At 42.1% G+C, this 112,247-nt stretch carries 134 protein-coding genes and 3 tRNA genes (2 of these 137 cut by a window edge); 73 read left to right on the forward strand and 64 right to left on the reverse strand.

The annotated features are described in order from the left end of the window. On the reverse strand, positions 1–586 hold the 5' portion of the coding sequence (locus NITUZ_RS00920; protein WP_048194323.1) for a hypothetical protein. It extends 41 nt beyond the left edge of the window; only the first 586 of its 627 coding nucleotides appear in the window; the start codon lies at positions 584–586; its stop codon lies beyond the left edge, outside the window. A 238-nt stretch (positions 587–824) separates the two neighbouring features. Between NITUZ_RS00920 and pstS the strand changes: the two genes are divergently transcribed. Continuing rightward, on the forward strand, positions 825–2,177 hold the full coding sequence (gene pstS / locus NITUZ_RS00925; RefSeq protein ID WP_081844815.1) for a phosphate ABC transporter substrate-binding protein PstS: 1,353 nt from the start codon (positions 825–827) through the stop codon (positions 2,175–2,177). A gap of 14 nt (positions 2,178–2,191) precedes the next feature. Here pstS and NITUZ_RS00930 read toward each other — a convergent pair whose 3' ends face one another. From NITUZ_RS00930 to NITUZ_RS00935, 3 genes are read right to left on the reverse strand one after another with little or no spacing between them, the layout of a single operon-like run. Then, entirely contained in the window at positions 2,192–2,758 is a 567-nt protein-coding gene (locus NITUZ_RS00930; RefSeq protein ID WP_048194325.1) for a class I SAM-dependent methyltransferase, read from the reverse strand. Beyond that, on the reverse strand, positions 2,746–2,910 hold the full coding sequence (locus NITUZ_RS10095; protein WP_177309428.1) for a hypothetical protein: 165 nt from the start codon (positions 2,908–2,910) through the stop codon (positions 2,746–2,748). The genes NITUZ_RS00930 and NITUZ_RS10095 overlap by 13 nt, the downstream gene beginning before the upstream one ends. Before the next feature lie 30 nt (positions 2,911–2,940). Further along, the gene (locus NITUZ_RS00935) at positions 2,941–3,855 is read right to left on the reverse strand and encodes a branched-chain amino acid transaminase (RefSeq protein WP_048194327.1); all 915 of its coding nucleotides are present in this window, start codon (positions 3,853–3,855) and stop codon (positions 2,941–2,943) included. An 88-nt stretch (positions 3,856–3,943) separates the two neighbouring features. On the opposite strand from NITUZ_RS00935, the gene NITUZ_RS00940 reads away from it, so the two are divergent. Further along, a complete protein-coding gene (locus tag NITUZ_RS00940; RefSeq protein ID WP_048194330.1) occupies positions 3,944–4,156 on the forward strand; it encodes a hypothetical protein in 213 nt (70 codons plus the stop codon). 211 nt (positions 4,157–4,367) lie between these two features. Here the strand turns inward: NITUZ_RS00940 and NITUZ_RS00945 are convergent, their stop codons facing one another. After that, a complete protein-coding gene (locus tag NITUZ_RS00945) occupies positions 4,368–5,783 on the reverse strand; it encodes an amino acid kinase family protein (RefSeq protein WP_048194331.1) in 1,416 nt (471 codons plus the stop codon). 30 nt (positions 5,784–5,813) lie between these two features. Beyond that, a complete protein-coding gene (locus NITUZ_RS00950; protein ID WP_048194333.1) occupies positions 5,814–6,836 on the reverse strand; it encodes a glycosyltransferase in 1,023 nt (340 codons plus the stop codon). A 56-nt stretch (positions 6,837–6,892) separates the two neighbouring features. On the opposite strand from NITUZ_RS00950, the gene NITUZ_RS00955 reads away from it, so the two are divergent. Further along, positions 6,893–6,967 (forward strand) — tRNA-Val (locus NITUZ_RS00955). Positions 6,968–7,025: 58 nt separating this feature from the next. Next, positions 7,026–8,441 carry a hypothetical protein gene (locus NITUZ_RS09775; RefSeq protein ID WP_081844817.1) on the forward strand — a complete coding sequence of 472 codons (1,416 nt, stop codon included), beginning with the start codon at positions 7,026–7,028 and terminating at the stop codon, positions 8,439–8,441. Here NITUZ_RS09775 and NITUZ_RS09935 read toward each other — a convergent pair. The 3 genes from NITUZ_RS09935 to NITUZ_RS00980 all read right to left on the reverse strand — a co-directional run bounded on the left by NITUZ_RS09935 (position 8,367) and on the right by NITUZ_RS00980 (position 11,575). After that, positions 8,367–8,762, reverse strand: a complete 396-nt coding sequence (locus tag NITUZ_RS09935; RefSeq protein ID WP_155991173.1) for a hypothetical protein — start codon at positions 8,760–8,762, stop codon at positions 8,367–8,369. The two genes, NITUZ_RS09775 and NITUZ_RS09935, sit on opposite strands and share 75 nt — an antisense overlap. A gap of 1,157 nt (positions 8,763–9,919) precedes the next feature. After that, a complete protein-coding gene (locus tag NITUZ_RS00975; RefSeq protein ID WP_048194339.1) occupies positions 9,920–10,891 on the reverse strand; it encodes a DUF6036 family nucleotidyltransferase in 972 nt (323 codons plus the stop codon). Between the two features lie 15 nt (positions 10,892–10,906). Then, the gene (locus NITUZ_RS00980) at positions 10,907–11,575 is read right to left on the reverse strand and encodes a winged helix-turn-helix domain-containing protein (protein ID WP_048194341.1); all 669 of its coding nucleotides are present in this window, start codon (positions 11,573–11,575) and stop codon (positions 10,907–10,909) included. A gap of 111 nt (positions 11,576–11,686) precedes the next feature. On the opposite strand from NITUZ_RS00980, the gene NITUZ_RS09940 reads away from it, so the two are divergent. The 9 genes from NITUZ_RS09940 to NITUZ_RS09945 all read left to right on the forward strand — a co-directional run bounded on the left by NITUZ_RS09940 (position 11,687) and on the right by NITUZ_RS09945 (position 18,170). After that, on the forward strand, positions 11,687–11,857 hold the full coding sequence (locus tag NITUZ_RS09940; RefSeq protein ID WP_155991176.1) for a hypothetical protein: 171 nt from the start codon (positions 11,687–11,689) through the stop codon (positions 11,855–11,857). An 870-nt stretch (positions 11,858–12,727) separates the two neighbouring features. Next, positions 12,728–13,102 carry a hypothetical protein gene (locus NITUZ_RS00985; protein ID WP_048194343.1) on the forward strand — a complete coding sequence of 125 codons (375 nt, stop codon included), beginning with the start codon at positions 12,728–12,730 and terminating at the stop codon, positions 13,100–13,102. Between the two features lie 40 nt (positions 13,103–13,142). Next, on the forward strand, positions 13,143–13,409 hold the full coding sequence (locus tag NITUZ_RS00990; protein WP_048194345.1) for a hypothetical protein: 267 nt from the start codon (positions 13,143–13,145) through the stop codon (positions 13,407–13,409). A 10-nt stretch (positions 13,410–13,419) separates the two neighbouring features. Continuing rightward, a complete protein-coding gene (locus NITUZ_RS00995; RefSeq protein WP_048194347.1) occupies positions 13,420–14,073 on the forward strand; it encodes a hypothetical protein in 654 nt (217 codons plus the stop codon). A 218-nt stretch (positions 14,074–14,291) separates the two neighbouring features. Then, positions 14,292–15,734, forward strand: a complete 1,443-nt coding sequence (locus NITUZ_RS01000) for a hypothetical protein (RefSeq protein WP_211198870.1) — start codon at positions 14,292–14,294, stop codon at positions 15,732–15,734. 552 nt (positions 15,735–16,286) lie between these two features. Further along, positions 16,287–16,520, forward strand: coding sequence for a hypothetical protein (locus tag NITUZ_RS01005; protein WP_155991181.1), 234 nt, complete (start codon positions 16,287–16,289; stop codon positions 16,518–16,520). Positions 16,521–16,653: 133 nt separating this feature from the next. Next, a complete protein-coding gene (locus NITUZ_RS01010) occupies positions 16,654–17,406 on the forward strand; it encodes a hypothetical protein (RefSeq protein WP_048194352.1) in 753 nt (250 codons plus the stop codon). A gap of 66 nt (positions 17,407–17,472) precedes the next feature. Beyond that, positions 17,473–17,742: a hypothetical protein gene (locus NITUZ_RS01015; RefSeq protein ID WP_048194354.1), complete on the forward strand. Its 270-nt coding sequence runs from the start codon at positions 17,473–17,475 to the stop codon at positions 17,740–17,742. A gap of 221 nt (positions 17,743–17,963) precedes the next feature. Continuing rightward, positions 17,964–18,170, forward strand: coding sequence for a hypothetical protein (locus tag NITUZ_RS09945; protein ID WP_155991184.1), 207 nt, complete (start codon positions 17,964–17,966; stop codon positions 18,168–18,170). Between the two features lie 111 nt (positions 18,171–18,281). Here NITUZ_RS09945 and NITUZ_RS01020 read toward each other — a convergent pair whose 3' ends face one another. Beyond that, positions 18,282–20,960 (reverse strand): UvrD-helicase domain-containing protein, encoded by a 2,679-nt coding sequence (locus tag NITUZ_RS01020; RefSeq protein ID WP_081844818.1) that lies wholly within the window; start codon positions 20,958–20,960, stop codon positions 18,282–18,284. Positions 20,961–21,165: 205 nt separating this feature from the next. Between NITUZ_RS01020 and NITUZ_RS01025 the strand changes: the two genes are divergently transcribed. Next, positions 21,166–22,227, forward strand: coding sequence for a DMT family transporter (locus tag NITUZ_RS01025; protein WP_052370022.1), 1,062 nt, complete (start codon positions 21,166–21,168; stop codon positions 22,225–22,227). On the opposite strand, the gene NITUZ_RS01030 is transcribed toward NITUZ_RS01025, so the two are convergent. Further along, on the reverse strand, positions 22,228–23,052 hold the full coding sequence (locus NITUZ_RS01030) for an FkbM family methyltransferase (protein WP_048194358.1): 825 nt from the start codon (positions 23,050–23,052) through the stop codon (positions 22,228–22,230). It abuts the gene before it with no gap. A gap of 60 nt (positions 23,053–23,112) precedes the next feature. Between NITUZ_RS01030 and NITUZ_RS01035 the strand changes: the two genes are divergently transcribed. Beyond that, positions 23,113–23,892 carry a hypothetical protein gene (locus tag NITUZ_RS01035; RefSeq protein ID WP_048194360.1) on the forward strand — a complete coding sequence of 260 codons (780 nt, stop codon included), beginning with the start codon at positions 23,113–23,115 and terminating at the stop codon, positions 23,890–23,892. A 14-nt stretch (positions 23,893–23,906) separates the two neighbouring features. On the opposite strand, the gene NITUZ_RS01040 is transcribed toward NITUZ_RS01035, so the two are convergent. Next, positions 23,907–24,650, reverse strand: coding sequence for an HFX_2341 family transcriptional regulator domain-containing protein (locus tag NITUZ_RS01040; protein WP_048194362.1), 744 nt, complete (start codon positions 24,648–24,650; stop codon positions 23,907–23,909). Between the two features lie 152 nt (positions 24,651–24,802). On the opposite strand from NITUZ_RS01040, the gene NITUZ_RS09950 reads away from it, so the two are divergent. Then, positions 24,803–24,952 carry a hypothetical protein gene (locus tag NITUZ_RS09950; protein WP_177309429.1) on the forward strand — a complete coding sequence of 50 codons (150 nt, stop codon included), beginning with the start codon at positions 24,803–24,805 and terminating at the stop codon, positions 24,950–24,952. Positions 24,953–25,260: 308 nt separating this feature from the next. Then, a complete protein-coding gene (locus NITUZ_RS01045) occupies positions 25,261–25,491 on the forward strand; it encodes a hypothetical protein (protein WP_155991190.1) in 231 nt (76 codons plus the stop codon). Positions 25,492–25,775: 284 nt separating this feature from the next. Here the strand turns inward: NITUZ_RS01045 and NITUZ_RS01050 are convergent, their stop codons facing one another. After that, a complete protein-coding gene (locus NITUZ_RS01050) occupies positions 25,776–27,041 on the reverse strand; it encodes a hypothetical protein (RefSeq protein ID WP_048194366.1) in 1,266 nt (421 codons plus the stop codon). A 238-nt stretch (positions 27,042–27,279) separates the two neighbouring features. Here NITUZ_RS01050 and NITUZ_RS01055 point away from each other — a divergent pair, with 238 nt between their 5' ends. Next, a complete protein-coding gene (locus NITUZ_RS01055) occupies positions 27,280–27,825 on the forward strand; it encodes a TATA-box-binding protein (protein ID WP_048194367.1) in 546 nt (181 codons plus the stop codon). Between the two features lie 24 nt (positions 27,826–27,849). Here NITUZ_RS01055 and NITUZ_RS01060 read toward each other — a convergent pair whose 3' ends face one another. The 4 genes from NITUZ_RS01060 to NITUZ_RS01075 are packed head-to-tail and all read right to left on the reverse strand — an operon-like array spanning position 27,850 to position 29,910. Continuing rightward, positions 27,850–28,248 (reverse strand): hypothetical protein, encoded by a 399-nt coding sequence (locus tag NITUZ_RS01060; RefSeq protein WP_048194369.1) that lies wholly within the window; start codon positions 28,246–28,248, stop codon positions 27,850–27,852. Then, positions 28,248–28,532, reverse strand: a complete 285-nt coding sequence (locus NITUZ_RS01065; RefSeq protein WP_155991193.1) for a hypothetical protein — start codon at positions 28,530–28,532, stop codon at positions 28,248–28,250. Before NITUZ_RS01065 ends, NITUZ_RS01060 begins: the two co-directional genes overlap by 1 nt. A 28-nt stretch (positions 28,533–28,560) precedes the next feature. Beyond that, positions 28,561–29,205, reverse strand: a complete 645-nt coding sequence (locus NITUZ_RS01070) for a hypothetical protein (protein ID WP_048194373.1) — start codon at positions 29,203–29,205, stop codon at positions 28,561–28,563. A gap of 33 nt (positions 29,206–29,238) precedes the next feature. Continuing rightward, positions 29,239–29,910, reverse strand: coding sequence for a hypothetical protein (locus NITUZ_RS01075; protein WP_177309430.1), 672 nt, complete (start codon positions 29,908–29,910; stop codon positions 29,239–29,241). On the opposite strand from NITUZ_RS01075, the gene NITUZ_RS01080 reads away from it, so the two are divergent. Further along, entirely contained in the window at positions 29,894–31,675 is a 1,782-nt protein-coding gene (locus NITUZ_RS01080) for a type II secretion system F family protein (RefSeq protein WP_177309431.1), read from the forward strand. The genes NITUZ_RS01075 and NITUZ_RS01080 overlap by 17 nt on opposite strands. Before the next feature lie 11 nt (positions 31,676–31,686). On the opposite strand, the gene NITUZ_RS09600 is transcribed toward NITUZ_RS01080, so the two are convergent. Next, entirely contained in the window at positions 31,687–33,156 is a 1,470-nt protein-coding gene (locus NITUZ_RS09600; protein WP_052370023.1) for a type II/IV secretion system ATPase subunit, read from the reverse strand. A 163-nt stretch (positions 33,157–33,319) separates the two neighbouring features. On the opposite strand from NITUZ_RS09600, the gene NITUZ_RS01090 reads away from it, so the two are divergent. The 7 genes from NITUZ_RS01090 to NITUZ_RS01120 all read left to right on the forward strand — a co-directional run bounded on the left by NITUZ_RS01090 (position 33,320) and on the right by NITUZ_RS01120 (position 39,484). Further along, positions 33,320–35,122, forward strand: a complete 1,803-nt coding sequence (locus tag NITUZ_RS01090) for a VirB4 family type IV secretion system protein (protein WP_177309432.1) — start codon at positions 33,320–33,322, stop codon at positions 35,120–35,122. A gap of 50 nt (positions 35,123–35,172) precedes the next feature. Beyond that, a complete protein-coding gene (locus NITUZ_RS01095; RefSeq protein ID WP_048194380.1) occupies positions 35,173–35,763 on the forward strand; it encodes a riboflavin synthase in 591 nt (196 codons plus the stop codon). A gap of 73 nt (positions 35,764–35,836) precedes the next feature. Then, the gene (gene ribB / locus NITUZ_RS01100; protein ID WP_048194382.1) at positions 35,837–36,511 is read left to right on the forward strand and encodes a 3,4-dihydroxy-2-butanone-4-phosphate synthase; all 675 of its coding nucleotides are present in this window, start codon (positions 35,837–35,839) and stop codon (positions 36,509–36,511) included. A gap of 1 nt (position 36,512) precedes the next feature. Continuing rightward, positions 36,513–36,926 (forward strand): 6,7-dimethyl-8-ribityllumazine synthase, encoded by a 414-nt coding sequence (gene ribH, locus NITUZ_RS01105; RefSeq protein WP_048194384.1) that lies wholly within the window; start codon positions 36,513–36,515, stop codon positions 36,924–36,926. Next, positions 36,923–37,675 carry a GTP cyclohydrolase IIa gene (locus tag NITUZ_RS01110; protein ID WP_048194390.1) on the forward strand — a complete coding sequence of 251 codons (753 nt, stop codon included), beginning with the start codon at positions 36,923–36,925 and terminating at the stop codon, positions 37,673–37,675. The genes ribH and NITUZ_RS01110 overlap by 4 nt, the downstream gene beginning before the upstream one ends. After that, positions 37,666–38,847 (forward strand): amidohydrolase family protein, encoded by a 1,182-nt coding sequence (locus tag NITUZ_RS01115; RefSeq protein ID WP_048194392.1) that lies wholly within the window; start codon positions 37,666–37,668, stop codon positions 38,845–38,847. Before NITUZ_RS01110 ends, NITUZ_RS01115 begins: the two co-directional genes overlap by 10 nt. Beyond that, a complete protein-coding gene (locus NITUZ_RS01120) occupies positions 38,834–39,484 on the forward strand; it encodes a 2,5-diamino-6-(ribosylamino)-4(3H)-pyrimidinone 5'-phosphate reductase (RefSeq protein ID WP_048194394.1) in 651 nt (216 codons plus the stop codon). Before NITUZ_RS01115 ends, NITUZ_RS01120 begins: the two co-directional genes overlap by 14 nt. Here NITUZ_RS01120 and NITUZ_RS01125 read toward each other — a convergent pair. Genes NITUZ_RS01125 through NITUZ_RS01140 form a run of 4 tightly spaced genes read right to left on the reverse strand, consistent with a single transcriptional unit; the run spans position 39,475 to position 42,713 of the window. Further along, positions 39,475–39,990, reverse strand: coding sequence for a transcription factor (locus NITUZ_RS01125; RefSeq protein ID WP_048194396.1), 516 nt, complete (start codon positions 39,988–39,990; stop codon positions 39,475–39,477). The two genes, NITUZ_RS01120 and NITUZ_RS01125, sit on opposite strands and share 10 nt — an antisense overlap. A gap of 28 nt (positions 39,991–40,018) precedes the next feature. Continuing rightward, positions 40,019–40,546, reverse strand: a complete 528-nt coding sequence (locus NITUZ_RS01130; RefSeq protein ID WP_048194398.1) for a tRNA (cytidine(56)-2'-O)-methyltransferase — start codon at positions 40,544–40,546, stop codon at positions 40,019–40,021. Next, positions 40,536–41,657: a GTPase HflX gene (gene hflX, locus NITUZ_RS01135; protein ID WP_048194400.1), complete on the reverse strand. Its 1,122-nt coding sequence runs from the start codon at positions 41,655–41,657 to the stop codon at positions 40,536–40,538. The genes NITUZ_RS01130 and hflX overlap by 11 nt, the downstream gene beginning before the upstream one ends. 9 nt (positions 41,658–41,666) lie before the next feature. Continuing rightward, entirely contained in the window at positions 41,667–42,713 is a 1,047-nt protein-coding gene (locus tag NITUZ_RS01140) for a phosphate uptake regulator PhoU (protein WP_048194871.1), read from the reverse strand. Positions 42,714–42,801: 88 nt separating this feature from the next. On the opposite strand from NITUZ_RS01140, the gene NITUZ_RS01145 reads away from it, so the two are divergent. Genes NITUZ_RS01145 through NITUZ_RS01155 form a run of 3 tightly spaced genes read left to right on the forward strand, consistent with a single transcriptional unit; the run spans position 42,802 to position 46,048 of the window. After that, positions 42,802–43,233, forward strand: a complete 432-nt coding sequence (locus NITUZ_RS01145; protein ID WP_155991196.1) for a hypothetical protein — start codon at positions 42,802–42,804, stop codon at positions 43,231–43,233. A gap of 5 nt (positions 43,234–43,238) precedes the next feature. Then, complete coding sequence (locus tag NITUZ_RS01150) at positions 43,239–43,718, forward strand: hypothetical protein (protein WP_048194404.1); 480 nt, start codon at positions 43,239–43,241, stop codon at positions 43,716–43,718. Between the two features lie 44 nt (positions 43,719–43,762). After that, entirely contained in the window at positions 43,763–46,048 is a 2,286-nt protein-coding gene (locus tag NITUZ_RS01155) for a hypothetical protein (protein ID WP_048194406.1), read from the forward strand. On the opposite strand, the gene NITUZ_RS01160 is transcribed toward NITUZ_RS01155, so the two are convergent. After that, entirely contained in the window at positions 46,045–46,233 is a 189-nt protein-coding gene (locus tag NITUZ_RS01160; protein WP_048194408.1) for a hypothetical protein, read from the reverse strand. The genes NITUZ_RS01155 and NITUZ_RS01160 overlap by 4 nt on opposite strands. 118 nt (positions 46,234–46,351) lie before the next feature. Between NITUZ_RS01160 and NITUZ_RS01165 the strand changes: the two genes are divergently transcribed. Further along, positions 46,352–46,603 (forward strand): hypothetical protein, encoded by a 252-nt coding sequence (locus NITUZ_RS01165; protein ID WP_048194873.1) that lies wholly within the window; start codon positions 46,352–46,354, stop codon positions 46,601–46,603. A 64-nt stretch (positions 46,604–46,667) separates the two neighbouring features. After that, complete coding sequence (locus NITUZ_RS01170) at positions 46,668–47,417, forward strand: urease accessory protein UreH domain-containing protein (protein ID WP_048194412.1); 750 nt, start codon at positions 46,668–46,670, stop codon at positions 47,415–47,417. Here the strand turns inward: NITUZ_RS01170 and NITUZ_RS01175 are convergent. Continuing rightward, complete coding sequence (locus NITUZ_RS01175) at positions 47,414–48,295, reverse strand: radical SAM protein (protein ID WP_048194875.1); 882 nt, start codon at positions 48,293–48,295, stop codon at positions 47,414–47,416. The two genes, NITUZ_RS01170 and NITUZ_RS01175, sit on opposite strands and share 4 nt — an antisense overlap. Positions 48,296–48,373: 78 nt before the next feature. Here NITUZ_RS01175 and NITUZ_RS01180 point away from each other — a divergent pair, with 78 nt between their 5' ends. The 5 genes from NITUZ_RS01180 (at position 48,374) to NITUZ_RS01200 (ending at position 52,104) form a co-directional block, all read left to right on the forward strand. Next, complete coding sequence (locus NITUZ_RS01180) at positions 48,374–48,676, forward strand: ArsR/SmtB family transcription factor (protein WP_048194414.1); 303 nt, start codon at positions 48,374–48,376, stop codon at positions 48,674–48,676. Between the two features lie 23 nt (positions 48,677–48,699). Further along, on the forward strand, positions 48,700–48,984 hold the full coding sequence (locus tag NITUZ_RS01185; protein ID WP_048194416.1) for a DUF8036 family membrane protein: 285 nt from the start codon (positions 48,700–48,702) through the stop codon (positions 48,982–48,984). Positions 48,985–49,016: 32 nt separating this feature from the next. Then, positions 49,017–49,469 (forward strand): hypothetical protein, encoded by a 453-nt coding sequence (locus NITUZ_RS01190; protein ID WP_048194419.1) that lies wholly within the window; start codon positions 49,017–49,019, stop codon positions 49,467–49,469. Further along, complete coding sequence (locus NITUZ_RS01195; RefSeq protein ID WP_048194422.1) at positions 49,459–49,815, forward strand: reverse transcriptase-like protein; 357 nt, start codon at positions 49,459–49,461, stop codon at positions 49,813–49,815. Before NITUZ_RS01190 ends, NITUZ_RS01195 begins: the two co-directional genes overlap by 11 nt. A gap of 192 nt (positions 49,816–50,007) precedes the next feature. Next, entirely contained in the window at positions 50,008–52,104 is a 2,097-nt protein-coding gene (locus tag NITUZ_RS01200; RefSeq protein WP_048194424.1) for a 4-hydroxybutyrate--CoA ligase, read from the forward strand. Here NITUZ_RS01200 and NITUZ_RS10325 read toward each other — a convergent pair whose 3' ends face one another. Then, the gene (locus tag NITUZ_RS10325) at positions 52,105–52,230 is read right to left on the reverse strand and encodes a hypothetical protein (protein WP_255569379.1); all 126 of its coding nucleotides are present in this window, start codon (positions 52,228–52,230) and stop codon (positions 52,105–52,107) included. Positions 52,231–52,701: 471 nt separating this feature from the next. On the opposite strand from NITUZ_RS10325, the gene NITUZ_RS01205 reads away from it, so the two are divergent. After that, positions 52,702–53,100 carry a hypothetical protein gene (locus NITUZ_RS01205; protein ID WP_048194878.1) on the forward strand — a complete coding sequence of 133 codons (399 nt, stop codon included), beginning with the start codon at positions 52,702–52,704 and terminating at the stop codon, positions 53,098–53,100. Here NITUZ_RS01205 and NITUZ_RS01210 read toward each other — a convergent pair. Next, positions 53,097–53,399, reverse strand: coding sequence for an ArsR/SmtB family transcription factor (locus tag NITUZ_RS01210; RefSeq protein WP_048194426.1), 303 nt, complete (start codon positions 53,397–53,399; stop codon positions 53,097–53,099). The two genes, NITUZ_RS01205 and NITUZ_RS01210, sit on opposite strands and share 4 nt — an antisense overlap. Positions 53,400–53,442: 43 nt before the next feature. Between NITUZ_RS01210 and NITUZ_RS01215 the strand changes: the two genes are divergently transcribed. After that, entirely contained in the window at positions 53,443–53,844 is a 402-nt protein-coding gene (locus NITUZ_RS01215) for an arsenate reductase ArsC (protein WP_081844820.1), read from the forward strand. Then, positions 53,841–54,509 carry an MIP/aquaporin family protein gene (locus tag NITUZ_RS01220; RefSeq protein WP_048194428.1) on the forward strand — a complete coding sequence of 223 codons (669 nt, stop codon included), beginning with the start codon at positions 53,841–53,843 and terminating at the stop codon, positions 54,507–54,509. Before NITUZ_RS01215 ends, NITUZ_RS01220 begins: the two co-directional genes overlap by 4 nt. On the opposite strand, the gene NITUZ_RS01225 is transcribed toward NITUZ_RS01220, so the two are convergent. Beyond that, positions 54,510–54,815, reverse strand: a complete 306-nt coding sequence (locus NITUZ_RS01225) for a P-II family nitrogen regulator (RefSeq protein ID WP_048194429.1) — start codon at positions 54,813–54,815, stop codon at positions 54,510–54,512. After that, on the reverse strand, positions 54,815–55,906 hold the full coding sequence (locus NITUZ_RS01230) for a sodium-dependent bicarbonate transport family permease (RefSeq protein ID WP_048194431.1): 1,092 nt from the start codon (positions 55,904–55,906) through the stop codon (positions 54,815–54,817). The genes NITUZ_RS01225 and NITUZ_RS01230 overlap by 1 nt, the downstream gene beginning before the upstream one ends. Before the next feature lie 234 nt (positions 55,907–56,140). Here NITUZ_RS01230 and NITUZ_RS01235 point away from each other — a divergent pair, with 234 nt between their 5' ends. After that, positions 56,141–57,133, forward strand: coding sequence for a hypothetical protein (locus NITUZ_RS01235; RefSeq protein WP_048194433.1), 993 nt, complete (start codon positions 56,141–56,143; stop codon positions 57,131–57,133). Between the two features lie 34 nt (positions 57,134–57,167). Here NITUZ_RS01235 and NITUZ_RS01240 read toward each other — a convergent pair whose 3' ends face one another. Beyond that, positions 57,168–57,656: a hypothetical protein gene (locus NITUZ_RS01240; protein ID WP_081844821.1), complete on the reverse strand. Its 489-nt coding sequence runs from the start codon at positions 57,654–57,656 to the stop codon at positions 57,168–57,170. Between the two features lie 101 nt (positions 57,657–57,757). On the opposite strand from NITUZ_RS01240, the gene NITUZ_RS01245 reads away from it, so the two are divergent. Then, entirely contained in the window at positions 57,758–59,146 is a 1,389-nt protein-coding gene (locus NITUZ_RS01245; RefSeq protein WP_244443778.1) for an NAD-dependent succinate-semialdehyde dehydrogenase, read from the forward strand. On the opposite strand, the gene NITUZ_RS01250 is transcribed toward NITUZ_RS01245, so the two are convergent. Both NITUZ_RS01250 and NITUZ_RS01255 read right to left on the reverse strand, forming a co-directional pair. Beyond that, positions 59,147–61,600 carry a hypothetical protein gene (locus NITUZ_RS01250; protein WP_155991202.1) on the reverse strand — a complete coding sequence of 818 codons (2,454 nt, stop codon included), beginning with the start codon at positions 61,598–61,600 and terminating at the stop codon, positions 59,147–59,149. It lies immediately after the preceding gene. Between the two features lie 66 nt (positions 61,601–61,666). Beyond that, entirely contained in the window at positions 61,667–64,315 is a 2,649-nt protein-coding gene (locus NITUZ_RS01255) for a hypothetical protein (RefSeq protein WP_155991205.1), read from the reverse strand. Between the two features lie 243 nt (positions 64,316–64,558). On the opposite strand from NITUZ_RS01255, the gene NITUZ_RS01260 reads away from it, so the two are divergent. After that, entirely contained in the window at positions 64,559–66,058 is a 1,500-nt protein-coding gene (locus tag NITUZ_RS01260) for a 4-hydroxyphenylacetate 3-hydroxylase family protein (protein WP_048194439.1), read from the forward strand. A 19-nt stretch (positions 66,059–66,077) separates the two neighbouring features. On the opposite strand, the gene NITUZ_RS01265 is transcribed toward NITUZ_RS01260, so the two are convergent. Then, entirely contained in the window at positions 66,078–66,428 is a 351-nt protein-coding gene (locus tag NITUZ_RS01265) for a hypothetical protein (protein ID WP_048194441.1), read from the reverse strand. Between the two features lie 51 nt (positions 66,429–66,479). Then, positions 66,480–66,680, reverse strand: coding sequence for a hypothetical protein (locus NITUZ_RS01270; RefSeq protein WP_048194443.1), 201 nt, complete (start codon positions 66,678–66,680; stop codon positions 66,480–66,482). A gap of 97 nt (positions 66,681–66,777) precedes the next feature. Here NITUZ_RS01270 and NITUZ_RS01275 point away from each other — a divergent pair, with 97 nt between their 5' ends. Next, complete coding sequence (locus NITUZ_RS01275) at positions 66,778–67,014, forward strand: Lrp/AsnC ligand binding domain-containing protein (RefSeq protein WP_048194445.1); 237 nt, start codon at positions 66,778–66,780, stop codon at positions 67,012–67,014. Next, on the forward strand, positions 67,014–67,415 hold the full coding sequence (locus NITUZ_RS01280) for a DUF6659 family protein (protein ID WP_048194447.1): 402 nt from the start codon (positions 67,014–67,016) through the stop codon (positions 67,413–67,415). Before NITUZ_RS01275 ends, NITUZ_RS01280 begins: the two co-directional genes overlap by 1 nt. Here the strand turns inward: NITUZ_RS01280 and NITUZ_RS01285 are convergent, their stop codons facing one another. From NITUZ_RS01285 to asd, 3 genes are all read right to left on the reverse strand, one after another. Further along, entirely contained in the window at positions 67,416–68,348 is a 933-nt protein-coding gene (locus NITUZ_RS01285; RefSeq protein ID WP_048194886.1) for a heme o synthase, read from the reverse strand. It abuts the gene before it with no gap. 56 nt (positions 68,349–68,404) lie between these two features. After that, a complete protein-coding gene (locus tag NITUZ_RS01290; RefSeq protein WP_420887304.1) occupies positions 68,405–68,803 on the reverse strand; it encodes an Lrp/AsnC family transcriptional regulator in 399 nt (132 codons plus the stop codon). A 130-nt stretch (positions 68,804–68,933) separates the two neighbouring features. Further along, positions 68,934–70,013: an aspartate-semialdehyde dehydrogenase gene (gene asd, locus NITUZ_RS01295; RefSeq protein ID WP_081844823.1), complete on the reverse strand. Its 1,080-nt coding sequence runs from the start codon at positions 70,011–70,013 to the stop codon at positions 68,934–68,936. Positions 70,014–70,116: 103 nt separating this feature from the next. On the opposite strand from asd, the gene cobD reads away from it, so the two are divergent. Genes cobD through NITUZ_RS01320 form a run of 5 tightly spaced genes read left to right on the forward strand, consistent with a single transcriptional unit; the run spans position 70,117 to position 74,277 of the window. Next, complete coding sequence (gene cobD / locus NITUZ_RS01300; RefSeq protein WP_244443779.1) at positions 70,117–71,184, forward strand: threonine-phosphate decarboxylase CobD; 1,068 nt, start codon at positions 70,117–70,119, stop codon at positions 71,182–71,184. A 1-nt stretch (position 71,185) separates the two neighbouring features. Next, the gene (locus NITUZ_RS01305) at positions 71,186–72,022 is read left to right on the forward strand and encodes a cobyric acid synthase (RefSeq protein WP_244443780.1); all 837 of its coding nucleotides are present in this window, start codon (positions 71,186–71,188) and stop codon (positions 72,020–72,022) included. Further along, on the forward strand, positions 72,019–72,981 hold the full coding sequence (locus tag NITUZ_RS01310) for a cobalamin biosynthesis protein (protein WP_048194448.1): 963 nt from the start codon (positions 72,019–72,021) through the stop codon (positions 72,979–72,981). The genes NITUZ_RS01305 and NITUZ_RS01310 overlap by 4 nt, the downstream gene beginning before the upstream one ends. Beyond that, positions 72,974–73,699: an adenosylcobinamide-GDP ribazoletransferase gene (gene cobS, locus NITUZ_RS01315; RefSeq protein ID WP_048194898.1), complete on the forward strand. Its 726-nt coding sequence runs from the start codon at positions 72,974–72,976 to the stop codon at positions 73,697–73,699. The genes NITUZ_RS01310 and cobS overlap by 8 nt, the downstream gene beginning before the upstream one ends. Continuing rightward, the gene (locus NITUZ_RS01320) at positions 73,696–74,277 is read left to right on the forward strand and encodes an NTP transferase domain-containing protein (RefSeq protein ID WP_048194450.1); all 582 of its coding nucleotides are present in this window, start codon (positions 73,696–73,698) and stop codon (positions 74,275–74,277) included. The genes cobS and NITUZ_RS01320 overlap by 4 nt, the downstream gene beginning before the upstream one ends. Here the strand turns inward: NITUZ_RS01320 and NITUZ_RS01325 are convergent. Both NITUZ_RS01325 and NITUZ_RS01330 read right to left on the reverse strand, forming a co-directional pair. Beyond that, positions 74,260–74,457: a 30S ribosomal protein S27e gene (locus NITUZ_RS01325; RefSeq protein WP_048194452.1), complete on the reverse strand. Its 198-nt coding sequence runs from the start codon at positions 74,455–74,457 to the stop codon at positions 74,260–74,262. The two genes, NITUZ_RS01320 and NITUZ_RS01325, sit on opposite strands and share 18 nt — an antisense overlap. Further along, positions 74,454–74,735 (reverse strand): 50S ribosomal protein L44e, encoded by a 282-nt coding sequence (locus NITUZ_RS01330; RefSeq protein WP_048194455.1) that lies wholly within the window; start codon positions 74,733–74,735, stop codon positions 74,454–74,456. Before NITUZ_RS01330 ends, NITUZ_RS01325 begins: the two co-directional genes overlap by 4 nt. 118 nt (positions 74,736–74,853) lie before the next feature. Between NITUZ_RS01330 and NITUZ_RS01335 the strand changes: the two genes are divergently transcribed. The 3 genes from NITUZ_RS01335 to NITUZ_RS01345 are packed head-to-tail and all read left to right on the forward strand — an operon-like array spanning position 74,854 to position 79,106. Continuing rightward, the gene (locus NITUZ_RS01335) at positions 74,854–76,569 is read left to right on the forward strand and encodes an adenine deaminase (protein WP_048194900.1); all 1,716 of its coding nucleotides are present in this window, start codon (positions 74,854–74,856) and stop codon (positions 76,567–76,569) included. Positions 76,570–76,611: 42 nt separating this feature from the next. Further along, complete coding sequence (gene thsB / locus NITUZ_RS01340; RefSeq protein ID WP_048194456.1) at positions 76,612–78,210, forward strand: thermosome subunit beta; 1,599 nt, start codon at positions 76,612–76,614, stop codon at positions 78,208–78,210. Positions 78,211–78,242: 32 nt separating this feature from the next. After that, positions 78,243–79,106 (forward strand): ROK family protein, encoded by an 864-nt coding sequence (locus NITUZ_RS01345; RefSeq protein ID WP_048194458.1) that lies wholly within the window; start codon positions 78,243–78,245, stop codon positions 79,104–79,106. Here the strand turns inward: NITUZ_RS01345 and NITUZ_RS01350 are convergent. Together NITUZ_RS01350 and NITUZ_RS01355 are read right to left on the reverse strand one after the other, a co-directional pair. Next, positions 79,101–79,361, reverse strand: a complete 261-nt coding sequence (locus NITUZ_RS01350) for a DUF2024 family protein (protein WP_048194460.1) — start codon at positions 79,359–79,361, stop codon at positions 79,101–79,103. The two genes, NITUZ_RS01345 and NITUZ_RS01350, sit on opposite strands and share 6 nt — an antisense overlap. A 36-nt stretch (positions 79,362–79,397) precedes the next feature. Beyond that, positions 79,398–79,844 carry a hypothetical protein gene (locus NITUZ_RS01355; protein WP_048194463.1) on the reverse strand — a complete coding sequence of 149 codons (447 nt, stop codon included), beginning with the start codon at positions 79,842–79,844 and terminating at the stop codon, positions 79,398–79,400. A 138-nt stretch (positions 79,845–79,982) separates the two neighbouring features. Here NITUZ_RS01355 and NITUZ_RS01360 point away from each other — a divergent pair, with 138 nt between their 5' ends. After that, positions 79,983–80,249, forward strand: a complete 267-nt coding sequence (locus tag NITUZ_RS01360; protein ID WP_048194465.1) for a hypothetical protein — start codon at positions 79,983–79,985, stop codon at positions 80,247–80,249. Between the two features lie 33 nt (positions 80,250–80,282). Here NITUZ_RS01360 and guaA read toward each other — a convergent pair whose 3' ends face one another. The 3 genes from guaA to NITUZ_RS01375 form a co-directional block, all read right to left on the reverse strand. Then, positions 80,283–81,806, reverse strand: coding sequence for a glutamine-hydrolyzing GMP synthase (gene guaA, locus NITUZ_RS01365; RefSeq protein WP_048194467.1), 1,524 nt, complete (start codon positions 81,804–81,806; stop codon positions 80,283–80,285). Between the two features lie 5 nt (positions 81,807–81,811). Further along, positions 81,812–82,357 carry a hypothetical protein gene (locus NITUZ_RS01370; protein ID WP_320408997.1) on the reverse strand — a complete coding sequence of 182 codons (546 nt, stop codon included), beginning with the start codon at positions 82,355–82,357 and terminating at the stop codon, positions 81,812–81,814. 101 nt (positions 82,358–82,458) lie between these two features. After that, positions 82,459–83,070: a 6-hydroxymethylpterin diphosphokinase MptE-like protein gene (locus NITUZ_RS01375; RefSeq protein WP_320408998.1), complete on the reverse strand. Its 612-nt coding sequence runs from the start codon at positions 83,068–83,070 to the stop codon at positions 82,459–82,461. A 1-nt stretch (position 83,071) separates the two neighbouring features. Here NITUZ_RS01375 and folP point away from each other — a divergent pair, with 1 nt between their 5' ends. From folP to NITUZ_RS01390, 3 genes are read left to right on the forward strand one after another with little or no spacing between them, the layout of a single operon-like run. Continuing rightward, a complete protein-coding gene (gene folP / locus NITUZ_RS01380) occupies positions 83,072–84,100 on the forward strand; it encodes a dihydropteroate synthase (RefSeq protein ID WP_320408999.1) in 1,029 nt (342 codons plus the stop codon). A gap of 26 nt (positions 84,101–84,126) precedes the next feature. Continuing rightward, positions 84,127–85,557 carry an IMP dehydrogenase gene (gene guaB / locus NITUZ_RS01385; protein WP_048194473.1) on the forward strand — a complete coding sequence of 477 codons (1,431 nt, stop codon included), beginning with the start codon at positions 84,127–84,129 and terminating at the stop codon, positions 85,555–85,557. Between the two features lie 34 nt (positions 85,558–85,591). Further along, a complete protein-coding gene (locus NITUZ_RS01390; RefSeq protein ID WP_048194475.1) occupies positions 85,592–86,056 on the forward strand; it encodes a hypothetical protein in 465 nt (154 codons plus the stop codon). On the opposite strand, the gene pheA is transcribed toward NITUZ_RS01390, so the two are convergent. From pheA to dph2, 4 genes are all read right to left on the reverse strand, one after another. After that, positions 86,053–86,865 (reverse strand): prephenate dehydratase, encoded by an 813-nt coding sequence (gene pheA / locus NITUZ_RS01395; protein ID WP_048194477.1) that lies wholly within the window; start codon positions 86,863–86,865, stop codon positions 86,053–86,055. The genes NITUZ_RS01390 and pheA overlap by 4 nt on opposite strands. A 1-nt stretch (position 86,866) precedes the next feature. Further along, positions 86,867–87,412, reverse strand: a complete 546-nt coding sequence (locus NITUZ_RS01400; protein WP_048194479.1) for an exosome complex RNA-binding protein Csl4 — start codon at positions 87,410–87,412, stop codon at positions 86,867–86,869. A 34-nt stretch (positions 87,413–87,446) separates the two neighbouring features. Continuing rightward, entirely contained in the window at positions 87,447–87,815 is a 369-nt protein-coding gene (locus NITUZ_RS01405) for a hypothetical protein (protein WP_155991208.1), read from the reverse strand. A gap of 107 nt (positions 87,816–87,922) precedes the next feature. Next, the gene (gene dph2, locus NITUZ_RS01410) at positions 87,923–88,918 is read right to left on the reverse strand and encodes a diphthamide biosynthesis enzyme Dph2 (RefSeq protein WP_048194483.1); all 996 of its coding nucleotides are present in this window, start codon (positions 88,916–88,918) and stop codon (positions 87,923–87,925) included. 78 nt (positions 88,919–88,996) lie between these two features. Between dph2 and NITUZ_RS01415 the strand changes: the two genes are divergently transcribed. Continuing rightward, complete coding sequence (locus NITUZ_RS01415; RefSeq protein ID WP_244443781.1) at positions 88,997–90,319, forward strand: tRNA(Ile)(2)-agmatinylcytidine synthase; 1,323 nt, start codon at positions 88,997–88,999, stop codon at positions 90,317–90,319. A 1-nt stretch (position 90,320) separates the two neighbouring features. Here NITUZ_RS01415 and NITUZ_RS09955 read toward each other — a convergent pair. Then, positions 90,321–90,446: transfer RNA gene (locus NITUZ_RS09955), tRNA-Met, on the reverse strand. An 82-nt stretch (positions 90,447–90,528) separates the two neighbouring features. Between NITUZ_RS09955 and NITUZ_RS01420 the strand changes: the two genes are divergently transcribed. The 3 genes from NITUZ_RS01420 (at position 90,529) to NITUZ_RS01430 (ending at position 94,329) form a co-directional block, all read left to right on the forward strand. Beyond that, a complete protein-coding gene (locus tag NITUZ_RS01420; protein WP_048194904.1) occupies positions 90,529–91,617 on the forward strand; it encodes a PQQ-dependent sugar dehydrogenase in 1,089 nt (362 codons plus the stop codon). Then, a complete protein-coding gene (locus NITUZ_RS01425) occupies positions 91,614–92,864 on the forward strand; it encodes a hydroxymethylglutaryl-CoA reductase, degradative (protein ID WP_048194487.1) in 1,251 nt (416 codons plus the stop codon). Before NITUZ_RS01420 ends, NITUZ_RS01425 begins: the two co-directional genes overlap by 4 nt. Positions 92,865–92,940: 76 nt before the next feature. Continuing rightward, a complete protein-coding gene (locus NITUZ_RS01430) occupies positions 92,941–94,329 on the forward strand; it encodes a dihydroorotase (RefSeq protein WP_048194489.1) in 1,389 nt (462 codons plus the stop codon). A gap of 53 nt (positions 94,330–94,382) precedes the next feature. On the opposite strand, the gene rpiA is transcribed toward NITUZ_RS01430, so the two are convergent. From rpiA to NITUZ_RS01460, 6 genes are all read right to left on the reverse strand, one after another. After that, positions 94,383–95,060 carry a ribose-5-phosphate isomerase RpiA gene (gene rpiA, locus NITUZ_RS01435; protein ID WP_048194491.1) on the reverse strand — a complete coding sequence of 226 codons (678 nt, stop codon included), beginning with the start codon at positions 95,058–95,060 and terminating at the stop codon, positions 94,383–94,385. Further along, positions 95,061–95,963 carry a hypothetical protein gene (locus NITUZ_RS01440; RefSeq protein ID WP_048194493.1) on the reverse strand — a complete coding sequence of 301 codons (903 nt, stop codon included), beginning with the start codon at positions 95,961–95,963 and terminating at the stop codon, positions 95,061–95,063. It lies immediately after the preceding gene. Continuing rightward, complete coding sequence (locus NITUZ_RS01445; RefSeq protein WP_081844825.1) at positions 95,964–96,131, reverse strand: 50S ribosomal protein L37e; 168 nt, start codon at positions 96,129–96,131, stop codon at positions 95,964–95,966. A 6-nt stretch (positions 96,132–96,137) separates the two neighbouring features. Beyond that, positions 96,138–96,368, reverse strand: coding sequence for an LSm family protein (locus NITUZ_RS01450; protein ID WP_048194497.1), 231 nt, complete (start codon positions 96,366–96,368; stop codon positions 96,138–96,140). A gap of 73 nt (positions 96,369–96,441) precedes the next feature. Next, positions 96,442–97,116: a creatininase family protein gene (locus NITUZ_RS01455; protein WP_155991211.1), complete on the reverse strand. Its 675-nt coding sequence runs from the start codon at positions 97,114–97,116 to the stop codon at positions 96,442–96,444. Further along, positions 97,113–97,949: a formyltetrahydrofolate deformylase gene (locus tag NITUZ_RS01460; protein ID WP_048194906.1), complete on the reverse strand. Its 837-nt coding sequence runs from the start codon at positions 97,947–97,949 to the stop codon at positions 97,113–97,115. The genes NITUZ_RS01455 and NITUZ_RS01460 overlap by 4 nt, the downstream gene beginning before the upstream one ends. A gap of 281 nt (positions 97,950–98,230) precedes the next feature. On the opposite strand from NITUZ_RS01460, the gene NITUZ_RS01465 reads away from it, so the two are divergent. Continuing rightward, positions 98,231–98,476, forward strand: a complete 246-nt coding sequence (locus tag NITUZ_RS01465) for a hypothetical protein (protein WP_155991214.1) — start codon at positions 98,231–98,233, stop codon at positions 98,474–98,476. A 19-nt stretch (positions 98,477–98,495) separates the two neighbouring features. Here the strand turns inward: NITUZ_RS01465 and NITUZ_RS01470 are convergent, their stop codons facing one another. The 3 genes from NITUZ_RS01470 to NITUZ_RS01480 form a co-directional block, all read right to left on the reverse strand. Continuing rightward, positions 98,496–99,107, reverse strand: a complete 612-nt coding sequence (locus tag NITUZ_RS01470; RefSeq protein ID WP_048194501.1) for a QcrA and Rieske domain-containing protein — start codon at positions 99,105–99,107, stop codon at positions 98,496–98,498. 50 nt (positions 99,108–99,157) lie between these two features. Then, positions 99,158–99,592 (reverse strand): hypothetical protein, encoded by a 435-nt coding sequence (locus tag NITUZ_RS01475; RefSeq protein ID WP_052370026.1) that lies wholly within the window; start codon positions 99,590–99,592, stop codon positions 99,158–99,160. 72 nt (positions 99,593–99,664) lie between these two features. Beyond that, on the reverse strand, positions 99,665–100,378 hold the full coding sequence (locus tag NITUZ_RS01480) for an ArsR/SmtB family transcription factor (RefSeq protein ID WP_048194503.1): 714 nt from the start codon (positions 100,376–100,378) through the stop codon (positions 99,665–99,667). Positions 100,379–100,472: 94 nt separating this feature from the next. Here NITUZ_RS01480 and NITUZ_RS01485 point away from each other — a divergent pair, with 94 nt between their 5' ends. Continuing rightward, a complete protein-coding gene (locus NITUZ_RS01485; protein WP_052370027.1) occupies positions 100,473–100,766 on the forward strand; it encodes a hypothetical protein in 294 nt (97 codons plus the stop codon). A 24-nt stretch (positions 100,767–100,790) separates the two neighbouring features. Here the strand turns inward: NITUZ_RS01485 and NITUZ_RS01490 are convergent, their stop codons facing one another. After that, positions 100,791–101,228: a winged helix-turn-helix transcriptional regulator gene (locus tag NITUZ_RS01490; protein ID WP_244443782.1), complete on the reverse strand. Its 438-nt coding sequence runs from the start codon at positions 101,226–101,228 to the stop codon at positions 100,791–100,793. Between the two features lie 88 nt (positions 101,229–101,316). Between NITUZ_RS01490 and NITUZ_RS01495 the strand changes: the two genes are divergently transcribed. Then, positions 101,317–101,655, forward strand: a complete 339-nt coding sequence (locus tag NITUZ_RS01495) for a YchJ family protein (protein WP_048194507.1) — start codon at positions 101,317–101,319, stop codon at positions 101,653–101,655. Positions 101,656–101,774: 119 nt separating this feature from the next. Here the strand turns inward: NITUZ_RS01495 and NITUZ_RS01500 are convergent, their stop codons facing one another. After that, positions 101,775–101,993: a hypothetical protein gene (locus NITUZ_RS01500; protein WP_155991217.1), complete on the reverse strand. Its 219-nt coding sequence runs from the start codon at positions 101,991–101,993 to the stop codon at positions 101,775–101,777. A 116-nt stretch (positions 101,994–102,109) separates the two neighbouring features. Next, positions 102,110–102,784 carry a hypothetical protein gene (locus NITUZ_RS01505; protein WP_048194511.1) on the reverse strand — a complete coding sequence of 225 codons (675 nt, stop codon included), beginning with the start codon at positions 102,782–102,784 and terminating at the stop codon, positions 102,110–102,112. Positions 102,785–103,032: 248 nt separating this feature from the next. Between NITUZ_RS01505 and NITUZ_RS01510 the strand changes: the two genes are divergently transcribed. Next, positions 103,033–103,572, forward strand: coding sequence for a hypothetical protein (locus NITUZ_RS01510; RefSeq protein WP_155991220.1), 540 nt, complete (start codon positions 103,033–103,035; stop codon positions 103,570–103,572). Positions 103,573–103,711: 139 nt separating this feature from the next. Beyond that, positions 103,712–104,086, forward strand: coding sequence for a carbonic anhydrase (locus NITUZ_RS01515; RefSeq protein ID WP_048194515.1), 375 nt, complete (start codon positions 103,712–103,714; stop codon positions 104,084–104,086). A 55-nt stretch (positions 104,087–104,141) separates the two neighbouring features. Here the strand turns inward: NITUZ_RS01515 and NITUZ_RS01520 are convergent. Next, positions 104,142–104,229 (reverse strand) — tRNA-Leu (locus tag NITUZ_RS01520). A gap of 91 nt (positions 104,230–104,320) precedes the next feature. Here NITUZ_RS01520 and glmM point away from each other — a divergent pair. The 6 genes from glmM to infB are packed head-to-tail and all read left to right on the forward strand — an operon-like array spanning position 104,321 to position 108,731. Then, on the forward strand, positions 104,321–105,670 hold the full coding sequence (gene glmM / locus NITUZ_RS01525) for a phosphoglucosamine mutase (RefSeq protein ID WP_048194912.1): 1,350 nt from the start codon (positions 104,321–104,323) through the stop codon (positions 105,668–105,670). Between the two features lie 54 nt (positions 105,671–105,724). Beyond that, a complete protein-coding gene (rpl7ae, locus tag NITUZ_RS01530) occupies positions 105,725–106,102 on the forward strand; it encodes a 50S ribosomal protein L7Ae (protein WP_048194517.1) in 378 nt (125 codons plus the stop codon). Between the two features lie 3 nt (positions 106,103–106,105). Then, positions 106,106–106,321, forward strand: a complete 216-nt coding sequence (locus tag NITUZ_RS01535; RefSeq protein ID WP_048194519.1) for a 30S ribosomal protein S28e — start codon at positions 106,106–106,108, stop codon at positions 106,319–106,321. A gap of 7 nt (positions 106,322–106,328) precedes the next feature. After that, positions 106,329–106,529, forward strand: a complete 201-nt coding sequence (locus NITUZ_RS01540; RefSeq protein WP_048194521.1) for a 50S ribosomal protein L24e — start codon at positions 106,329–106,331, stop codon at positions 106,527–106,529. Between the two features lie 9 nt (positions 106,530–106,538). Then, positions 106,539–106,940, forward strand: a complete 402-nt coding sequence (gene ndk / locus NITUZ_RS01545; RefSeq protein ID WP_048194522.1) for a nucleoside-diphosphate kinase — start codon at positions 106,539–106,541, stop codon at positions 106,938–106,940. A 6-nt stretch (positions 106,941–106,946) separates the two neighbouring features. Further along, positions 106,947–108,731, forward strand: a complete 1,785-nt coding sequence (infB, locus tag NITUZ_RS01550) for a translation initiation factor IF-2 (protein ID WP_081844826.1) — start codon at positions 106,947–106,949, stop codon at positions 108,729–108,731. On the opposite strand, the gene trxA is transcribed toward infB, so the two are convergent. Then, the gene (gene trxA, locus NITUZ_RS01555; RefSeq protein ID WP_048194526.1) at positions 108,722–109,126 is read right to left on the reverse strand and encodes a thioredoxin; all 405 of its coding nucleotides are present in this window, start codon (positions 109,124–109,126) and stop codon (positions 108,722–108,724) included. The two genes, infB and trxA, sit on opposite strands and share 10 nt — an antisense overlap. A gap of 31 nt (positions 109,127–109,157) precedes the next feature. Next, the gene (locus tag NITUZ_RS01560; RefSeq protein WP_048194528.1) at positions 109,158–109,574 is read right to left on the reverse strand and encodes an archease; all 417 of its coding nucleotides are present in this window, start codon (positions 109,572–109,574) and stop codon (positions 109,158–109,160) included. A 90-nt stretch (positions 109,575–109,664) separates the two neighbouring features. Between NITUZ_RS01560 and hisS the strand changes: the two genes are divergently transcribed. Further along, on the forward strand, positions 109,665–110,942 hold the full coding sequence (hisS, locus tag NITUZ_RS01565) for a histidine--tRNA ligase (RefSeq protein WP_048194530.1): 1,278 nt from the start codon (positions 109,665–109,667) through the stop codon (positions 110,940–110,942). Here the strand turns inward: hisS and NITUZ_RS01570 are convergent. After that, positions 110,939–111,607 (reverse strand): translation initiation factor IF-6, encoded by a 669-nt coding sequence (locus tag NITUZ_RS01570; protein ID WP_048194532.1) that lies wholly within the window; start codon positions 111,605–111,607, stop codon positions 110,939–110,941. The genes hisS and NITUZ_RS01570 overlap by 4 nt on opposite strands. Positions 111,608–111,752: 145 nt before the next feature. Between NITUZ_RS01570 and NITUZ_RS01575 the strand changes: the two genes are divergently transcribed. Further along, positions 111,753–112,247: the 5' portion of a 4Fe-4S dicluster domain-containing protein gene (locus tag NITUZ_RS01575; protein WP_048194533.1), read on the forward strand. 39 nt of this gene lie beyond the right edge of the window; 495 of the gene's 534 nt are visible here — the first part of the coding sequence; it begins with the start codon at positions 111,753–111,755; the stop codon falls past the right edge of the window.

A 112,247-nucleotide genomic window follows, 5' to 3' on the forward strand; every position in this document is an offset into this window, starting at 1 on the left:
TTATTGCTTGGTATGTCGGACTTTGTGGCAAAAATCCACTACACTGGAATGAATATGTCTCAAACAGTGCAAATACCGTTTTACCTGCCCACGCCTCTTCACCGTCAGTTCTTGTGTCTATTTTGTAGTTTGTCACAGAGCAGTCAGTGTACTTGTATGTTCTTACTGGCTGTCCGGCCTGGTCAAAGTTCACTATGACATCAAAGAACTTGTAGGGATACTCGTGTGAAGTGCTTCTTCCTTGGTAGTAGTATGTCTGATCTACTGCCTCATGAAGATATGGTGTATCGCCTACTATTCTAATCAGAGTAAACTCTGGCACCGCGGTTCTCTGTGATACTCCGCCTCCTGCAGTTGCAAAGAGGTTGCTTGTCTGTGAGTATTGCTGGAAGTCATAGGTGACTGTTGCTTCTCTGAACACAAACGTGGCCTTGGGGTTTACCCCCTCCGCAAATAGATAGACACTGTTTCCCTTCGGTGCGCTTTGTGCAGTAGAAGGCTGCGTCTCTGTTATGACAGTAACAAACGCAATAGCTGCAATTGCAAATGCTGCAATTACAACGCCTGCTAGTTTCTGTTTGTTCATATCGCAGAACAACTAATTCCATTACTAAAGAAGAATCATTATTGATTCTGTAACCTACATCAACAACTGTAAACTATATAGATATTAATCTAAATCACAATAGTCAAACTCCCCCGAATATTTTTTACACCTCTTCTGCAAAACGATATGCTTGGATCTATATAGTCTGTATAGGCTTACGAAAAAGATGTAATCTATGTCGACTAGTTGTAAATAACAAACTAATTGATTCAGATTAATGAAGAAAATTCTGTCAATAACACTCAGCTTGCTTCTAGTAGCTGGAACTTTGGCGCCGTTTGCAAGTGCTCAAGTGCCAGAGCCGCCAAAATCTGGAACAGACTTTGCAATCAACGGAGCAGGTGCAACATTCCCGTATCCTCTAATCGACACTTGGAGAGTTGAATACAAAAAACTCTATCCTAACGTAAATCTCAACTACCAATCCATTGGAAGTGGAGGTGGAGTAAAGCAGCACACAGAAAAAACGGTAAACTTTGGTGCGTCTGATGCGCCTCTCACAAAAAAGGAAAGTGAGCTTGCTCCTGGTACATTACACATACCTGAGGCAATAGGTTCTGTAGTTCTGGCATATTATCTGCCAGAAGTTCCAAAAAGTGGTCTTAAGCTTACGGGCGAAAATGTGGCCGATATCTATCTGGGCAAGATAAAAAAGTGGAACGATCCAAAAATTCAGGAAAACAACCCTGATGTAAAATTACCTGATAGGAATATTATCGTCGTAAGACGCTCTGATGGCTCTGGAACCACTTACGTGTTCACCGATTATCTATCAAAGGTAAGCAAAGAATGGGATCAAAAGGTAGGCAAAGGAAAAAGCGTTCCATGGCCTACTGGAGTAGGCGCCGCAGGAAACGAGGGGGTAGCTTGGGCCACACGAAACACCAAATACGCAATAGGCTATGTTGAGCTTGCCTATGCATTCCAAAATGAGATGACCTTCGCACACATTCAGAATGCTGACAAAACAAAATTTGTCGAACCCAGCCTTGAAACCGTGTTTGCCGCCGTAAACTCGTTCTCAATTAACCAGCTGCCAAGAGCAGAAGGTGACTGGAGCGAAGTGAGCATAACAAACGCGCCTGGCGAGAATTCGTACCCTCTAGCAAGCTTTACCTATCTACTCGTATACGAAAATATAGAAAAATCAGTAAACGACAAGGAAAAGGCAAAAGCGCTTATTCATCTCTTACACTGGATGATAACAGACGGCCAAAAGTTCTCAAAACCGCTACTTTACGATCCACTGCCACCTGCAGTTCAGGAGATAGGAAAGCAGGGACTTGCTAGAATAAAGTACAATGGGGAACAGCTCTGGAACTACAAACCTACCAGCGCTGTAAAAGCTGAAGCTAGCAAAGCGACAATTAACTCCGCTGTAAAATCAGAGATAAAATCTGACGTAAAAACATTGGATGCAAAAAAATCAGCAGAGCAAAAGAAGCTGGAAATAAAGAAAAAAGTCGAGGAGTTAAAGAAAAAGAAGGCGGCCGAAGCAAAGAAAAAAGCTGAAGATCTGAAAAAACAGACAATTAAAACACCTACCGCAAAAACGTCAGCCAGTAAATAATCGGGCTGCACCCACTACATTTTTCTTACTAGGACAAACCTTGATCTTTTCGGATCAATCTCCTCATGCATATTAACATCACTGATTATCTTCACCCTGTAGTTCAACCATCTGTTTTTCATATTTCTGCCAATCATTCTTGGAGGGCCTTTCTCAATTATATGGTCGTTTTCTGAGAACATTTCTATGTTCATGATGTATTTTTTTGACACCCTAAACAGCTCGTCCGTTGCTTTTTGCATGTGATCGTCTGCAAGATAGTTGAACACATTCCTTGTGAACACAAAATCAAAAGCACAGTCATCATGCGGTATGGATGTGATCGAGCCTACTTTGAGCTGCATATGTGGAAAATTCTTTCTTGCCTGCAATATCGCATGTTCGCTAGAGTCAATTCCGGCTACCTGCATTTTGTCCTCCAATAGACTCAGATCGTTTCCTGCACTGCACCCAACTTCAAGAACGCTTTGCGCCCTCAGTGAGACTGCCAAATCAGAGATAAACTTTGCCATCTCGTAGTTGTAATACTCTTTATGATTATGCGCATATTTTTCCCAGTATTGAGAATCTAGTGGCTGCATTTGCATGGAACCATTTTGGTATCAAATGTGCAGTCGTGCGGACCTTCTGACATTGAATCAGTTGGAATCTCCCTCATACACTCTGAGTGCCTTCCTTTTTTGCAAAACCAGCATATCTGGTCGCTTGTGCCGCCAACAGAACACGATTCCATGAATGTAATCATATGTACAAATCTAAAAACCTAGATGTACAAAAGCCAGTGCGAGAATCTCTGATCGTTGCCCATTGCAACATCCATGAACTCTTTTTGTAATCTTCTGGTAGTCTGTCCAATCTTGCCATTGCCGATGATCACATCATCTATTTGGGCCACAGATTTTACCTCCGCTGCTGTGCCTGTCATGAATATCTCATCCGCAGAATACAGATCGTCACGTTCAAGCTCACGCTCTGTGACTTCCTGCCCGCCGGCTCTTATTATCTGAATTACGCTGTCTCTTGTTATTCCGGCAAGGCATCCTGAGGAAAGCGGTGGGGTAAATATCTGACCATCCTTTACCACAAAGATATTCTCGGCACTTCCTTCAGCTATCTTGCCGTGATGGTTTAGCATTATTGCCTCGTCATAGCCGTTCTTGAGTGCTTCAACTCTTGCAAGGGCTGCATTAGCATAGTTTGATGCTGCCTTTGCCTGCATCGGTTGTGATCTGGAATCTATTCGAATCCAGCTTGAGATCTTGCATCGTGCACCTGATTCTTTGCCTGCCTTTGACTCACCCATCTTCCATTCCCAGCACGCTATTGCAACGTCGACCTTGTTCGGTGTTGGAGTAAGCCCCATGGTGCCATACCCATAATATGCAATAGGTCTGATGTAGCATTCCCTAAGGCCGCTTGCCTTTACAGTCTTTACTATGGCATCTGTTATCTGTTCTTTTGAGAACTCCATCTTCATAGAATACAGCTTGGCTGACCTGAAGAATCGTTCCACGTGTTCTGGCAGCCTGAATATTGCCGAACCGCTTGGTGTATCATAACACCTTATTCCTTCAAAGATCGCAGTAGAATAGTGTAACGCGTGAGTCAATACATGCACTTTGGCATTCTTGAAAGGCACAAGCTTGCCGTTCATCCATATCTTGCCTACTTCCTTCATAGAAGGTTGGATGGATCGCACTAATTTATAGAATTACCGCTGTTTTTGGGTGCGTCAACTACATATTCGGACAGGATACATACAATACATGGAACCAGCACTCATGTTTGCGGCAGCGGCCATGGTGGTAATAGGTCTAGTTGGCCAAGGCTTTGAGATGCGAAAAATCAGGAAATCCATTACAACGGACGAGCAGCTAAGCTCAAAGAACGTATTTGTAGATAGGCGCAACCTCAAATGGTACGCAATAATCGGCGCAGGTCTAATTTTGTACTATTTTGGCGGCGGAAGCCAAGTCTAGGAAATCCGTGCCTAGCTTGTTCGAATCGAAAAGACAGATTCAGGCGTGATCTAGAGACTATATAGATCAGGTCTAAATATAGCGGCGATCAATAATATGTAGCGCGTGTTTTGGGTAACGCCGGACTGATTCTAGATAATGAGTCCAAGAACAAACCCAGCGTGGCTCTCTTGGGATTACCCAGAGAAGCCATATGCGATTTGTGCTGGATTCAGACGAAGGTTATCTTGACCCTCTCTGAATGAACAGCGCGAATCGCCTTTTCAATATTATCATGCGAGTCGTCTGTTACTATGATGACGCGTGATGTCTCCTCCTGTGCGTCCATGTTCAGTATGTTGATTCCAGCCTCACCTATCCTTGAGCTTGCCTTTGAGACTATCTGTTGTACACGCCACATCTCATCGCCTATGAGCGTCACTACTCCTCGGTTGTAAGTTATGGTTGCAAGCGAGTCAAAGCCTAACACATACCGCTCATTTCTTTTGACATAATCTGCATCCAAAAACAAGATTCTGGTAAACTCGATGTCATCCTTTGTGTATGGGGACAGTATGACAAATTCAGAGTATCTTTTGTCCTTCTCAAGGGATTCCAGCAGTCTTTCCGCAGATCTGCTCTCTATTCTTAGTATGGCGCAGTTTTTCTTGCCAGTGACTATCTTGAGCGGGTGTCCATTATGCCCTTCAAGCTTGCGCTTTATGGTGGTTGTCTTTTGTGGGTCTTTCATGTTTGTGATTATTATTGGCATGTCAACACCGTTCTCAAGAATCTCCTTTATTGCTATGGGATCGAGGATCTTCATGCCGAACATTCCTGCAATTCTTGCCTCGTTGTATGATAGATGTGTGATATCGTCAAGTCCTTCACTCACCACTCTGGGATCAGCCGAGACCACGGCGCTGTCTTTTTCAAAATCTATGCTTACATTGTATTTTTTGTGGAATAAAATCCCGATATCAGCAGCAGTCCTGTCAGTACCTCCACGCTCATATGTGGTCTCTATTCCGTCTACGGTCTTTCCGATAAAGCCGCCTATTGAGACTACATCGTTTTTGCGTACCATCTCCTCCATCGGCTCAAGACGCTTTTGTGATTCTGAGGCAAGAAAATTAGTTGATTCTATGTTGTTATCGGTAATTATGGGCCAAATGTCGTATCCTACCACATCGCATTTTATGCCGCCGCTCTTTAGGATATAGTTCATCACATGCGACATTAATATCTCGCCTGAGAAGGCAAGCGCTCTTGATCGCACTTCATCTGCAAATGATTTTCGCTCAACTGCCTCCTCAAAGGCCGACTGTGATTTCTCAAGCATGGAATCAATTGTTTTGGCGCATTCCTGCTTGTACTGCTCTGATACATAATTGAGCAGCCTGTCGTACGAGTTTCTAAATCCCGACATGTCGGGTCTGAGTCCTTCCTCGGCCTTTTTGCCTATGTGCAAGGCAAGGTCGGTCAACGATTTTCTTTTCCCCTCATGTATGGTAAGCGGGGCTGAAAACACTGCTATGACCTTGGAATCTTTTTTCAATTCGCTTATGCGGTCTACTATTCCAGTAACAAACTCCCCGTCAATTCCGCTTGCACTTCCCCCAAACTTGGCAACAACTAGTTTTTCCAAACAGCAGATTTCCCAAATCTTATTCCGCTTTTAAGTATTCGTCATAGTCTGTTTGATCACTTGCCATGCCTTTTGCGCCCCACTAGTCCCCGTTCTGTGGCGCGGCTCGTTTAGCTTTTTCAGTATGAGCTCTTCAAGTCTGAAGAGGTCTTGGTGTGTATATCCTTCTGTCCTTGCATTGTCTTCTTGCTCAAAGTGATTCTTGATTGGAATGAATATGCCTGGTGTGCCGTATACTTTTGCCTCATCTATTGTGGATTTTCCGGCAAGTGATACTATAAGGTCTGATGCATAGATTATCTCATGCAAGTTATTTACAAATCCAAGATTGCGGATATTTGATTCGCGTGTTTGCAGCAAGGGCCCTGACACAATGACAACGTCCACATCGCCAAGTTTTTTTGATATTTGTATCATCTTGTCAATCAAAAAGCGCCCGGCATCGGTTCCGCCGACACTTACTGTTATGGTTTTTTTAACAAACGAGAGCTTTTCCCGTAGATCCTCTCTTGTGGATTTGGTTTCCCTAACTATTGGCCCAACATATCTGATGTTATCCTTATCATTTCCAAACTCGGGAAGTATAACAAAGTTGCATTTTTTTATCATATCCTGCATGGATTTGTTCATTTTTTTCTCGATTATGGAGCCAAACCCACTTGTAAAGCGAGTCTGCAAAATATCTGTTATCAGAACAGTTGGTATTTTTTCTTCATGCGCTATGCTGATGGAAGCAAAATCCTCATCGCTTATTATGATATCTGGCTTTTCCGTTTTGATGAACTTTCTTACAATCGCCTTGCAGTCTTTGTAATATTGATAGTACTGCCAGAGCCATTTGAGTGATTTTTCAAGCCTGCCTTCTTTTACTTCAAATTTTGGTGGCCTGTACAAATCATCTACGTCAAATCCGCATTCAGAGATGAGCTTGACTGCCGCTGCGCCTGTGACAAATTTTGTATTTGTCTTCTCAAAGAGGGATGCAACTGCGATATCTCTTGTGGCATGGCCAAGGCCAATAGGACTGCAAAAAAACGCGACTTTGCAACTCAACGATTTCTCTGTTGGACTAATCAACGTTTAAATGGTTTTTGACAAGGAGGTTTGCTGGGCCCATGGTCCAGATCGGTTATGACGTCGCCCTTACACGGCGAAAATCCAGGGTTCAAATCCCTGTGGGCCCATTCATTCCAGTGTCTGGAACCCCTTAAGCCAAAGGCAAGACTTACTGGGCAGTCAAAAATGGGACAATCAGACGAGCTACTAAAGGACAAAAACGTAAGGCGCTGGAACGAAAATCTTGCCCGCGGAAGCAAGATCACAGCGTCGGTCAGACTCAGAAGGCTGGCCTTGTTCTGCATCAGAACAAATATGACCCCATCAAAGCTGGTCAGAATTGGAAAGAAAAACGCAAGCAAAGTCGAAGATATCATGCACGATCATGTGGTCTGGCTGGAATCGCAAAACTACGCACCTTCATACATACAAGGAATAATCAAGTCTGTCCGCTCCTGGCTCTCATACAACTATATCGAGCTGAGGCGAACAATAAAGGTCGCAAGATCAGATATTGCAGTAACACTTCAGGACGAAAAGGTTCCAACAAAGGACGAGCTTGAGAAAATTCTAAACACCGCAAATGTGAGGACACGTGCAAGCGTTGTCCTTGTTGCATTTTCTGGCCTGAGGCCACAGGTTCTTGGAAATTATGATGGAACCGATGGGCTGAAAATCTCAGATCTGCCGGAATTAGTAATCGATGGAAACAATATTTCCTTTACGCGATATCCGGCAATAATCAGGGTGCGGCCCAATCTGAGCAAGACAAAAAACAAATACTTTACATTTTTGCCAAGGCAAGGATGCGAATATGTTGCAGGTTATTTGCGAAAAAGACTAGCAGACGGCGAACCTCTATCTGGCGATTCCCCAGTCATTGCAATAGAAAAAGGGTATGACACCAAACGAATAACAAAACAAACCACATCAAAAATAGTCACAACAAAGACCATCACTGCAGAAATTCGAAGCGTCCTAAAACCAATCATAAATGCAAGGCCATACGTCCTCAGATCGTATTTTGATACACAGCTACTCCTTGCAGAAAGTAACGGCAAGATTGCCCACGCCTACAGACAATTTTTCATGGGGCACAAAGGAGACATCGAGGCAGTCTACACCACAAACAAGGGAAGGCTCCCAGATGAACTTATTGAAGACATGCGAAGGGCGTTTCTTCAAAGCGAAAAATTCTTGTGCACAAATACCAATGAATCAATCTCTGACAAAAAGACGATGCTGCTTGAGATGTGGAAGGACCAAGCCAAGCTATATGGAATCGACCCCATGAAAATAAAAATAGAAAGACAGCGAATCCAACAAAATCAAAAAACCATTCTGGAATCAACCGATTCCACTAATGATGAGATAGATGCAATCAAGGCAGCCATTCAGGATATAATGAGAAAAAACACGGATCAAACACATCTTCAAACAGAGAACAGGTCGTATGAGAGCAAACTAGTTGATAACGAAGATGAGCTTGTATCGTGTGTTCAGAACGGCTGGGAGGTCATAAAGGAGCTAAACAATGGCAAGGTCCTTCTGAGGAGGACTGTCAGCAAAGACTGGCTCAGAGCGTCCAATCATTCTAACTAGCGATTCCACAACCTCTTCTTTTTTGGAATATGCTTGCCCAGATATGACAGAGAGGAGGGCATTGATTAGCTCAAGGTATGGTTTTGATGCCGCACTTATCATTGCATCAAAAAACTCGTGCCGTAAGGTTTCAAGGGCATCTGCAAGATTTGTAGAATAAATGTAAATCGTATTTCCAATCACCTGGCCTTCTTTGGTATGATCTGTTTTTGGTATCCACAAGACTTTGAGATCAAGACCTATCATGCTTTTTTGTTTTAGGCAATCCAGCTCTTTTTGCAGCATCCTCGTTAATGATACCGATGATTCTTTTCTCATCATGTATGTGAAAAAGATGGCAACTTTTTAAAAGCAAAATCAGTGTTTGTCATCTTTTTGGTCCTATCTTTTGTGGTACAAGAATTATCCAACTTTTAGCTAGAAATTACAAAGCTGCTACAATTTTTTGTTGCAGAATCGTAACTTTTTTTCCAAACAAGCGGTCTCAAAATACTGATACCATATCTTACACCATCATTTCTGGTTACAAAAACTTCAAAGATTCTTGCAGAGCCTAACTCCTTAAGTACAAATCCGTTGTTCCCGTATCTCCTTAAGCCAAACCGTTTTCTTTGTATGTGACGCTTCAATTAGAACGCCAAAAACACACAAAAAATCCCCTGTTTGCATAGGAAAAACAGTACCTTTCCCAGTGTATTTGCTAAAACTCTAACATACACAAATCTGCATTCTTGGTTTCAAAATTTAGCTACCATACAAAAGCTTCCAATGCAAATCAACCTGGAGGTCGACTCTATTTTCCCCAAAAAACTTTGCAAAAAGTCGTCGGTGTCATATCGACAAACAAAATGGAGTAACTTCTGAGAATCATGCCATCATCCTTGGAATTTTTAGCTCCAATCCGATGACTTTGCTAGCACAGCAGAGTGAATGAGTTCGAAAAACGCCTAACAACTAGGAGATTGCATTAATGTCATTTTGGGGCATATCTGGCAGAAATAGCTTGATGATGGGTCAAAGTATTGTTCAGACAGAACGCAAGGATATGGCAATAAGAGGAGCATCTTCCTCCAAGGTCCAAAACGTCAGTGCCTAGTGTAAACTGAATTCCGTCAGACTATAGAATCTGGTAATAAATAATGAGTGTGAACCCAATACCCTCCATTCCCCATATTATTTCAAGGATCGTTATTTTTTTTGCAAAATTTTTTGCCAGATTTTTTCATTTCAGAATGATGTTAACATCATACTTTGTATCATACTATGATTTTGCAATTTTTTTATAATGTTTTAAATTATTCATGATTCTAGATTTTCCAACTCATAATCTTCATCAAATTTTTGTTGAAGATCATGAGATAAATTCAGAAAATAATATCGTTAATTTACAGGATAGATTGAATTATACTCACGCGTCTCCTCAGCTAGAAAAAAGCATCAGAGATAATAGTCATCTGGATATCCACAATTCCATAACGTTATGATTTCTTTGCCGAGTATGCTATCTTTTTACCATACTCTGGCAACGCTTCAGGCCTAGTTTTTACATAGTTTTGTATCTCCTTAGAAGACAGCGTGACTTGGTCGCCATTTATCTGCAATATTGACTCCCACCGTTTTAGCAAAATTGCAAGATGCTTTTCATCTAGCATAAAACTGGATTGAAACTTGGCTTTGCTGCCAATTTTTCTGAGTGCGTGTAAAAGCCAGTGTTCTATCTGCATTGATCTTGAATCAACCAGTACATTTGCAATAAATTTTCCTATTCTGGACTGATCCATCATCTGCGCATTGTTTAGATAAAGCTGCACTTCCCTGACAAAGTACCAGTCAAGACGATGTATCTTCGAGGAGTTTGACGTTGATTCTCTTCTGGCGCCCTCTTTTAGGCGCTCAATTATGTACTTGAGGTCGGGTTTGGCAAGAGTCTGTATTGTAGCTACAATGTCTTTTACGTTCTTGTCTGCCTCGTACTGGCCGTCCTTTCTTTGCTGCGTATATCTTCCGACTTTGGATACAATGAGATCCTCCATACTGACGCATCTAATCGTGCCATATCCAGGCACTTGGCCAAGTATGACGTGAGACCAAGAAAAATCGTTCATTGGCAACGAATACAAGCTATTGTCCCAGATTTGGACAGTAATTCCAGACTTGAAATAAAAGTCTGCGACTTGAATGCCGTCTTTGTCTTTTTGAAGATTGCTGGAGGCAATATCTGGCTGCTCCTTTAGCAGATTGACTGCCTTGTCATAATCGTCAACTACAAAATCAATATCAATTGTGGGCCTTATCATGACATTGTGGATTGCTAATGCCCCAGCACCAAATATGGCATACCTGATTTTGTTGGATTCAAGAAGATTCCCAAAGTAATATGCGGATGGCAGCCAGATTCTGGGCTGGACTTCGGTCCTTGGTGGTGTTATTTTCTTTCGTTTGCCCTGCATGTGAAATTACACGTTCTACACTGCATTTTCAGAGGGGACAAACATCATGTCTTCCCTTGAGCCTTGCTGCATGGCGTTTTTTTCGGTATCCTTATCCGAAATTCTTATTACAACGTCCTCATCTGAGTCAGCCATCCTCACTATTTGTTCTGTATAGTTCACATCATCCACTGGAAAACATTTGACATAAATCACAGAACTTGCATTGCCGATTGTTTGACGGGGATCCTCCGTGGTCCTAATGCCTATTCCGTTGAACCCCTCATTGATAATTTCTCTTGCCTTGCTGTGAAATTTATTTGGAACCGCAACCTGGACCATGTTCCGTGATTCGTTTTTAGTGTACTTGATTTTGCTTGTCCCAACAAGGGCGTAATCGATATTGTGTTTTTCAAACATGCGTGCAACAAAGGTATCCGGATCCCATATTATGGAATTGATCCATTTTGCCGATTCAACCATGGACTTGACAACTGGGTGATTGCGATTGGTGACTCTAACAAAGACTTTTTTGCCTATCTTTGTGGCCTTGATGACTCCAATATTTTCAAAGGCGTATACCACTCTGCGAACTGTTGGAAACGGGATTCCTGTCCGGTGCGCAATTCCTGATATGGTGGAGCCTTGTCTGGCTACGTCTATTATCCTGGCGTTTCGAAAGTCGGGGATTGATTGCATACTCATATTTATTATTAGACTAAGAGATTTATATAACTTGCTATGATTTAGTCAAAAATGAGTAAATAGTATTATACGAATAAAGAATGGTGCGGAAAAGCTGGAGATGTGGATTTTGTGAGAAAAATCAAAGTTAGAAGCCTTGAGGCACACGTTCTAGCAAGGCATTCCTATGGAGATATCTTTTTGACAAAATCCACAATCAGGGACTCATCAAAACTAATGGTCTTGTTGTCTACGATTTTTACCGCATACAAGTTTTTGGCACCTTTCGTTTATCTTGTATGATACATTTGCCATCCCGCATATGGTAGAAACTATTGCTCCTTGTTGGCCTTTTGATGACAAAAGACTTAGATCTCCAAAACTATTCGAATTTCAGAGCGGTACTTTGGTTTTTGAATACTAATTGTTGTACCGTCCAACCGCAATCAACGGAGTTCCAATATGCGATGTTAATAAGGTTTGATACAATATACATTGAATCAAAACTTAAAAGGAACCACTAAATGCATTCGTAGTTCTATAGTAAATTCGTACCCTACGTAGTTGATTCTATATGTATAGTATGTTGAGATAGAATCCATCGTCAAGGTTTTATAGTGAAATCTTATAGAATTACATTACCATTTATGGAAATCACAGAACAGGTAAAACGAGTATGACAAGACATGATGTTCAAAAAAAACAGAAAATATTGGTGAATTTGAGCCAAGCAAGATAATTCTACCACGTATACTAAAGGCATTACTTGAACACAGTTCTATTGGAAGAACTATGTTGGCTACCATTGTCAATACCAATTATCCTATAGTAGCAAGTCATTTGGTGTGGCTTGAAGCTCGGTCTTACGTTGAATTTTTAATAGAAAATGGCAAGTTATTGGTAAAACTAACGGAAAATGGCAGAGAATTTGCGTTAAAAATTGCCAGTATTCCATATTGATTTTGAAACCGATCCCACAAACTATGGGTTGATAAAGATTACGTAGAAAGTTTACTGAAAAAGTAAAACTTTTACTTTTTAGGTAAAAACTCTACGTTTCTTTTATTAGATAGTAGGAAGGTAGGATGGATAATGACTTTGAAAAACGATAAAAAACGAACTCAATCTAGAAAGTACTCACAATTTGTTTTGGCTACAATCAGCATATCTTTGTTGGTTTTTAGTCTAAATCCTGCAGCGGCAGTGTTGTACTATCCTCAAAGAGCTGATTGGGAGGGGCACGATAGTGCAAAAGGCACAAGATCTACTCTCGACATAACAACCCCTTCCTTAGCTACTGGAACAAATTGGTGGTGGGCAAAAACCTTTGCATTAGGCATGGTTGTTGTAGATGATCCTGTTAAAGGTGCAATGGGAGCAGGATGGGCAAGTTATATTCCTCTTGGAAGTAGTACGGCAGTAAAACAATATATCGTATACAAATATGATGTATCTGCTGCAAGTCAGGGATATAGCTTTGGAGGAAGTACGTCTGGTAGTATAACCACCCCGCGAGTAGAATATACCTCGGGGGGGTTGTTGGGATAGGGTAGTAAACGGAGTTACTTATAATGCATGTGTAAGCGGCATGACTCAAGGACATGCAAAATATTACACATCAAGAAGCCATAGTGGAAACACAGTTCCCGAACAGCTCAATCCAAACGAATACAAAACTGCAGGAGGATCATGGCAATACTTCTCTCAGAATCAGCAGCCATATTATTGTCATGCAGATTACGCCATTCAGAAGCTTAGTTCTGGAAACAAGTTTTTGACAAGTACTATGGCCTCTGGGAATAGCTGTACATACGGAGGCTCTGGTTTATCTGACAGCAACGCCATACCAGGTTAGGAGAAAGGAAATGATAAATAAAAAATTCACAATAGCCGGTTCTTCGATAGGTCTAGCTGCTCTCCTGGTATTCGTATTTGCTGCTCCTGGATTTACAACACAGACAAACACCATCAAGATGGGCTGCATGAGCCTAGATGAGGTAAATGCAATATCTACTATGAAGGTTAGATCGCCGACCCTACCTGCTGGATTTACTTTGCATTGTGGTCAAGCATCACTTTATGAAGCTGAGTTACTATTTGCGGAAGAATCTGCTGAAAAAGGAGCAACAGTGAAGGAAAACATGCTTCAAAAAATCCAAAACGGTGCAATTCATGTCTACATAACTGACCTAAAAAGCAAAGTAGGGAATGAAGATTTCCAAAAAGAAATTGGTAATGTTGACGAGCAGATAGTAAAGGAATACGAACATATCAAACAAGTCAATCCCTCCCTAGATCCTCAACTTGTCCAAATAAACGGTAAAAAAGCGTGGGCTTACGAGGCTTGTGAAGAATGCGGAAAACAAACTGCAACTTTTGAAGATGGCTCAGAGATTACCAATTCATTTGCAGTACCAGCTAGAGTAGAGTTCTACGATGATAATGGCATTAGATATTTCCTTGAATCGAACAGGCCGTTGTCAGACCTAATTGATGTAGCAAGATCGCTACAATCCTAATTTTTTATTTTTTTACTAAACATCATCGTACTGACACTAAGCCACCGCTGCCTTTTGCTTGTAATTTTAGCTGAAAAACGTATGGTAGGGGTAAATTTTTACCCGCATCCACTCGGACCCGCTTTCACTGTGTATGCAAGCCCATTTGATTTATGGAATATTTTTACAAACGAATTTGTAGAATACTTTAAGAATCTCCTACTAAAATTCAAAAGCAAATGAATCGTTTTGTTACTAGTTTTTTCTGTATGCTAGCTTTTTTCATTTACGTAGATGTAGAATCAGCGGAAGCACGAGAGATTGCCCCATTTAGTTTCCATCTGGATGAACAGCTGATGATTAGCACTAACTGGTCCTATATGGAAACCGGCGGAAAGCCTGCATCTGTTGTAATGAAAGGAGAAGAGGTAGAATTACCATTGAAGATCTTATCAGCAACAACAAAACCAGTTAATCTTGAATTTCATGTAACTTATGGAATCGAACAAATCGGCCCAGCCAAGATGCCACGCGGTGTTACAATAGAAATAACTCCAAAGAACATGCTATTAAAACCAAATCAAGATCAAACATTGAAAATCCATGTCAAAGTGGACAAAAATGCCCCATCAAACAAATACGACATACAAATTGTAGCCCAGTGGCCAGAACCAAATGGCTTTGTAGGGACTTCATTTTCCCTCCCTGCAGGAAAAGATTTTGGTCCAGATTCTATTGCTGTTAATTTTTTCCCTCCACCACTAAAGCAGACAAAGGATGGAATCTTGCTAACAGAAGTGGTTTGTACAAATGACTACGTTCTGGTTCTCAAGGCATCCAGTAATATTCCAGCTTGTATTAGTCCAAAAAACGTATCAAAATTAATTGAGAGAGGATGGGCAAAAGCCGAGCAAAGATCTGAATTTGTTGAATTTATGAATGTGAGATTTACACCTGCCAAATTTCCTGGTTTGACTCGTGATATGGAAAAATATGCAATAAACTTTACAGAGCAAGATTTGGAATCTGTTCCAAAAGTTAAACAAATGTTAGAGCATGCATTATCTGCACCAAAGATGCAACTATGTGATATGGTCACTTTAGAAGAGAATAATCCACCAAGTAAATACAAAATCATTACGTTAAGGCCATTTTCATTCCTTACTCAAAGTTACCTTATATCTCAGGAATCCAACCAGTATCATTCATGGGCCAATAAAAATTTGGAAGCATACCAAGTTCCAACACTGCCTGATTATCATTATTTGAGATACAAAGGAGAAGTTTTTACTTTGACATTTATACCACTATCTGAACAAGAGGCATATCAAAGGTATTATGGTATTGATGAATCTCTTTTAGGTCCAGAAAATACATCACCGCGACTATGCGTTATAACAGATTCCTATTCATACGTCCAGGGTGATACCATAAAAATTTCAGGTCAAGCGAAATTTACAGATCCACCGCTATTAATGCAAATTCGCTTTGAAGGTATTTTAGTAGAAGAAAAAATTATTCCAATATCGGAGGATGGTAGTTTTTCACAGTCAGTAATTACATCAGGTACTTCGTGGTATCATGTAGGAGAATATGAAATAGTGGTATCCGACAGTAAAGGAGTCAGCTACGGTGTTACATTTGAATTAACGCCAAGAAACGATTCCAGTGATCAATCGTAATTCTGTTGACGATAAACTTTAACAATCTGAACTAGCACCATATTGTAGAGCCATAAAATCATGAAAAACCACAAAAAATCTGTGGTTCCGGACGCTGGAGCAGGTGAGAACCTGTGGGCCCATTGGATTTTATTTTAGAATCAAAATTTCGCTGATTTTTTACCTCAATTAAAAAATACTTTTAGAAACTGAAATGGAATTTTCCAATTTGTACGGAATTCTTTGGAAATCCAAGGTTTGGGCTTGGAAGGATTTGAACCGTATGTAGGAGTGAGCCCATTTCACGCTCAAAATTGGCATAATTATCAGAATTAAAACCTAGTTTAAGCAACTTTTTCACAAAATCATCCATAGAATTTTTGATACTTGTATGTTGATTTGAGAATTAGCTCAATCCAGATTTAATAAAAACTTAAATGTCATTATGACTGTGATGTAATTCTATAGCAAATTCGTACCTTCCGTAGTTAGTTCTATATCAACAGTTTGTTCGGATAAAATACTGCGTCACAGTTTTATAGTTGAATAGTTTGACTTTTTCCATTATTGGAAATGAAAGTTGAACGCAAAAAAAAACTAAAAAGAATTGACTGGGATATTGCGGAACGAATCATACTGGTATTGTATGACAAAGGGGAGCAGAGACGAACTCCGCTTGCAACAAAATGCAATCTAAACTATGCAAACTGCCTTCTTTATATTCAATGGATGATGTACTTGGATCTTGTCAGGTGGAAAACTGTAGGGATGATGAGGATCTGGTCTGCCTCACTGAGAATGGGATGAAACTGGGAAGAAAACTGCAACCCCTTCTAAAATTTGCCAACTAAAAACACCGTACTTAAGTCTTGCTTACTCCTGTAATAGTATTGCAGGAGTGAGTTCGTCTTATTAATTAGTAGGAAGGTAGGAATCAACAATGACTAACAAAAACATCCAATTCACATCCATTGCAATTGTAATGGCATTTGTGGTAGGTTTCAGCCTTGTAGGAATTCCTGAAGCTGACGCCGCAGCAATTGACGAAAAATTTGTCGAATATGCCAAACAATACCAAGATGTGAAAGAAAGAAAAAATACTGCTACCGGTGAAGAAAAAATACGATTAGAGCAAACAGAAGCAGATCTACTTGCTTTTCTAAACAAACAAGGATTGCCAAACGATGAACAATACAAATCTAATCCATCATATTGGATTGATTTAAGACATACAGTTCTTGAAAGAGAACAAAAGCATGATTCTGTAAGCCAAGTTGATTATTCTGGAGATAGTCAAATTACACTAGCATGTGGATGTACACACGGCCTGAAACTAAAAGCTGGATACTCTGTCTATGCTTGGGGAATTTGGTGGCCACACTATGCTAGCTTCTTCACAGAAATTGGAGTGGGTCAAAACAACTATTCATTGATTTACTTCAATGATCCTGAAAATGATTATGTCCAGCCTTTTCAATACACACAATCAAAGACTTCAGGAAAGACAATCAATTATGATTGGGAATACACTGCTCATGACGCAAGCTACGATCTAATTGCTAGTAACACTGGCGGTGTCAACCACTATTATCCAACGACATCTAGTTACTTTGTTGTTTATAGTCCAACTCTAAACAATGTAGAAAATGGTAGCGAGTTTAAATACAGCGTAGAAGTCAATAGTATCTCATGATAAAAGATACCTCCTCTTTATTTTTCAAATCAATAACTCTAAAAAGAAAAGATGGAGAAATAACGCATGATTATCTTTGATTACAATCCTCAATTTTTTAAATTACATCCAGAGTATACAAGAGAAGAGCTGCTGAAACTACAAGAGGATATTCTTGCAGTGATTTCAGAGGGTTCTGATGATATTGAAAGAGATCTAAATTCTAAAATGGACAGATACCACATTCATGTTATTTTGAGAGAATGTCACGATCGAAAACTTATACAACGAGAAAAACTTGGATATGAAATTATAAAAGGTGACAAAGTACCACGTTACAGATATTTTACTATCTAGGATTCAATAAAATTAAAATCCAAATCGAATTTATTCAAATCTTAACGCATGAATCCGATTCTGTGTAATCCACGGGGTTTGTTCTTGGTGTTTACTTTCGGGGCTGGGCGGGTTGAGGAATCATGATTGAAAGCCACCTTGGCAAACTGGATTTTGTAAAGTCGGTAATCGAGCAAGCCGCCTCCGTAACGCAGTTCTATGCAGAATCGCATCTCATGTAGATGAAGGACTGGACGTGTCTGTGCGGAAGGTTTGTACGAGACAAGCGTCTCTGCCCAAGCTGCAAGCTGATGAGGTTCAGCATAGAAAACTCGACAGTTCTTGATTACTGGGGTTTGAAATTGGGTGCTGTATCAAGCGGCTCGCCATTTAACATGCCAGTAAACTCTTTCTCAGAGCACGTCCTAATTTCCGCAATTTTTGAATAATTTTCTGATCAGGAGTTTTGATATCAAAATTGTAGTTTTAGCTATGGTCTTAGTTTATAGTCAAATCTAATCGTCTTATCTATGCCCCCACCATTACTTTACAGCTAAGAACTAGGATTTGACTCCTGATAGTTTCTCTTTGATGGCATCATACAAAAGCTCGTCTTTCTGGGTGTCCAGCAAATCCTGAATAAACTTTTTGGGGTCTCTTTTCCATGCCAATACGGTCTGCAAATGACTTACAAATGTGGGAAACGCATTCCTTTTTTCATATTCGACAGACCAGTCAAACCTGCCTGTATTTATCCCGCCCCTGAGTGCTACAAAAACAATGCATGTACTTATCTGCTCTTCTGGCACACCTTCCAGTATGGAATGCATTTTTCTATATACTGCGAGCTGTCTTTTGTGATCTGAGACACGATTTGAATTCTTGTCCGTTTTGTAGTCTATAATGAGGTAACCTTTATCATGCTGAAATATCGCATCAATAAATCCGATAAACATCAGGCCCTGATCATCGCATGTGATCATGGATCCAAGTGGAAGCTTTCGCGGTTTTTCCACTCCGATTATCTTCAAGCCTAGAAAATCCCTTTTAATCTGCTCTATAGCCTTCATGCCGTTTTCCACAGCCCTGCGTACATCATCGGCAAACTGCTCTGGTCTCGCACTACCCTTGGAAACTTCTGCTAATGCGTGGTGAACCGCAGACCCAAAATCGGTCGCAGCATGATATCTTGGTATCTTTATGATGTTCTCTATGAGAAATTCATAGGGATCTGTCTTTACACTTGAATACGAGAAATGCTCCACATTTTTGAAATAATCTATGATGGTCTCCTCAAGCCACCCGTTCTCTGATCTTAGCAATGCTTCGGATTCTTTTGTTCTACCAGCTATGAATAGCGAAAAGGCCTCTGACAGCCTATTGTTCAATCTGGTCGCCACCATCTCATCCTGTCTGTCATCCACTTGTATTTCAGATAGGTTTTCCACATAATAGTTCCTTGTATTTTTGTCATCTGTTATCACCACAAGCTTTTCCTTTGCCCTAGTGAATGCCACAAAGTCAACTCTGAGTGACTCTTCTTCAAGTTCAGTCTTGACGTCAATGTCACTTGACTGCAGTATTGCCTCCACAATCATGTCTACAAAAGTCGTTCTTTTGGATGTAGTTGGTATGTAGACAACCACATCAAATGCCTTGCCCTTTGCCTTGTGAACTGTAGTTAGTGTTATCTTGGAGGAATTATTGCGTTCAACATAGGACTCTTCTGCTATGGAAATATAATCAAAGAGACCTTCCTCAGTAGGAATACCCATGGCAAGATATTCGTCTATCTGCCGTTTTACGGATATTGCCGTCGCAAACCACTCCGAACCTTTTGAGACGCACAACGGAAAGACTACTCTGTCAAACAGGCTATCAAATTCCTCCCTTTTCATTGCCATTCCCCAAGCTTTGATCTTCTCCAGCTTATCTGATTCCTTGTTTTTGTGTGCTCTTGACATATCAAAAGCCTCCTTTAGGGTATAAGGTGAGAATATAGTGAATGCAGCCGATATCTTGGCTTCTATTCTATCCGATATCAGCCCTCTCACAAAATTCAAAATCTCTCTTTTAGCCTGCTCTGTTGTTGCCTGTGATGACGTTGATGAATATCTTATGTTGTTAGCATCAAGATATTGCGATATCTCGATAATCTGCTTGTTTGTTCTTGTGATTATGCCTATTGTTTTCTCTTGGTTTGTCTCCACCACTTCGAGTATCTTGGAGAGGTATGCGGAAGTAGAGATTATCTTTGGTATCTGACCTCTATCCATGGATTTGAAGCAAGCCAGTTCGCGCTCAAACATATCTCGGTTTTTGGTCCTATTAAGAAAGTGTTCTTTAGAATAGTCCAGTATCTCTTGACAGCTTCTTCTGTTAAGTGAAAGCAGCTTTGATTCACAGATTCCTGTGAACTTGAGAAAGTTCTTTATCGAGCCTCCTTGAAATCCGAATATTGCCTGCTTGGAGTCTCCTACCAGAAACAAGTTTTCACCTACCATCTGGGCTATCCTTGCCTCAAGCTCGTTCATATCCTGCATCTCATCAACTAGAACGTGTTTGAATTTTGATCCGCGAAATTTCTCTATGAATCTCAAAAGCATGTCTGAATAATCTATCGCATTTCCTTTGGAATCCTCGTAGTGTATGTATGCATCAACAAAATATCTCAGAAATGCCTTTATCTCGTCAAGTGAATATGATGTCTTGGCCTGATCGTACAGTTTGTCAAGTAAGGCGTTTGCCTTTTCCACATCTATTTTGTCTGGCGTTATGCCAAAGCTCTTAATGTATCTCATAGCATTTTCAGTCTTTGGGACGATATCTGATATTATGTAGTCTTTAGAATAATGAAATGCATTATTTTTCTCAAAACTTCCAAGAATCATGTATCTCATTAGATTATTGCCTACAATGTCGCCTGTCACCACACTCGAATCTACTAGATAATTATACGCAAAGCTATGAAAAGTGTGAATATTCAACTTCATCAAATCCGAATCAGACAGTTTGCCCTTGGCCATCTTGAAGATGGCATCGAACATCTCTTTCTTTGCCTTTTCTGTAAATGTTATGCAGAGAATCTCCTCCGGTTTTACTCCGCTCTCAAGCAAGCTCATTACCTTCATTGAAAGAGTAGTTGTCTTGCCCGTACCAGGATTTGAGATAACTATGGTGTTTTTGTCTGAATTTAGTATCTCAGCTTGTTCCTTTGAAGGCTGCAAACTGGTGGGCATACATTATTTCTGGAATTTTACCTATACAAAAAGAATTTTGCAACGTTACGTGCCAGTATGTGCATCAAATCAGGCAACTGCACGCGTAATTGGATTTACGATCTCTTTAATCACGCCAATTCGTATCATAGCATGATCGCATGATCCACAGAAATGTTAAATGCGATTAACACATTTCCACAGTTGGAAATGTGAGATATGTCCGATGGTATTTGGAACATTTTGGTTTAATTGGCCTCTGTATGGACTATTCCAAAATATACCAAAACTACCTGCCATTAATGCAAACATACTTGCGCTGAACCCACTCCCGGCGACAAAATCTGGGCTGCGGGTTTTTTTCAAAAAAAGACTACTTTTAGGATACATTTTTGCAATTATGGCTGCAGTCCTGGCAAGTCTTACACATTCACTATCAAAGCCTTTGCTTGATGGTATAGAGCCGACACAGTCTATGAATCCACTGGTACTTGCCGTACTAATTTACATGGTGGCAGGCCTATTTCTCACTCCTGTAAAAAAATCCGACAAGTCAATACGCAGGCTGGGCGCAAAGAATCTTGCCCTTCTTTCCATGATTGGAATTGCCGAGGTTGCCGCAATGATCGTTTCGTTTTTTGGCATAACGGAAACAACTGCAGTAAATGCATCCATATTCATCAACGCAGAAATAATATTCTCAATTTCAATTGCGGCAGTTTTATTCAAAGAGCGTCTCAGGCAGAATGAGATACTCCCGTTCGGCCTTGTACTGCTTGGGGTGGTTGCAATACCAGTAGGCTATGACTTTTACCAGCACGGCATGGCGTTTACAAATCTTGTTCTTGGGGACATGCTGATAATACTTGGCGGTTTGTTTTTCTCAATTAGTAACATTATTGCAAAGTATCTAAGTGGTAACATTGATGCAAAGCGCATCACACAAATCTCATCGTTTGTGGCAGCTGGATTTGGTCTTGTGATGATATTAAACTTTAACATACCGTTTGATATTCAACTCTCTCAGCTGCCCACGGTGGTGGCAATGGGAATACTGGATGTAGGCCTTGCGACTCTTTTGTTTATAATCGCGCTTCGAACCATAGGGGCAATCAAGACAATACTCATATTTTCTACCGCCACCGTTTTTGGCATGATCTTTGCCCATGTGTTACTGGGCGAGTCCATAACTGCTCTGAATATCGTATCAATAGCTTCTGTTTTCATAGGGCTTTACTGGCTAAGGAAAAGATTCTCAGAAGAAGAGGCAGAAAAGCATACAGCGTAGTTATTTTTTGCACAAGAGCGTGGTATACCAGCCGCCAAGTGCTATCTCCTTATAATCTTCAAATCCTTCAGCAGAGCGTCGTTTCATAATATCTAATATCTGACTTGCGGTCACAGGATACACACGTTGTTCCACTCCATCAATATGGAATAACTCGAATCCAAATCCAGTAAGTCTTTCCAAATATTCTTTTGGCTCTACACCAGAGTTTGCAATTGCATTTGGCCAGAATTCCGTTAGTAGACTGACATTCTTGTTTTCCGTTATGGTCTTTTCCATTCCTGTTATGGCTTTTCCTTCCGAACCCTCTATATCCATCTTGATAAAATCGACTCGAAGATCACCTGCCTCGCTTTCAAGATACTGATCGATTGTCACGGTTTTTACATCAACAGTATTTTCGGTCGAATCTGATCCAGTGCTGTAATGATAGTCAAAGAGGCTGTGCTCTGAGCTATAGTATGGGGAAAGGTACAGCTTTGCACTTCCGATCTTATCTGATACTGCACAATTGATCACTTTGACATTGTCAAAACCGTTTTCCCTTGCACTTGCCCTGATCAAATCTACATTGTGTGCAAACGGTTCAAAAGAAAACACTCTCCCTGCATTTCCAACCAAACTTGCAGCAAGCATTGAATAAAATCCAAGATTAGCCCCAATATCCACCATCGTATATCCTGGCTTTAGATTCTCCCTTATTACGGCAGTCTCCAGTTTTTCATCATTGTATGCACCTGTGAACTTTACCTGTCTTGATAGATCCTTATCGGATTCATCCAAAACCATCTTGAACTTGCCAAAGTCGTGCACCCACGTCTTCATGCATGGTATTCTCTAATACCATTTAAATGGATTTAACAGGTAAAGTTCGTACCTGATTTTATGAAGCCTCAAGAAGTACCAAAGAGAATTGATTCGTTGAGCCTTGGCGTTATTTTCATTATAATCGCACTCGGAGTAGTATTTCAGATCTTTAACTATTTCGTAATAGAGCAGATGGATGATGAGCTTGATGTAATTGAAATCTCAGTTACAGTGGTATTTGGTATTGCGGCAGTGATGGTGTTTCTAGTTTCCAGAAGCTACAGCTGGAAGACTGAGGTGTTTGGCAAGACATACTTCTCACTAGGTATGGCATACTCCATGTTCATAATAGCTGAAATAATCTGGGATTATCATGAAGTGGTTCTGAAGACTTCGCCATATCCTTCGCCTGCCGACGTATTTTATTTTGCATTTTATCCATTTACCATATATCACCTTGTAAAGAATTGCAAATTCTTCAAACCGAAGCTTGGCAAGATTGAAAAGACATGGCTTCTTGCAATTCCTTTAGTAATAATAGGAATCTATTCTTATTCTGCGTATGACCAACTAGGTGAATTCAATCTTGATTTTTATTATGGAAGCGTATTTGTCATAGGAACATCAGTTACACTTACTTTTGCGATTCTTGGAGTCACAATATTCCGACATAGTTTGCTTGGAGTGATCTGGATGTTACTTGCATTCGGGATATTTCTGAATAGCTTGGCTGATGTGTGGTATTACTATCTTGAAATATTTGATCTTTATTCAAGGGAGCATGTCACCATGGCACTTTGGTTTACTAGCACGAATTTTATCATATATGCACTGTACAAGCACTACAAATCGATATGACCGGCTTATTGGCATCAGATGAGGAACTCTGAAGCATTAATTCCATCCTCGGTAAGCTCTATCCATCTATTTCTTCCAATTTTTTCTACGCGGACAAACTTCCACTGGTTTTCTAGTGGCTGTATGATGTTCTTGTCAAGACTTGCAAATCTTGCCTGCGTCAAATTCTCCTCCCTTGCGTTAACCGTGATCAAGTGGTCTCTTTCTGCAATATCGGCCATCTGTTTTTTTGTTATTTTACCGCCATGATCCCTGATTATCTTAAGTGCTAGGATAAGCTCAGGCCTTGGTGTGTGGATCTGATACGCTGGTATCTGGATGAGGTTTTTCACTCCGTACGACATCTGTTTTCCCTCAAAACCAGAATATCTTTCAGCTTCGGCATAAAACGGGATTATACTGTTATTTTCATTGAACATCATGCATGCCATCATGCATGCAATTGCTTGAATTTTTGAGCCTGATGCAAGATTCACATAAAGCGTGTTCTTTTGTTCGCTCTCAATTATTCTCTTTACCGATTTTATTATATTAAAAAGGTCTAGCCTGTCATGGTATTCTTTTACGACCCTGATCTTTTCCCTCTGCAGCTGTTTTTGGATCTTCTCTATATACGATCCTGCTTTATCTTCGCTTGGTTTTTCGTGCACCAGCAACCAGACCTTGTCAGCTTTCATCTCTTTTGCTGGCATTACAACTCTGTCGATCTCAAATCCGACAGGGGCTATGTGTACACGGAGGGTAGTGAGATTACTCATGAAAGTATCTAAAGTATGCTTACTATTGTGATATTATATAATAATTTCTACAGTACATGTGCTCTATGAACAAATCGATAATGTTTCCAAGAATAATCCGAGAATTTGATGACGGTCATGACGAAGAGCCGATGGTTTACAAGTGCAGCTAGGTGGTCGCAGTGCTGACTGAAGAGCAAATAAAAAAACTACTGGCAGATATCAAATCTGCTTATCTTGTAGGCTACTTTAACAACGATCTTGATACTGAGGCAGAAAAATGGGGCCAGATCCAGATTCTGGAATGGATTCTTTCCAAATAATTCTCATTTTTTAGAATATGGGTATAAAAGCTTAGTCAATTTTAATAGAACAATCTTTGGCGATCTAGTGTAAAGCATAACATGTTTTACAAACTGCACTCGTCACTGGCACGCTTGCATAACTAGCAAGCAGTGGTCTACCAGCCTGTTGCTATTGGCATTGTCTGATCGTGCCAGTGACCATTCTTAAATTAATCAGGTTTTCTTACCGTGTGAAATCGCTTCGTACAGGAGAGGCAATTATGAATTCATATCTGGTACATTGCAAATATGGTAAATCAAATCTCATTTTGACAAACTTCCAAATTATGATTGAAAATTTTAATGGACTTGTGCTGTCACTTGAATACTCTGAGATCTCAGACTTGCAACTAGTCGATTTAAAGTCGGCCAGAATATCTTGGATGGAAGGAGAAAGTCTCTATCATCTTTCCATCAAATCAAACATGGCATCAAAAATCATACATGATTATGTTATTGCCAAGCAAATCTATGAGGAAAAATATGCATCTGTCCAAGAATACAAGGAATACGTTTGAAATAACGTCCAGTCCTCATGGAAAAGGATACCTGCATATAACTGATTCTGGAATCTACTTTGAATCTTTGATATATGGTCGTGTTTTCTCTCTTGACTTTGATACTATTACAAGGTATGGTATACAAGGACGACAGTTCAGAATCGACTGGATCATAAATGACACAAAATTATACTATGTTTTAACTGCGCCGTCCCCAAAACGAATCTTGGTTTCATATCAGAGAACAAATGAAGAATATGCACGTTCTGTACAGAAATAAACTGGGTATTTGATTACGTAGATCACTTTTGAAGGTCTTTAGAGTCATGTGAGAGTGTATTTTTCCCAGATCTGTCATGCCCCATGGGGGTTGGTTGAAAGTTTCTTTCAATAATTTGAGTGTTTGTCAATGTGGGGCTATGCAGACTCCTTCCAATTCTGGTCGGGTCGGTCATAGAAATAGAACCTACCGTAGATCTGGCAAGATCTATGCCAGATACTGCAAGATTTCTCATGCCATGCATCGCATTGAATACGCCTGACGCAAGGCGCATTCCACTACCACTTACAATTCCACCTACGACCGTACCAGCAGATACCGCACCAGTGATTGCTGATGACACAGAATGGAAAATCGAACCGAGTGCAGGAACAATCATGACAGGAATAAAAGTGACAAGCCCCATGACTGCAAGAGCCGCAAACCATTCTACGATTGGATCTGGACTGGCTGATGCGAATGTCTGCAGATGTGCGACTCCGGCAACTAATGCAAGTGCAGAAAACAGAGGCGCCATAATTAGACCGAACAACGCATCTATCATTCTACGAGTAACTCTTCTGAACATAGGCAGCAATGATAAGACTAGCACAAGCGGTATTGCAATTGCAATAATGGCAGTGAGTATCAACCTGATCGTGCTCAGAAGAAACGTCAAAAACATGAATACCAAAAATGCTACTGCTTTGAATATTGCAAGAAATGTGGTCATAAACATGTTTTTGAGCGTGGTAAAAGGATCTGTTACACCTGCCACAAGCTTGTCTAGTGAAAACTTGCATGATTCATCGTTTGGATGGCATTCTATACCGCTTCCAAGCTTGTTCAGAAGATATGCCACATTGCGTGAAGGTCTATCTGGCTCTTCATAATTTAGTATCCATACGGATGTATGTTCAACTGAAATCGCAATGAGATCCCATAATGGGGGGAAAAAGAAAAAAAACAAGATAAAGATAAGACCTCTTGACAGAATATTGTATCCGGTTTCTGGTGGGACGAAGTTGATATGTTCAAACATAAAGGACATTCCTGCAAATATTATCACAAATACAAATGCAGTCAACGCAATGTTGCGCAGGATCTGATAAATCTCAAAATTCCTATTGCCGGTTTCTCTACCGTTGTCTATGCTGTAGTCAAATTTAGGCATCTCTGTTATGAGCTTGATGTATGATATTTCAAGAACATCAGACCAGGTCAGAGTTGCTGCCACAACAGCTATTATGGCAACTACGATCCCTAGCATAATCACTCCGGCATCAAGAACAGCCGGACGATTCTTCAAAACTAATTTTACCACATGTTAAATGTAAAATTTGATTTTAAGATGCAGTTGATTGGAAACTAGAATAATTATTGACGTGATCACGCAGATTAGGTGCCTAGATCTGCAAATTATATCATATTGTCCAATCAAGCAACACCAGATGGTCAAGGTTGCAATCCTGCCGCTTCCATGATTTATAGCATGCCAATCGGGCAATTCTCAAATTGGTTTTTAAAGTAATCTGGTTTTGCTCTAGTTGCAAAAAATAGTAATTGATTTTGTAAATGTTGTAGCTACTACCTGCCTTCGAAAACAGATCGACCTTGAAAACATGGCAACAAAGCTGCCTAATGCTGAGCTTAACACCTCCAAATTTCCAGGCATAATTCTAAAAATCAAAAACCCGCGTGCAACAGCGCTAATTTTCAGCTCAGGTGCGCTCATATGCACAGGAACCCAATCTGTCTTACAGGCTCGCCAAACTACAAACAAAGTCATTGAAATGCTTAGCAATGCAGGATACAATGGTTCCGCAGCTAGAATAAGAATTGAAAACATAGTGGTGTCAGTAAATTATGGCAGGCAGATTAACTTGGATAAATGCGCAAGGGTACTACCAAGATGTATGTATGAGCCAGAACAGTTTCCAGCAGTATTTTACAGAATGGGTAATCCTATTGCTACCACGTTGATATACAAGACGGGGAAATTAGTCTGTACGGGTCTGAACACAGAGAAAAAGATTATTCTGGCAATAACGACTATGGAAAGGCAGCTACTCGAAAAACAACTATTCGTTTAAACGTCAAAAACGTGATAAAAAAACTCACAAATATTTTTTGCCTATTTTCTTTACCAAGAACTTGTTGCTAAAATATGCCTCAAGATGACTGATGCCAAACACAAATGATACTATGGAGATTGACACGACGTTAATGGCATGTTCAAAAATAATCGCAATTATAACTATGGTTGCAGTCTCCACCAAGAACTGGACTGGTACTGCCTTTTTACCCATTTTTCTGTACAGAATCGGAAACACAAGATTTCTTTCATGTTCAAGAAGTTGCAAATTTGAAATGGTAATTCGTAGATCAAAATAATAGCAGAAAATCCATACTGCAAAGAAAGGAAGTAACAGGTACTCTGGAACACCGGGTCTGAAATAAAAATAAAGGATAAGAGCTGCTGCCATGGGCATGGCAGTTCTCATATCTGCGAACATTATCTGAATGGCCGGAGGGCCAATTTCAGCTTTGAGACTGCGATTATCACCACAACAACTATGAGGCCGCCTCCCACGAATCTTAGGAATGGTAATATCTTGCTTAGCATGGTCGTAATTGCAGGCGGAATATTCTGTATGTTCGGATTTTCAAAATCCACTCCCAAAAGCCATTCCATTATGTCTTGGGCCAAGAATATTACAGCCCCCGCAATACCGGCTGCCACCACTATGTTGATGTATTTCTGTCTGTCTTCCTGATCTAGCGCTGCTTGGTTTAACATCATTCATCAAAATACGATTGAATTTAAGTTAGAAATCTCTGATGTGTATGATTTCTTCAAACACAGGATCTTTTATGCCCTCGACAAAAACTGACAATCTCTTATGTCCAAGTGTTTGCGGTATTATCAAAACTTCAATCTCTCCATTGTTATTTGTGGAAAGTGTGGATATTACATTACCGTCAAATTCCACTCTAGTCTTGGCATTAGAAATTGGAGTTCCATCTGGCATCTCAAGTTTTATCTGGAGACGCATGGGCTTGCGTGGATCTGCAAATACGTCTCGAACTCTAATCTGTTTTTGTGATGCTGGCATTATTGGTTCAAATAGCTTTGGTTGAGCAAGCTTCTTACTCTGATTCTTGTGATGTGTTTGCCACGTGATTGATTTTTTACATGATGTCTGTTTTGCAAGCATAAATATGATGATTGAAATTAGCTGCATTTCAGGTGGTTTTACATGGAATTTTTTGAATCCAAAATAACTACCGACTACAAGAGCTGTTATCGCTAGTGGGCTCTCAAATGTCTGGTATGCACTCCATGTGATTATGGCAGAAAAGCCTACTATTGCCATTTGTCTCATGCTTAACTTGCCAATTATTGGAAAGGCAAATACTGCCTCATGAAGTGGGCTGAGATCTTCAAAATAAAGGAGCTCAATCTGCTTCATATTATCTGATTGACAGAAAAAATAAAAGGAAATCTATGACATTCTGACTGACACAGACATCATTTCACGTAACGTAGATCCCTCAGGGGTTGTGACTATGACCTCAAGAGGTAGCGTATCGCCTATATTGTGGGCAATTATTGGGGAACCGGAAACATCGACTATTCTGGCCGAAGCACTACCTGTCTGGCCTGGACCCAACGTTGCTGGGAATATGGGCACAGTGAACGGTTGGAGGCCTACTGTGATCGGATCTGCGTCTATTTGCAGATTCACCACACTTGATGAGAACACCTTGTTTCCTGAATTCTTTATCGTTACTGACAACCATTGTTCTCCGTTTGTCTGCTTGAGCACGTTTGCGTTCTCTATGGTCATTGAGCCCTTCAATGATGCCGTATTTGCAGCTGATGCAAACACGGAATAACCGCTTATTCCTGCCGCGACTGCAACTCCAATCAAAATGATCGAGGTTACAGCAGGGGAAATTGCACGTCTTTTGCTATAGATTTCTGTCATTGACATAAAATATAATACAGCAGTTAAGGCAAAGCGCCTTTTTTTCTCATCCTGCTTTACTAACATGAAGGCAGTCAAGATCATATTATTTTTCACATTCACGATCATGTGGGTGTCAGCCTTTGTCCAGAATACTGTATTGTTTTTCTGCTGCATTGGAGTGCTTATTGTGCTTACGGGACTCACAGTAGACAGAGCGTCAATCAAACTAAGAATCCAAACTACATTTGCATTTACAAGATCTATTCTGACAAAATATGTAGGCAACGGACAGATGAAGATAAGAGTTAGCGCAAACAACAAAATCATTAGTTTTACAAAACCAGTGCTAAAGCATAGATTGTTGTCTCTTATACAAAAAAAACTTGGTCAACAAATAGAGAACAAAATAGCAGTATCAGGACGAGCTCAAAATCCAAGAATCCTTGCACAAAAAAGTCTCTCGTACGCACTAGTTTCTCTTTTAATATCCGTGCCGTTGTCAGCATTTTTGGGATTTTCTCTCAGTCCTGCCCTGTTTTTTCTTGTAGCCACGCCTATTATATGGTGCATCTATCCGATACTGAAACTAAGATTTGTTGTATTTGACCGTAGACTTGCAATAGATGATGAGCTTGCATTTTTCACACTATATGCTAGCGTTATGCAATCAGTTGGACAATATCTTTACCAGTCAATTGCAGACGTGATAGGCAGAGAAATATTTCCCGGCATAGAGAAGGAGGCAAAAATGCTGTGGAGAAACATACAGCTTTTTGGAATTGATCAACAAAGTGCGCTTAACATACACGCCATGACTCATCCTAATCAACATTTTAAGAATCTATTACTCGGATATGTCTCAATCAGCAAGAGTGGAGGAGATCTAGGAGCATATATGGAAGCAAAAGCTGGGGAGTTTTTTCGTAAAACACTATTCAAACATTCTGCATATCGTTCCAGCGCAAACATAATTGGTGAGTTGATGTTGATTCTTCTTACAATACTTCCGACTCTAATACTGACATCCTCATTTCTTCTTGAAGACGGCTCAATCATGACTATGATGGGACTGTCATTTGTTGTGATTCCAGTGCTCACATTATCTATTATTCTGACTATAAACTTCTCTCAACCAAAGCATTATGATGACGTACCGTTTGATCCTCGTTCAGTAATCGCAGGAATAATTACAACAATCATCTTGTTGACAGTAGAATATCCAATCTGGTTTGTGATTGGAGCAGGTATGGCTGCAGCCTCTGCATGTAACTTTCTGTTATGTGTTAGACAAATTAGACAAATATCGCTTGCCGACGCTGCACTCCCTGATTTTTTCAGAGATATTACTGAATATAGTAAAATTGGAATTCCGATTCAGAACGCAATAATAAAGATCTCAGAAGGGCGAACATACAATCGATATTTTGATGAACTTCTCAGAAAAATAGCCTCTTCCCTAAAGTATGGACGCGATCTTTCAGACGTGCTTCAATCAACAGCCGTGCGTTCCTGGATTGTAAGGACATCATTTTTCATTCTGGGCAAAATCGCAAGTAGCGGCGGCGGCACAGCTCAGATTCTAGAGCAATTAACCGCCTTTTCATCAGACGTGCATCAAACAAAAAAGGACACTCGGGCAAGTGTCAGCATAATTTCGTATTTTGCTCTGACAAGTCCACTTTTAATGTCCTATACCTCGGGGGAAATGTTAAGAATTTTACAAAAAATCGATCTCAGAATGAGTCCACTGATGCAGAATTCATTTAGCATTCAGTATGCACTTGTAGGAAGTGAGCTTACTGATATGATTGGACTTCTTATCGTCATATCGGGAACAAGTTTAGGCCTAGTTGTTTCAAAACTAGTTCATTTTACGGTAAAGCATACGCTACTTCTTCTAGTATCTTTGATAATTTCTATTATTTCAGTAGTGATCTACCCACATCTTCCATCACTGATTCAAACGTAGATGTAATCATGTTATTTGGAATAGTATTGTGATATGTCAAGACAGGCATTGTTATTTGATGTCTGAGCATGTTTGAGCCTTGTTAAAAATGAGATCCTACTCTGTAGGTCTTCCTCCGGTTCTACGTTCAAAATCTTGGCTGCATCGTAAACCTTGACACTCTTCTCAAGCAGATGCGCAATATTTCTGGTATCATACAAACCAGTTTTCCTATCGTATGAAAAAATCTCGTTAAATGATATGGAGTTGCTCTTGGAAAGTACCTCCTTTATACTTATTACCTTCCTTACAAAATTTCCATTCTGATCTCTCAGTCTTGTCATGTGTAGTATATACCAGAGTAACATGTGCTGTCCTGTCTTGATGTTTATCGGCTCAGAAGACAGCCGGTTCAGAGCTGATTCGGCTCCAGATGCATGAAATGAAGTCAATCCGCCATGTCCTGTAGCAGCACTCTGGAACAAATACTGGGCTTCCTGGCCCCTGACTTCGCCGACAACCTCAAAATCTGGCCGCATTCTAAGTGATGCCTTGATCAAATCCATTATTGTAATATCAAAATTTGACCTAGTGATCATGGGGGACGATCTCGTAACAAGTCTGACCCAGCGGTAATGCGGAATCTTTAACTCTGGCGTTTCCTCTATTGTGACAATCTTCCAGCGTGGGTTTGACATACCGATGAGTGCATTGATAAGAGTGGTCTTACCAGAACCCGTCTCACCAATCACAAGACCGAACGATTTGGCATCAATTAACATCCAAAGATAGGCTGTAATCAGCTCATCAAGAGCTTCCATTCGCAGAAGATGTGCTATGGTCAGTGGCGCTCGCGTAAATTTTCTAATATCAATTGTAGGACCAGGTAAGGAGATTTCATTTCCATAAGTTACAGTTATCCTGTCTCCATCCTTTGTCATTGCGTTCATTATGGGCATAGCCGTAGTGACAGAATTTCCAGATTTTTGTACCAATCTCTGTATGAACGAATTCATAAGATCAAAACTTCCGAACTGGAAATTTGTGTTCAATATGTTAAACTCTGTATGCTTGCGGTGAACCAAACCTACATTTCTGTCAAATCGTTCAACGGTGATTTCTTCGACATTTTCATCCCTCATTAAAACATCTAGAATACCATACCCTAGTATGTCACGAACAAGATAGTATCTAAGACTCTGAAAGTGTTCTGATAGAAGGCCTGTTACTGCTTGTTGTTCTGCTTCTTTCCAGATGTGGTCTTCGACATATTTGATGGGATCATCGGTACCATCCAGCGGCTCTAGAGAATGATAAAGATATTCCATAATCTGAGAATACATGGAATGAACATCCTTGGTAAGAGGAGGCTCAATTATCAGGTATTGTCCGTCTTGAGTGATGTAAATCTGGCAGCCATTGACCTTGTAGGAATCAATTATCTGTAAGCTAGACAGCTCCGCATGATGGTTTATTATCTCAAAGCTGAACCTCCTATTCATGCAGTCTATACATATTGTTCATAAAAGACGTCACAGCAGAATGCGACCTGATTATGGATGTAAGGCGTCGTTAAAATCCAAAACAATCTAGTTCTTCTAACTACAAACAAAATTCCAGCAGTATCATCGCCTTAATTGCTGTGTTTGTTTTGTAGCGATGAATTTGCAAAAAAAGACAAATCAAAAACTAGAATTTGTCTATGAAATCAAGCCTACAAACTTTAGCACTCTACCTGACGATAAAAAAATTGTTGCACTAGGCAGGTTTTTCAACATAATCTCATCTATTCAAAAACCGGTCCGAATATTGATGATAAAAGAACCTCTGACACTGGAAATGGGAACAGATATGAGGACACTACAAATTCCAAGAACCTACCTTGTATCAGAGGAACCACTGGAACAGTTTCTGCAACAAACAGGATTAGAGTATTCTGTGGCTACGAACAAACCTAAATGGGACATACAGGAAGAACGGCTATCTTTTCTAAAATTAAAAGACGGTAGTCTGGCAAAATGCTATACATTGTATGGGATTCCTGCCACACTTTCAGCAGCATGGGCTCATCAGCTACTCGCATACGTAGACTTGGTGTCAATAAGAATGAGGCCAATTGAGAATCATAGGGCAATATCATCAATTAACAGAATCGTGGGATTGATAACCGCGAGCACGGCAAAAAACCCAGCTGCGCACTATAAATATGAAAAGGGAATGGATCTGCTGCAAGCACTCGCAAGGCAAGAGACAAGATTATTCAAATGCTCGCTTGTAATAATGATACGAGCGCAGCATTCATTTGCATTGAAACTGGCCGACAAGAACTTCAAAAATGCCACAAGATCAACCTTGTCATCATTTGAAGCTACACCGACAATGCAGATGGGAATGCTTGAGAATGGGATTGGAAAGCAGCTCTACTTTGAGCTTGGCTCTTGCGCCATATTCTATCCCTTTGTCTCAGCTGACATGATTGAGATACCGAACGGTGTTGCTCTTGGAATAAACATGAACACACTTGCCCCAGTCATCTTTGACTACTCACAAAGGGACAACTACAATATACTGCTGCTCGCAACCTCAGGTGCAGGTAAATCCGTTACGGCAAAAACAATACTTGCCCGACTGATAAAAAAATATCCAACATCTCACGTCTTTGTGGTCGATCCTAATGGTGAGTATGAAATAGTGGCAGACTTTCTTCAAATACAAGTAATCAGGGCCACCGAAGAGAAAGAACTTGGCCTTGATCCATTCAATCTTTTCAAACCTGATGATGCGGCGGAAATAATTGGTGATATATCAAAGGCAGATAATGTAGTGAGAAAGGAATTTCGAGCCAAAGCTCAGGGATGTAAATCGATAATAGACCTGTACGAGAAAGTTGACAAGCTGGCGCAAAGCTATCTTAAGGATCTGGTGACTGGCTCCCTTCACGAAGTTCTCAGTGGAGAGTCCAAGCTTGAGGACAGAGCAGTGATCTCGCTACGTGGCACTTCTGGAGAGGAAAGAATTTCCATGTTGTTGCTTTTAGCTCTTGGCAAGATCTGGAAAAAGATAAACTCGTTACCTGTAGCAGTGCCAAAAATACTACTAATTGACGAGGGTTGGATGTTGTTTAACATGTCAAGCGCTGGCAAGTTTCTAGATATGATAGCACGCATGGGTAGAAAGTTTAACGTAATTTTCATATTTATCACGCAAAGACCGGAAGATGTCATCGAAAACCAGTATGGCAGGGCCATCGCGGAAAATGCTGCTACAAAAATATTCCTGCAAAATACGGAACAGGCATCGGAGAAGATCAAAAAGGCAATGGATTTGTCCGAGCAAGAAGCTGACATGCTAAAAACGCTCTCAAGAGGACAGTGTCTTTTTTTAACAAAAGATTATCGCCTTAGAGTCCAGATAACGCCATCAGACGACGAGCTTAAAGTGTTTTCAACTACACCTATGGACAAGTGAGTGTATTTGGCTGAACAATCGTTTTATATCGTTGTCACGCCACCTGATTGTTGTTCACTGGTATAGTTGAGGGAACTGGTAGGATACTTGGTATAAAAAAAAATACCGACCGCAGAAGTGCAGTAAAGCTGACAGTAGATCTTGGTAGAAATGCAAAAGGACTAAAAATAGGACAAAGCGTTGCCATAAACGGCGTATGCCTTACTGTGACGGGAATCTCAAAATCAAAATGCGATTTTGAGATGATTGATGAGACAACAAAAAAAACCGATCTTGGAAACCTAAAGGTTGGGGGTATAGTGAATATTGAGCGCAGCTTGAAAGTGGGAGACAGGATGGAAGGACACTTTGTCCTGGGCCACGTGGATGGAGTTGGAACTATAACAAAAATAGAGAAAAGACCAAAGGAAATAAAGATCTGGTTTGAGATCCCAAAACACCTAAGCCGGTTCATTGTACAAAAAGGCTCAATAGCAATTGATGGAATCAGCCTCACCGTGGTTGATGTGAAAAAAAATCTTGCATCGGTATGTCTTATCCCACATACTGTGGAGGTAACTAACTTTCAGATACGAAAGATAGGCGACAAAGTTAATATTGAAACCGACATCCTTGGCAAATATCTTCTAAAACAGGAATAATTTACTACCAAAATAGTGGTAATTACTAATTTTCTAGTAAACCTTATAATTGCGCGCAAACCGAGTTTATCATATGAGCATCGATGATGCAATAACCTCGCTAAGGCAGGGTGAATTCATCTTACTATATGACTCGGGAGGGAGGGAAAACGAGGTGGATATGGTGGTGGCTGCTCAATTCGTAACGCCAGAACACATATCAAGAATGAGGCAGAATGCGGGTGGTCTTATCTGTCTTGCAATAAACGATTCTTTTGCACAAAAGCTAAATCTGCGGTACATGCATGATATACTATCCCGCTCATCGGACATCGATACTGACTCCAAGCAGATGATAATGGGAACTGCACCATACGGAGATCATCCGACGTTTTCGATATCTATTAATCACAAAAAGACGTTCACCGGAATAACTGATCTTGACAGGGCACTTACAATAAAAGAACTTGCCAAGTTGTACAATTCAAACGAGCCCAAAAAAGAGTTTACATCTACTTTCAAAACGCCGGGACATGTTCCATTATTGCTTGCATCAAACGGGCTTTTGGCAAGCAGACAAGGACACACTGAAATGTCAGTATATCTGGCAGAAATATCCAAGCTCATACCGGTAACTGCAATTTGTGAGATGATGGATTCTCAAACATACTCTGCACTTACAGTTGACAAGGCCCGTAAGTTTGCCAAGGAAAATGCAATTCCATTTATAGATGGCAAGGAATTGTTAGAGTTCTCAAAGGTGCACTAGCATGAATGTTGCAATAGTCACGGCGGAATTCAATGAAGAGATAACATCCCGAATGCTTGAGGTCGCATCTGAGAAGGCAAAATCGCTAAATCTTAACATCAAATATTCCTGCAAGGTGCCAGGCGCCTATGATATGCCAATAGTGGTGGATGCGTTACTGCAAAGAAAGGATGTTGACGGGGTCATCACGCTTGGCGCAATAATAAAGGGACAGACAAAGCACGACGAGGTAATTGCTCAATCGACTGCAAGGTCGCTCACAGAACTTTCAGTAAAATATCAAAAACCAGTATCGCTTGGAATATCCGGCCCTGGAATGCAGGAACGACACGCATATGCCAGAATACGCCCAGTTGCTGAAAGGGCGGTGGAGGCCGTACTAAAACTATCAAAAGAGCTTGAAAAAATACGATGATCCAGATAACTATAATCAAGATAACCGAATACGGACCGTGGACGCTCACACTAGGCAGCGACAGGGAACATGAACTACAAATGCTGCAAGCAGAACTTTACAAGGAAATCCAAAAGCTGTTCTCTGAGAAAAACTGCATCGTATTCTCAAACAGATTTGACGAATTCTTTGTAGTTACAAACGGACTTTCCTTGCAGGATCACATCGAAATACAAAAAAAGATGCAGCAGGTATCCAGTCTTAAGCTAGCAATGTCAATAGGATATGCTGAGACACCTTTTGAGGCCAATCTTAAAGCATACGAGGGAAAAAAGACGCCCGTGATCTTGGACAGTAACCACACAATATACGGATTTATCAACGGCAAGTCGGACTTTGTCACAATAATGCATCTTGATGTGGAGAACCTGACGATGAGACGTAAGATAGAGTCCCCATATGAGATATCGTCAATCATTTTCAAGCTGTACTCTAGAATGTCAGAGTTTTTTCTGCAGAAAAAATCACTTACCTTCTTTATGGGAGGCGATAACTTTATGGTAGTCTCGGCAGGAAAACATAAGGAAAACGCAAAAGAGTTTTTAGATATTGCAAAAAAGGAATTTGGAATCACGCTCAACTGCGGGATAGGAACAGGCAGAACTGCAAGAGAGGCAGTAAAGCTTGCAACAAACTCGCTTGACACAATACGCAAAATAAGGGACTCTGAGAAGCCTAAACCGGAAATTTACGAAATGTCATGCTTTTAAAAAATATCAGCATACTTTATGGAAAAGACCTGAAATACGTGCCGTCTGCAAGCATACAAATCACAAATCAAAAATTTGGAAAGATGACCTCGTCCGTTTCCGGAGGCAAGGCAGTTGATTGCGAAGGATTACTACTTGTACCGGGATTTGTAAACATGCACACTCACATAGGTGACTCAATAGCAAAAGACGCAGTATTAAGTGGGACGGTGGACAGTAAAATACACCCAATTTTTGGCGCAAAACAGCGAATACTCAAGAACTCTATGCCTGAACACCTTGCAAGCTTTATGAAAAACACGTGTTATTCCATGTTGAAAAAAGGAATCACAACGTTTGTCGATTTCCGGGAAGGTGGTCTTGAAGGAGTCCACCTGATCAAAAAAGCGCTCTCTACAATGCCAATTAGATCTGTCGTGCTTGGGAGACTAGAATACTATCAGGACAAAGATCAGATAAGAAAAAACACTCCGCTAAGAACAAATGACAAGAAAACACTTACAAAAATACTCCGGCATTGTGACGGCCTCGGTGTCAGCGGAGCAAACGAGAATAGCGATTCTGTTCTACAATATTACTCAAAAACAGGAAAAATTCGCGCCATACACAGCTCAGAAACAACTCAAAGCGTACGAGTTTCCAAAATGGTGACTGGACGCTCCGAAACAGAAAGAGCACTTGCTATAAAACCTCACTTTCTGGTACATATGACATTCGCATCGAATTCGGATCTGGCTCTTGCGGCAAAAAAGACACGCGGAATAGTAATATGCCCTCGTGCAAATGCGGCACTTGCAGAGGGCATACCGGATTTTATGAAAATGAGGAACGCTGGCTGCACCGTGGCAATAGGCACCGACAACGTAATGGTAAATTCGCCTGACATGCTCAAGGAAATGGATTATCTGTGGAAGGTGACCATGGGGACACATAGAACTGGAGTGGATCCAAAAGAAATACTAAAAATGGCAACGGTGAACGGCGGGATTATACTTGGAAAAAAAATCGGCTCTGTTGAAGAGGGATATCTGGCAGACGGATTTTTCATTGACAAACATGCAGTTGACCTTGAGCCGATTCACAACCCACACGCATCTCTAGTGCACAGGGTTACAGAGCACGCAATACGTGCAGTAATGATTGGGGGCCAAATAGTGCATGGAAAGATCTAGACCGTTTGTAATAATGAGTGCAGCGATGAGCATTGACGGCAAAATTGCCACAAAAAACGGTGACTCTAAACTATCTTCAAAACAGGACCTTGTGCGTCTGCACAGGATGAGGGCTAATGTGGATGCCATACTTGTTGGAAAGAACACTGTGGAAGTAGATGATCCGCTACTGACAGTAAGGTACACAAAAGGCAAAAATCCGGTACGAATAATACTTGATTCCAAAGCTCAGATAAAGCCCAGATCAAAAATTCTCAAAACCGCACATATAATACCAACAATAATTGCCGTCTCCAAGAATGCCCCAAAAAAGAATCTTGCACGACTTGACAAGTATCCTGTGGAGGTGATGGTGATTGGTGATAATAAGATAGATCTGCGGAAGCTTCTTGTCGTACTAAAAAAACGTGGAATCAAAACAGTGCTTGCAGAAGGTGGTGGCACAATGAATTGGGAGATGGTGAACAGGCGCTTGGTAGATAGACTGGTAATAACTGTAACACCATATCTTGTAGGTGGTGCAGATGCAATAACCCTTGTAGAGGGTACGGGTTTTGCAAAAATACAAAATGCTGTGAAATTGAAATTGCGTAATGTGTCTAGGCAGAAAAACGAATTGGTTCTGTATTATAGCTGACGTCGCATATCATTTCTAATTTCAGTTATTTTTGACTCTAGAGCCTTTTTGAGCTTGTCGTTTTTCTTTAGGTTGACAACTTGGCCGCACCTTGGGCACTTGAAGAACATTTCCAGAGCTGTCTCGAATGTGATCCTTGGACAGTCTTCATTTCCACAATGGTAAAACTGTGATGAATTCTCATAATCAAGTCTCTGCTGCAGTCTCTCGGCAATCTTTTTTTTCTGGTTTTCAATAAAATTTTCTACCTCGTCCTTCCTTGAGCGCCACCTGTAAACGAACCAGCCCTTTCTCTCATCCTTTACCCTGATTCCTGTAATGAGTGCCTTGCCAAAAAGATCATAGAGCACTTTTCTTACCATGTTTATTCTAAGTCCTGTGGAACTGGCAATTTCTTCATCTGTTGCATCTTCTGCCTTTAGCAGGGCACGTGCAACTTTGAGGTATTCATCCCCGCCGATCATGGCAGAGATTCTTACAAACGGATCCTCGTACGATTCAACCATGACTATCAGACAGACTTTGTCTATTTATTCAATCGCTTTTATCCCGCACATTTTTGCCCTTCTCTGAGGGTATGATTTCAAGTCGCGCGTTATCGTACTTGACGTCAAACTGCCTTCCCTGTTGTATGCGGTCCAAAACAATTGCTAGGGCGGAGATTTCCGAGTGCGGCTGGTTTCCCACTGCAACATTATAGTCTGCATAATCGTACACTTCACGTGGAACCTTCTCTGCGCCTACAACAATTAGTATTTCTTTTTCGTCGGCAAGTTTTTTCTGTATGTGATTGATGCCCTCCCCGTACATGGTAAGGTGCACTATCTTGACAGATTCCTTCTTTTTTGACTTGAGAAGCTTTCTCCAGTCCTCGATAAACTCTATCTTAAACTTGCCTCCCCATGTTTTGTTTACTTTGTATATGGTCTCCTTGATTTCAGGGTTGACCTCGTTCATATAGATTCTTGATGCCCCAAATGCGCGCGATACAAGCGCCACGTGAGTAGTGACCCTGTCATCACGAACAAGCCTTTGACCTATCCTTAAAACCTCAATCATCAAAATCCACCAAGTCCGGCCTCTTTGGCGGCTGCTTTATTTGCGGTTCTTGCTCTCCAAGCATTTTTCCTGCCAGCTCAAGAAGCTTTGAGATGTTCTGCTTGGTTACAGCGGAAACGGGAACCCATTTTTTGTTCTCTGATAGTCCTAAAAGATCTGCCTTTTCCAAGATTTCCTCTGGCGCCACCAGATCAGATTTGTTTAGTGCATAGATTACCTTCTGCTGATCCACCTCAAGATCTGCCATGGTTTTAAGGCAGCTTCTTAGCTTCTTTTTCAACTCGAGCGGGGAATCACTTACATCTATTACTACAATTACCACGTCTGCATATTTTAGCTCCTCAAGCGTGGATTTGAACGCCTCTATCATATACGCAGGTAGTTTGCTTATGAATCCGACAGTATCTGAAATAAGAGTCGGTTTACGCTCAACTAAAAACTTGCGCGTAGTTGTTGAAAGTGTGGTAAACAGTTCTGGGCTTTCCTTTTTTGCTTCGCCGGTAAGCGTGTTAAACAAGGTTGTCTTTCCTGCAGATGTGTATCCTGCAAGCGATATGGTCTTGAATCCTACACGTCGCCTTGCCTCGCGATGCAAGGCCCTTTGCCTGCCCATCTTTACAAGCTTTGATTTGATACTCTTCATCCTGTTCTGGATGTCATTGTAATAAGTGTCCACTTCATACATTCCTATTCCCATAAACCCTGGCTGCTCTCCCATCTTGGCAAGTCGCACCTTTTCCTTCGCTCTTGACATTTCATATCTGAATTGGGCCAGCTTTATCTGCAGACTCGATTCGTGGCTTGTAGAACGTCTTGCAAATATCTCAAGAATGAGAGATTCTCTGTCAAGTATGTTTGTCTTCAAGGTGGATGCCAGATTATAGTTCTGGCTTGGCCTGAGCACCTCATCATAAATTATGACGTCCGGTTTTATCCTGAGCACAATCTCCTTTAGCTCCTCTACCTTTCCCTCACCTAAACCATATTTTGGCCTGTCAAGAAACTTTTGCCTGATTATTTTTTCCACCTTATAGTCGGCTGCATCGCACAAGCCAAGGGCTTCTTTGATCGAGTCCTCATTGTCGTACGTGATAAGAATTGCAGTTTGACTCATAATGACAACTCAGGGTCTTTTTTTGAGCATTTTCTCAATGTTCATATTGAGCACAATCTCTGCGATGTCACTTGCGTACTCTGCAATTCTTGTGATATTTCCTATCATCCTCTTTATCCTAAATGCTTCCTCCTCATCTTTTATTGATTTGAGTGATTCTAGAATTCTTTTCTCATACTTTGATATTTCTGAGGATTTCTTGATGGCAAGCTCTGCCTGATTGAAATCTTCCTTGAACAATGCCAAGCAAGCCTGATCCAGAACTGATGTGGAAAATTCATTCAGGCTCTCGATTTTTTCCATCGCGTCCTTTCTTACCGGCTTTTTGAATTCCAGCAGATCCTTGGCAATAAGCGAGGCATGATCTCCGGTCCTTTCTATGTTCTTCACTATTATTCTATAACCTAGACATTGTCTTGCATTATCAAATCCCATGTCCTTTAGCATGTGCTCGTTCTGAATTGCAATCTTTAACTGTCTTATGATGTAAAATCCGAATCTGTCTACTTCATCATCGCTGTCGATTACTTCCTTTGCAAGCTCTACATTACCTTCCTTTACAGCTAAAAGTGCGTCCTTTAACATTGATTTTGCAAGGTGCAGCATCCTTTTGAACGCCCCATCAACTGATAGTTCCAGTAGGTTTACAAGAACTTGTATTGTGATGCCGTCAACTGAATCGGAGATTATCTCTGCACCCATAAGCATTCCCTTTACGGCAGATTTTATCGCATTTCTCTGACCTGGCTGCAACCTGTCAGCTTTTGGTTTTATCTGGATTGTCTTGTAGCCAAGAAAATACAATGATACGAGCTTTCTTACTATGGTTGCATTATCGTCGTCTCTGCTGATTTCAAGTATGGCATCTTCTTGCTGGACTAACTTTGCTTGATCTTTTGCAGGAAGAATCTTGAGCGCTGATTTGCCTTCACGTGTTATCGTAATCTGATCCCCTTGCTTTAAGCCAAGGTCGATAACCCATTGCTTTGGAAGCGATACAATGTATGATGACTTGCCTGTGAATTGAATCCTTCTTGTTTCTTCTCGTTCTGACACAATATAGGTAATAATTGCTTCTATATAGATTGTTGATTTCATATGCGAAAGTGGTCGATTCGCTGGCTTAAGTGGTGCGTACATATTTGTGAGCATGGGCCACAGAGCTATTAGTCCTGCGATAACTAGCATATTTCTGATCGGATTAGCTGTAACTGGTGCTGTATCTGCCGGAAATGCCATGTTCAAACAAAATGATATCTCCCAAAAGTCCGCACGCCTTGACATTCTTGATGCCCAGCTTATCCGGCTTGGAGATGACAAGGCGTATTTTGGCTTCACGGTAAAAAACACCGGCACCGTTACCTTTGCATCTGTGAATATACGTATGTCTGATGGAACTGGGGCCCTCCAGATATTTACTGATGAGAGCTTGCTTGAACCGGGGGATCAGATTAGCAAATATCTGATCGATGATATGGTGTTAGATTCTGGAGTAAAATATCTGGTGCATATTGACGGTGTGACAACTAGTGGTTCAGCATACAGCATTGCGCAAACTGTGACGGCAAGAGGCTGAATGTCATGCGTGTTAAGACAAATTTAAAACCCTCATTCGGAATCTGCCCGAATCTGAGAAAGACGCGAGGTATCTCAGAAGCAGTTTCTGCAATGGTTCTGCTGACTGTAATTGCAACAGTTTCAATTTATGCCATGAGTAATTCAACAAAAAATACTACCGAGCATGGACTTTCGATATCAGATGTAATGGAACAAAAGGGAATGCGTACTCAGGAGCTACTAAGCGTAATATCAAAAAACGTCTCGCAAGATAAGATTGTCTTAGAAGTGATTAATTATGGAACTAAGGAATTTCTCATTAACAAGATATTCGTTGACGGCAACGAGTCTGCATTTACAGTTTTAAGCGCTGAAGGTACTCATATTGAGAATCGGACACTAATGCCACGTCAGATATTGAGCCTGCATGTTCCACAATCCGGTCAAACACTGCAGATTCTTACTGATTCTGGTAACATTTTCAACTTCGATTTGGGCTTTTAAGGCAACCGTGTTTTGAGCAGGTGAGAATAATCGGATGTTTTCTCATGGTGATAGCAACGGTGATAATGGTACAATATGCCGGTGGCTCAAATCAGAATGATGATTTGTATCAAGACAAGTCATACGATATTGTCAGCTCAAATCCGGAAGTATTGTATGGCTGGCATGTTTCTGCTGGTGGCCAACGGATTAGAGGTGATACCTGGTATCTTGGATCATGCATGATATGGGTTGATACAATTATCACAAAGTCTTATTCAGGTGAATTTGTAAGAAACAATCCGGACAACTCGTTCTATCCGGGTGATGGTTTTTCCTATTCTTTCACTTATGGCTGGTCAGGTGATCCACTGGAATGTCAAAATCTTACCGTATGTCCTCTTTATTCCAAGCACATAACGCCTGGCAGCAACATTGACTGCAACCTTGGAAATCTAAAGGTAGTTCAAAGAAAGGCTTCGGATGGTGGCAATACCATGACTTTATCTGGAACTGCCAATATCTCTGTTGACGAGAATGCCTCAGGTCACTACATAGGACTCCAAATTAATGCGCAAAGGTGGGGTTGTTATTTTCCAGAGGGAGTACCTGCAACGTGTGGTTGGGTACAGATCTCAACGACAGGAGGCTTTGCACCTTCTGTTCTGAGGCCGAACGTTCAGCTTGCGTTATCGCATGAATATGTGGATGACTCTGACGGTTACAGATCTGCAAATTTGGACGGCACGTACTATCTTTGGGATGCAATCAATGTAGTGCATGAACCAATATACAAATGGAAAAAAGACAGGGTTGGTACGCTGTCAGTAAGAATAGCAAAAGTGCATAATCTGGAGATTGAAAAAGAATTCCAGTGTGAGGTAAAAGCATGCAGCCACACACTTGTACACGATGGATTCTTACCGTGGTCAAGAAATTACGAGTATGGCGATGGTCATACCGTCTACAACGCAACAGACAAGGGCGAAATTAGAAAACACACAATTGCATATGTAGCAGAATTGTACAATTTGGGGCAGATCGTTAAGAAAGCATCCAACTCAACGGACATACTAGTAGTAGCATACGAGCCGATATTTACTGCCCATCCCTACCTCGTACTAAAAGACGAGCAATGGTGGAGCTGGTCCAACAGGCAGGGGATAGCGTTAGATTACAAAGGATCCTTGGGAAGTGGTACGGATGATTTGCATAAAATCCATGAAAATCGGAGAAGCAAGATAAATGCACATGTCTATACTGGCCATGCATACAATCCAATAAGTAAGGTGCCTCTAACTGAGGTTTTTCTATGGAGCGAAGCCAATCCGATTTCAAGGGAGCCAGAATATGGATGTGCAGATGAAGAGTTTGATTTGTCATCATTTGAAGCAAAAAGTGAAAGGACTGCAATGTTCGTTAAGGCCGGATATGGTAAGATTGCATTTTCATATCCTATACTCAAAACAATGTTGGAAAAACGATACATAAATGCGACAATTGATAACACTTTGCAATCTGTAAATTTTGCAGGATTAAAAACAAGAAATCTCACTGAATATCAGTACCAGTATCCTGATGTGAAATTCAACAATCCAATCAAAATACTCACATATGATTCTGAAGGGTCAAGAACGGAACTACCAGTACAGGTAAGCATGACTCCTGATTTGACCAAAGACGCAATGTACATACATGATTACACATGCAAGAAAATCTTACGGGATACGGGAAACCCAAAGCTTGCACACATAATAGTCTCTGATATGTATGGCAAGGCAAACACTGCAAGCGGGAGGGGATATCTTAACATGAAGGCACATCTTACGTCTATTTGGTTTCCGTCATTTTACTCAATTCTGTCAGACGATCCACTATCAATTCCCATTCATCAGGGATATAGAACGCTTTCACCATACGATATTGCAATAACTGTGGGGGATAAGAATAGAACACTGAGCCGCGTTGTAAGTTTTCTATCTCCCTTCGTACATATAGTGAATCTTGATTCTGACAACCATCTTAACGTGACTCAAAGTAACGGCCTCGTAAGAATCAATCCACATGAAACATTTGGCGAGATAGAAACAGTTTCTGTCAACGGTGTATTCTTGGAAGAAAACTGCACGAATGGTTGCACCACTACGGATAAGGGAGACGATCTTGAGATTGAAGCCTGGAATATCTGGGGTGGGCGTGCTCTAGGCTATGTAAAAAGATACAAGACAAGTATGCAAGAAGAACACGATTGGGACGCTATACTAATTGCAGCAATGATAATGCTGGTAGGCGTATTCATATGGAGATTCTCAGGACAGATCCTACAGTATCTAGGGCTCAAAAGAGCCTAAGTTGCAAACTTGCTCTTGAACTCGATGACTTCTATGTTTCTGCCGTCAATTATCTCATGAGTTATCTTGGGCTTGAAATTTGGCTCATCCTTTGGGAGTATCTTGCCCGCCGCATCGGCCTGAAAATACGTGACTGTAGCCACGGTTACTACAAGCACGAGTATTAGCAGTATTGTAGTCTTCATGTGGTTTCAATTATCCCTTATTATTAAAGCAGAAAGGAAATTTCCTGTAAATTATGATTCCATTTTGGTAATCTGTATTCTGGAAATCTTTTTTACGCTTTTGTGGCCAACAAAATCGATGGCTGATTTGACATTCAATGAAAGAATGATTCTCATCCAACATGCAATCAAAAAATACGAGAACGAAGCAGTGTTACTTGAGAAGCTCAAATCTGTGCTTCCAGAAAAGGACATTCAGAGGAGCCTTGATACTTTGATCGGTACGCAAAGGGTAAGGAGAATAGGACCTGACATACTCCAAAATAATGAGAGTCATACTGAGCTTCCGGATCTGCCAGAAAATCTCAAATCACTCATCGAAAATCTCTGAATTCTCATGCAATCCAGTCTCTCGACAAATTTTTAATTAACTGGCAATCATCATCTGTGATACAATGGAAGAAATACTAACTCAAATCGGGGAGTTATCGCCAGTTCTGATAATGGGGCTGGGGCTGGCAATTGGATTGGAACATGCATTTGAGCCAGATCATGTCGCAGCTGTAGGCACACAAGTATCAAAAGGAAGATTTGCCCAGAAAACAACAAAACAGATAGTAAAATCAGGAGCAATAAAATCGTCCATTTTAGGCGCAATGTGGGGGGCTGGACATACAACCACATTGGTACTGGTTGGACTTCTAGTCTATGCATTGGCAATAAATATAGAACAGCAGGTTTTTTCAGGACTGGAATTCACAGTTGGGATTATGTTGGTTATTCTTGCAATAACCACAATGCTTAACAAAAAATTCAGATTCAAACACAGGCACCCACACCAACACAAAGATGGAACAATTCATTATGATGCACATGATCATTTGGATGTAAATCACAGACATGGTCACCATTCCTATCTGATTGGATGTATCCATGGCCTTGCTGGAAGCGGTAGTCTTGTGGTAATTACCGCAGCTACACTGAACAATACTGCTATGGTTCTTAGCTTTATTCTGATATTCGGCATAGGTTCTATTATCGGAATGGCTCTGGTAAGCGGAATACTGGGTCTCCCATTTGCATTGTCTTCAAAAGCTGAAAGAATACACAGAATTTTGCGTTATGCAGCAGGAGCATTCTCACTGCTAATAGGCATTAACATACTGTACAGCGTAGGCATAGTTGATAATCTGTTCGGACTCTAAAATCCCCTAAGTCCTACTGGCCTTACAACCTCGGGGTGTTGCTTCATCCAAGCTATTTTTTCTAACATGGCTTGTTTGTCGTGAGGAAACGTTCCTTTAATCGTATAGGCGTTAGAACCGTGATTTGCCCTAAAGATGACGTCATCATTTACGTCAATCTGTCGTATTAGATCCTCAAGCTCATCGAGCGCTTCCGAATCACTTACTGGAACGAACGGCTCGCCAAACTTTGTCAGAAACTCTTCTTTTATTCCGTTTTCAAGATACAAAGTCAGTGCTCCTACATAATGTGGGGATGCCTCGTTTAGGACTCTGGCAGTGCCACGTATGTGTTCTTTTGAATGAGTCTTTCCGCCAAGTCCAAGTATCACCATGCATGATAGTATGTATCCTGCCGCCTTTGCTTTCTTGCAGGCCCTGACTATGGTTGTAGCTGTGGCCCCCTTTGTTACTTTTTTTAGAACAATATCTGAGCCGCTTTCTATTCCAAGATAAAACATGTTAAGACCACTGTCGCGTAGAGTTTTGAGTTCCGATTCTGATTTTTTAAGAACGTTCATTGGCATTGCATAACATGCTATTCGTTCAAGCACCGGGAATTTCTCATACAGATATTTTACGATTTTTTGCATATATTCGGCATCAAGATTCAACGCGTCTCCGTCCGCAAGAAAGATTCTTTTTGTCTGGGGCAGAATTTTTGACATCATATCTATCTCTGCCTTTACCTCGTCCCACGGCCTTTCTGAATACTCTTTTGTTCTGTACATATCGCAGAATGAGCATTTGTTGTATGAGCATCCTAGCGTGACTTGGAATATGAGTGAGTCTGCCTCTGAGGGAGGTCTGTATAATGGATAATCATAGTTTAACATCATTTGAGTATCTCTAAGCAAGTTTAGTATATTATTTTTCGGTGGAAAACGTTTTTCTTCTAACACAAAATCTGACTCGTAATGGCAAATGACCCATACGCCAAGCGACTTTTGTGGTTTGTTTTTGCTGGCTCTAGGGGAGGCGTAAACAGGCTCAAACTGGTCAAGGCCTTACTGGAAAAACCTCTCAATGCAAACCAGCTCGCAAAGGAGATGGGTATTGACTATAAAGCAGTACTACACCATGTAGGAGTTTTGGAAAAAAACAACATTATCACCAGGCTTGGCGAGAAATACAACGTTACATTCTTCATATCCAATTTTCTTGAGGCTAACATGGAGTCCTTTGAGCAGATAGCAGGGGAACTGGAAAAAAGTAAATAAGCTATATTGGGGGTCTTTTCTAAATGGAGACAACTTCTGCTGTTCTATCTGGCGTTTCGATTGCAAACATGATAGTGCTTGGAATCCTGATGTTCGTGTTCGGCCGGATGTATGCTAGGACAAAGGCGCAGCTACCACTTGGCATGATTGTGTTTTCGGTGATGCTGTTCCTGCACAACACTATAGGAGCATATGCGTATTTTTCAATGTCGCAGCTTTTCTCACATGAAATATTCCCGTATCTGCTTGGAGTACACATTGCAGAACTTGCGGGTATTCTGATATTCCTAAAAATAACGATGGACTGAATCTATTTGTATACGGTTTTTCCAATATCCGCATGAAGACCAGCTATCGAGAATATCTTAAGCTAAACAAGAATCTGATAATCTCGTTTTTAGTTGCGCTAATTGCATCTGCAACAGTCGCACAACTGTTTTCAGAAGAAGAAAGCTACGTAAATAGTAGCTATACCGTGATAGTGGATTTTACTGTGTTCTATTCCTCATTTAGCATCCTATTCTATATTGACAATCGAAAAAGATATCGTCTGCCCGACGGTAAAACTGACAATAATCAGCTAAAAAAAGATCTTGTAAAGATAATCTCGTCCCTTGGAGTTGGGGAGATAATATACATGGCCACTAGATGGTATTTGCAGTATTATTTCCTGACACTTGAATACGAACCATACATTGCTTCAACGATAGCTCATCTGGCGTCTACACTGGTATACATGATAGCTGTAAATCTGAGTGTCAAGTTTACAAGACTGTACAAGCATGACGCTTAGCATATACGTGGACGGTTCTGGCGGTGAAAACTCAGGGTACGGGTACTTTGTAAAAGAGACAGGTGAATCATATTATGAAAAAAGGAAGGGAATAACAAACAATCAGGCCGAATACTTGGCAATAATTGCCGCCATGGAAAAGTTTGCCCAAATGGATGAAGAGATAATCATATATTCGGATTCAAAAAATACAGTGTCGCAACTTAATCATGAATACGCCATAAACTCCGAGCAGCTTCGGGAGCTTGCAAGGCAAGCATGGTCTGTCATGGGAAAGATTCCAAATCTGAAGATAGTGTGGATTCCAAGAGCACAGAATCTTGCAGGCAAGATGCTTGGTAGCTAAAAATAACGACCTTGCAGCTCCATGTTTGATCCCCTCCAAAGTGGGAATTAAGCCCACAAAATGAGACGGAATCGATTCTTGGCATTCGATTACCTATCTTGACAAGATAATCACTGATAAGCTGAATGCACGATATGCAGATCGCCTGTACTAAGAATAGTTTATTATGGAAATATAGTCAGCCACAATTACATGGCAGATTCAGCATTCTTATCGCCAAAATCTATTGCAATAATCGGCGCGTCTGACAAGGAAGGAAGTGTCGGTCGTGCAATCACTTCTAATATAATGAAAGGGTACAAGGGTAAAATCTTTCCAATATCGCCTACACGTGACAAGGTCTTTGATATGTCTGCATTCAAAACGGTGCTCGATGTTAAAGAGCCAATTGATCTTGCAGTGGTGGTAACAAAGAACGACATTGTTCCAGGAGTGCTAGAAGAGTGCGGCAAGAAAAAGATCAAGGGTGTCATAGTAATCACTGCCGGCTTCAAAGAAGTTAACGAGGAAGGACGCAAGCTAGAGCAACAACTCAAAGACATAGTCAAAAAATATGGAATCAAGATGATAGGGCCCAACTGTCTTGGAGTGATGAACCTTGATCCAAAAACAATGATGAATTCTACTTTTCTTAAAATTACTCCCAAATCAGGACAGATAGCACTGGTATCGCAGAGCGGAGCAATCTGCGCTGCACTTGTAGAGGATGCAAGTGCACAGGGCATTGGGTTCTCGGCGGTAATCAGTCTTGGAAACAAGGCAGATCTTAGCGAGATAGATGTTCTGAAGATGTTAGCAGAGCATGAACAAACAAAGGTTATAGTAATGTACTTGGAGGACATGGGAAACGGCCAAGAGTTTCTCAAAGTATGTAAACATATCACAAAGAAGCTCAAAAAACCAGTACTAGTTCTCAAATCGGGAAGAAGTCCTGAAGGGGCAAAGGCGGCAATGTCCCACACTGGGGCTCTTATGGGCTCTGATGAGATTTATGATGCAGTGCTTAACCAATCTGGCGCTATCCGTGTAGATTCAATGGAAGAGCTGTTTGATTACGCAACTGCGTTCTCAAAGCAACCACTTCCACTAAAGGGAGATCTTGTAATTGTCTCAAATGCAGGAGGCCCTGCAATCATATCGACTGACGCATGCTCCAAGTACGGTATAAAGATGGCCTCGATCGAGGATATCAGACCTAAGATAAACGCAGTAATCCCACCTTGGGGTAGCTCAAGAAACCCGGTGGACATAGTAGGTGATGCAGATTACAACAGATTCAGCAATGTACTAGATAACGTGCTTTCGCACAAAAACGTTGGCTCCGTCATTGCAATGTGTACTCCGTCTGCAACTCTAGACTATGATAAGCTAGCAGAAGTAATAGTGGCCATGTCAAAAAAGTACAAAAAAACAATGCTTGCGTCTCTGATGGGTCTTGACGAAGGAATCAAAAATAGAGAGATACTAGCAGCTGGCGGGGTTCCATACTATACTTATGCAGAAGGAGCAATCCGCGCCCTTCGTGCAATGCTCAGATTTTCAAAATGGCTGAACACTCCTGAAGGCGCAATTACAAAATTCAAAGCTAACAAGGCAGCAGTAAAGAAGGTGTTTGCAAGCGTCAAAAAACAGGGAAGGACAAACCTGCTTGAAGAGGAAGGACAGGAGGTACTCCGCGCATACGGATTCCCTCTGCCCAAGAGCGTTCTTGCAAAAACTGCAGACGAGGCTGTCAAGGCGGCAAAGAAAATCGGATTTCCGGTAGTAATGAAGATTGCATCGCCTCAGATAATCCACAAATCAGATGCAGGAGGAGTAAAAGTAGGAGTTGCAAACGAGGAGGCAGTAAAGGAGGCGTTTGATATTATAATCAAGAACGCCAAAAAATACAACAAGAACGCGCAAATCAAAGGCGTACTTGTACAGGAAATGGTCAAAGGCGGCAAGGAACTCATAATAGGCTCAAAGCAGGAACCTGGCTTTGGCCCAGTAATAATGCTCGGAATGGGAGGAATATATGTCGAGGTTCTCAAGGACGTAACATTCCGTCTTGCACCTGTAACAAACAGAGAAGCAGATGATATGATTGACTCAATAAAAACAAAGAAGCTTCTGGACGGTGTCAGGGGAGAAAAACCAGCAGACAAAAAGAAACTATCCGAACTAATCCAGAAACTATCCGCACTTGTAACTGATTTTCCGGAAATAAAAGAGCTTGACATGAATCCTGTCCTTGTAATGGAGCAAGGAAAGGGCTGCAGAGTTCTTGATGTACGAATAGGGCTCTAATCACAACAATATTGTAAGCAGTACGATCGCTGCAGAGGCCACAGCGATAAACCCGTAAAATCCTACCTTGTATCTTGGAGTGCCTGCTGTCTTACGGAATATGTTAAAGTTGATCTTTTGTCCCATAAAATCACTTAATGAGATAATAGCGGGGCTTGATGCATGTGATACTGCGGCTCGGTGATATAGTTGCATTTCATACAAATGAACTGTGCAAATTCTTTGCCGCATAATGCACAATTCTCTGGCTGGGTGTACTCACGCAACTCCTCACCGCATTTTCTACATAGATCTACTCGCATTTTATCTCAACACTACTATACACCAAGACGATATTAGATAGGTTCAACAACTTAGCTGATTACTCATCAAAGTAGCTTAGAAGATCCTATCATGGTGTGTTTGTAAGTAATACTAACATTGGTCCAACTAGCTCAACCAAGTCATTGGAACTATGTCGTGCACGCACCGTTCAAAAGAGTCATTGCTTGGGATGCGTTTTTCTTCATTCTGGGTATTTGTACGGGAGCGGGCATAGGAGCATTCCTAGCTACCCTGTAAGGGAATGCTTTATTTTTTTAGTATATTATGAACAGCATGAACAGAAAACCGCTTGAAAAGATTTTGGACTTTACAATACTGAGTCTTGCGGTAGTCTACTTTGTCGGATTCCTGTCGTTTTATCCTGATTCTATTTTCCTCAAGGAAGCGCCATATCACATACCGCGTGAATATGAATTATATTTTGAATATGTATTGTGGGTGTTCTTTTCTATACTGGTTCTTGATCTCTATTTGAAATACAAAAAGCTGAACAGCTGGAAACAGTTCCTCAAAAAACACTGGCACGAAATTATAATGCTGGCACTAATACCCTTTCTTGCAGTGTTTAAGATTGCCAAGATTGCAATCAAGCTTGTAAAGACCATGAAAGCCTCCAAGTCTGGCTTTAAGGTATTTTACAAGGCAAAAAAAGCATCAAAGCATATTGATTAGCAGCAGCCTGGTGTCTCGCAGCATACAGTGGCCATCTTCTCTGAAGTCTCGACTATCTCGCTTATCATCCTTGAGATGTCTTTGTTTGCAATCGCATACATTGTCATCTTGCCTCTCTCACTGGCAGTTACAATGCCACACTCTTTTAGCAAGCGTAGGTGATGTGAGACTAGTGGCTGATCCTTTTTTAGCTTCATGACAAGATCGTTTACTGACATCTCGTTGTTTTTCTGCAATAGCTCCAGTATGTTAAAGCGCGTTTCCTCGCATATGCATTTGAGCAGGGTTATGCCATTCATATCAATAATAATTTATATCAATTGTAGTTTATAAGAGTTGTCGATGCCTTCGAAGAAAGTACTTTTTGTATGCGTGGAAAACGCAGGTAGGAGCCAGATGGCAGAAGGTTTTTTCAGAAAGTACTGTCCTTCAGGATACGAACCGCAGAGTGCTGGAACAAAGCCAATAGGGACAATAAATCCTCTTGCGGTGCAGGTAATGCGTGAGGCGGGGGTGGACATTACAAATCAGACTCCAAAGACTATCTCAAATTCAATGATAGAAGAGGCTTTCCAGATAGTCAACATGGGCTGCATGGACAAAGAATCATGTCCTGCCCTGTTTGTCAGGGGAATTGTAGACTGGTCCATTCCGGATCCAAAGGGAAAGACAATCGATGAGGTGAGGAAAATTCGTGATGATATAGAAAGGAGAGTGCGCGATCTTTGCAAAACCTTGGAATGAAAGGATTGTCAATAAATCAGAAGATCTTTTTTGCCGAGCTTATCGGCACTTTTGTCGTTGTGGTGTGCGCAACTGGATCTGTGGTGGCCAATGTAAAGTCTGGCGGAACGATCGGGTTGTGGTTTGAGGCCTTTGCCCCATTTGTAGCCGTGGCATTAATGGTTTATGCATTTGGAAGGATATCTCTTGCCCATTTTAACCCAGCTGTAACTGTATCGTATTTTATATCAAAACACATCACAAAGCGACAATTCTTCATCTATCTTACAGCTGAAGCAATAGGGGCTGTTCTGGCCACACTATTTGTAAAAAATGTGATTGGCACCGAAGGTAATCTAGGTGCCAACGCACCGAACTATTCATTTCCGATTCCTATGATATTCGGAATAGAGGTTCTTGCAAGTCTTCTTTTAATGGCCGTGATAATGTGTGTAGTTCACACAAAGGGATTGCGGGGATTTAGCGGAATCGCAATAGGTGGAATAATCGGCCTTGACATATTCTTTTTATCGTTCATTTCAGGTGCATCCATGAATCCTATACGAGCTCTCACACCGGCTTTATTTTCTGGCGTGCTAGGTGATTTGTGGCTGTATTGGAGCGCAACGTTTGTAGGTACATCTATAGTCGGATTTATCTACAGACGCAAATTTGTTCGCAAATAGTCAGTCGAATTTTTCTGGCCTGAGAACTTTGACATCAGACACATAGAGCACTATGGCGTAATCTGAAAACAAAGTTCTGGCAATTTCTTCTGTAACGTCTTGAAGCTTATTCTGGGGAAGTATTACCTCGATTTTCACATTCTTTTCATTTTGCAATCCTTTGCCTCGTATTCCCTTATCGCCGTTTCCTTCTGCTTCCCATACAGTGTACCCAGATACCTGATGTTTTCCAAGTATCTCAATTACGTTCTTTTGTGCTAGAATCTCACATGTCACACTGAGTAGTTTTACATCGTAAAGCTTCATCACAGATCATGACTCCAATAACCGAATAAGTCTGTTGCCGGCCAGTCGTGAATTATGGTGGATATAGTCAGCATTACAGGCAGTAATATGATAATGTTATACGGAAAAGTAATTCCCAGAGCGGATGTAATGTATAGACTGGGTTTTGCTTGCGGTATGGCAGTCCTAAGCACTGCAGGAGCTGCAATAAAGGAGGCACTAGCAAGAAGAAGCCCAAACATTACTGTGCCGCCAACACTAAGGCCTAGATATGTAGCCACAAAAACTCCGATTATGCCGTTTAGTGTTGGGATTGCAAGTGAAAACCCTATCAGAAAAACCCCTACCTTTTTTACATCATCAAGACGATGTCCTGCAATTATTCCCATCTCTATCAGAAATATGACGATGGCTCCCACAAACAGATCCTCAAAAAGGAGCTTTATCGGCGCAAACCCTTCCTTTCCTATGGTATATCCAATTATGATACTTCCAATCAGGATCACGACGGCCTTGCCTGTAATGGATTCTCGCAACACTTGGAAAAGCTTGGTTTTACTGGAATCAATTTCCAACATGCCTAGTCCATCGTTTTCAATCTCAGCGTTCTTTGCAAATGCCTGTTTTTTTGCTAGCATTTGCTTTGATACTACCATATTTGTCATGAATATTGCAAGTATGAATGCAAGGGGTTCAAGCACAGCTAATATGGCTGCGATATATCCTTCAGATTCTATTCCCTGGTTTTTCAAAAATGAAAGGCCAACAGAGAATGTTACCGCGCCGACAGCACCATATGTTGATGCAAGTGCATACGAGTCAAACACGTTGAACTTTCCCAACCGGCGGAGTATCTGATAGTGATTGAGCGTCATGAGCAAAGACAGTACTATTGCAACCAACATGGGGATCATCATACTTTCAAATCCTGTTTTCCTCATCTCAATTCCGCCATGAAGCCCAATTGCGGCAAGTAGGTATATGGGTAGAAACTCTGATATTGCCTCCGGAATTTTCAGATCCGATTTTATCCGCGCAGCTACTATACCCAAAATGAAAAATAGCACAATAGGGGTTAGAATATTGTCTTGAATTAGGCCTAATATGTCCATTAAATCAGCTCAGAAAATTTTATGGTGTTATAGCATATGTTACACAAAAAGAATCAATCTGTCTTACAATTAACACACAGAACATTTTTTCAATCGTTATAAATATGTGCTTGTCACTATGGTTTTTCTACATTATAAATTTTGAAAATTTGTCCAATCTACCTTAAGTGTCAATCGTTGTTTAATTTCATGAATGTGCAAATGATCTTATTCGTTATCTTTACAATTTCTATTTTGTTTATCATCACTGATGTGATTTATGTAGAATCTGAACAAATACAATCAGATGCAATGTGGGGATTCGGCGAAAATCTCAAGACAGGAGACCGATTTTCATATCGCATTTGTGAGTATTCTTTACATATTCCGGAATTGCCAGAGCCATGCTATGATATAACTATGCATTTCTTACATCTGCTACCGACGACACATGGAAATACATGGATAGTTGCTACTGAGATTTTTCACGCTCAAAAACAAATCAACACTGTCTTTCATATTGATGCAGACTCGTTTGAAATTACTTCCGAGGGAGCTACTATTCAATATGCCAGCTCGCTTGAGAGGACCTTGGAATGGATAAAAAAATACGCCCATAAGATGCGGCCACAATCCCTTGCAGTGGGTAAATCGTGGGGGGTTGTGGCAACAGATGCCGGCTCACCTATAACTTTGATGGTGAGCCAGACGGATTTTATGACCACCCAAAATGATGATTTTGTTGCCTACAAGATAGGCTATGAATTAACAAAGGAAAGCCATGTCTACGTAAAAGATGGGTTCCCATTTCCACTGGAAATGGCAATATACAAGCCAGTTTCAGGCCAACTTCAGCCCTTGATGTTTACGGCGACCTTGATTTCTCATTCCGTCTCACATGTTTTCTGTGATCCACCGACCTCAGTACCAAAAATACCGTCGTATTTTGGAGCTAAAATTGAACTTGACAAGGACAATTTATCAGACCAGAACAAACCGCATTCATATCACAAGACATCAGAACAAGGCAACAGTTTACCATCAGAATCAAAGACAACTGATGCGCCTGATATCGAGGACTCCGTTGGTTCTAATGTAATATCCTATGCAAAATTTCTAGAGATTATCAAAAATATGACCGGACAGAATATTGGTGATGATATACATTCCAGCAACAAGACGATAGTAGGTAATGTTACCGGTACTGTCTCAAAAGTTGCGGAAAATAACACAATAAACGTGCATTAGCATGTATATGTAATATAAAAAAGAAAGAAAGGGGTTAGTTTCGTGGTTTCCAGCTGCTTATCCAAGAGTTGATAATGTTCTGATTCAGCTCTGCAAATGCATTTGAGTTCTGGTTGACAGTCTTGATGTTCTGGATTGTTGCATCAAATGCTGTCTGTATGACCTTGCTGTTTGTCTCAACTGCTTTTACAAAGGCATCGGTAGTCTCTGAAATTACTGCAACTGTTGTCTCTGGAATCGATGTGTTCACGCCAGCCTTGTTTGCATAGTTTTGCGAAATCGAGGTTGCAGTGTGCACAAAGTTGCTCCAGGCAGAGAACATCTCCTGACTCAGATTTGTGTACGATTGCAGTGACTGTGTTGCTGTTTTCTCAAAGGTACTTTTTACTTTATCAAAACTCTTGGCATAGACTGAAAATACGTCTTTTTGATTTTCGTTTGTTGCCATTTTGTTTTTCACCTTTTGTTTGGAATGGAATGTAGCCTTGCCCTTTTTCTGAGTGAGGTTTTTTATTCCATTCATTGGTTTTATACACCAATGGATGGTATTTAAGGATTTGGTTTTAATTGGTAATAGTTGGTTATCAACACCATACTTATTTAGAGCCATGCCTGAGAACATGCGTGAAGATAACCACTGTTAATCCTGCAACAGAGCAGCCTATTCAGACATATTCTCAGATGGAAAAGGACGAGATAACTCAAAAGATAACGCGCTCAAAGTCCGCATTCCCTAACTGGAGGATGGATTTTGAAAAAAGAAAATCACTGATTTACGATCTTGTCTCATATTTGAGAAACAACAAGATCCAACTTGCTGAAGTGGCCACAAAGGAGATGGGCAAGGCACTCAAAGAGTCAATATCTGAGGTTGAGAAGTGCGCGTGGGCGTTGGAATTCTACGCTGATTATGGGGGATCCTTTATCACAGAAGAAGTACTCAATACAGATGCGCGCAAAAGCTTCATAACGTTTGAGCCTCTTGGCGTGGTGGCATCAATAATGCCTTGGAATTTTCCGTACTGGCAGGCACTAAGATTTGCGGCTCCATGTCTGATGGCGGGAAACACTATAGTCATGAAACCGTCGAGCGTTACGGTACAGTGTGGTCTTGAGCTTGAAAAAGCATTTCGTGAATCCGGATTTCCAGAAGGCGTATTCTCTGTAGTAATAGGCAGCTCAGAAGCTGCAAACAATCTGATAGATTCCGATGTAAATGCTGTTACGTTCACTGGTAGCACAAATATAGGAGCCATGGTGGGCAAGCGAGCTGCATCACAACTAAAAAAATGTGTACTTGAACTTGGCGGAAGTGATCCATTCATTGTACTTGAAGATGCTAATATTGAAAAGGCCGCAAATGGAGCAGTGAAGGGACGATTCATCAATTGCGGTCAGTCGTGTATTGCATCAAAAAGATTCTTTGTGTCAAAAAAAATTGTAAACGAGTTTATAGAAAAATTCATCCACAATACATCGAGACTTTCAGTTGGTGATCCGATGATAATTGAAAATGATATGGGACCTCTTGTCAACAAGGAAGCACTTGAGAACATATCTTCTATAGTGGATGACGCAAGAAAGAAGGGCGCAAACGTGTTATTGGGAGGAGAGCGAACTGGTAATGTGGGTTATTTCTACAAGCCCACTATACTTACCAACATCACTCCTGAAATGCGCATTTCACGGGAAGAGACATTCGGACCTGTGGCACCAATTACGGTGTTTGAAGATGAAAAGGAGGCACTACGGCTTGCAAATGATTCAGAATTCGGCCTTGGTGCAAGCATATGGACTGAGAATCTTAACAAAGCAGAAGCACTCTCACGCAGAATTGAATCTGGGATAGTTACCGTCAATAATGTGGTCATATCCGATCCACGAATACCGTTTGGAGGAATAAAGCAAAGTGGGTATGGAAGGGAGCTTTCAAGGTATGGCATGCTCGAGTTTGTAAACATCAAATCGGTCAGATTTTATGATCAGCTAATTCATCATCATTACGTGGAATAGCTAAGAAGAGAGAATACTGCCTCCGTGTATGGTGGCAGTTGCATGGCCTTTTCCGGCATGACTGGTAAGTGTGTGTCCACTTGGTATGGGTGGTATCGGACCATCTGCTTGCGTATTTGCGTATACATAGAATTCTATCATGTCTCCAGCAAATGCGCCGGTAGTAAGCACTCCGTTAATCACGGTCTGCGGATACGTATACGTGGCAATAACAGTTGAAGAAGATCCGCTTACGGTCCCAGTATTTGTCACTAGGGGGTTTGCATTAAAGTAAATCTGCTTTTGGGAGACAAACTTTCCATTCCTGTAGATATCAACATATGCTCTGAGTGGATCTGTTGGTGGTGGTGCGGGTGGAATTGGTGGCGGCGCAGTAAAATATGCCGAATTTTCTATTCGCGAGCTACCTGAAATCGTTGCAGTAATTGATGTTGTAATGGTTCCATCTGCAGTAGAAATTACATATGCGACCGTGCCAGTAGTGGCCGAAATCGACGATACGATGCCATCCCCATCATATCTTGTAATGGTGGATGTGCTGGGTGTTATGGCTTTAAGGCCTGTACTGCCAAGCACCTCGGAGATTGTAATGCTTGCCGCAATTCCGTTGATTTTCATATTGATCTTCTGATATCCCGGAATTACAGGTACTCTGATGCGTTCGCCGGAAGAATAATCTCCATTCAAATAAGAAAGCGGCATGCCGTCAAGATGCATATCCCCAATAGTTACATTTCCTATGATTGGAATCTGCACATACGCATGTGCCACGTATGCGATATTTTCTTGACTGGGCACATGGAGCGTCATTTGATTCAGATTGTCAAAAACTACCATGGAGAATGCGCCACGATATTTTATAGATGCAGGATAAAGATACATGATACCGCCCTGATTTGTGCCGCTTATGTTGATGTCCTCTAAAAGAAGAGTGACTGTTCCATCAGACTGCGCCATGCCACTGGCACTGGCAAAGCCGTCCTTGATTATCTCATATGGCACGTTTTCTGGGAGGCCTGTGATCTTCAAGTATGGTGTAGTCTTTAGATCAAATGCAGTTGCCTTTATAGTGAATGCATTACCATTAGGCTTTGCTATTAGATACATCTGCTTCCCAGCTGGAAATGTGTATGTAGATTGATAGTTGGGCCCAAATATGAGGTGAAGAGTGTTTGCAGGACTCTGATCAAATACATGCACGGTACCTGGAATTGGAATGTGTGGGGGAGACGTATTTGGATAATTGTATTCTGTCCAGCCCCATGTGCAGCTTGAATCTCCACATAAAAGACCATAGTTGCAATATCCAACATTGACAGTCTCCGAGATTGACTGGATTCTCAGCTGGCCAGAGGTTGAAGTGGAAACTGTGGGGGTATAAGATGATGCTCCATTGATTCTCTTTACATTATATTGTGTTGATACTGCTTTGTTTGGTTGCAGTGATAGCGTATGTGATACTGTGTATGGTGCACCACATCCACCGTGAACATGACCGGATGGGTGGATGCTAGAATATGGAGAGCTCCACACACTCCAACCGTACGATGTATTGTATGGAATATTCATCAAGTCATTTTCATTAAATTCCTCGAGTCTTAGTTGTGCATTTGCAGGAACATTAGTTTCAAACAAAAGAAGCTGGCCTCCAAAATCGTTTAGCTTGACAATGACCGTTCCGGTTCCAGAAAACGTAATCCCTTCCTGCCCCTGTACTGCAATTCCGGTCCCGCCTACGGTTCGTGACTGTGAATAACTTAGAACATTTGGTCTGATGGCCCCTGATTGCTGAAGTGCATTCTGGGAAGGCACGTAACTGTACTCTGTGCTGAACTTTGGTATCGTAAGTATTGTTTTTGGATCAGAGTCCAATATCTGGGCTGCAAAATCCGCTGGGTTTGTAATTATGTTGTAAGGTTTTAGCGAACTAGATACTCCTGAAACACCGTACCCGTAGATTAGCTTTCCCTGATAATTAGCATGAATTATTCTGGAAGCAATACCCATCCCATTAATCATAGACGTACTGTCGTCTTCTGTTGCTAGCAACTTGTCCAAACTTGCGGTAAACATGTTTCCAAGTTCCGTTATGCCAACTATGGTCTTTGATTCAAAATCTGAAACCGACAGTTCCTCTGGAGCATACGAGAATTTTTCCAAAGGTGCAATGCGCAGTCCTGGCTCTGAAAATGGCTTTGTTGCCAGCATACTTGCCCTGTCATCGAAGATGCGGATCTCCTTTAGTGTGGATGGGTTTATTCCTTTATTCTGTATGCTCAGAATATTTTCCAAGACTTTCATTTCCAGCGATTCATGATGTTTCTGTGTCTGAATAATCATCGCATCTTGTGCCAGTAGGGCATTGTTGGTGAAAACATCTGAGATGAAAGAAATCATGGATAATGCAACCAATGCAGAAAACCCTATGGCTGCTATCAAATACGGGCTTGACATGAACAATATGGAGAATTGCGTATTAAGGATGAAGCAAAATACGTGAAGAAAAAAATCACATATATCTCATGGATATGATCTGGTTTTTGGCCTCCATACCATTTTGATAAAATTATGGAGATTCTGCCTGCTAAGATAAAACCTGATGTCTAGTCCTTTACGCATTACAAAATTAACATATAGTGTAACAGAAACTGCTGTACCTACTATGAGCATCAAAAATGTATGGTCTTCTCTTAAAATTGCCCTTGCACTGATATCGTTTTCTGCAATGAAAGTAACTTGGGCTGAATTGGAATCAATTCCCTCCCATCTGTCGAAAACATCACGAATCAGAAACCACATTCTGTCTTTTGGCGGAACACTTAGCGTTACTTGTGCTCCATAAGTGTAAAATCCCGATCCAAGTGCGTTATCTACTTGGACTCTTACCGTTCTGTCGTAGTTTGCCGTAACTTCGACGCTCTTGCCAAGGAACAGACGCTCTATCTTGCTATCTGTAATGATCTGATCTGCAAACAAGATGCTGTTCAACCTATAACCTCTGCCTCCCACCAGAACATCAGGCGGAAAACTTGCATGGAAAAACTGCGGCTTGATTTCCTCATGAAAAGGAGTGACTATACTCTTTGTGGTGTTGCCAACATGAATCTGGTGTTCTATGTTAAGCTCATCACCATCGTTTGCAACTGCCCTGATTAAGATATCAACAAATCTCTCAACATACAGCGACATGGTATTTTTCGTGGAGGCATATCCGTCCCGTGTGGCAATAATAGTGATGTCATAGGAACCGCTTTTGTCAGGCGTTACAAGAAAAGATCTCTCGCTTATTTTCTCATATGGAAAGGGCGAGTCAATCATAGTTTCAAAGTCGTCAATATCACCAACTAAATCAAGCTGAAATTGCTTTCCCACCTTGTTTGTAACTCCGTTCGTAATTATCTCTACATTAAACACGTTGGCAAAAGACTCCACACTACGACTGTCAGCTCCCACTCTGGTCACAACCCCGATATTCTCAACACCTGCTTCATCTATGATGACGCGCCCTTCCACTACTGAGACTCCATCCGTGGTCGAAGTGCTAGCTGAGATCAATCTGCGAATTGGCACACCGCTGGAATCGATTTCGTGTATTGTATACGGGAATGGCTCTGATTTGTGCACTAATGGTGGCACATCCAATGTCACTGATGATGCAGCTCTGGATGGAAGTAATACTGCTTCCAACGGCGCAAATCCGTTTGCAAAGACCGTTATCCTATAATCTTCCTCTAACACTCCGGAATGAATTGCAGTGTTTTGTGCCGGCATGCTAAATTCTGTATGACTATTTCCTGAAATGAGCGTGAACTTTGTTGACGGTATTACTTTTTTGGCATTGACAAGAGAGCCGGAATCATCTATTACTGATATCATGGCAATATCGCCGCTTGATCCCAAGGTGGCTGGTATCTGCGTCACCTTTATTTTGTAAGAGTCTCTGAATGCAGGCGATATGACTAGCGTAGAGTTGTACTGCTCAAGCCCCGGGCCGGAGACAAATATTGTGTGGTTTCCCTGACTGATTCCAGATACTTCAAACCGTGTGGCATGAGTTGAACCTATTCCGTTGGATAGCGCCTTGGTTTCTGATAAGGTCAAAATCTGTGGATGCCTTATTCCGGAGGAACTCAAAGTCACAGTTCTACCATCTATTGGAACTGGCGTTATTTTAGTAGGCATTTGCTGCCCATTAGTCATGGGGCTTGTTTGATAAAGTGCTATTACTCCATACGCACTAGAATCAGTTACCGACGGATAAAACCACGCCATCGCGATATTAGGCGTAGCACCGCGCACTTGATCCTCATCAATCATCGGAATATTCTGTATGATATTTACAGAACCTACAAAAACATCAGTACTACTTGATCCAAATCCGTCTATGCTAACAGTTACAGCCGATATTCCTGGCTCATAAGAGATCAGTTGCCCACTACCTACGCCGTCTATAAGAGGGATTCTAAGAAGCGCATCGCCATAATGTTTGATATGTGGATTCTCATTGAATCGAACTGACTTTAGATTACTAGATGATACATATGCATATGTGACATATGGTATCTTGTATGGCATGCCATCCTTCTCAAGCCACACAAAAAAGAACGCCCTCGAATTTTCCAGTATGATGTTAGGTGCTACAGCAATTCTGACTGTGATATTATCGCGAACTTTGGTGATGACCTGCTCTGCAACTGATAGATTCTTTGCGGTAGCAAAAATTTTTCCACTACCTCCTACCTTTGCATGAAATTTTACACTGTACTCTCCTGCAGGTATTTTGATCTCTGTCTTCTCAATCTCAATCATATTCGTTGTGGACAATGTAACGATGAGATTCTCTTTTACTGCTGCAGGCGTACCATTTGCATCAGTTGATATGACGTAGCCTATGATATTCTCAGTCTTTGTTGTGTTTGCTGGAAGTACTATGGACAGCATTTCAGGTTGACGCTCGGACGAATGGACGGAAATACTTGATGAGATCATATTTCCGTTTACCAGCGCAAATATCTGTGAGCTTCCTTCCCTGAGTGGCATTATATGGAAAATTCCGTGGTTTGAGTGTGCCGGTATGTGTACGCTTTTTGGAATTTGTATGACCTGAGGATCACTTGTGGAGAGAATCACCACTTGGCCGGTTTTTGCAGCTTCATCTAGGACAACCACGCCTTCGTAACTTTCACCAGTTACAATCCTTGCCGGGGTCCACACATAAGGAATTTCAACATGGCTGCTTACCTCTGGGATGAAACAAAATAATACCAAGACAGAAATCATGAATGCAAAACTTTGCACTGCCTGAAAACATCAAATTGATTTAAGGTAGATGTCTGTGCTTTTAAATCCGGCATTTCATGTTTTTACGCGATCTGTATTGCATATTTATAGCAGTTAACGGTTAGGTTTGATATGGCAATTAGGACAGGCCAGGAGTACATCCAAAGTCTTAGGGGCAGAAACCTTAAGGTCTATCTTTTTGGCGAGCTTGTAAAAGAGCCAGTAGACCATCCAATGATACGTCCTTCAATTAATGCAGTTGCAGAAACATATGATCTTGCGGTAAGAGAGGAAGAACTGGCAGCCCCGATGTCAAAAATATCTGGTAAGAGAGTAAATCGATTCCTGCACATTGCAGAATCTGCACAAGATCTCGTACTGCAAAATAAAATGCAACGAAAGCTTGGTCAGTTAACCGGAACATGTTTTCAACGATGTGTAGGTATGGATGCACTAAACTCGCTACATTCTGTAACTTTTGAAATTGATGAGAAATATCATACCAATTATCACAAAAATCTACTGGATTTCATCAGAAAAATGCAAGAGGAAAACCTTGTCATCGGAGGAGCTATGACTGATGTCAAAGGAGACAGAAGCAAGGCCCCAAGCGAGCAGATTGATGAGGATCTGTTCCTGCATGTAGTAAAAAGGACCCCAGAGGGAGTGTATGTGACGGGCGCAAAAGCACACCAGACTGGTTGTATAAACTCACACTGGATAATAGTGATGCCCACAATACGACTTTTGGAAAAGGACAAGGACTGGGCTATAGTGGGAGCAATACCTGTAGATGCCCCAGGAATCACATACATCTACGGCCGACAATCATGTGATACAAGAAGTATGGAAGAAGGTGACATTGATAGCGGCAACTCCAAGTTCGCAGGACAAGAGGCAATGATAATTTTCGATAACGTATTCATTCCAAATAATTTGATATTTATGAACGGTGAATACGAGTTTGCCGCAATGCTTGTCGAGAGATTCACATGTTACCACAGAAGAAGCTATGTGTGCAAAACCGGGCTTGGAGATGTTCTGATAGGCGCCGCAGCAGCAATTGCAGATTATAACGGAATTCCAGATGTATCCCACATTAGGGACAAACTAGTGGAGATGACGCACCTTAACGAATCAATCTATGCTGCAGGAATATCGTCCTCATACCAAGCTCAGGAGATGAAGTCAGGCGTATGGCTTAATGATGACATGCTTGCAAACGTTTGCAAACACAACGTTACAAGATTCCCATATGAGATATCTAGACTTGCTCAAGATATCGCAGGCGGTATAGTGGTAACGATGCCGTCTGAGAAGGACTTTAGACACCCTGTAACAGGACCGCTTTTGAAAAAGTACCTCGCTGGAAGAAAAGGTGTTGATGTTGAGAACAGAATGAGAATTCTAAGACTTATTGAAAATATGACCCTTGGACGAAACGCCGTTGGATACCTTACAGAGTCGATGCATGGAGCAGGCTCTCCACAAGCCCAGAGAATCCAGATTGCGCGACAGATGCAGCTTGGATACAAGAAAAAGCTTGCCAAGAGCCTTGCCAACGTAAAAGAAGATGCAGAAGATACACCTGAGAACTCTGATTACTTTAAGCGTGTCTTTAAACTAAGATAATGTTTTAAAAAATTTGGGGCTACGCCCGCCACATCTTCTTCCAAGTTTCGGCAAACTTGTTCATCATCTCACCGTAGGCTTTTAGCTGTTCCATTCCTGCCTGATTTGTCAGCTTTTGCCAGTCCTCACCGAATTGCTTGAACATATTCTGGCCTGAATCGCCTATGGCCTTTTGCCAATTCTGGTAGAATTCTTGCAGTGTACTTGGACTTGACTCGCTTGTTGCTTTTTGCATCACTTCAAGATATTTTGCTTGAATGTCGGTGCCTATCTTTTGCAACGACTCGAACGTCTGGGTCCATTTCTTTAACAACTCGCTGTACTCATTCCACATGGCATCCCAGCTTTTTGTTTCGTTATCTTTGCTCAATATATCCAGATAGACACTCTACGATAAATAATGATCTAATGTGCAAGCACGTCATGATGCAGTTATGGCTAACAAACGTTTGATACTATGTGCAAAACCTGCCCTGAATGTAACATCTGAATGATCATTTACGATATTTTTAAACAACTTTTTTGTTATTTCACAATTCATGATAAATATGTTATCTGCGATATCTTTGATATGAGCTATTGTATAGAATGTGGAGATGAGGCAGCCGTATGCTTCTGCCAAACCGAAAAAAAACCCATGAGTGAATATCTGTCCGCACTAAAAGAGTGTGAAGACCTAAAGTGTTATTGCAAAAGGCACTTGCCTACGGGATGAGTATATGACCACTGCATATGTTCTCATAAACTGTGATCTGGGCTCTGAGGACAAGGTCCTCTCTGAGCTGAAATCAATTAAAAAGATCAAAGAGACAAGGGGCGTGTTTGGCGCATATGATATAGTTACAAAGATTGAAGCACCTTCTTCGGAGATGGTAAAGGATATCATTTCTTCGAAAATAAGAAGGATAGACAGGATACGTTCTACATTGACATTGATGGGGGTGGATGAAAAATAATGTCGCTTCTAAGCAAGATCAAATATCCTGCATACGATGAAAAGTGCAGGACGCTGTGCAAGGAAGATCATATCAGGTTTGCCGGTATTTTGGACGAATATGGTAAACTTGTTGCAGGGGGATTCAAAGAAGGTCTTGTCCCACTGGAAAGCGATAAAAAAAGACTGTATGATTTTATGAAATTTGTATCGGAAATATCGTTGCGAAAAGAGCTTGACAAGACACTTGGCCCAATCAACTATCTTGCTGCAAGGAGGGATAAAGTAATACTACTCAGTTTCCCGTTTCCGCTTGCAAAAATGACACTTTTAGTTTCGGCGGATAAATCTCTTGATATAGAAAAGCTAGCATCGCATGTATGCAGTGTATTTAGTTGTGAGCACGCGCGACTAGGAAGTTAGCTATCTTAGTGCCGAATCTACCATGAGCGCAATGAACAGTACCGCAAGGTAGGGGCTTGAGAACTTGAAGAGCATCCATGATGCCTTCTCTGATGGCTTTGCAATAACCCAGAACGAGAGGGCCAACATTAGTGCGCCTGACGCAATGGCCGTGTACAAGTAAACCTCACGCATCACTGGTTCTCCAGATTCTGTACTCAAAAAGAACGGTACCACACTGAACAGCACCATCACAAGTGTCGATATTGCAATTACTCTTACCGAGGTCTTCTCTGATTGTACTGCAGTAAGCATGGGCACGTTTACCTTGTTATAATCGTCTTTAAAGTGCAACGTAAGAGCCCATATGTGCATCGGAATCCAGATGAAGACAAGGCCTGCCATGACCAGTCCAAGATCCCACAGACCTTGCAATGTAACAGCAGCATATCCTATCATGGGCGGGGATCCGCCGCAGAGACCTCCCAAAATGATATTTGCCCTACTTCTTCGCTTCAGTGCATGAGAGTATACTAGAACATTGTTTATCAGACCAAATGCCATGAAAGTTCCTGCCCATATCCCATTCCAGAATCCAGCGGTGTATGATATTGCAAACGCGCATGCAAGCGAGATTCCAGCAAGCACGAGCCCAAAATCTCTAGCTCTCTCAGGAGGAGATATCCTGCCTGAAGGTATCGGTCTTCCCTTGGTGCGTTCCATTATTGCATCAATGTCCCTATCGTGATAGTTTGTCAGAGTGTTGGCCGACGCAGAGCCAGCAGCCACACCAAAGAGCATAAGTGCCCAAGTGAGCGGCGATACCTCTACACTGTAAATCTTTGAGGCCACGATAGCTGCTCCGAATGCGGTAAATACTAAAAGATACCAGATCTTTGGCTTTGTAAGCTCATAATACGTCTTAATTTTTGAGCTACTCTCGGCCTTTTGCATCATGATTTCCCCATCCAGTAACGGTCACAAAGCCAATTAAATGTAAAGGCGCTCACCTATGCCTGATGATTATAAGGCATTGCCTTTGTTCTGCGTTTCATCTCGATAAATGACTCTGAGGCCAAAACTCCTTGAATTCTGCCTATTCCCTCAGAAATGAGCTTGTGCATGTCTGCAAGGCTCTGAGCGTACATTGTGACTATGATATCAAACCTGCCTGTTACTTCAGATATCTCGCGTACTCCCTTTATCTTGAAGAGTTCATCTATTATGGTATCTCGATACTTGGAGTCCATGTTAAGTCCAGTTAGTGCCTTGACACCGTACCCGAGTTCCTTATCATTTACCACTATCGTGAATCGCTCAATCAGCTTCCTTTTTGTCAGTCTCTTTATCCTGCTATACACTACTGATGGGTTTACTTTGATTTTCTCTGAGAGTTTTGGTATTGAAATTGACGCGTCTTCGCTAAGCTCCGAAAGTATGATGAGATCAAGTTCATCAATTTTTGCCGTTTAGAACACCTGCCTTGCAGAAATAATTTCTGTTTTATAAGCGTAGATCAAAAATTTGGGAAATTTATGATTAAAGTTTGCCTTTTTTGTAGAGCATCTCTGCAAGAAGAACCGCACCCTTTGCGGAACCCATCTTCTTGTTGTGTGAGAACAGGACGTACTTTACACCACTATCAAATATCTGGTCTTCTTCCAGTCTACCAATAGATGTGGTCATGCCGTCATTTAGCTCCCTATCAATTCTTGGCTGAGGTCTTGTTGGATCTTTGTGAACAACAAGATAGTCCTTCGGAGCTGATGGCAGTCCCTGTACACTGACATGCTCTGAGAACTCTTCAATCGTATGTTTCACATCTTCGACCTTTGCGGGCTTGGAAGTTTCAACAAAGACAGACTCGGTATGGCCATCAATTACAGGAACTCTGGTGCACGTGCAGCTTACCTTGATATCTGCCGGTTCTATTTTACCATCTTTGAGTTTACCGAGTATCTTGGCTGTCTCAATTCTGACCTTGTTTTCTTCTTTGGGTATGTATGGTATGAGGTTGTCAGTTACATCCAACGCTGAGACTCCCGGTGATCTGCCGGCGCCAGATATTGCTTGCATGGATGTCATTATCACCCGCTTTGCCCCATAGTTCTCATACAGGGGCTTCATCGTAATGGCAAGTCCAGTGGTAGTGCAGTTCGGCAGGGGTAGAACATATCCCTTCCAATTGCGGTTCTTCTTTTGAGTCTCTATAAGATCCACATGATCATCGTTAATTCCGGGAATCAGGATCGGGACGTCTTCTTCATATCTGTAGGCGGACGAAGTGCTTATGACGGGTACCTCCTTTGCAAACTTGGTTTCAATCTCTCTTGCAGCGTCGCTTTCTACTGCAGAGAACACCAGATCAAGCTCATTTGTCTTTACTTGGTCAATTGAGACTACAGTCATATCCCTTACGTATTCTGGGACGTCTCCGCCAACCTGCCACTTTACGATACCTGAATTCGGGTCCCTTATGGCCTCAATGTACTTTTTACCGGCTGACCTTTCCGATGCTGCCAGCTGGGTTACCTCAAACCATGGGTGATCCTTTAGCGAAACTATGAATTCTTGGCCAACGGCGCCCGTTGCCCCAAGTATTGCTACTCTTTTCTTCACAAGGGGAATTTTTACGCGATCAATTAATAATTCTTGTTCTGCCGTACGTGTACCATCTAAGGTGATCGCAAGGACTAAACCCGTGGTAAATGGTTGTCTGTGTGTGAAACTTGCCAGAAACGCAGTAAAGCACAAGAGAGTGCCTCACGGAGGATTGTACTCTATTCCAAATCCTCATTCTACGATTTTAGATTTTAGCTCGAATGTAAATCCACTTGGCTGCCCGCCGTCAGTTGCCAAAGCTCTAAGAAATGCCATGAACAGGATACCTATCTACCCCGATCCTGACTCAAAGGCATTAAAAGAAAAAATAGCAAAACATCTTGGAATACATCAGAGCAGAATAACTGTCGGAAACGGAGCCACCGAAATCATCTACAACTTTTGCCGTGCTACTCTGTGGAAAGGAAAATCTACTCTTATTCCAGCTCCGACTTTTGGTGAATACGAAGCAGCATCAAAACTGTGTGATGCAAGAATATCGTTTTTCAAAACCATGCGTCTACAGGATGACGTAAAAGAATTTGTCAGAAAAATACCTCAAGGGGGGATTGTATTTGTATGCAATCCTAACAACCCGACAGGAGAACTCATCCCAAAAGAGATTATGTTACAGATACTGCGCCGGGCAAAAAGAAAGCAAGCAACGATATTCATAGATGAGTGTTTTGCAGAGCTTACCACATCCCAAGAGTCGCTAGTAGGACATGTATCTGAATTTGAGAATCTCTTTGTTCTAAGATCGCTGACAAAATCATTTGGTCTTGCTGGACTTCGTATCGGCTACGGAATAGGAAACAAAAAGATTATCTCCGTACTAGAAAATATCAAAATCCCGTGGAATGTTAGCGGGATTGCACAAGAGGCTGCAGCGCTAGCGCTCAAAGAAAAAAAATTCCTTGCAAGGACGCAAAAGTTAATTCTTACAGAATCAGAATATTTGAAAAACTCTATCTCAAAGATTCCCGGGCTTTCTTGTTATGATTCCAAGACTAACTTTATTCTGATAAGGACAAAAATGCATTCTAATTTACTGCAAAAAAAGTTATTGAAGAAAGGAATTCTGGTGCGTGATTGTAGCACATTCAGGGGTCTTGATTCGCATTACATTCGCATCGCGGTAAGAACACACAAAGAAAACCTGATGCTAGTGAAAGCGTTAGGGAGTTAAGATGAGTCGCACATTGATGATCCAGGGTACTGCTTCTGGTGCTGGCAAGACTACACTGGTAGCGGCGTTTTGCAGAATACTTGCAAACAAAGGGTACAACGTGGCGCCATTCAAATCACAGAATATGTCAAACTACTCGTACAAATGGGATGGATTTGAGATATCGCAAGCACAGGCAATGCAAGCAATGGCTGCCAAGATTGAACCTTCGCCTCACATGAACCCGATACTGCTAAAACCTCTTGGAAACTATCGCAGCTCGATACTACTTCAAGGCAAATTCTACAAAAAGATGGATGCAAATGACTATTATGAAAAATTCGTCCTCAAACATGGCATGAGGGTGGCACTTGACTCGTTCAAAATACTGTCGCAAAAATATGATTTGGTGATTATGGAAGGTGCTGGCTCGCCGGCCGAAATTAACTTACAAAAATTCGATATTGCTAACATGCTGCTTGCAGAAAGACTGAACTCTCCGGTGATATTGGTCGCCGATATAGAAAAAGGCGGCTCCTTTGCAAGCATAATAGGTACAATGTCGTTGTTACCCAAAAAGCATCAGAAAATGGTAAGAGGATTCCTCATAAACAAGTTCCAGGGAAATGCTGACCTGCTCAAGCCTGGCCTAAGAAAGATAAAACAAATAACATCTAAATCCGTTCTTGGTGTAATACCAAAGATCAAGATGAACCTGCCAAACGAGGACTCTCTTGATGACCGGATACATCTCTTTAACAAAGGGAACCGAAAAAAGATCAACTCTGAGCTTGACAGACTTGCAAGGACTGTATCGACACACGTTGATATCAAATCAATTGAGAGGCTTTTTGCATGATTGAAATTCCATTACTTGTGGTGGCCGGAGCAATATTGTTGGACCTTGCATTCGGTGATCCCAAAAACAAGTATCATCCAACAGCATGGATTGGTACACTGATTGCATCTGCAGTACCTACTGCAAAAAAAATGAAATCTGAAAGACTCGGCGGTGCACTTGTAACAATGGCAATAGTCTCAATTGTGGCCTTACTTGTCATCTCATATGAGTATGTGGTAAGATCCCTTGATGGCGTTATAGCTGTACTGATTACAACGCTACTTGGAGCAATATTGCTGAAAACCACTATTGCAATAAGGGGTCTTGAGGTACATGGGAGGCAGGTAATGAATTTGCTATCACAAGGAGATATTCATGGAGCCCGTTGCAGTCTTGCCATGCTTGTCAAACGCAACACAAAAGACCTCGATGAGCATCACATAGCTTCAGGCGTATTGGAGACCACCAGCGAAAATATTGTGGACGGAATAACTGGGCCGCTATTCTACTATGCGCTGTTCGGGCTTGCAGGCACATTCGTCTACAGGACGATAAATACGATAGACTCTATGATTGGATACAAAGATGCCATATTCAAGAACATGGGATGGTTTGGAGCAAACTGTGACAAAGTTCTAAATTTCATACCATCTAGGATCACTGGATACGTCATGGTGCTTGCAGCAGCCTTGGTGGGTGCAGATTGGAAGGGCTCGCTTGTTACTCTAAAAAAAGATGGCAAAAAGACCGAGAGCCCTAATGCCGGATATCCAATGGCTGCAATGGCAGGGGCACTTGGAACCAAATTTGAGAAGGTTGATCATTATATCCTTGGGGATGGTACAGCTGAGATTAACATGAAGCAATTCGAAATTGCAATCAGAATGGTCAAGGTTACAAGTATCTTGTTCTGCATTCTAGTTGTAGCGCCTATTATCATAATTCTCTCAACTCTTGGATGGTGGATACATGTTTAGGCAGGTTGGTTCGGTATTCTCTTTTCTTACAATAATGCCAACTGGCAGCTCTGATCTGCAGATCGTTGCAAGGTACATGTACCTGTTCCCACTAGTTGGAATAGTAATAGGACTGATAGTCGGCTCTGCGGGTTATGGGCTATCGCTGTTTCTTGAGCCGTTGGTTGTGGGGCTTCTTGTAACTGCAGCGTTTGTATTGATAACAGGAATACACCACATCGACGGACTGGCTGATTTTGCAGACGGCTTGATGGCAAGGGGAACAAGAGAGAAAAAATGGCAGGTGATGAGGGATCCGTCTGTTGGCTCTGCGGGAATCATAACTCTGGTACTGTATGTGGGCGGTATGGTCATATCACTTTCGTCAATGAATGGCTTTGATATGCTTGTCGCAATAATTGCAGCAGAGATAATAGCCAAATTCTCAATGGTGCTTCTTGCATGTATTGGGCCGTCTGCTTGGGAGGGCTCTAATTCCATCTTTGTATCTAGCATGAAGGACAAAAGAAAGCTCATTCTTGCAGCAGGCATAACGGTGGTATCCCTTTTGGCACTGCAAAATAATAGCGCATTTTTTGCGTTAGCTATCTCAATGGCAATTTCCTTGATTATAACTCTGGTCTCAAGGCGCAGTTTCGGCGGAATATCTGGTGATATAATGGGTGCAACTAATGAAATGACGCGTCTTGCGTCGCTTTTGGTGTTCATATCTGTATGATCGGGCTTGTTATGGCAGGAGGAAGAGGCACAAGGATGGGCCTCAATGGTGAGAAGCTCTTACTGCAACATGGAAAACCAGTAGTGCTTTGCGTGGTTGATGCTATGAGAGAGTCAAAATGTTTTACGGATGTGATAGCCGTAACAAGTCATAATTCGCCAAAGACGCAACAGATGCTCTCAGAATATGGAGTGAGGACGATACAAACCAGTGGCAAAGGATACGTGCAAGATTTGATGACCGCACTATCCTTTGTTGATGAGATCGCACTGGTGATTTCCGGAGACCTGCCTCTTGTGGATTTCCAGATAATCAGGAATTTGGTGGATATGCACAAGGAAGATTCAGCATGGCACAGTTTTGTTGTGACAAAAAGATTTCTTGACGAACAAAAGATGGCGGCGGAATTTTCAGTGGTATGCCAGGGACAAGATTGCTATTATACTGGAGTCTCAATTGTAAACCCAAAAAAAATCACTGCGAGCGTTGTAGCTGAGACATACACCATACTTGATGACAAAAGGATTGCTCTTAACCTGAATACAAAATATGATTACAGCTTACTCAAGGATACCTAGTACTGTACCGTGAATCTTTGCAACGGAGCCTGTAGGCTCTGCTATTATGTTACCACAGGACTTGCATGTGACAGAAGTTGTAACATGTGAGTATAATACGTTCTCTGCACTGCATTCTTTACACTGGACTTTTTGGAATTTGCTCTTTGGCTTTGGAACAAGTATGTGATTTTTCTTCATGCTGCCACCAACTCTAGCTTTCTTAGCCTTATACCTTTCTTGTTGAATTTCTTTTTGCATTGAGGACAGCTTAGAATCAAAGTCTGCTTCTTTGTTGTCTTGGCTGGCTTGGCAAGTTTTGGGAATTTTTGTCCGCCGTATCCTTTCTTGTCTTCTTCGTGCCTTCGCTCGCCTATTGCAGAACCTCTTCTTTTGCCTGCCTTGTACAAGGAGACCTTTTGAAGTGTATGCGTCTTACATTTTGGGCAATACCTGTTGATCTCCTTTGGTATGTTCATAGTTGGGGAAAATTTTGTACGTAATTTAAACATGGCTCTGACTTTATAATGTGGGTTGCCGCAGATTCATACCGTGTCTAGGCTTGCATCGATGATTTTGCATCTAAATGCCGTTGCCATGGGCGAGAAAAAGGCGGACATGGTCCTAAAGAACTGCTCACTTGTGAATGTATACACGCATGAGATAATCCCAAAAACGCAAGTAGCGGTACTAAAAGACAGAATTGCGTATGTAGGGCCTGACGCATCGCACACGGTGGGTACAACGACTGCGATTCTTGACATCGAAGACAAATTTCTGACTCCGGGATTTGCGGACCCGCACACGCACATAGATCAATTTATGACTCCCTCAGAGTTGGCAAAAAAGTCACTTCTTTGCGGCACTACGAGTCTCTTTTCCGATCCAATAGACATCGTAAGCGTTTGCGGATTCAAAGGGTTAAAGGAATTTGTCAGGATTTCATCTAAACTACCCATTAGAATATTCAATGTTGCGCCTGGCGGAATACCAGTAGACAGCAAGTTCAGTCATGGAAAGGCCTTGAGCATTGCAGAAGAAAAATCCGCAATAAAGCTCGATGGCATAGTGGGACTAGGAGAGGTGTTCTCTTGGACAAAGGTAACATCAAGGGATTCAATTACAATGAAAAAACTATCAAACATGCTAGAGAATGATTGCATCATAAATGGGCACACTGCAGGCGCCTCAGACAAAAAACTCAACGCTTACATTGCGTCCGGAATTTTTTCCTGCCACGAGCCTATTGATTATGAACAGGTGATGGAAAGATTACGCCTTGGGATGTGGGTGATGATGAGGGAGGGCTCCATAAGACGTGACCTAAAGAACATAATACCAAAAATTTTACTCAATAGGCCATATCTTGACAGATTGATGTTCTGTTCAGACGGACTTGATCCTGAAGACATTGACAAATTTGGACACATTGATCACTGTGTCAGGGAGGCAGTCAAGCTCGGAGTGGATGCAGTAGATGCAATTGCAATGGCCACAAAGAACTGTTTTGATTATTACAGAATGGGAAATAATCTGGGTGGAATAGCCCCAGGCAAGCTTGCAGACATGCTCGTATTTGATGATCTTGAAAAACTCAAACCTCGTAAAGTATTTGTTGGAGGCAGACTTGTGGCCTCAAATGGTAGTATCGTGACTACAATTCCAAGTCCCAAAATTCCAAAATGGATCAAAAATACAGTTAAACTTTCAAAAATATCTGAAAATGATTTTGATATTAAAAACAAGGGTCAGTCTGCGATAGCCAACACGATAGACATGGAGACAGAAATAATCACAAAGCTTGGAACTGCCGAGCTTTCCACAGAGAATGGCAAAGTGAAAGCTTCTGATAGTGCAGACATCTGGAAGGTAGCCGCATTTGACAGAGTATATGGTTCTGGCAGACGCGCAGTTGGGTTCTTGAAAAACTTTGGTGCGGATGTAGGTGCATTTGCATCCACTTGGAGCTTTCATGAAAACGACCTGATTGTTATCGGATCAAGCGATACCGATATGGCGTTTGCCGCCAACCATCTTATAAAATCACAGGGGGGTATGGTTGTGGTCAAAGACGGTAAAGTGCTCTCGTCTCTACCGTTACCGGTTGCCGGAATAGTGTCGACATCCTCATTTGATGATGTGGCGCAAAAGTTTGCAACCGTCAACTCCACACTTGTCGAGCGTGGCTGTCTGTTCGCAAGACCTCACCTAATACCGTTGTTTCTGCCGTTTCTTGCTCTGCCTTCAGTGAGAATACTCCACAGCGGTATAGTGGATGTCAAGAAAAGATCGATAATACCACCAATCCAGTAGCAAACTTTTAAAAAAGGGCATGAGGGATTTTTTTCGATTAGCATGGCTTCAATTCAACAAACTCCGAACGGTCCTGTTTTGGTTTTAAAGGAAAGCGCACTCCAACAAAAAGGCAGGGATGCACAAAAAAACAACATAATGGCAGCAAAGCTTGTTGCCGATCTGGTCAGAACCAGCCTTGGTCCACGAGGACTGGATAAGATGCTAGTGGACTCTATTGGTGATGTTACGATTACAAATGACGGTGCTACAATTCTGAAAGAAATCGACGTTCAGCACCCTGCGGCAAAAATGATGGTTGAGATCTCAAAGACAATTGACAATGAGGTTGGCGATGGAACTACATCATCAGTTGTGTTCGCAGGAGCTCTGCTGGAAAAAGCCGAGGAGCTTTTGGCAAAAGACGTACATTCCTCGGTAATAGTTGAAGGATATCAAGCAGCACATGAGAAAGTCATGGAACTGCTCTCACAACTGGCAAAGAAAATAGATCCTACTGATGAAGACTCGCTTCTAAAGATAGCAACAACTAGCATGCAATCAAAATTAATATCAGAAGACAGCGGCATTCTCTCAAAACTTGTAGTTGATGCAATACTGAGAATAGCCGAAAAGAAAGGAGACAAGTACGTTGTGGATCTTGACAATATCAAGGTAGAAAAAAAGGCAGGTGGTTCGATACAAGATACAGAGCTTGTAAAAGGAATCATACTTGACAAAGAAGTTGTTCACAGCGGGATGCCTACAAGGATAGACAAAGCAAAAATTGCGCTCTTGAACGCCGCACTCGAAGTGGAGAAAACAGAAATGAGCGCGGAAATTAGAATTACCGACCCAACACAAATGCAGATGTTTCTGGAGGAGGAAAACAGAATGCTCAAGTCTATGGTGGACAAGTTGCAAAGAGTCGGAGCAAACGTTCTGGTGTGCCAGAAGGGAATAGACGATATTGCGCAGCATTATCTTGCAAAGTACGGAATTCTAGCTGTGAGACGCGTAAAGGAAAGTGACATGACAAAGCTCTCCAAGGCTACTGGAGGCAGGATCACCACCAACATTGATGACATGACGGAAAAGGATCTAGGCCATGCAGAAATTGCGCATCAAAAAAAGGTCGAATCAGACAAATGGGTCTTTATTGAAGGTTGCAAGAATCCAAAATCTGTTTCCATACTGGTGCGAGGTGGTTCTCAAAGGGTGGTTGATGAGGTTGACAGGTCGCTTCACGATGCACTTATGGTGGTAAAAGATGTAATTGAAAAGCCAGCAATAGTTGCAGGAGGAGGAGCTCCAGAAGCATATCTGGCATCGCAACTTAAAGAATGGTCTGATAATTTTGAGGGCCGCGAGCAGCTTGCCATAAGAAAATATGCGGAAGCTCTTGAGGTAATTCCACTTACAATTGCAGAAAATGCTGGAATGGATCCTATAGACACAATGGCAAATCTGCGGGCAAAGCAGAGTAATGGCAGAAAATGGGCCGGAATCAATGCAAAAGAAGGAAAGATAGATGATATGTTCTCGCTTAACATTGTAGAGCCTGTGGCAGTAAAAGAGCAGATATCCAAATCCGCTACAGAAGCCGCATGTATGATACTGAGAATTGACGATGTCATAGCAGTATCCGCAGGCAAAAAATAAAACTTCAAAACACTTTTCTTCGATAAATTAACGTGTACAAAATTGGCATCGACCTTGGCGGCACCAAGATAGAAGGTATCTGCCTCGATGGTAGTCACAACGTTCTGGTCAGAAAGAGAATCATGACCAATCAGCACAATGGGTACGAATCAATACTTGATTCTATTGTGTCTCTTGTGGGCCAGATTGCATCGGGCCTTTCGGATTATTCAATAGGAATCTGCACTCCTGGAGCAATATCAAAAAAAACTGGCATGATAAAGAATAGCAATACGCAATGCCTTATTGGAATGCCTCTTAAAGACGATCTTGAGAGACTGCTTGGACGCACAGTTGCAATGGAAAACGATGCAAATTGTTTTGCCATGGCTGAGGCCACGTTGGGCGCCGCTACGGGATATGGACTTGTTTTTGGGGTCATATTGGGAACTGGAGTTGGGGGAGGAATTGTAATAGATGGCAGGTTACACAGGGGCAGGACGCTCATCGCAGGGGAATGGGGACATCACACATTACACATACACGGAAACAAATGTTATTGCGGCAGGCAAGGCTGCGTGGAAACATACATCAGCGGGCCAGCGCTAGAAAAAAGATGGTCTGAGCTATCAGGAAAACACGAAAAACTCAGCGATATAGTAAAGCAAGAAGGTAATGATGTAAAGTTGTGGAAAAAAGAGTTCTTGGAAAATTTTGGAATCGCGCTTGCAAACGTAATTGACATACTGGATCCTGACGCGATAGTCCTGGGAGGGGGTGTGTCAAACATAGATTTCTTGTATACTGAAGGAAAAAAGGCCGTATATGATAACGTCTTTAGTGACCTAATCGATACACCAATCTTAAAAAATAAGCTCGGTGATTCCGCCGGTGTATTTGGCGCAGCTATGTTATGAAGGACATCCTTCCATCTTCTGGATGAAAAAGCCGTTTGTCATTATCTCAATTTCAATCTCGTCTGGGACTGATTCTGAATGACAAAAACGGCACTCTTCGGTTGTCACCTTTGCGCCGCCTTCTCCCATTTCGGATAGCCACTTTTTTGCATATTCGATTGCTTTCTGAGGATCTTTGGAGTCCGTAATGACATCAAAATGCATGGTGTGGCCGTCTTTTGCCTTCACATAAGTATCAAACACATGTACTTGCATGTGATAAGTTGGTCTTGGGTCTGTTTTATTTTTTTTTCAAAAATTTTCGTACGCATGATAAACAAGATTGCGAGTCAATTCCAAAAGAATGGAACATGACTTGATATCATTAGAATCATGCTGTGAGTTCAAATCAAGTAGATTGCCTACCCGTGGATCATTTCTTACTGAACGGAATTCTTTCTCATACCAAATAAGAAAATTAATCGCATGTACATTTCCAGCCTTTTTTGCACTAGTCTTAAATTTTGCAAGACTTGTGCGACCGCTCCCACATCCGAATTTTTTGCTGTATTCGTCTAAAAGCGTATCATATACGTCCTGAATGATTCTAACAAACCTTGTTATCTTGGGATCCTTTGTAGTTGTAAGCAAAGACAGTTCTTGTTGGGCCTCATCAAGCTTTTTTGCCGCACTCATCACCAGTATGCTTACGTCGAGCCAAATTACTGTTGCCACTATTGGTGTTGATTGGAAATCCATGATATCATTACCAAAGGCATGCCGCTGGCGGAAGGTTATTGCCTAATATCAATTATGTATTGGATTGGTAATGAAAGCAAATCAGACTGTCATTGAGTGCGGAAAATCCGACTCCCAAAAATCTTCGGAGGTGATATAATGAAAACAATCATGGTAACATCTATTGCAGCAATACTCGTATTTGCTGTGACCGTCGCAAACGTATCTCCTGCAGAAGCAAAAAAAGCCGATATTACGGACAGATTGTCTCCTAAAAGCTTTGGAACTAAAACCATGTACAAAGTAAGCATTGAAAAATCATACGACGCACAGGAACCTACAATGAAGCTTAAGTCAGAACAACTAAAATCGAAACTAAAACTAATGGAGGCAAAGAAAGCAAAAGAGATAACAAAGAAAACATAGTAAAACAGGATTTTCTTTATTTTTATTTTATTTTTATTGGGGCTCGATAGTAGCTGGAGGCTTGCTTGAGACCACATATGATACCCACGTTACCTCGTCTATCTCATTTGTTATCCTATTGCTAATCTTTGCCAAAATCTCATGTGGTAGTCTTGTCCAGTCTGCCGTCATTGCGTCAATTGATTCGACCACGCGAATCATCACTATGTTCCCATACTTTCTCTCATCTCCTACGACACCAACTGCTTTATCGTCTCCTACTGCAGCATACGCCTGCCATACCTTATCGTACCAGCCTGCAGCTTCAAGCTCTTCCTCGACTATCTTGCTTGCCGTCTTGGCAATGTTTAGCTTTTTCTCAGTTACTTCCCCGATTATTCGTACTGCAAGACCTGGACCTGGAAACGGATGTCTTGCAAGCAGCTTTTGCGGAACACCTAGAATTGCAGCAACCTTTCGTACCTCATCCTTGTAAAGCTCTCTGAGCGGTTCCAATATCTCTAGTTTGAGCCAGTCTGGCAGCCCTCCTACATTGTGGTGAGTCTTTATTACTGCGGCAGGGCCTTTTGAAACGCCACTTTCTATGACATCAGGATATAGCGTTCCCTGTGCAAGCCATCTGAACGGACCGTGGGTCTTTGCAAAATCAGTAAAAATTCTGACAAATTCTTCACCTACTATCTTCCTTTTCATCTCTGGATCGGTCACGCCCTTTAATTTGCCGAGAAATTGCGCCTTTGCATTAACTGCAGTAAAGTCAACTGCAAAGTTGTCCCTGAACATCTTTTCGATCTCCTGCTCCTCGTTAAGCCTAAGAAGCCCATTATCTACAAAGACGCACTTTAGTCTGTTGCCTATGGCTTTGTGTATTAAAAGGGCTGCAACTGTAGAGTCTATCCCGCCGCTCACACCGCACAGCACGTTGCCTTCGATTTTCGATATGTCGGAAACTGTCTTCTCAATAAAACTCTCCATTGTCCAATCTTGCCTTGCTTTGCATATGTTGAGAACAAAATTTTTGAGAATTTGGACGCCGTTTTCTGTGTGCACGACCTCTGGATGGAACTGGATTCCATAAATTGACTGCTGCTTGTTTGCAATTGCTGCTGCATGCGAGCGCTCGGTGTGTCCTATGATCTCAAAATTCTCTGGAATTTTTTCTGCCTCATCACCGTGACTCATCCATGCCCTTACTGAATTTCCAACTCCACTAAGAAGGCTTGAGCCATTGTCTACTGTAAGAATAGAATGACCATATTCCTTGTTTGCACGCTTTACCCTACCACCAAAATTGTCAACTATGAGTTGATGTCCATAACATATTCCAAGCAATGGTAGCTGTATCTGAAATATCTGGGAGTCGGGTTTTGGTGCTCCGTTATTGTAAACGCTTGACGGTCCCCCGGAAAATATGATGCCTTTTGGGTTCATCTCCTTCAGCTTCTCGTAGGGAATGTCATACGGGACAAGCTCTGCGTACACTGAGAACTCGCGTATTCTTCTGCATATCAGGTGACTATATTGGGAACCAAAATCTAACACTATGATTTTGTCCAATCTAATCACTTTGAATTATCAAGCATCTTTGAGAGTGACCATGTTGCAGTGTTGATTATCTCATTTACTCTTTCCTTCTGACGATAATTTTTGATTATAATTTCACGTAGAGTTGCTCCGTTTTTATTCACAAGAAAATTGATCATCGCATCTTCGCTTATGATGCCCTTTTCAAGATCTGCCATATCTTTTTTTATCATTTCACCTATGATTCTGTCGATGAAAAACGACTTGAATGGATGCACATCCTCCCGTAGTGAGATCTTCTCGTCAAGTATTATTGAAACCTGTTCCGGAGTAACATAGGCATTTGCAATAAGCGAGCCGTCACTGTTCTTTCTAAGCGGGATCGCCTGGTCCTGCAGGGCGGCGGATTCGTGTTTTACTTCCTTTATCTGAGATGCCTTTGTGAAGCTTTGTTGTTTTAGAAAAGAATTGACCAGCAGTAGATTTTTCTCAAGCATCTCTATTTCCTCTTTGTGTTTCTGGATCTCAGACAAAATCCGATCCTTGACCTCAAGGGCGTCCTTGATTTGTTCTTCTGAGAACATGATCTGTATGAACCTTGGACGGTATTAAAATGAATACTGTTTTAATTGATTCTAAGCATAGGTAGTGATATTGCATCGCCTGATAAGACAAATGATCTTCACTAGACCACAAGTTTGGAATCTATGGCATCATACCGTATTTTCTTAAAACCCGTTATAGGTTTCGAGAGGGTATAAAGCTCAGAGCTGGTTTTATGTGCAAGCCACTCCAAGAGTTCTTTTCCATGTCTGAGCTTTTTCAGTTTTATCTTTCGATCCTGTCTTCTTGTTTTAGAATGTTTGCCTATTCTTTGTCCAAAATCCATACCGAACAAAAAGATTTTTTTTGCTCCAAAATGGCTTGCCAAAAAAACACATCTGTCTCCGTCAGTAAAGCCGCCGAAATTGCGTACCCTTCCTACATCCTCTGTTTGTGTAGTTCCTATGCAGTTTCTAAAGTTACTTGCAAATTCCAGTCTTTCCATGTTGTCTCCATGTGCGTGGACCACAAAAATCGTCTTGGTCTTGCTCAGCTTTTTCATAACCTGCAAATCGCCGTCCAAGTCTGTTACCACTATCTGTGGTATTATGCCACCCTGCATCAGAGGCACAAGAGCACTGTCGGCGCAAATTTTCACTATATCTTTATGTCTTTTCAAATATGGAATCGAATAAGAAATCGACGGTCCAGCTCCAATTACAAAGACAGGTTTACCACGGATCATCCTTTCCATTTTGTCAAAGGGACACTCGCTTAGTATGGAGTTTAATAGCGTAGCTGATCTGCGATCCCTGTCTTTACTGTATCCCATACTCTTGGCAATATTCCGGTACATCGTATCCCATCCTCTCATAGCTCAGACAAATCTAAAATTAGCAGACCTTGTGATAAATTATGTGCACAAGATAGGCCCACTACATGTGGGTGGTTCAAGTCCAGTAAGAGTGATGGGAATACTAAACGCAAGTCCCGAATCGTTTTATAAAAAATCAGTAAAAAAGGGCACACAGATTGCACAAACTGTACTCAAAATGGAGCAGGATGGGGCCGACTTTGTGGATATTGGAGGAATGTCAACTGCCCCCTATCTGTCTACCATCATCCCAGAAAAACACGAGATAAAGCGAGTGCTTGATGCAATAAAGCAGATCAGGCAGGTATCCGACATACCGCTATCTGTAGATACATGCAGGGCAAATGTGGCAAAGGAGGCGCTTGCAAGTGGAGTGCAGATTCTCAACGACATCTCTGGATTAAAATATGACAAACAAATGGCATCCGTCGTTGAAAGATACTCTCCGTCGCTTATTTTATGTGCATATGGAAAGAATACAATACGAGGCAACTTGCTTGAGCAAACAAAAATCCTGCTAAAGCAGAGCCTCCATATTGCAAGACGCGCCGGAGTGGAGAATCAAAACATTGCGCTGGATCCGGCGGTGGGTTTTTTTAGAAATAAAGCGAAAGGCAAATTCTACACGAAAATAACGTCAGATTGGCTTGCACGTGATCTTGACGTGATTGCAAACCTATCTTCACTGAAGATGGGTCAACCGATACTGATCTCAGTTTCAAACAAGTCATTCATTGGAAGAATAATTGAATCAAAAGATCCTGAGGACCGTCTGTTCGGCTCACTTACTGCGGAGGCAATCGCAACAATAAACGGGGCCGACATCATACGAACGCATAACGTCGGGCGGACAAAGACGGTGATCTCACTAGCGCAAAAGATGTTGAAAAAAACGGGAAAAGGCTTATAACGCATTGCAATTCTTCTGTAAAAGGTTTGGAAATAAGAGAAGGATTAACGTTTGATGATGTTCTTCTTGTGCCAAAATATTCTAACATAACCACAAGATCGCAGACTGACCTTAGAACCAAACTCTCAAAGAACATCTCGCTTAACATACCTTTGATCTCGGCAAACATGGATACTGTAACAGAATCAGCAATGGCAATAGCGCTTGCCCAAGAAGGAGGAATCGGAATCATACACAGATTTCTTACGGTGCAGGAGGAAGTAGAAGAGGTACTAAAGGTAAAGCGATCTGCAAGCGTGATGATTGAAAATCCGTACACTATATCTCCTGAACAGACAGTAAGGGATGCTGTTGCTTACATGCATGAAAAGGGGGTATCGGGATTACTTGTAGTCAAGGATTCCAAACTTCTTGGCATATTGACAGGTAGAGACGTTACATTCGAGTCAAATCCAAGCAGGCTAATCAAAGATGTGATGACAAAGGATGTCATAACTGCAAAGCCAGGAATATCTCTTGCAGAGGCAAAGGAAATACTCCGGGAACACCGAATCGAAAAACTTCCACTGGTGGATCAGGCAGGAATGGTCAAGGGCCTCATCACCAGCAAAGACATCACGCACAATGAGAACTATCCTAATGCTTCAAAAGACAAAAAGGGAAGACCGCTTGTAGGCGCGGCGGTAGGCGTTAAGGGGGACTTTATGGAAAGAACAGAAGCATTGCTTGAGGCAGATGCAGACGTAATAGTAGTGGACATAGCTCACGGTCACTCTGAGAATGCCATTAATACCATCAAAAATATCAAAAAGGCATTTCCAAGCTGCGAGTTAATAGCAGGGAACGTGGCAACTGCCAAAGGCACAGAAGATCTCATCAAGGCAGGCGTCGACGCAGTCAAGGTCGGCGTCGGCTCAGGCTCGATATGCATAACCAGAGTGATTACAGGCTCGGGAGTGCCGCAGCTAACGGCAGTCTATGATTGCGCCCAGATTGGTAAAAAATATGATGTTCCAATAATATCTGATGGAGGAACAAGGACGTCAGGCGATGTGTGCAAGGCTCTTGCCGCGGGTGCATCAACTGTTATGATTGGAAGTCTCTTTGGAGGAACTGATGAGAGTCCTGGCTCCTACGTGATGAAAAATGGAAAACGGTATAAAATCTACCGTGGCATGGCTTCATTTTATGCTGCACTAGGACGCAAGTCCAAGGAAACTGGAACTGTGGCAATAAATGAAGATCTTAACGACTATGTGGCAGAAGGCGTTGAAGCGATGGTGCCGTACAAAGGAACAGTAACTGATATCATAAAACAGCTGGCAGGCGGTGTGCGCTCCGGGCTTAGCTACTGTGGCGCTCATACCATCCCACAAATGCAACAGAATGCGGAGTTCATCAAAATGTCTCGCGCAGGATTTGCTGAAAGCCAGCCTCACGACGTAGACCTGATGTAAAAACGTTTTTTATCATCAAATCCAAAATCACACCATGCTGACCAAGAGAACCATCATCGGAATCGGCGTAGGCTCAGTCATAACGGCCATAGGCCTGTATGCACTGATACTGTCTATTGGAATTCAGACCATTAATGTGGATGAGACAGTTGATGTGGCAAAATCTGTAACCTACCAGTTTACCGCACCAAAAAGCTCGCACCAGAATTTCAAGGTCACTGGAGAAAGATTCCATGTAAAGCTTCAAACACCTGCGGATGGAATTCAAAAAGATGAGGACTTTAAAAACGAGATAACATTTGATTGGTATGTCCTGCAGGAAGGAATAAACAGAATAGAAATCAAAAACACAGGAAGCACAGAGCTGAGGATCACCGGCCAGTTCTCAAAGAACACTGATCCGCTCCTTTTCACATATCATATTATGGTGATAACAGCTGGGATAGTAATAATCGGATTCAGTGCAGCATTTAGCGTCCGCAAGCCAAAGGGTTTCTAGGAAAGCTTGGCTCTCTTGTAAGAGCCGAGTATCTTCAGAAAGACCGTTTTGCGCGTTATTTTCTCTAGCAGATCCATTATCTTCGGATCGTCATATCTGCCATCAAAGTCGACATAAAAATTGTATTCCCATGGCGTGCTCTTGTTTGGCCTTGATTCTATCTTTGTAAGGCTTATCTTGTAATCGTTAAACTCTTTTAGTATGTTGTACAATGCACCAGATTCATGCTTTATCGAAAATATTATTGATGTCTTATCCTTGTCTCCGCCGACCTCGCTCTTTGAGAGCACCAGAAATCTTGTATAGTTGTTAGCATTGTCCTCTATTCCCTCTGCAATCACGGCAACACCGTATATCTCAGAGGCCCTCTTGCTTGCAATACAGCTTATGTTTTTCTTACCTATTTCCTTTATTATCTTGACACTACCTGCCGTATCGTATGCAGGAACTGTCTTTAATTGGTGTTTTTGAATAAAGTTTCTGCACTGCCCGAGGGCTTGGGGGTGCGAATATACAGTATCTATGTCACCTAACTTGCCAAATCCGATAAGACAATGCCTTACCCTGTAGTATATCTCTCCAACTATTGTCAAATTGGTGGAAAGCAACAGATCGTAGCTTTCGCCAACACTTCCCTCAAGTGAGTTTTCCACAGGTAAAACAGAATACTTAGTTTTGTTGTTTTCAGTATGTGCCACTACTTCTGCAAACGTTGCACATGGTATTGTCTCAATATCTGTGCCAAAGAATGTGATTGCCGCATCTTCGCTGTATGCACCTCGTTCTCCCTGGAACGATACCTTGTCCATCTTACTCTCGCAGTTTTAAGAAATCGGCCTTTTCGTAGTTGGATGAGATCTTTCTTTCTTCCATGTAACCACAATTTGGGCACTTGACCCTGTCCCTGAGGGGAACCACACTTCCAGCACAAGAATTGCATTTTGTGAACAGCACTCCAAGCTCTGGCTCATCCATGGTGGCATGTATAGCTCCATTTAGATGGGCCTCAATTCTTAACGCAACTATATCATTTACGCGCGCAAGTATTCTCCGCTTGTCAGGATTCTGGCATATACATTCAACTCCAGAATGATTTGGTTTTCCGTTAATGTAGTGAATTACAACTGCAATCATGGAAGATAGTACAGCACTCACACTGCCAATGACGATATCTCCTTTCTTTGGTATTGACAGCTGCTTGCCGTTTTCCACCTGCGCCAGTTTGGCCTTTTTATCGATGGTCAAAATTCCAGCTGTTGAAGCCCTGATGGTGTCCCCATCATCAAATGTATTGCTGCCTGAGCCAATTTCCTCGATAAATCCAATCTTATCTCCTGGCAATACAAAATCGTTCATGCCTATCTGCCCTACTTTATAGTATTAACTCTTTTCAGATTTCCGACTCGCACGTAGGTATGTCTTTTAGTATGTCTCTGCCGTCCTCGTCTACGATGGATGGTGCAACAAGGCAGATCTTTCCATTCTTTCTTTTGCAATATAACTCTGATTCATTATTGTCCTTATCTCTTGCCCAGAACGAATGGGTCTGTGAGAAGTTCGGGCTCTGACCACTTTTCTCGTATATTTCTTCGGCAGTCCATACCTGATCGCGTACTACAGAGTTAGTTCCAAGCTTCATGCCCTTGATGGCAATAACATCTCCCTCCTCATCTTTGATTATGCAACTTACGTGTATGCGTGCCTTTGGATATCTAATAAAGTTCTTTTTTGCATGTGAGAAATTGTTTTTGCGCGCCATCTGCATCCTGTTATGCTTTTAGAAAATGAACTGTTGGACTCAAACTACTTTTTCCTGATAAGAAAACCACTTTGAATCTTCCATATTAAGATTATTGTCAACATTTTTCACAACCAATGCGGTATTTGCAAGTAGCCATCTATGCTCTCATTTCGCAGTACTTTGAGCAGCGCGTTTGCTTGCGGGGTGGAAAGTACTGGCTTGTCAAACTCGTTATCTGTGGATATCCTAGGACATGCTACCTGAATGAACGCGTCAATACCTTTCAGATTTCGTAATCTCTCGTTCGTTATGTCTGTCAGTGCAAATAATTGCACTTGCTTTCCTTCCTTTTCCAGCTCGCGCTTGAATTTGAGGGCGGCTGTCTTTGACATCTGTCCTTCCTTTAATCCTACGATGACCCCGAACGTCTTTGCTTCGGCTGCCTTGTAGATTGCAAGTGTAGCCTTTCTTTGCAGCTTTTGCGCAAACTCGGTTACATCACGTACCTCATTAAAGTACGGATCGAGAATGAATGTCGGCTTATTAGTTGAAAGCGCAAGCCCTGCTGCATGAAAGTTGCTTTGGCCCATGAAGACGTTGGCATCAACTTGGTCTTTTATCTGGGAAGCAGGATAGAACTCACATCCAAATACTTGGCCGTCGTTTAGCTGGCCCATGCCCTTTCCCACCTTGACTGTAACGCCCCTATCTTGCAGAATTTCTCTGACCTTGTCTATCTGGTTTAGGTGCTGGCTATCAGTTACAAGGGAGATTGTCTTTTCCCGTAACATAGCTGCACATTTTTCTGCCACAGAGTCGAATGTTATATCATCAAATGCATCAATCATTACAACATTATCGCCAAAGTTCTGCATCGTTATGGTGTGGCCTACGTTGAACAGGATCTCAGCTGAGAGTACCTTTGCACCATTTGAATTTATGTCGCAGGAGCCCCACGTCGTATCTGCTATGACGTAGGCGGGTATTCCAAATCTATTCATTATCTTAACTGCTGTATCTTGCACCTTTGGTATCATTCCTTCAGGACCATTCAGCGCTACTGATGCGGGTTTGCGCTCCTGGATGATACGAAATATTGTTTCTTCGTCTATTATTATCATTGATTAGCTGAATTTCTTTATTTTAAATTTAAACGCACCTGTCAAAACCCACAAATGTCCTGCATGCTATTGCCAATCGTGCACAAGGAGACTGTTCTTAGCATCGGTTTTGATGATACGGACTCGCCAAAGGGCATGTGTACTACCTATCTTGCGTACAGACTGATAGAATCGCTGAGGAAAGAAAATGTCAAGTTTGTTGACTATCCTAGATTGGTGCGATTCAATCCCAACATACCGTGGAAGACGCGTGGCAACGGCGCAGTTTCATTCACAGTAAAAACATCTAGACCGCAGAGAATAAAGGCTAAAGTAATCCGATTTGTATCAAAGTTCTCTGATCTGAAAAATGGTGCAAACCCCGGCGTGGTATTTTATGAAAGCGAAAAAGTCCCAGACGACTTCACCCAATTTAGCAGAGATGCACTTTGGAGCCTTGTGAGCAGAAAGAGAGCAAGAGAGTTTATCCGGAAAAACGGCCTTGAATCGTTTCATATTGGTAATGGACAAGGGCTGGTAGGAGCATTAGGGGCTATAGGCTATAGATTCGAAGACCACACATACGAGTTATTAAGCTACAGAAAAAGGAAAAGGTTTGGCACAAAAAGACAAGTTGATCCTACAAGCGTAAAGAGAATGCAGGAACGCTTTGATAAGACGTTTAACAGCTATGATACAAAAAAGGAAAAAGTACTTCTTGCTCCACGCGGGCCGGATCCAGTGCTGTATGGAGTGAGAGGTGAAGATGTCAGGACGCTCATTGATGCATCCACGATGATAAGATCAGAGGATCCTGCCGGTTATCTGGTGTTCAAGTCTAATCAGGGTACTGGTGATCACCTGCAAAATGAGCTTGACGTGCTCGCACTAAAACCTTATTCGTCTGGAAGAATTACTGGGGTGGTCTCAAAAGAGCCGAAGATGCACAAAGGAGGACACGTGATGTTCTGCATTACCAAAGATTGTGTGGAAATAAACTGCGCAGTATACAGACCCACAGGGATAACGCGTAACGCAATGGAGCTTGTAGTGGGGGACAGGATTCAGGTAGGAGGTGGCATAAGGCGGGCATCAAAAACGCATCCGCGCACTCTTAATGTCGAGTTCTTTAAAGTACTCAAGCTCCAAAAAAAGCAGATTTTGGTAAATCCCACATGCGAAAAATGTGATAAAAAAATGAAGTCAAAGGGGAGGGGGCAGGGTTTTGAATGTGCAAGGTGCGGTTGCAAACGCACCTCAAAATCAGTACAATATGTGAAAAGGAACATACGGAAGGGACTCTACATACCTCAGTCATCTGCACACCGCCACCTTACAAGACCTCAAAAAAGAATAGGCATTGTAAACACAGACTCTAATTTCAGTGAGCGGGTACGCTGGTTTTCATCTTATAAAAATTAAGTAGCGGGGAGTGGACTTTCAGGAGGTTACCTCCATTTGAACCACTGATCTGCGGGTTTCTCATCATGGTGATTATGAGCCCGCCGGGATGACTTAGCCCTTTAAAGACTGACTTCCCCACCCCGCTGATTGAAACTTGGATTATTGGGGATATATAGGCACTGCTGCGTCTGCAACTAATTTAATATCGTTTGAAAATTCTCTCAGGTGTGGACAAAAAGTTTCGCATTGCAGGAATTATCGGAGCTCTGATAGTGTCTGTTGTCATTCTTACTTCGCCGTCACAGCCTCCGCCAATACCAGAGCCAAGCGAGCAAACAAATGAGTCGATAAAGATTCTTGCGACTGGACTGAAAAGGCCATGGGCAATCGCATTTGCGGATCAAAAAATATTCGTTACTGAAAAGGCCGGCACCATCAGGGTTATACAATCCGATGTGCTTCTTGAGGAACCGCTTGCGACACTGCGGGCAGCAAGCATATTTGGAGGCGGACTGCTGGGTATTGCGACGCACCCTGATTTTAGTGCTAATCATTTTCTTTATGTGTATTACACCTACTCTGAAAATGACAATCTCTGGAACAAGGTCATCCGCATAACAGAGTCTGAAAACAAAGTGTCTGACGTTGTCACAATACTTGACAAGATTCCAGGCTCCCAGTTCTATAACGGCGGAGTTCTAAAATTCGGTCCTGACGGCAAGCTGTATGTGGCAACTGGCATCTCCTCAGAGTTTTCGCACGAATCTCAAGAGATTGACTCACTTGGTGGCAAGATCTTGCGCCTTAATGATGATGGCACTATACCTGATGATAATCCGATTTCTGGCTCGCCGGTGTTCTCACTAGGTCATAGGGACGTGCAAGGGATGGCATGGAGAGAAAATGGTGATATGTATGTGACTGAAGCAGGGCCGACAAAAAACGACGAGATAAACATAGTTAGGGCAGGACAGAACTATGGCTGGCCTGAGCAAGAGTGTGGCGGAAAACCGGAATTTGTCGATTCTATCATGTGCTATGATCCGAGTATAGAGCCAGGCGGCATCGTCTTTTACGGAGGCGACAAGATTGCAATTGAGGGTATGATAATGGCAACACTTCGTGGAGCAAACCTATTCCATGTTGATATAGATGAGAGGGGCATGGCGTCACAAAAAAGCATATTGAGCGGCGTGGGTAGAATCAGAGATGTGAACGAGGGTCCTGATGGTTATCTTTATCTTATTACATCAAACACCGACGGAAAGGGATTTCCAGACAGAAACGATGACAAATTAATCCGGATTTTGAGATGACAGAAAAGATTTCAAGGTTTTTTGAAAAGAGCAGGAAGGAAAGACTTGACATAGTGGAAAGGATTACTGGTCTGACAAAGGAAGAAAGACAGACACTAGAGTCATTGGGCGGAATAGGATTTGAGCAGGCAGACAAGATGGTGGAAAACGCAATCGGCACGTTCTCATTCCCGCTCGGCATTGCAACAAATTTTGTGATAAACAAAAAAGAGTATCTTGTGCCTATGGTGATTGAGGAGCCCTCTGTAATTGCTGCCGCATCAAAGGCAGCCAAGATTGCAAGACTGTGCGGTGGCTTCTCAATGAATAATGATGAATCGTACAGTATAGGACAGATCCAGATAGTTGAAACCGACGTAGAATCAGCTACAAAAAAAGTTATGGAAACATCTGCGCAAATATTGGAGCTTGCAAACTCGAAGAGCAACACTCTTTCCAAGATGGGAAAGGGAGCAAAAGAAATATCGTGCAAAAAACTTGAAACGCCTTCCGGCAAGATGCTCATAGTAGAACTGTTAATTGACGTAGGTGATGCTATGGGCGCCAACGTGACAAACACAATGTGCGAGGGAGTTGCACCGCTAATAGAGCAGATAACTGGAGGCAGGGCCGTGTTGAAAATACTCTCAAATTATTCCACAAGGAGGATGGTTAGGGGCACTGCAACATTTGATAAGAATGAGGTTGGAGGGGAGAAGATAGTTGATAATATCATCCTGGCCTACGAGTTTGCTGCAAGCGACCCCTACAGGGCTGTGACGCACAACAAGGGAATAATGAACGGAATAATCGCGGTTGCAAACGCAACAGGTCAGGACACACGTGCAATAGAAGCAGCAGCCCATGCTTACGCGGCAAGAAATGGCAAGTATACCTCGCTTACAAAATGGAGCAAGGACAAAGACGGAAATCTTGTGGGGTTTATTGAACTACCAATGTCGGTAGGAACAGTTGGGGGAATAATCAACGTGCACCCAATGGCGAAAATATGCGCAAAGATACTGGGAGTTTCATCAGCAAGTGAGCTTGCATGCGTAATTGGTGCCATGGGTCTTGCACAGAACTTTAGTGCAATCAGGGCTCTTGCATCTGAGGGAATCCAGAAGGGCCACATGAGATTGCATGCAAGGAATCTTGCAGCAGCTGCGGGTGCCGCACCTGACCATATAGACTCCATCGTGGAGCAGATGATAAAAGAAGGTAACATATCTATCAACAGGGCAAAAGAGCTTTTGAATTCGGACTGATCAGATCGCAGCTTCCTGTAAATCGATTCTCCATTTCTCAAAACCAATAATAGCAAGACCATTTCAATCCCACTAGTTGACGTTCGATTCCGTAATACTTGACTCTCACATAGTAACCACAAAGGGAATGCTGGAAAGAAACATCATAATTAATGATGGAAAGATTGTGGATTTTACTACCGATATACCGCAGTGCGACAAAAAAATTCAAGGCAGGGGACTTGTAGCAATGCCTGGGGTAATAGATACACACGTGCATTATGGAGTGTACTCGCCAATAAATGAGGCCGCAATAACAGAATCCAGGGCGGCAGCCCTTGGCGGTGTCACCACCATGATGAGGATGCTTCGGCTTGGCCGCTCGTACAAGACGCACCTTGCAGAGCAACTTGCTGCCTCAAAAACTACTCACTATGTAGATTATGCCATACACGGTACTATATTTGATGAAAAGCAGGCAGACGAGATGAAATACTGTGTTGAAAATGGCATAAAATCGTTCAAGCTTTACATGAACTTGGGAGGAGAGATAGGACACGTCTACATGGACATGGACCCGGGAGCAACAGACCTATTCGAAGCTACAGTACAACTTGAAGAAAACACCATACGAAAAGTGCTTGCAAACGCCGCAAACCTTGGATGCCCGGTTCTGGTGCACGCAGAAGACTACCAAATGTGTGAATGCGGAATAAAAAAGGCAAAGCAGGATGGCAAAGATGGGCTGCCTGCATGGTCACAGAGCAGGCCGCCTGACTCTGAGGTAAAATCAATTCGAAAGGTCTGTCAAATCGCAAGAGAGTTTGGCACTGTGATTTATTTTGTACATATTGGCTCCACTTCCGCGCTTTTGGCAATAGAAGAAGAGAGGGCCAAGGGCACAAGAATCTTTGTTGAGACATGTCCTCACTACCTTACACTCTCATATGAAAAACAGTCAGGATATCTTGCAAAAGTAATGCCTCCAATAAGGACGATGCAGGATGTTGAACAGGTATGGCAAGCAGTATCACAAAACAAGGTTGATACTATAGGTACTGATCATGTCGCAAACAGACTAAAACGCAAGGTCGGACAGGATGTGTGGTCCTCACTTGCAGGCTTTCCTGGAATTGGCACTATGTTGCCAATATTGCTTTCCGAAGGCGTGAATAAAAACAGGATACATCTGGGGCAACTTGCAAATCTTACTAGTGCCAACGCGGCGAGGATATTTGGAATGTTTCCGCAAAAGGGCGCAATACAAAAGGGTGCCGATGCAGATATCGTACTAATAGACTTGAAAAAGGAGCAGGAGGTAAGATCAGAGTTCTTTGGAGCATTCTCAGACTATATGGTGTATGAGGGATGGAGTCTGAAAGGATGGCCACAGACCACGATGGTAAGAGGTCATGTGGTGACTGAGAACATGCAAATTGTGGGCAAGGTAGGCCATGGAAGACTAGTTGAACGCCGACTCGGCTAACAATACTTGTTATCTGCATTTACCAGTCTTCAACAAAATAACATATCGATTAATTATCTTAGAATTTCAAACTTGCCGTTCTCATTTGCCTTGTATATGATGTCGGGTTTGCGCGTGAATATGCCAACTTCAACTACACCTGCTACGAGTTTTATCTTTGATGCAAGCTGCGCTGGCGCCTTGATTGTTCCAAAATCGCAATCGTATATGATGTTGCCATTTTCTGTGATGAACGGATATCCTCGCTCAATTGTTCTAATCTCCGGCTTTCCACCAATACCTTCTATGAGTTTTTTTGCGGTATTCCTTGCAAATGGGTGTATTTCTACTGGGACGGTCTTGTTAAAATGCCTGACAAACTTGGTAGCATCTGCCATTATGATAACTTGATTTGCACAGGAAATCAAAATGTTCTCTCGTAGCAGGGCTCCACCTCCACCCTTGATGAGATTCCTTTGACCATCGATCTGGTCTGCGCCGTCAAATACGGTGTCGATTTTCTCAATTTGATCCGAGCTGATCAGATGTATTCCCGCCCTTTCCGCAACCATCTTTATCTGTAGTGATGTTGGAACTGCACGCACGCTCATCTTTTTTTTCTTGATGTGTACTCCAAGCTCTTTTACAAATGCAGTTGCAGCTCTACCGCTACCAAGACCGAGTACGGTGTTGTTTTTTACAAATCTTAATGCGTCCTTTGACAATGCCGCAATGGCATCATCGTACGACAACTATTCTACCTCGGCCTGCTCTAGCTTTGATAGTGTCTTCATTATTTCGCGCTTGATTGAGTCCAGATCGTCCTCGTCGTCATCGACTTCTGGTTCTGGAATGTTTATCTTCTGCTTTTTTCTTTCGGGTTCAGGCTTTGGCTCATCTTTGAATTCAAGCTTTGGTGGCTCAGATTTTACCTGTTCTTCAATGTCAATTGGATGCGTAATGAACGGGATCTGCGTTGCTTGCGGTCGTACTGTCTCTACTGCAGGCTCTATTACCTCCTGGTGTGTTTGTGGTGCGATTTGTATTGTTTGAACTGCCTTTGGTACTGGGATCTCAAATACCGGCTTTGCCGGAATCTCTGTGAGTGTCGTAATCTCAAGTCTTGTCGCTGGTCTTGCAAACGATTTGATTATTTCCTCTACGTTCGATTTTGCGTTTTCTGGCTTTTCAATTACAGTCTCTACTTTGCCTTCCTTTCGAGTCTCTTCCTTTTTGACTTCGGGTTTTTCTGTCTGAACCACAGTCATCTTTGATGAAATTTCCGCAAGACGTTTGTCCAAGGCAGAGAGCTTCTGATCCATTAGGGACATCAATCCATCTCCAAGCGGCCCTAGATCAGGATACTTGCTTGCCTCCTCCAGTTTTTCTATCTTTGAGAGGATGGTTCCAAGCTGATACTGGTATCTTGATAATAGCTTGTCTCGCTGTATTTGGGTTAGGCCAGAATCATTCTGGTACAAGCGCGTAATAGTTTTTGTAAGTATCTCCTTTTCAATTTTCAGAGAATCTATCTGTGCTCGAATCTGAGTGGTTGCACCCAAAAGCGGCATCTTGTTCTTATTTTTCGGGAATTTGTTTATCGTGGCAGCGGTAGCCGCACCTGCAAGGGAGCTAATTACTAGGGCTATTTCCATTTACGCATACCATTTGATCCAGTTGTATTTGCGTATTCTTGCCTCTGGGAAACCACAGCTGGAGCATCTGTGCTGTCGCTTGTGATAAGAGTTCTTGCCGCACCTTCTGCATCGTATGTGGGGTTTTTTCCTTGAAAACAACCCCATTGATGGAGTTCCTCGTCCCATACGCTATCACGCAGGTGGTGGAGATATCATTACTACGTTATCTCCTCTGACAACAATGGTCCCAATGCTTTTTGTCTCGCCTTCAGAAGGGATCTCTTCTGAGCCGTCGAGTAGCAGGTTCATGTGCTGATCAAAACCTCTCAGATTACCTCTGATGGTCTTGCCGCCCTTGAGCTTTATTAGAACTACCTTGTCGATGCTTTCATCCAGTACTTTTACTGCCATGTCAACTGACATTTAATTCACTTATTGGCTCTCCTAACTAGGGATTATATTAAAATTTCATTGGTGTAAATTAGAATTTCAGTCACTAAGTCAACTTTGACACTGTTTTTGCAAGATTTCGCACTATTTCTGATATCATGCGTATACCTTCAGCCCTGGTAGCCCCTCTTGGATCGCCCCACACGCCAGACTTTGTAGCTTTGATGAACTGAGTCTGGGCAAGCTTGGATACGGCCTTTCTCTGTGCAGGACTGAGCTTTGCAGGATCAAAGCCTTTTTTTGTCAACTTCATCTGCACTTTATCTGATAGTGCAAGCATGAGCGAGGTCTCTGCAAATCCTGCGTGGTCAAACTCCGTCTTCATAAAGTGCCAGTACGAAAATGTGTAAACTTGGGCGCCTGCAGCGCCGATTCCTTCAAGGGCCTTCTGGTTTCCATGATGCCCGTTGAGGATTATTATTTTTCTAATTCCATTGCTTACGAGCGAGCTGCACAGCTCAGATAGTAGTGTATGCAGTGTCCTTGCAGTGACACTTAGATTGAAAAAGGGCGCGTGCTCAAATGATACTCCGTACGTTATGGTAGGAAATAGTAACAGATCGCACTTTCTTGCAAGACGTTCTGCAATGCCGGTTACTATGTCTGAATCGGTCGATACTGGCAGATGAGGCCCGTGCTGTTCAAGTGAGCCGACAGGGATTAGCGCTGCCTTGTGATTTTTTATCGTTTTTCGCAGAGCGGGATCTGAATATGAAATCATCTCGTATAGACTTTTCTCCAGCTGACCTCAAGTCTTCCTTCAAGGTGCATCTTGACTGCCTTTAGTAGTGTATCTGCTTCCAGCTTTTGCCCTTTCTTTTTTATCACCTCAAGCGAGTCCGCTGAATCCACCTTGAATGAGTCTTGGAATATTATCGGTCCCTGATCCAGCTCCTCTGTGACATAGTGGGCTGTAACCCCGACAATCTTGGTGCCTCTTTCAAATGCCTGCGCATAGGCAAACGCGCCTGGGAATGCAGGCAATAATGACGGATGTATGTTGATTATTCTGTGAGGATATCTCCAAACAAAGTTTGGTGTCATTATCCTCATGTATCTTGCAAGCACTACAAGATCAATGTCATATTTTTTTGTAATTTCAATCAGGTGGTGTTCTGCCTTTTGCTGATCCTTTTCGTCTACTAACACAAACGGAATTTTTGCCTTCTTTGCCATCGGCTCAAGTGTTTTTTCAGTTCCTACTATGACGCTGATATTTCCCTTCAGCTTGTCTTTTGCATCAAGCAGTGCCTGCAGGCAATGAGGTTCTTTTGTTACAAACACTGCAATGTTCTTGTGAGAGTTTATCTCATGGTATATGCTAACTTCCATCCCGAGCTTTTTTCCAAGCGATTGGAGCTCATAATCGAATTTCTTTACGTCTATTCTGCCGGAAAATGAGGCCTCCAGGTGCATGCCAAATAGCCCCCTGATGACGTTCTGGTTGACCTTTTCAATGTTGCCGTTTTTTTGGAATATGAAATTGGTAAATGCGGCAACTATTCCCTCTTTGTCCTTTCCAACCACAGTGATACCTATGCGAATTTTCTTCACAGGGTTTTGTTGCAAGCTGACTTTATTAATTTAGATATTCCCTAATGGAAATTTTACGCATTATGGCTGCAGCAAATCATCTACTGATCTGAAATATCGTGCTAGACGAATGATTATGATATAACCTGCCTGATAAATAAGATGAAGATCAAACCATCATCTGGTATCGCATTGCGATTTCACAAGGTATGATGTCAGTGGGCCTTACTCTCTTCAGATCATTACAGTTGATTGGATTTAAGAAGAATGCAGATGGCCAAATTCGGCGAGGTAATGTGTCTGTGTCTTTGCGTATAGATGGTTGGGAACACTGGTACGTGACAACACCGTTTGGTCTTAAGGATTACAAGTCGCAACAGCAAGCATTGCATGCATTGACAGGCTACAGACTAGTAACGTACGAGGATTTGGAAAAGATGGCAAAATCTGGGTATATACCTGCAGAAAAAGAACTTGACAGATACATCGACACCATGGAATCATATTCTAAAAAAATCACAGCAGATGCCAGAAAAAAATCCGTATAGCACTGCAGATATGCATACTCTAGGCAGCCGGCAAGAATCGCCCGTATCCTACTATGCCGTTAGCACGTGTCTCAAACTTTGGTGGCGTGATCCAAAGATAACCGTCAGCGTCGGCTTCAAGATCTAGTCTTGGCAACACGTTTGATGGTGCAGCCTGCAGGGCAGCTGGACCGCTTGTGGCCCTTCCGGTAATGGGATCATACGTGCTTGCATGGCACGGACACTGACCTTTCTTTTGGCCTTCTTGCGGCCAGTATTTCCACAAGCACCAAAGATGCAAACACACCATGCTGTATACACGGAATGCGGAAACGTCTTTGGCGGAGCCGCCAAACTCCTCTGGCAGCCTGATAAGCTGCCATTTTCTGAACGCTTCCTCATCTAGGACAATATCACCAGTGGACGGGTAAGTTATAACTTCGGCATGATTAAGAGGAAATGTGTGTATGTTTGCATGTGTTCCTCCAGGTATGATGACTGGCGCCTTTCCTAAAATGTCGCCTTTGGGATTCGGCATATACTTGCCCCATTGCACGAATGGTGCAAACGCTAGTGCAATTCCGCCTGCGCTCATCAGCTTTAAAAAATCACGTCGTGAGAGGGCGCTTCTGTTAGAACCCTGCTCTAACATGACTTACATATAGTAAAATTTGGATTTAAGTGTAGTGTGGTAGGAATTGCCTACATTTTGTCCAATATGTCGATCCCGATATCAAATAGGCCTGATTTTTTCTGTTCTGCCAGATAACCCAGATAGTTAGAATCAATCTCAATCATTTTGAATATCTTGACGGTATAATCACCATTGAATATTTTCGTAGTCTTGCCATCGGTCACATCTAGTACCCTGAACTTGTACTGGTATGTACCATCATCGTTTACAGGCACTTGGGCAAAGTGCACGGGTTTTTCTCCTTGGTATATTTGGATTATCACAGGATATTGTTCTGCATGGCTTGCAATCTTGCCTTCCACAAATCCCCATGGCAGCTTGTTGTTTTCCGGAACGTTCATCGGTATGACGGTCTCTTGCATCGCAAGAACTTCTCCGTGAGCAAGCGACATTACTGGAACAAGGAGCATCAGGAATAGAGAAACTCCAAATACGGTCTTCATCAAGCTGCGTCTTGTATTGTGGTATATTAGATTGTCTACTGATTTGTCCTATGTGACTTGAACCTGCACAAATTATTCTAGTCTGGCAAGTCTTTGGGAATGATTTTTTGCCTTCCAAAAAAGTATGGCCGAAAGACCTGCCATTATTGTCCCAAACACCACCACCTGAATCCAGAACATATCTGCAGATACCATGGGGGTTCCAGAACCAAATCCAGAGCCTGACTGGGCAACATCTACGCGCATCCTAGCCAGCCTGAGCGTTTCTTCGATTCCTCTTGGGTCTACGAGATTTCCAACCCTTCCAACTGACTGTGGAATATCCTTGACTGTCATCATGCTCTGGCTAAGGTGAGTGCCAAGCAGTGCGCCGGCGGTTGCAAGCATTACTGCTGTAATCTTTGAGAATTTTCTTAAGGATTGGACAAGTGACTGTCTTACCTTCTCGCTCTCGCTTTGCGGCAGTATCATTATTGCAAACTTTGTCGCCGTATAGAACTTCATATCATGTGCCTTGCTGTTCTTTTCAGTCTTTGAGATGCTTACTATTCCGAGGTCTTGCATTTTGTTGAGGTGATACTTGACCAGCTGAAGAGATATACCGCTTTTCTGCGAGATCTGGTTTGCGGTAAGCTCATCAGACAAGAGATATTTGAGAATGATCCTTCCTGCGTCGGATGTTAGGATCTCGCCAAATGATTTTATCTTTGCATCGTCTGAAAAGTATATTCTGAACTGCTCTACGTTTGAAACATGATTACTTTTCTCTGAATTGGTGGTACTCAAAGGGAACTATACTACGTCTGCAAAATATCTAAGCGTTTTGGTGAAACTGAAATTTCATCAAAGCCTAAATGCAAAAATTGTGTAATGGTATATGATGAACAAAATCACCATGATTGGATTTGTAGTTCTGTGCATGATTGCACTGCCGTCAGCTGTGTTTGCATACTCTGATGCAACAGCTGACAAATCCCTAGAGAGGGTGCTTGCAGCTCAAAAAGCAGTAGAGATTGCAAAACAGAACAAGGGAGCAGGATCTGGAACGCCCTATTTTGCACTGGAGGGGGTAGCCGGAGCATCCGCAATATCGGCTGCCGTATTTGGAGGAATCGGGGCCATATTCTTTCTGAAGGGAAGGAATGGAAGATACGTGGCACAGGGACGCGGATAACCCTCCTATTTTTTGTATTTGTGCTTAACGTCTATGCTCTTTTGGAATATCAACTAAAGCCATGTTAAAGACCTGCTTTAGTGTGCGTGACTTGCCATCCTTGAAGACATCCCCTGCACAGTATTTCATAGAAAATTCGGCCATGGCAAGTATGACTGGCTTTAGGGCAAGCCCTTTTTCCGTGACAGAGTATTCTACGCGAGGGGGTGTGCTCGGTATTATTTTGCGCTCAATTAGGCCGCTTTTTTCCATTTCCCGCAGCCTGGCAGAAAGCGTCTTTGGGTTTATCCCCTCAATTGACTCTAGGAGCTGGTTGAATCTGTTTTGGTTTAACAGGCCCATGTTACGCAGAATGTGTATGGTGAATTTTTTTCCTATTATCTTGAACGTGTTGTCAATTGGGCAGCACGTCATGATATCGCACACACCATCTTTGATGCATTTTTCGTATTCTTGTTGCAACTTACCTCTTCCTCACTTGCTATCTGTATGGTTACTTTCCGATTTAAATACTTACCTTTGTATAGTAGCTATAAGGAAGTAATTAACTATGGAATGTACAGCAGAATCATGCAAAATCGAAGGAATGCAGTCATGCGCCTGCGGCTCGGACAAGTCGTACGAGCAATGCTGCGGTTGCGACACAGATCCAATCGAGCATGCGATGGCAGCCTGGCATAAGGCATTCTTTGCAGCGCACCATGAGGCTCTTACTGAGAGGATGAGAAAGAGAATAGAGACAGCATACGGACCCACACTTGACAAATCTGCGGACGCAGTATTTGAGGCAGTGGGAAAGGTGTGGAGCTCCATGCTCACCCAATCCGAGGCAAAAAAAGAACTCGCATCAAAGTTGCAGAAGATATTTTCTGAAACAAGTAGGAGATAGATAGTCCTATCCCCAACTGTCTCCTACTTTATTTTTTTTCTAGGCTGATAATTAAAACAGAATATGCAAGTCGCATTCTAGTATCAAGCAGTACAATATGTTGTTCAAGATTTGAACAATTAACATATTGAAAACGTTACAAAATATGTCTGGTCTCTATATTTGAAATAAGAATACGGTTTTCCGGTGGCGTTACCATATTGGCTCTCATATTGTTTGAGTAACCATTTCCCGTATTTGTCAAGATCGGATTCTGAGACACCAACTGACTCATGAGTGGACACTCTGTCGGTTCCTATTAATGATATGGCACGTTTTATTATGGGAATTTTATCCAAGTCATCCTCACTTTGTGATTTTAGGTGCATTGATAATGGGATCTAGGCTTACATAGATCTCCACATTCTGCCCACGTTCCACGGAAACAAAATCTCCTACAAGGTAACTTTTACCGTCATACTCTCAAAAAACCATACTGTTTTTGCCTTGGTGTGAATCCTATCTGTTGCCTGTATTGCTCCTCAAGAAACTGATAATACTGCTCCATCTTATCATAAGAAATATACTCACGGTAATCATCGTTGAACTGGATCTTGCTCGAGGATTTTCTGACAACCTCTTGGATTTTTGGCGCTTTCTTTAGATCTTCATCTGTTAGAATTATCATGTCTTGGTATTCGGGATTGTCTTCAATGCGGCCCAGATCGCGCTCGGAAAGGTGGGTTACACCTATTGAGGCACATGAGGAACCTGTAAGAAACTGAAATATGGCAAGAGGGTTGAACATAAAGAATACCATCGCAGCTATGATGACAGCAATTATAGCTAGTATGAGGATTATTAACTTCTGCATACAACTATGATTTCTGCTAAACCCTTCTGCAGATTGTCGTCTTATTCTACTTACATGCCTTACAATACTAGTCACTGAAATACATCCGTGCTGCCTTGAACATATGCTCAGGTGGGTTGATTTTGTAGAGCCAACATATTCTGTCTTTAGCGTATTGATGTCTCCATCAAAGGAAAACGTTGGACTGGTCAGAACAAATCGCTGCGCCACGCCTAATGCATCGTATTTTTCTTGCTCTTCCTGAGTTGTCAGTATTATAGTCACAGTGCTTTGCACTGGAAAAGTATGCTCCTAACACACCTGCAATAACAACTGCTATTGTTGCTGCAGTTATGGAGATTTTTTGTTTTTTGACATATTCTTCACAATAGGATGATTTGCTAAAATTATAACCTTTGATTAAATTTGATTTTAACTGATGACTTGCAAGGTAAAACACAGCACAGTGTTAATCTTGTGAGTGCAGTTGATACATCTTAGCTAAATTAAGAATCTATTTAATGGATCATTTTCTTCTTTAAGACGTGCATAATTCCAACCCTGATAAAAAAAGCCAAGTTTGCACCTTGAGACTTCCAGCATCTCTGATTGCTGAGCTAAAAAAAGAATCAAACTATGAAAAAGTAAATTTCAATTCACTCGTACTAAAAATACTCTCAAATCACGTACTGTGGGGCAGATATGAAAGAAAAGTAGGACTGCTACCAATGACAAAACCGTTTGTGAATGCAGCAATACACCGACTGGAGGATAAGGAAATAATCACATTGGCAAAAGTAATTGAAAAGGAAACATTCTCAAACATTTTGCACTTTATGAAAAGGGATTACACCGTTAATGATTTCATAGAAATACTGCGTGCATGGCTTAATGTAGCGTGGATGCAGCACAACGTAGAACAGAATCAGGACTCGTATATTTTTACCATCCAGCATGAGCTTGGTGAAAAATGGTCGCTTTATGTCGAAACGCTGGTAAAAGAGTTATTTTATGACATAATTAACAAAAAATTAGAAATTAAATCAAAGAGAGGAAACATAACACTGATCTTTCCAACAGAATAACTGTAATACAATGTAATGCTACTAGTATAAGTGCAAACAATTCCACGCTGATTTGTGATAGAAGTTTCAAGTAATCGTGCAATTCTGCCGATGCTGACAGTATGCATCTCTTTCAGATTTACTTTGGGGGTAAGCCAAAATGCCTCCGTCTAACAAATTCTGTACTTCAATAAGCTGTATGGATGGAAGAATTCAACTTCCAATAATACACTGGCTCCAAGAAAAATACAATGTAGATTTTGTCGATACCATAACCGAGCCTGGCGTTGACAAGTTATTTTCTAATTCAACCAAGATGGAGGAAATTAAAGCCAAAGTATCGATCTCAGTGAACAAACACGGTTCAAAATTAATTCTAGTTTCTGGGCATCATGATTGCGCCGGAAATCCAGTTTCAAAAAACGAACATGTAAACCACATAAAGAACACTGTCAAAATAGTCGAATCTTGGAAATTGCCAGTCCAAGTAATTGGCGCATGGGTAAACGATGATTGGGAAATAGAAAGACTCTGATTCCACAGCATATTTCCAACTAGAAGATCTAATCCACTAATGCCATAACAGAATATGGTGCGGGAGGTGGGATTTGAACCCACGAACCCCTAAGAGATAAGGGCCTAAACCTTACGCCGTTGACCGGGCTTGGCAACCCCCGCAATGATGCTCAAATTCCACACAAACTTATTGCTTACCATTGGAAACCAGACACTGATAACGCACAAATCCAAGCAGTTCACAAAAAATTCATTGGCCAGACTGTTTGGAACAAACGGCATCAGGGGAGTATTCTTGGAAGACCTGACGCTAGAATTCGTTCACGACATATCATTAGCGATAGGCACGTTCTTCAGAAGGGGTCCCATACTGATAGGACATGACGGGAGAGACTCGTCTCCAGTACTGGCAAAGATAGTGTGCTCGTCTCTTAATTCGATTGGGATTGACTGCAAAATGGGCGGACTTGTACCCACTCCAGCATTAGAGTTTGCCACAAGGAATCTTGGCTATTCTGGCGGTATCATGATAACTGCCTCACACAATCCACCCAAATACAACGGAATAAAACTTGCTGCAAGCGATGGCGTAGAAGTGTCAAGGGAGGATGAGCTTAGAATTGAGAAGATTTACTTTGCAAAAAAATGGAAAAAAGGATACAAGATAGGAAGAACAGATAGAGAGCCGCAGATTATCTCATCATATGTGAAAGGCATAGTATCTCACGTCAACTCCAAAAAGATCAAAGCAAGAAAATTCAAGGTAGTACTTGATCTTGGTAACGGTGCGCAGGCAGCAGCAGCTCCAATTCTGTGCAAAGAATTAGGCTGTAAAACCTTCCTACTAAATGAAAAAATTGATGGGCAGTTTCCAGGCAGAGGCTCAGAGCCAACGCCATCGAACCTATCAAAGCTATCAAGTACGGTGTTAAACCACAAGGCAGATCTTGGGATCGCATTTGACGGCGACGGAGACAGGAGCATATTCTGTGATGAAAAGGGACAGATCCTGACAGGCGACAGATCCGCACTTGTCCTGACAAACCATCTTTTGCAAAAAAATCCAGGCTCCAAAGTGGTGACTTGCCTTAACTCCAGCAATCTCACAGAACAGATTGCGTCTATGACCAGCTCCAAAGTAATCAGAACAAAGGTAGGAAGCGTAGAGGTTTCAAGGAGAATGGTGCCAGAAAAGGCACTTGTCGGCTTTGAGGAAAATGGAGGATTCATGTATGGCAAGCACAACCAGGTCCGTGACGGCTCGATGACGTTAGCTTTGGCACTTGATATGCTCGCAAGCTCTGGCAGGAGCATGTCCGAAGAAATGGATCTGCTACCAAAATCATACACCACAAAGGACAAGTTTTCATGCACAAGAGAGCAGGCAAGAAAGGTAATATCTGAGCTCAAAAAGGAACACAAAAGATACGATACAACCGATGGAATCAAAATACTGCTAGGTAAGGAATGGATAATGGTCAGGCCAAGCGGCACAGAACCCATCGCCAGAATTTACGGCGAGTCAGACTCGCAGGAAAATCTCGAGCTTTTGATGAGCCGGTACACCAAAAAAATAAAGTCCATTCTAGAACGAATACACTAATAAAGCGATGCCCTAGAATCCTAGGAATGGAGATGATCCCTACGGGTGATATAATTGGGTAAAGCTTACTATGTAAAATTTGAGACACCGGCGGACTTGGTAAATCCAATACTGGAGGCCGTGCGAGTGGCAGCACAAAGCGGCAAAGTAAGACGAGGAACCAATGAAGCAACAAAGGCAATCGAGCGCGGAATAAGTAAGCTTATCGTAATCGCAGAAGACGTAGAGCCGCCAGAAGTCGTGGCACACCTACCAATAATATGCGAGGAGCAGAACGCCGCATACGCCTTTGTGCCAAGCAAGCAAGAGCTTGGTAAAGCACTTGGAATCGACGTCACATCAGCTGCAGCTGCCATCCTAGATGCCGGTGATGCAAATCACATTGTTGAAGAGGTAATCTCTTCAATAAAGAAGCTTAAAGGTGGAAGCTAGTAAATGAGCACTTCCCAGACAGAAGATGTAGTGCCTGCAGAAGTAATACAAATTGTAGGCAAGACCGGAATCGCTGGGGAAATAACCCAAGTTAGAGTAAAAATTCTTGGAGGACGCGACAAGGGAAGAATTCTTACGCGAAACGTCAAGGGCTCAGTTAGAATGTCAGACATATTGATGCTGCGCGAGACAGAACGCGAAGCCAAGAAAATAAAGTGATGAAATAATGAGCTTAATCGTAAAACCATGTTCATTTTGCAACAGGCCCGTCTCAAAGGGTTCTGGCACCATGTTTGTAAAAAATGATGGAACCGTTTTGTGGTTTTGCTCCCCAAAATGCAAAAAGAACATGATGGTACTAAAGCGTGATCCGCGTACGCTCAAGTGGACCAAGAAATACCAAAAGGGCGGAATCATCAAAAAATAAAAGATCAAATTGGCAGAACAAACACTCTTCATAGTAAAACCTGATGCGGTGGCCCGCAAACTCGTAGGCCAGATAATTGCAAGATTTGAGAGCAAGGGATTCAAGATCTTAAAACTGAAAATGTTTACTTTCACAAGGCCGCAGGCAGAAGAATTCTATTCAGTCCACAACACCAAGCCGTTCTTTGGCGAGCTAGTCGAGTTTATCACATCAGGGCCTGTCGTAGCTGCAGTGATAGAGGGCAACAATGCCGTTGCCACTACAAGGATAATGATAGGTGCAACCAAATCGTTTGAGGCTGCCCCTGGCTCTATACGCGGTGACTTTGGCCTCGGATTCTCGGACAATGTAATTCATGCATCTGACTCTAAGGAAAGTTTTGAAAAGGAAGCGAGGGTAGTTTTTCAGTGATCAGCCTTGCGCATTCGTCAGCCCATAGTGGCCGTCCTTGGACACGTAGATTCTGGTAAGACATCCCTGCTAGACAAGATACGCGGAACAGGCGTACAGGGAAGAGAAGCAGGAGGAATCACGCAGCACATAGGGGCAAGCTTTCTACCCACAGACACAATCAAGAAAATGTGCGGACAGCTTTACGCAAACCTGAAAAAATCAGACTATGACGTTCCTGGCCTGCTTGTAATAGATACACCTGGCCACGAAGTATTTACAAACCTGAGAACACGTGGCGGCTCTGCGGCAGATATTGCAATTTTAGTGGTTGATACTAACAGGGGATTCCAGCCTCAGACAAACGAGAGCCTCAAGATTTTGCAAGCTCGCAAGGTACCGTTTGTAGTAGCATTGAACAAAATCGATATGATATCAGGATGGAAGAAAACAGACACACCGTACGTGACTCAGGCAATAAAGCAGCAAGATCAATTCATACAGACAACACTTGATGAGCAGATCTATAACGTTGTAGGAACTCTTTCCATTCTGGGATTCCAGTCAGAGGCGTTCTACAGGGTAAAGGACTTTGCCAAGGAAGTAGCAATAGTGCCAGTTAGCGCAAGAACTGGAACCGGAATACCTGAGCTTCTCACAGTACTTGTGGGACTCACACAACAGTATATGCAGAAAAGGTTAGAGCAGCAGGAAAAGGCAAGTCGTGGTATAATACTTGAGGTCAACGATGAGGTCGGACTTGGAACTACTGCAAACATGATACTAATTGACGGTCACATGAAAAAAGGTGACAGCGTGGTTGTGGCAAAGAGAGATTCAGTTATAGTCACAAAACCAAAGGCAATCCTACTTCCAAAACCTCTAGACGAAATGCGAGATCCGCGCGACAAGTTCAAGCCGGTGCAAATGGTGGAGGCAGCTGCAGGTATCAAGATTGCATCACCTGACCTTGACGGCGTGCTGCCAGGCAGTACCGTATATGTCACTGAGAATCCGGCAAGAGTGGACGAATACAAAAAAATCATCGAATCGGAAATGAAATCCGTCTTTGTCGATACACAGACAAATGGGATAATACTAAAATGCGATACAATTGGCTCGCTTGAGGCTCTAACTGAAATGTTGCGCCGCCAACAGGTGCCTGTGGCAAAAGCAGACATAGGTCCTGTGAACAGGAGGGACGTGCTTGAGGCAAAAGTGATCAAGGAAAACGACAGGCATCTTGGCGTAATACTTGCCTTTAATGTCAAGGTGCTAGCTGATGCCCAGGAGGAGGCGGAAAACTCTCACGTAAAGATATTCTCTGACAAGGTAATCTACAGCTTGCTTGACAACTATACCCTGTGGGTCGAAGATGACACAGCAAACGAGGAGAACGCAGTATTTGCAGAACTTACGCCAATTGCAAAATTCACGTTCCTGAAAGGATACATATTCCGCAACAGCAATCCGGCCGTGTTCGGCATACGGGTGGATGTGGGAACGGTAAGACAAAAGATGGCAATAATGAACAAAAATGGAAAGAGAATCGGGCTTATTCATCAATTACAGGACGGAAAAAAGTCAATAGAATCAGCGTCTCAAGGTCAGGAGGTTGCATGTTCAATTCAAGACGTGATGATTGGAAGGCATATCTTTGAAGAGGATGTGTTTTATTCACTTCCAAGCTCATCGGAGGCAAAAAAGATGCTTGACAGGTTTATGCACAAGCTCACGCCAGAACAGCAAACAGTATTCAATGAAATACTGGAAATTCAAAGAAAGTCAGATTCTGCCTACGGTTACATCTGATATTTTTGTGCAATCATGTGTATTCCCGGCTCGCCTACCGCGCCTATCATTCTGTCCACAGCCTGACCTGCCCTGAACATGATGAACGTTGGGATCGACTGCACCCCAAACCTCATGGCTATGTCCTGTGAGTTGTCCACGTTAACGCGAGCAAACTTGATGTGCCTGTATTTTTTTGCCATTCTTGTGAACACGGGGTGCATCATCCTGCAGGGGCCGCACCACTCTGCCCAAAAATCTACAAGCACCAAGTTGTTAGAGGAAACCATGTGATCAAAGTTTGATGAATCAAGATCTACCACTTCAACTTGGCTTTGAGCCGTATTTTCCTGCTGCTGCCTTAACATCTCCTCAAGCTTACGTTGCTTTATTCTCTCGATTTCAGGATCTTCCATGTACTCAGGCAACCAAATCAATATTTTAAATTTACAAGTCTAGAAGAAATCGCATTGTAACGCCACCGTTACGTACTATCTCCATTGCATGGAATGTGGGAGATTTTATCTCAACTTTAAAGCGATGTTTTTTAAAATCAATCGGCTCTCCACCCATAGTTGCCATTATGGAGTATTCTTCGTTTTCTGTAATGGCAAGATCTATTGTTCTAGTGGCAAATCCTTCTGTGATAGTGAGTATGATTATCTCTTCTAGCCAGTTGTAAAGAAGATACCGCAAGTCCTTGCCAGTAACTTTCAGGACCTTTTGATGTTTGATGTCTACTGTATCAATATCTATGATTGTCTCTATAACGGATCTTGCCGCTACTACAAACGCTTCCTCCAAGTTTGAAGCGTTTACCTCGATGAACGCATCAGTTGCATGCTCCAAGTTTTTGTAGGACAAGCAGTTCTACTCATCTTTTCTGATATTAATAGTAGGCAGAAAGATTCCTGCAGCAACATCTAAATCCATTGGATAGAAAATTCAACCAAGTTGAATCTTCCCAGGGGAATGAAGGATTTTGAGACTGATGAGCAGACAAAGCTGGAATTTGTTAGAACAAAATTCCTTGAAACATGCAAGATATTTGGATTTAGCTTCATGGACCCATCCCCAATAGAGCTGGTCTCGGTAATAGAAGCAAAGAGTGGCCCTGCCATACGTGACGAGATTTATTTTTTTACGGACAAGGGGGAAAGGGAGGTAGCACTCCGGTTTGACTTTACTGTCGGCCTTACGCGCTACGTTGTTGAGCAAAAGTCATTAAAACTTCCTGCCAAGATCGCAGCATTCGGCGGAGTGTGGAGGTATGATGAACCGCAGAAGGGAAGATACAGATACTTTCACCAGTGGGATCTTGAAATTTACGGCAAGCCTAGTCTGGAGTCGGATGCGGAAATAATAGAGTTCACATCCAAGTTCTTCTCGCGACTGAACCTCAAGGGTGTAACAATACACATATCGCACCGCAAACTAGTGGAGGCGGTAGTCAACAAAGTTTTTGAATCCGATGATCCTCGACTTGTTTCTGATATTTTCCGGGCAATTGACAAGATACAAAAAAAGAGAAAAGATGAGATTTTGCAGGAATATCAGGCCAAAGGATATGCAAAAGAAAAACTCGAAAAAATACTCGAGTTCTCAAAGATAAGTGGCGCGCCAGAGCAGGTGGAAAAAGAGTTCGACATGGCAGCAATTCCTGCCTGGATGGAGCTAAAGGAGCTATTCTCATCGCTCAAAAACAGGGGAGTTGAGAATGTAATGGTCAACTTTGGGATAGTAAGAGGGCTGGATTACTATTCTGGAGTGGTCTTTGAGGCATTTGATGTCAAATCGGAAGTCGGTGCCTTGGTGGGAGGTGGCAGATACGACAGTCTACCAAAGGCGTTCGGGCGCGATGACATTGGAGCCACCGGAGTTGCAGGAGGAGTCGAAAGAATAATCCTCTCACTTGAAAGCCAAGGAATGCAAAACCTTGAGCAAAAGCCGGTAGTGTCGGTGTTGTTTGTGAATGAACAGATGTTAAAGCCGGCGGTAGGTATAGCATCAAGACTGCGACAAATGGACATCCCAACTGAGATTGATCTTCTTGGAAGACCGTTCAAAAAACAGATGGAAAATGCGACAAATTCCAAATTTGCAATAATTGTGGCACCAAAAGAATATGCGGAAAGGCAGGTCTTGGTGAAAAATATGGATGATGGAACAGAAAAGTTAGTGCACGTTGATCTGATTTTCTCCGACGCAAACTCGCTACTTGGAATTTCCTAAATATCAGAGAACGCCCGTGTGAGCATCATTATCTCTGGTCCATTTGTCAGGTTTCCGACAACAACTGCCTTGTTGTTTGCAAGTATTCCAGATGAGACGTAAGGTATCCCACCGTTTATTGTGGCAGGCTCAACCTTTACTTTCAATATGTCTGATACTTCCCGAATGTCGTCCTCGTCTGTCTCGGGGTGTATTATGCCGCCAACACTGTTTGCACATATCATAGCACCAGCCTGATGGTATCCGGCGACCTTTTTCTGGATGATCTCAACTCCAAGCGCATCCTGTATTGTTTTGAGGGCCTCTTTTGGTATCTTGGGGGATACAACCGCACCCCTGTCGTTTGCGCATATGAGGTTTCCAAGAGCACTATGCTTTGTATCAAGAACTGTGACGTTTAGCTTTGTTGCTTTTTTTAGATATTCTACCTCGTAGGCAGATGATGTGCCAGGCAGCAGTATTCCATGGTTGTTCAGTGCCATCAGCGTACCTATGACGCGCGTGTTTGCTACCGAGACAAGCAGGTATTCGGCCTTTAGGTACCCTGCAAGCGTTTTTGCTTTTGTCTGTGCAAATCCGCTTGGAAGAAAAAGGAAACTGTCGTTTACCTTGCTGTATATGCCAATATTTGGGCCCCTATACACATCATACTTGTAAATATCCAATCACTGAGTTTCGGGGCGAAATGATATTAACGTAAAGGTGCGATCATCTCAAAAACAGTGTTATAATTTTGGATCGACTTTGCAAAGTGATTTAGTTTGCACTAACTTTGTTTAGATTTAAATAACATTTCGCTACAGCAGTACTATGCCAATAGATGAAAATTTCCCGCAGGGACTAAAACCACTGGGAAAAATATTCCACGCTGATGGCGAACATTTTCACTTCAGATGGGGACCTGGCAGAAGCGATGCCGAAGCTTTCTCAAACCATGAGGTTATCGAAGCATACAAGGCGCGCGGCGAAGAACAGGTTCCATTGGGTGTAAGTGGTACCATGGTCGCAGTTGATTGGGATTCTTGCGTAGCAGACGGTGCATGTATAGAAGCATGTCCTGTCCAAGTATTCCAATGGTACAGAACTGAAATGGACATTCCAGCAACCGAAGTTGTTGGCAAGACATTTGCAGGTACCGGTTCTTCAGTAAAGGAAGAACGCAAAGACTATACCGACAAAGCAGATCCGATCAGAGAACATGATTGCATCTGGTGTATGGCCTGCGTATCAGTATGCCCTCCTCAAGCTATCAAGGTAGACCAGTCTAACCTCGAGCACCATGAGAAGGCAGCCGGAACATACGTG

It is taken from the genome of Candidatus Nitrosotenuis uzonensis (assembly GCF_000723185.1).
Taxonomy (GTDB): Archaea; Thermoproteota; Nitrososphaeria; order Nitrososphaerales; family Nitrosopumilaceae; genus Nitrosotenuis; species Nitrosotenuis uzonensis.

Bases quoted from the DNA above. Each gene is read 5' to 3' on its own strand.
- dph2 (WP_048194483.1), bottom strand. From the start codon at position 88,918: ATGATAATAATAGACGAAGAAACAATATTTCGTATCATCCAGGAGCGC.
- NITUZ_RS01400 (WP_048194479.1), bottom strand. From the start codon at position 87,412: ATGAACGATTTTGTATTGCCAGGAGATAAGATTGGATTTATCGAGGAA.
- NITUZ_RS01060 (WP_048194369.1), bottom strand. From the start codon at position 28,248: ATGTTCGCAGATATGAGAACTGCCATGCCCATGGCAGCAGCTCTTATC.
- NITUZ_RS01225 (WP_048194429.1), bottom strand. From the start codon at position 54,815: ATGAAGCTTTACGATGTAAAACTACTCAGTGTGACATGTGAGATTCTA.
- NITUZ_RS01310 (WP_048194448.1), top strand. From the start codon at position 72,019: ATGATTGAAATTCCATTACTTGTGGTGGCCGGAGCAATATTGTTGGAC.
- NITUZ_RS01175 (WP_048194875.1), bottom strand. From the start codon at position 48,295: ATGATGTTAAACTATGATTATCCATTATACAGACCTCCCTCAGAGGCA.
- NITUZ_RS01495 (WP_048194507.1), top strand. From the start codon at position 101,317: ATGGAATGTACAGCAGAATCATGCAAAATCGAAGGAATGCAGTCATGC.
- NITUZ_RS01440 (WP_048194493.1), bottom strand. From the start codon at position 95,963: ATGGAAATAGCCCTAGTAATTAGCTCCCTTGCAGGTGCGGCTACCGCT.
- NITUZ_RS01180 (WP_048194414.1), top strand. From the start codon at position 48,374: ATGGCAAATGACCCATACGCCAAGCGACTTTTGTGGTTTGTTTTTGCT.
- NITUZ_RS01215 (WP_081844820.1), top strand. From the start codon at position 53,443: ATGCCTTCGAAGAAAGTACTTTTTGTATGCGTGGAAAACGCAGGTAGG.
- NITUZ_RS01125 (WP_048194396.1), bottom strand. From the start codon at position 39,990: ATGGTTGAATCGTACGAGGATCCGTTTGTAAGAATCTCTGCCATGATC.
- NITUZ_RS01205 (WP_048194878.1), top strand. From the start codon at position 52,702: ATGAACAGAAAACCGCTTGAAAAGATTTTGGACTTTACAATACTGAGT.
- NITUZ_RS01040 (WP_048194362.1), bottom strand. From the start codon at position 24,650: ATGAGTAATCTCACTACCCTCCGTGTACACATAGCCCCTGTCGGATTT.
- NITUZ_RS01155 (WP_048194406.1), top strand. From the start codon at position 43,763: ATGGTGATAGCAACGGTGATAATGGTACAATATGCCGGTGGCTCAAAT.
- pstS (WP_081844815.1), top strand. From the start codon at position 825: ATGAAGAAAATTCTGTCAATAACACTCAGCTTGCTTCTAGTAGCTGGA.
- cobS (WP_048194898.1), top strand. From the start codon at position 72,974: ATGTTTAGGCAGGTTGGTTCGGTATTCTCTTTTCTTACAATAATGCCA.
- NITUZ_RS01030 (WP_048194358.1), bottom strand. From the start codon at position 23,052: ATGAAGACGTGGGTGCACGACTTTGGCAAGTTCAAGATGGTTTTGGAT.
- NITUZ_RS01185 (WP_048194416.1), top strand. From the start codon at position 48,700: ATGGAGACAACTTCTGCTGTTCTATCTGGCGTTTCGATTGCAAACATG.
- ribH (WP_048194384.1), top strand. From the start codon at position 36,513: ATGAATGTTGCAATAGTCACGGCGGAATTCAATGAAGAGATAACATCC.
- NITUZ_RS01475 (WP_052370026.1), bottom strand. From the start codon at position 99,592: ATGAAGACCGTATTTGGAGTTTCTCTATTCCTGATGCTCCTTGTTCCA.
- NITUZ_RS01390 (WP_048194475.1), top strand. From the start codon at position 85,592: ATGCTGACCAAGAGAACCATCATCGGAATCGGCGTAGGCTCAGTCATA.
- NITUZ_RS01150 (WP_048194404.1), top strand. From the start codon at position 43,239: ATGCGTGTTAAGACAAATTTAAAACCCTCATTCGGAATCTGCCCGAAT.
- NITUZ_RS01165 (WP_048194873.1), top strand. From the start codon at position 46,352: ATGGCTGATTTGACATTCAATGAAAGAATGATTCTCATCCAACATGCA.
- NITUZ_RS01330 (WP_048194455.1), bottom strand. From the start codon at position 74,735: ATGAACATACCAAAGGAGATCAACAGGTATTGCCCAAAATGTAAGACG.
- NITUZ_RS01020 (WP_081844818.1), bottom strand. From the start codon at position 20,960: ATGCCCACCAGTTTGCAGCCTTCAAAGGAACAAGCTGAGATACTAAAT.
- NITUZ_RS01450 (WP_048194497.1), bottom strand. From the start codon at position 96,368: ATGTCAGTTGACATGGCAGTAAAAGTACTGGATGAAAGCATCGACAAG.
- NITUZ_RS01115 (WP_048194392.1), top strand. From the start codon at position 37,666: ATGCTTTTAAAAAATATCAGCATACTTTATGGAAAAGACCTGAAATAC.
- NITUZ_RS01220 (WP_048194428.1), top strand. From the start codon at position 53,841: ATGAAAGGATTGTCAATAAATCAGAAGATCTTTTTTGCCGAGCTTATC.
- NITUZ_RS01260 (WP_048194439.1), top strand. From the start codon at position 64,559: ATGGCAATTAGGACAGGCCAGGAGTACATCCAAAGTCTTAGGGGCAGA.
- NITUZ_RS10095 (WP_177309428.1), bottom strand. From the start codon at position 2,910: ATGGAATCGTGTTCTGTTGGCGGCACAAGCGACCAGATATGCTGGTTT.
- NITUZ_RS01120 (WP_048194394.1), top strand. From the start codon at position 38,834: ATGGAAAGATCTAGACCGTTTGTAATAATGAGTGCAGCGATGAGCATT.
- NITUZ_RS01025 (WP_052370022.1), top strand. From the start codon at position 21,166: ATGGTATTTGGAACATTTTGGTTTAATTGGCCTCTGTATGGACTATTC.
- ribB (WP_048194382.1), top strand. From the start codon at position 35,837: ATGAGCATCGATGATGCAATAACCTCGCTAAGGCAGGGTGAATTCATC.
- NITUZ_RS01240 (WP_081844821.1), bottom strand. From the start codon at position 57,656: ATGAATGGAATAAAAAACCTCACTCAGAAAAAGGGCAAGGCTACATTC.
- NITUZ_RS01015 (WP_048194354.1), top strand. From the start codon at position 17,473: ATGATTATCTTTGATTACAATCCTCAATTTTTTAAATTACATCCAGAG.
- NITUZ_RS01535 (WP_048194519.1), top strand. From the start codon at position 106,106: ATGAGCACTTCCCAGACAGAAGATGTAGTGCCTGCAGAAGTAATACAA.
- NITUZ_RS01035 (WP_048194360.1), top strand. From the start codon at position 23,113: ATGAAGCCTCAAGAAGTACCAAAGAGAATTGATTCGTTGAGCCTTGGC.
- NITUZ_RS01170 (WP_048194412.1), top strand. From the start codon at position 46,668: ATGGAAGAAATACTAACTCAAATCGGGGAGTTATCGCCAGTTCTGATA.
- NITUZ_RS01280 (WP_048194447.1), top strand. From the start codon at position 67,014: ATGTCGCTTCTAAGCAAGATCAAATATCCTGCATACGATGAAAAGTGC.
- NITUZ_RS01370 (WP_320408997.1), bottom strand. From the start codon at position 82,357: ATGTTCTCAGAAGAACAAATCAAGGACGCCCTTGAGGTCAAGGATCGG.
- NITUZ_RS01360 (WP_048194465.1), top strand. From the start codon at position 79,983: ATGAAAACAATCATGGTAACATCTATTGCAGCAATACTCGTATTTGCT.
- NITUZ_RS01350 (WP_048194460.1), bottom strand. From the start codon at position 79,361: ATGCAAGTACATGTGTTTGATACTTATGTGAAGGCAAAAGACGGCCAC.
- NITUZ_RS01515 (WP_048194515.1), top strand. From the start codon at position 103,712: ATGCCTCCGTCTAACAAATTCTGTACTTCAATAAGCTGTATGGATGGA.
- NITUZ_RS10325 (WP_255569379.1), bottom strand. From the start codon at position 52,230: ATGGGACAAAAGATCAACTTTAACATATTCCGTAAGACAGCAGGCACT.
- NITUZ_RS09945 (WP_155991184.1), top strand. From the start codon at position 17,964: ATGAAGGACTGGACGTGTCTGTGCGGAAGGTTTGTACGAGACAAGCGT.
- NITUZ_RS01445 (WP_081844825.1), bottom strand. From the start codon at position 96,131: ATGGGACGAGGAACTCCATCAATGGGGTTGTTTTCAAGGAAAAAACCC.
- NITUZ_RS00935 (WP_048194327.1), bottom strand. From the start codon at position 3,855: ATGAAGGAAGTAGGCAAGATATGGATGAACGGCAAGCTTGTGCCTTTC.
- NITUZ_RS01320 (WP_048194450.1), top strand. From the start codon at position 73,696: ATGATCGGGCTTGTTATGGCAGGAGGAAGAGGCACAAGGATGGGCCTC.
- NITUZ_RS00940 (WP_048194330.1), top strand. From the start codon at position 3,944: ATGGAACCAGCACTCATGTTTGCGGCAGCGGCCATGGTGGTAATAGGT.
- NITUZ_RS09600 (WP_052370023.1), bottom strand. From the start codon at position 33,156: ATGAATAGGAGGTTCAGCTTTGAGATAATAAACCATCATGCGGAGCTG.
- NITUZ_RS01375 (WP_320408998.1), bottom strand. From the start codon at position 83,070: ATGGAAAGGATGATCCGTGGTAAACCTGTCTTTGTAATTGGAGCTGGA.
- NITUZ_RS01285 (WP_048194886.1), bottom strand. From the start codon at position 68,348: ATGCAAAAGGCCGAGAGTAGCTCAAAAATTAAGACGTATTATGAGCTT.
- NITUZ_RS01110 (WP_048194390.1), top strand. From the start codon at position 36,923: ATGATCCAGATAACTATAATCAAGATAACCGAATACGGACCGTGGACG.
- NITUZ_RS01230 (WP_048194431.1), bottom strand. From the start codon at position 55,906: ATGGACATATTAGGCCTAATTCAAGACAATATTCTAACCCCTATTGTG.
- NITUZ_RS01070 (WP_048194373.1), bottom strand. From the start codon at position 29,205: ATGAAGCAGATTGAGCTCCTTTATTTTGAAGATCTCAGCCCACTTCAT.
- NITUZ_RS01470 (WP_048194501.1), bottom strand. From the start codon at position 99,107: ATGTTAGAGCAGGGTTCTAACAGAAGCGCCCTCTCACGACGTGATTTT.
- NITUZ_RS00990 (WP_048194345.1), top strand. From the start codon at position 13,143: ATGACTCAAGGACATGCAAAATATTACACATCAAGAAGCCATAGTGGA.
- NITUZ_RS01405 (WP_155991208.1), bottom strand. From the start codon at position 87,815: ATGGCGCGCAAAAACAATTTCTCACATGCAAAAAAGAACTTTATTAGA.
- hflX (WP_048194400.1), bottom strand. From the start codon at position 41,657: ATGAGTCAAACTGCAATTCTTATCACGTACGACAATGAGGACTCGATC.
- NITUZ_RS01305 (WP_244443780.1), top strand. From the start codon at position 71,186: ATGAGTCGCACATTGATGATCCAGGGTACTGCTTCTGGTGCTGGCAAG.
- NITUZ_RS01455 (WP_155991211.1), bottom strand. From the start codon at position 97,116: ATGATTTCATATTCAGATCCCGCTCTGCGAAAAACGATAAAAAATCAC.
- pheA (WP_048194477.1), bottom strand. From the start codon at position 86,865: ATGGACAAGGTATCGTTCCAGGGAGAACGAGGTGCATACAGCGAAGAT.
- NITUZ_RS00930 (WP_048194325.1), bottom strand. From the start codon at position 2,758: ATGCAGCCACTAGATTCTCAATACTGGGAAAAATATGCGCATAATCAT.
- NITUZ_RS01195 (WP_048194422.1), top strand. From the start codon at position 49,459: ATGACGCTTAGCATATACGTGGACGGTTCTGGCGGTGAAAACTCAGGG.
- NITUZ_RS01010 (WP_048194352.1), top strand. From the start codon at position 16,654: ATGACTAACAAAAACATCCAATTCACATCCATTGCAATTGTAATGGCA.
- NITUZ_RS01065 (WP_155991193.1), bottom strand. From the start codon at position 28,532: ATGTTAAACCAAGCAGCGCTAGATCAGGAAGACAGACAGAAATACATC.
- NITUZ_RS00975 (WP_048194339.1), bottom strand. From the start codon at position 10,891: ATGCAGGGCAAACGAAAGAAAATAACACCACCAAGGACCGAAGTCCAG.
- NITUZ_RS01005 (WP_155991181.1), top strand. From the start codon at position 16,287: ATGAAAGTTGAACGCAAAAAAAAACTAAAAAGAATTGACTGGGATATT.
- NITUZ_RS01200 (WP_048194424.1), top strand. From the start codon at position 50,008: ATGGCAGATTCAGCATTCTTATCGCCAAAATCTATTGCAATAATCGGC.
- NITUZ_RS09935 (WP_155991173.1), bottom strand. From the start codon at position 8,762: ATGATGAGAAAAGAATCATCGGTATCATTAACGAGGATGCTGCAAAAA.
- NITUZ_RS01045 (WP_155991190.1), top strand. From the start codon at position 25,261: ATGATTGAAAATTTTAATGGACTTGTGCTGTCACTTGAATACTCTGAG.
- NITUZ_RS01210 (WP_048194426.1), bottom strand. From the start codon at position 53,399: ATGAATGGCATAACCCTGCTCAAATGCATATGCGAGGAAACGCGCTTT.
- NITUZ_RS01250 (WP_155991202.1), bottom strand. From the start codon at position 61,600: ATGTCAAGCCCGTATTTGATAGCAGCCATAGGGTTTTCTGCATTGGTT.
- NITUZ_RS01335 (WP_048194900.1), top strand. From the start codon at position 74,854: ATGGGCGAGAAAAAGGCGGACATGGTCCTAAAGAACTGCTCACTTGTG.
- NITUZ_RS00995 (WP_048194347.1), top strand. From the start codon at position 13,420: ATGATAAATAAAAAATTCACAATAGCCGGTTCTTCGATAGGTCTAGCT.
- trxA (WP_048194526.1), bottom strand. From the start codon at position 109,126: ATGGAAGATCCTGAAATCGAGAGAATAAAGCAACGTAAGCTTGAGGAG.
- NITUZ_RS01160 (WP_048194408.1), bottom strand. From the start codon at position 46,233: ATGAAGACTACAATACTGCTAATACTCGTGCTTGTAGTAACCGTGGCT.
- NITUZ_RS01485 (WP_052370027.1), top strand. From the start codon at position 100,473: ATGAACAAAATCACCATGATTGGATTTGTAGTTCTGTGCATGATTGCA.
- NITUZ_RS09775 (WP_081844817.1), top strand. From the start codon at position 7,026: ATGGGACAATCAGACGAGCTACTAAAGGACAAAAACGTAAGGCGCTGG.
- NITUZ_RS00980 (WP_048194341.1), bottom strand. From the start codon at position 11,575: ATGAGTATGCAATCAATCCCCGACTTTCGAAACGCCAGGATAATAGAC.
- NITUZ_RS01355 (WP_048194463.1), bottom strand. From the start codon at position 79,844: ATGGATTTCCAATCAACACCAATAGTGGCAACAGTAATTTGGCTCGAC.
- NITUZ_RS01425 (WP_048194487.1), top strand. From the start codon at position 91,614: ATGACAGAAAAGATTTCAAGGTTTTTTGAAAAGAGCAGGAAGGAAAGA.
- NITUZ_RS01190 (WP_048194419.1), top strand. From the start codon at position 49,017: ATGAAGACCAGCTATCGAGAATATCTTAAGCTAAACAAGAATCTGATA.
- NITUZ_RS01325 (WP_048194452.1), bottom strand. From the start codon at position 74,457: ATGAAGAAAAATCACATACTTGTTCCAAAGCCAAAGAGCAAATTCCAA.
- thsB (WP_048194456.1), top strand. From the start codon at position 76,612: ATGGCTTCAATTCAACAAACTCCGAACGGTCCTGTTTTGGTTTTAAAG.
- NITUZ_RS01275 (WP_048194445.1), top strand. From the start codon at position 66,778: ATGACCACTGCATATGTTCTCATAAACTGTGATCTGGGCTCTGAGGAC.
- NITUZ_RS01540 (WP_048194521.1), top strand. From the start codon at position 106,329: ATGAGCTTAATCGTAAAACCATGTTCATTTTGCAACAGGCCCGTCTCA.
- NITUZ_RS01000 (WP_211198870.1), top strand. From the start codon at position 14,292: ATGAATCGTTTTGTTACTAGTTTTTTCTGTATGCTAGCTTTTTTCATT.